The following is a 112800-nucleotide window of genomic DNA, read 5'->3' as shown; positions in this document are numbered from 1 at the left end:
GTGTCTTTTTCGCGCGACAGGCGGCGCAGAACTGCGTTGACCATGGAGGCGAAACGGCGATTGCGTGGATCATTATTGGCGGCGGTCACAGCCAGATCGACGGCCGCACGGTCAGGCAGATCGAGATAGAGCATCTGGGCTGCGGCCACATGCAGCAGATGGCGCAGGGCAACGGCATTTTCCGGCAATGGACGGTCGATCAACTGGCCGATGATTGCTTCGATGGTGCCGCGATTGCGCAGGGCCCCACCAAGTATGGCGCGAACCAGCGAGCGGTCGCGGTCATCCAGCGCCATATATTGCGGATGGCCGTTGCTGTTGTCGGTCAGGCCATCCAGCGACGTCTGCTTTTCAATCACCGCACCGAGCAACCGGGTCGCACATTGGCGCGCGGCCAGCCCTGGACGGTCTTCAGCCTCATGGTAGTCCGACGCGTTGGCTTTCTTTCCGAATGGCCGTTTCCGCTCCTGTCCCACGCTCATGCCCATGGGCCTTTGCGCGAGGAACCATCACGGCCCCATGGGGAAGGCTCGTCGTTTTCGGGTTCTTCCTGTGCCGGAGCAGCGGGTGTTGCCGTTGATTGTTCTGGAGCTGGGCGCTGGCGAAACTCGTCAACCATGGCCTCCAAGGCTGCAATACGGTTTTCCGTGCTCGGATGGGTCGAAAACAAATTGTCAGCTCCTTGGCCGCTCAGGGGATTGATGATGAAAAGCGACGCGGAGGCCGGATTGCGCTCGGCTTCTTCATTGACGATCTGCTTTGCACCGCGCGCAATCTTGTTCAACGCCGATGCGAGCCACAGGGGGTTGCCGCAAATTTCCGCACCGCGCCGGTCAGCGGAATATTCGCGTGTCCGGCTGATGGCCATCTGTACGATCATGGCGGCAAAGGGCGCAACGATCATGGCAACGAGCGCGCCGATCATGCCAAGAGGATTATTGTTGCGATTGCCGCCAAAGAACATGGCAAAATTGCCAAGCATGGAGATCGCGCCAGCAAGTGTGGCGGTGACGGTCATCGTCAGCGTATCGCGGTGTTCGACGTGAGCAAGCTCATGCGCCATGACAGCCGCGACTTCGTTGGGCGAAAGGCGATGCAATAGGCCGGTTGATGCCGCAACAGCGGCGTTCTGCGGATTGCGCCCGGTGGCAAAAGCGTTCGGCTGATCATTTTCGATAAGATAGACGCGCGGCATGGGCAGGCCGGCGCGTGCAGCGAGATCACGAACGATGCCGTAATATTCAGGAGCGTTGTTCTGGTCCACTTCAACGGCATTGTACATCCGCAGGACCATCTTGTCGGAATTCCAATAGCTGAACAGATTCATGCCTGTTGCAACAACGAGGGCAATCATCATGCCCGCCGTACCGCCAATGAGAAAGCCAACGCCCATAAACAAGGCGGTCATGAAGGCGAGCAGCATTCCAGTGCGCATGACATTCATGGTTTCAATCTCCGCATTGTGAACATATCAGGTATCAAGATCATTCCTTTTGTTAGACATCTTCCGGTATATGATGGTGTTTCCTACAGCAAGCTTCAATGATGGACAGACCAGAATGACCAGTAATCAGACATCAGAGACGCCGCAGGCCGACAATACTGATCAAACGTCGCGCAAGCCTTTCGATCAACTGCCACCCGCTGCCCAGCGCGCATTGCTGGAAGCCGAGGCACGCCACAAGGCTGATCAGGAACAAGCCAGCCAGCCGCGGGAAATTGGCGGGCGCGGGGGCAAGGACCCAGCCCGTTTCGGCGATTGGGAAATCAAAGGACGGACCATCGATTTTTGATTTGATGGCACTTATTTGCCTAATGCCTGATAATCTCGATACCCAGTTTTTCCCGGCGCAGCCAGCGGCTCATCAGCAATAGAGCGGCGGCGGCCAGGCCGGAAAGCAGGCCGAGCCAGATCCCCGCACCTTCCATTTTCAGCCAGAAGCCGAAAGCGACCGACAGCGGCAGACCGATGCCCCAATAGGCAATCGCTGCATAGATCATCGGTATGGTTGTATCATGCAGGCCGCGCAACATGCCGCTGGCAACGGCCTGTGCTCCATCAAAAATCTGGAAAAGCGCGGCAAAGGCCAGAAAGGTCACGGCAAGCGAAACAACAGGCGCATTGGCCGGATCATTGATATCAATGAATGCACGGATCAGCTGCAATGGAACGATGAGCATGAGCAGTGCCGTGAGCACCATAAAGCCGGTACCTGCTGCAAATGCCACCCATCCCGCACGTTTGATGCCTTCCTTATCCTGTGCACCATAGGCGCGGCCGATGCGGACCGTTGCCGCCTGGCCGAATCCCAATGGCACCATGAAGGCTATCGAGGCGATCTGGATAGCGATGGCGTGGGCGGCCAGCGAATCCGGCCCAATAATACCCATCAGGAAGGCTGCGGCGTTGAAAATGGTCACTTCGAAACTTAGGATCGCGGCGATAGGCAAGCCGAGGCGCAGTAGTTCGCCATAGCGCGCCCAGTCTGCGCGCCAGAAGCGGCCGAACAGGTGGTACCGGCGAAATTGCCGATCCCGCAAAACGACAATGACCAGACCGATGAACATGAGGGCAGAGGAAAGCGTTGTGGCAATCCCCGAACCGACAATGCCGAGCTTCGGGAAACCGAGATTGCCAAAAATCAGGCACCAATTGGCAAAGGCGTTGAACAGAACGGCAAGAATGGCAATGACCAGCGCCCAGCCCGGACGTTGCAGAGCGGCGATAAATGAGCGAACCACGATATAGCAATAGAAGGGCAACGCCGCCCATTGCAGCGCCCGCACATAGGCACCCGCTTCGGCCGCAAGCGCCGGGTCCTGTCCCATGGCTGTCAGAATAGTCTGTGTGTTCCAGAGCATGAACCAGATGGGAATGGAGATCGTGACGGCAATCCAAAGACCCTGACGCACGGTTCGGCGGATTTCGCGAACGGTGTATTTATTGCGGCCAAGCTCGCGCGACATCATCGGAGATGTCGCGAGCATGAGACCCAGGCCGAAGATCATCGGGACATAATAAAGGTTGGTGCCAAGCGCTCCGGCAGCCAGCGTGTGCGGGCCCACCCAGCCCATCATCATGACATCAGTCGCCGTCATGGCCGTTTGGGCCAGATTGGTCAGAATCATCGGCCAGCCCAAGGCCAGCATCGCAATAATTTCTTCACGCCATGCACGCTTCGGTGCTGCGTTTGGGGTCGATAGGGCGGACATTATGAGTCTTTCCGAGGAAAATTGCCTTTGATAAAGGCAAAGTGCACCATTTTCAGGCAGAAATCTTGGTATCACCAATTTTGGAAAGAGAAAAGTATTCGCAGATACAATCTGTCGTTGGTTTCACTTCGATCTTCCGTTGACTACAATTATCGCATATTGACATTTCGTAATTTAAAAAATACAGTTTTAATGCGAATTAAGCAGACTGATACCTATCGGGTATGGGAACGAAAACTTAGGGACGATAGAGCGAAAGCAGCAATTGCTGCTCGCTTATTTCGCTTGGTCAATAGTTTGATTGGTGACGTTTCATCGGTGAGCGAGGGCGTCTACGAATTGCGAATTCACTACGGACCTGGTTATCGGGTTTATTTCAAGCAATGCAGCGCGGAGCTTGTGATTTTATTGTGCGGTGGAAATAAGCGTACGCAGCAGCGGGACATACGCAAAGCGAAACTACTGGCCGCTGAATGGAAAAGTGACAATGGCAACGAAGCTCTATGACTACGATCCGGCTGATGCTTTGAAATCGGATGACGCAGTAGAGGTGTTTCTGGCTGATGCGTTCGAAACGGGTGATGCCGGTTATATCGCCAAGGCTTTGGGTCTTGTAGCGCGCGCCAAAGGCATGACCAAAATTGCGCGGCAAACGGGTTTGGCGCGTGAGCAGCTCTATCGTTCATTAAGCGAAAACGGAAACCCGACGCTTGAAACAACAATAGCGGTTATGAAGGCAGTAGGCTTTCAGATCACGGGAAAACGCGCTGCATAAACGGAAAGGGCCACCCCGAAGGGTGGCCCCGTAATTCCGTCTGGCACAAAGCTGTCGTTTGGCCTTCTTACCCGGCGCTAGCCAGGGCGCTTATTCAACGGAGAGATGATCCCCGATGGAAAGCATCAGACGCCTTGTGGCAGGTTGCGAAATCACGAGACATCAGATCACCTCCTTTTCATTCGTTGAACACAAGTTGAGAATGGGGTGTGTTGCGGGAAGTTTCAAGAGAAAATTTTGATCGCCATTTTTTGCTGCCTGTGAAAGTGCGTTGCCAGCGTGGAGCGAAGCGCATAGTTTCGGCCAAATCTCCGACGTCGGTGTTTTCGGAGCATGATTATCTGGAGTTATTGAATGGCGGCACAAGAGAGCGCGGCGCGGATCATCCGCACAGTGATAAACATGATGGAGCCGCAATTTGCTGTCGAATTATGGAATGGCGAACGTATTGGTGAAACAGATGGTCCGGTGCTTGCCATCAATGATCCGATGGCAGTGCGCCGCTTGGCGCTGAAACCCAATATCGGGTCGATCGTTGAACTGTGGATCTCAGGCCAGATCGATGTGAAGAACGGCACGCTGTTCGATCTCGTCGAACGTGGTCCCAAAGGCAAATTCAAGCAAAAGCTGAAAACCCTGCCAAAATGGCAATTGCTGAAAGATGTCCCCGCATTGCTGCTGGGCGGTCGTGGGATGGATGCCTCGGGTCTCGATGGCAAGAACCCGTTTGTCAGTGGTTCGAACAAGGAAGCAATTACCCATCACTATGATGTGTCGAATGCTTTCTATCAGCTCTTCCTTGATGATCGGATGGTCTATACCTGCGCCTATTTCAAGGACTGGGCCAACAGCATCGATCAGGCTCAAGCTGATAAGCTGGATTTGATCTGTCGTAAGCTGCGGCTGCAGCCGGGAGATCGGCTTCTCGATATTGGATGTGGCTGGGGCGCGATGCTGATCTATGCTGCCAAGCATTACGGCGTAACCGGTACGGGTGTGTCATTGTCTGAGGCACAAACGGCACTGGCGCGTGAACGCATCAAGGCGGAAGGCCTTGAAGACAAGATCACCATCCACGTCAAATCCTACGAACATCTGGAAGGTCAATTCGACAAGATTTCGTCTATCGGCATGTTTGAAGCGGTGGGCATCGCCCATTACGACACGTATTTCTCCAGCGTGCACCGTCTGCTGCGACCGGGTGGGCTTTATCTGCATCACGCGATCACCCGCCGCATGAAGCGCAACAAGAAGACGTTCGGACGCAAGAGCGCCGAGCATCTTGCGCTGGTGAAGTATATTTTCCCGGGCGGTGAGCTTGATCATCTTGGCATGACCGTTGAAAACCTTGAGGGTTACGGTTTCGAAGTTCATGACGTGGAAAACCTGCGTGAGCACTATGGCAGGACCTGCCGTATCTGGGCGGATCGTCTGCATGCGCGGTTTGATGAAGCCATTGCCGAAGTCGGTGCGCCCAAGGCCCGGCTTTGGCTGCTTTACCTCACTGGCTGCGCGCTGGCCTTCGAGCGCGGAACCGTGCAGATCAACCAGACCCTTGCATCAAAGCGCAAGCGTGGAATTTCTGCGGTGCCACAGACAAGAGCCGATCTCTATCGCTAGAGATCGATTGCAATGGCGCTGTGTGGGGTTGGTGGGTCTATTTGGACCGCTGCAGGACCATTCCTGCGCCTTTCGACAGGCTCAGGATGAGGGAGAGAGGGGACTGCAGGGAGCCAAGGTCTGCAACATTTGTGATCTGCAATCTCTGCGATGAGCGTTGCATCACTCAACTCCCTCATGGTGAGCTTGTCGAACCACAAACCACGCACGCTATCTTTCAGCTTTAATCAGCCCTTTTTATTCTGGCGGTTGGCGATCAAATCATCGACGACAGCTGGATCAGCGAGCGTTGATGTATCGCCCAGTGAGCCAAAATCATCTTCGGCGATCTTGCGCAGGATGCGGCGCATGATCTTGCCGGAGCGCGTTTTCGGCAGACCGGGCGCGAACTGGATTTTGTCGGGCGAGGCGATGGGGCCGATTTCCTTGCGGACATGCGCCACAAGCTCCTTGCGCAATTCGTCCGTGCCCTCAAGGCCCGCCATCAGCGTGACATAGCAATAGATGCCCTGTCCCTTGAGATCATGTGGATAGCCGACAACAGCTGCTTCCGAAACCGTGTCATGCGAGACGAGGGCCGACTCCACCTCGGCGGTGCCCATGCGATGACCCGATACGTTGAGCACATCGTCAACGCGGCCGGTGATCCAGTAATAGCCATCCTTGTCACGGCGGCAGCCGTCACCGGTAAAATACTTGCCCTTATAGGTAGAGAAGTATGCTTCGATGAAGCGCTTGTGATCGCCATAGAGCGTGCGCATCTGGCCGGGCCAGGAATCGGTGATGCAGAGATTGCCGTCAGCAGCGCCTTCAAGCACATCGCCTTCATTGTCGACCAGCTGTGGCTGGACGCCAAAGAACGGCCGTGTGGCCGAACCGGGCTTGAGCGCAGTAGCGCCGGGCAACGGCGTGATAAGAATACCGCCGGTTTCCGTCTGCCACCAGGTATCGACGATGGGGGAACGTTTCTCACCGACCACCTGATAATACCACTCCCATGCTTCCGGATTGATCGGCTCGCCGACTGAACCCAGAACACGCAGGGATTTGCGCGAGGTTTTCTTGACCGGCTCATCACCAGCACCCATCAAGGCGCGAAGTGCGGTGGGAGCCGTGTAGAAGATATTGACCTTGTGCTTGTCGATGACTTCCCAGAATCGCGAATTGGTCGGATAGTTGGGAACACCTTCGAACATCAGCGTCGTGGCACCGTTGGCGAGCGGGCCATAGACAATGTAGGAGTGCCCCGTGACCCAGCCCACATCGGCCGTGCACCAGTAAATATCGCCGTCGTGATAATCGAAGACATATTGATGGGTCATCGAGGCATAGACGAGATAGCCGCCTGTTGTGTGCAGCACGCCCTTTGGCTTGCCCGTGGAACCGGAGGTGTAGAGGATGAACAGCGGGTCTTCCGCTTTCATCTTCTCCGGCTTGCAATCAGGCTTAACGCTGAGAATTTCCTCATGATACCAGAGGTCGCGGCCGGGCGCCCAGCTGGTCTTGCCGCCGGTGCGCCGGACGACCAGAACATTCTTCACCATCACATGGTGCTTGGCAGCGATATCGATGGCCTTGTCGGTATTGTCCTTCAGCGGGATCGGTTTGCCACCGCGCATGCCCTCATCGGCGGTGATGACAAAAGTGGATTCGCAATCGACGATGCGGCCTGCAAGAGCATCGGGCGAGAAGCCGCCGAAAACAACGGAATGAACAGCGCCGATACGCGCGCACGCCAACATCGCATAGGTCGCTTCGACAATCATCGGCATATAGATTGTAACGCGGTCGCCTTTCTTCACGCCATGCTTTTTCAGCACATTGGCGAGGCGGCAGACCTGCTCGTACAGCTCGTTATAGGTGACCTTCTTGTCGAGATAGGGATTGTCGCCTTCCCAGATGATGGCGACCTGATCGCCGCGCTTCTTCAAATGGCGGTCGATGCAGTTGTAGGAGACGTTGGTCTGTCCATCCTCGAACCACTTGATGGAAACCTTGCCGTCGAAGGAGGTATTCTTGACCTTGGTGTAAGGCTTGAACCAGTCGATGCGCTTGCCGTGCTTGCTCCAGAATTTTTCCGGGTCCTTGATGCTCTGCTTGTACCAGCTGAGATAAGTTTCATTGTCGATAAGCGCGTTCTTCTTCGCGCTGGGCAGCACGGGATAGACCTTCTCGGACATCAATTTCCTCCAAATCTGAGCTGACGGGCCTCCACCCGGATGCCTCCCGCAGAGAGAGGCGCATGGCGTTCATTATCACCATGCAAATCACTGCGTAAATACAGCAAATGACCTTGAGGGAATGGCGTTCCGTCGCACACAATAAATGGAGCGTTGTAATATTGCGTTACATTTTGTTATGCGGACTGGTCCATTTTGGACACATTTCGCCTTAGACCGTCACTGCCTTGACCCCGGGGAGGATAATTTCGGCGCGCCGAGTGGACGTGGAGCGTGCGCCTTATCAAGGACTGATGAATGACGATGTTACCCTTGCGCAGCGTTGTGTTCCGCGCAAAATCCGCCTTTCTGGCGGTCGCCCTTCTGGGGCTTGGTTCTACCATTCCCGCAACTGCCGGTACCCTGCCTGAACCAGCCAATCCATGGAAACGCCTTGGCGCGCATCTCTTTGACGAGGAGCATGCGCATCTGCTTGGCGATTCCCTGTTCGATAAGATCAACCCGCTGGTTCTCGCCGCCATGCCGCGTGGCAAAGCCTATATCCAATACAAGGCTCCTGCCAATTGTGTGCCGGAGCGTCTGAAGAATGTTCTGAACCGGGTTTCGGCGACCTATGGCCCGATCACGGTGAATTCGACGGTGCGGTCACGCAACGGAAACCGCAAAGCAGGCGGGCGCGACAAGTCCTATCATCTGAGCTGTCAGGCCGTTGATTTCCGTGTGCATGGTCATGCGTCCGGGCTGCTGCAACAGCTATCGGGCAACAAGGACGTCGGCGGCTTCAAGCGTTATCCCGCAGGCTATTACCACATTGATACTGGTCCGCGCCGCAGCTGGTAGTTTGCTCGCCTAGGTTCGGCTGCCAAAAATCGCCGAGCCGACGCGCACGGACGTTGCGCCGAAGGCGACGGCAATCTCGTAGTCGCCCGACATGCCCATGGAGAGTTTTTCGACGCCGGCCTCACGTGCGATCTTTTCCAGAAGGGCAAAGTGCGGGCCGGGGTTTTCATCGGCTGGGGGAATGCACATCAGGCCCGCGATGGTTAGATCGTGCACGTCGCGGCAGCGTTTGACAAAAGTAACGGCTTCCTTTGGCTCAATTCCGGCTTTCTGCGGCTCGGAACCGGTATTGACCTGCACATAGAGTTTGGGAAACCGGTTCTGCTTTTTCATTTCGCTGGCAAGCGCTGCGGCAATCTTTTCCCGATCGACCGTTTCGATGACATCAAACAGCGCAACCGCGTCTTCACTCTTGTTTGATTGCAGCGGCCCGATGAGGTGAAGCTCAATACCCTCATAGGCATCGCGCAAACCCGGCCATTTCGATTGTGCTTCCTGAACCCGGTTTTCGCCGAAAACCCGCTGTCCCGCATCCAGAACGGGGCGAATCTCGTCCGCGTCAAAGGTTTTAGATACGGCCACAAGCGTCACCGAGCCTTCCGGGCGATTGGCTTCCGCTTCGGCTTTCGCAATGACGTTGCGAACGGCAAGAAGGTGTTCAACGGCGGTCGACATGGTAAAGCGTGTCCTTTTTGATGCAGTTTCGGGCAAACCCTCATTGTCAATGGTTGACGCTCTGGTCAATCCATGGTGAAGGTCCGCGCATCACTATCCTTTGCAAGAGAATCCCGTTCATGGCAACCGAACGATATAATCCCCGCGTAGCCGAGAAGCATTGGCAAAAGGTCTGGGACGAAGCCAAGCTCTTCGAAACCAGCAATGACGATCCGCGCGACCCCTATTATGTGCTTGAGATGTTCCCTTATCCATCAGGGCGCATCCATATCGGGCATGTGCGCAACTATGCCATGGGCGATGTGGTTGCCCGCTACAAGCGCGCCAAGGGTTTTAATGTTCTCCATCCAATGGGATGGGATGCATTCGGTATGCCTGCGGAAAACGCAGCGATGCAGAACAAGGTTCATCCGAAGGAATGGACCTACCAAAACATTGCAACCATGCGCAGCCAGCTCAAATCCATGGGATTGTCGCTCGACTGGTCGCGTGAATTTGCCACCTGCGATGTGGAATATTATCACCGCCAGCAGATGCTGTTCCTCGACTTTGTCGAAAAGGGTCTGGTGACGCGCAAATCCTCCAAGGTCAATTGGGACCCAGAGGATATGACGGTGCTTGCCAATGAGCAGGTCATCGATGGTCGCGGCTGGCGGTCCGGTGCGCTGGTTGAACAGCGCGAGTTGATACAGTGGTTCTTCAAGATCACTGATTTCAATGAGGAATTGCTGGGCGCCTTGGACGGTCTTGATCAATGGCCTGATAAAGTGCGGCTCATGCAGCGCAACTGGATCGGCAAGTCCGAGGGCATGCTGATCCGCTGGGCGCTGGATGCCAAATCGCAAATTTCAGGTGAAACCGAGGTCGAAGTTTACACGACCCGTCCCGATACGATCTTTGGTGCATCGTTCCTGGCCATTTCTGCCGATCATCCGCTCGCCAAAAAAGCAGCTGAAAACAATGCCGACCTCGCTGAGTTCAACGAGGAATGCCGCCGTGCGGGAACGTCATTGGCCGCATTGGAAACCGCTGAGAAGCGGGGCTTTGATACGGGCCTGCGCGTTAAGCATCCGTTCGATGACAGCTGGACATTGCCTGTCTATGTCGCGAACTTCGTTTTGATGGATTATGGAACGGGTGCGATTTTCGGCTGCCCGTCCGGCGATCAGCGCGATCTGGATTTTGCCAATAAATATGGTCTGCCCGTTGTGGCTGTGGTTATGCCCGAGGGCGATGACGCGGCCACGTTCCAGATCACCGAAACTGCTTATGTTGATGATGGCGTGATGATCAATTCACGCTTCCTCGATGGGCTGTCCCCCGCAGCAGCTTTTGACGAAGTGGCCAAACTGCTGGAGAAGCAGACCGTCGGCGGCCGTCCGCAGGGCGAGCGCAAGGTGAATTTCCGATTGCGTGACTGGGGTATTTCCCGTCAGCGTTATTGGGGTTGCCCGATCCCGATGATCCACTGCGATGATTGCGGTGTTGTTCCGGTTCCCAAAGCCGATCTGCCGGTCAAGCTGCCTGATGATGTGGAGTTTGACCGTCCGGGCAATCCGCTTGACCGTCATCCGACATGGCGGCACGTCAATTGCCCGCAATGCGGCAAGGCTGCACGCCGTGAGACCGATACGATGGATACGTTCGTCGATTCGTCCTGGTATTTTGCCCGGTTCACTGCACCGTGGGAAAATGAGCCCACTGATCCGAAGGCGGCCAATCGCTGGCTGCCCGTTGATCAGTATATTGGCGGCATCGAGCACGCGATCCTGCATCTGCTCTATTCGCGCTTCTTTACGCGGGCGATGAAAGTTGCAGGACATCTCGATATCAGCGAGCCGTTCAAGGGTCTGTTCACGCAAGGCATGGTTGTCCACGAAACCTACCGGCTGGGTACAGGTGCCAATGGAAGCTGGGTTACACCAGCGGAAGTGCGGCTTGACGAAAGCGGCGGCAAGCGCCGGGCATTTCTGATTGCCACGGGCGAAGAAATCGAAATCGGCTCGATCGAAAAGATGTCGAAGTCGAAGAAGAACGTCGTCGATCCTGACGATATCATCGCATCCTACGGTGCCGATACCGCCCGCTGGTTCATGTTGTCGGATTCTCCGCCCGAACGCGACGTCATCTGGACGGAAGCAGGCGCCGAAGGGGCACACCGCTTTGTTCAGCGTGTCTGGCGGTTGATTTCCGAAGCGGCTCCGGCGTTGCAGTCGGTGACTGGCGCTCCGGCGCTCGAAGGTGATGCGGCCACGATTTCCAAGACCGCCCACAGGACTGTCAAAGCCGTTGGCGAAGACATCGAAAAGCTGGCCTTCAACAAGGCTATTGCCCGTCTCTATGAACTGGTCAATGTTCTGGCCGTTCCATTGCAGAAAATTGCGGCTGGCGAAGCTGATGCGGCAACAATATCTGCCTGCCGCGAGGCGACAGATATGCTGATTGCCATGATCGCACCGATGATGCCGCATCTGGCTGAAGAGTGCTGGAAAGCGCTGAAAGGTGCTGATCTCGTCGCCGATCGCGCCTGGCCGCATTACAATGACGCGTTGATTGTCGAGAACACTGTAACAATGCCTGTGCAGATTAACGGCAAGAAGCGTGGTGATTTGACAATTGCCCGCGATGCGGATCAATTGACGGTCGAAAAGGCCGCTCTCGAACTTGATTTTGTCAAAGTGGCGTTGAACGGTAATCCACCGAAGAAAGTCATTGTCGTACCGCAGAGGATCATCAATGTTGTTGCCTGATCGTTTCCAGCCGATTTCCGGCTCCAAGCGTTTGCTGTCCGCGTGCGTTCTCGGTATGGCTCTGATCGCTGGCGGTTGCCAGGTTCGACCGCTTTATTCCAATGCAGGTCCAACAGCTGGCGCAAGTGTTGGCGTGAGTGGAAGTGTGCAGTCAAAGCTGGCCACGATCAGTATTCCTGAAGTGGGTACGCGCGAAGCACAGCAGGTGCGCAACAATCTGATCTTCATGTTTAACCATGGAGCAGGACAACCTGCGAGTGCGGCCTATACGTTGCAACTCAGTGTCGGTTATCAGGATTTGTCGCTTGCTCTTATCCAGAACGCAACGAACGACAAATCCGGCCAGCCAACAGCCGGTTCGATGCGCATGACAGGCAGCTATGTCCTGACACGTATTTCTGACGGTAAGGTCGTGGGCAAGGGAACGCGCCTCATCACGGCTGACTATGATGCTCCCAGACAGCGCTATGCTGTCCTTCGCGCCCAGCGTGATGCGATCAATCGGGCGGCGCGCGAAGTTGCCGAAGCTCTGAATCTCAGCGTCGCGCAGGACGTGTCCAAGCTATAAATCCATGGCGGGTGGTATTCCATGCGTCTGACCTCCCTATCAGCGACCGGTTACCGGTCGCTGCAGGCGATCCGGCTGGATATTCGCCAGCTTGCGCTTTTCATTGGCGAGAACGGTGTCGGTAAATCCAATCTTTACCGTGCCATGCAGATGATAAAGGCGGCGGCTGAAGGCACGCTTTCCTATGAGATAGCCCGCGAAGGCGGCATGCAATCGGCGCTGTGGACTGGCAAACGCAAGCCGGGACCTGTGCGCATGATTTTTAGCGCTTCGTTTGACGACGATGAGGAAGCGATCCGGACCGGCCATGCGGTGCGAACGGGTTTTGCCCCGAGTTACAGCATTGAAATCGGTTTGCGGCCTCCGGTGGCTGCAGGCTTTGCCTTTGAGCCGCAGATCAAGGAAGAGACCCTTACTATTGATTCCGGTCGCCGTCCCGTGGAGATGATGGGCCGCAAAGGGCCCGCTGTGTTTGCGCGTGACGATAGTGGGCGGAGAATCGAACATCCGGTACGGCTGCTTGACTCCGAGACGGCATTTTCGACGCTCGGCAATGCGGGGCGATATCCCGAGATTGGCGATTTGCGCGCAACCATTCTCGGATGGCGGTTCTATCATGGTTTTCGCACGGATCGCGATTCGCCAATCCGCCAGCCTGCATTGGCGATTACAGCGCCCATGCTTGATGAAGACGGCAAGAACCTTGCCGCTGTTTTCGCAACATTGGTTCACATCCGTGAAGATACTGCTGATCTCGACCATTGTATTGCGTCAGCCCTTGGCGGTGCCGTGCTGGATGTACCGGTTCCGGGTGAAACCGCGACATTTGGCTTGCAACTGCCGGAATTCCCGCAACGAATTTTCCGGCCGGAAGAATTATCTGATGGCCAAATACGGTTTCTCGCACTGGCGGGGGCGCTACTTTCCTATCGCTTGCCGGGCCTCATTGCGCTGAACGAACCAGAAACCAGCCTGCACCCTTCCATGCTTCCCGCCTTGGCAGAGATGATCACGCGAGCGGCGGAACGGACACAGGTCTGGATCGTCACCCATTCGCGCATTCTTGCCGACGAGATCGAGACCAGAACCGGCGCGCGGGCTCTGACTGTTGTGCGCGAAAACGGTGCGACAACCATCAAAGGAATGCGGGTGTCTGGCAATTATGGGGATGAGGACGAGTAGGAGCCATTGCCCCTCTGTTTCCCTGCAAAAGCACTATCGGAAGAAATAATTTTCTCCTTGCGATGCAAACTTGGCAGATCGTAACTCTACAATCCGGGCAGAGATGACCAAAGTTGGAACGAAATGTTTCAACAGGTCAGGATCACCCATGTTCACCCGCCGTCATTTCCTTGCTGCAACGACTATTCTTGTCAGTCTCGGAACTTTCGCTTCCGCACAGGCGGAAGATCTTAAAATCACCATTGGATATCAGACAGTGGTCGAGCCTTCAAAAGTACCGCAGGCGGACGGTGTTTATGAAAAGACCGCCTCTGCGAAAATCGACTGGCGGAAATTCGATTCCGGTGCGGATGTTATCGCTGCTGTTGCCTCCGGCTCTGTCGATATTGGTTATGTCGGATCAAGCCCGCTGGCCGCAGCCGCAAGCCGCGAGCTTTCCATCCAAACCATTCTCGTTGTCGGGCTTATCGGCGAATCGGAAGCGCTGGTTGCCCGTAATGGTTCCAATGTCAGCAAGATCGCCGATCTCAGTGGAAAGAAAGTGGCTGTGCCCTTTGTTTCAACCACCCATTATAGCCTGCTTGCCGCGTTGAAGCATGAGAGTGTAGACGCAAAATCAGTCAATATTCTCAATCTGCGTCCACCAGAAATTGCCGCCGCTTGGGAGCGCGGTGATATCGATGCGGCCTATGTGTGGGACCCGGCGCTTGGCCAGATCAGAACCACAGGGAAAATCATTGTCGATTCGTCTAAAGTTGCCGAATGGGGTGCGCCAACATTTGATGCGTGGATCGTTCGCACGGAGTTTGCGGAAGCACATCCGGATGCCGTGCGGGATTTCGTCAAAGTAACCGGCGCTGCCTATGCCGACTATCTGGCCAAGCCAGATGCGTGGTCGGCAACGTCAGCGCAAGCCGAAAAGATCAGCCGCCTGACCGGTGCCAAGGTCGATGAAATACCATTGCTGTTGAAAGGGTATGTCTTCCCGCCATTGGCGGAACAGGCTTCCGCGAAGTTCCTCGGTGGCGACACGGTGAAAGCCATCGCAGCCACTTCGCAGTTTCTGAAAGAGCAGGGAAAGATCGATGCGGTTCTTCCTGATTATTCGAAATATGCAACGGTTAAGTTCGTGGAGGCGGCGCTCGCATCGAACTGAGTTCAACACTTTATAGCGCGGGGGCGTTCGTGCGTCCTTTCCGGTTTTCGCGGAGCCCTCTCTCCCGGAAACCGGAAAGGCCACGAGCGCCGCCGTTCAACCGGTAGTAATTATGGCACATCTCGTTCTTGATCATGTTTCGGTCCATTATGATGGTCAGGCCCAACCTGCCGTTACGCAGGCAGGCATTTCCGTCAAATCAGGTGATTTCGTTGTGCTTGTTGGCCGCTCCGGTTGTGGCAAGACCACGCTGCTCAACACGGCTGCCGGGTTGATTTCGCCAACCGGCGGTACGGTGACGGTAGATGGGAAAAAAGTAACCGCGCCCGGTGCTGATCGGGCTGTGGTGTTTCAGAACGATGCCCTGTTTCCCTGGTTGAGCGTCAGAGACAATGTCAGTTTTGCTCTCAAGCTGCGTGGCATACCCAGACAAGAACGAGAGGCTGTTGCCGCGCGTCTGCTTGAACTGGTCAAGCTTGACGGCATCGGCGGAAAGGCAATTTGGGAATTGTCCGGCGGTATGCGCCAGAGGGTGGGCTTGGCGCGGGCACTGGCGGCGGAACCGGATTTTCTGCTGATGGATGAGCCGCTGGGCGCGCTCGATGCTTTGACGCGCGAACGGATGCAGACATTGCTTCTCGATATATGGACGGCCAACAATATCGGTGTTCTGATGGTCACGCATGGCATTGACGAGGCGTTGTTGCTGGCAACGCGCATCGTGGTTCTGGCGCCGGGGCCGGGCCGGGTTGTCAGGCAGATTGATGCCGGTTTCGGCCGTCGCTATGTCAGCGGTGAATCCGTCCGGTCGATCAAGGCTGATCCCGCGTTCAATCGGGCGCGAGCCGAACTTGAAGACTCAATCTTCGAAGGAGAGGCGGCATGACGCTCTCCGCAGAATCGAGCCGGGATATAGGCGATGTCGCCATTGTGAGTACAGCGAAACAACCCGAAGTGAAGACCGTAAAGTCTGCGCCGGCAAGGACAGCCCGCATTGCAAGCGCAATGACCGTTCTCGGCCTGTTGCTCATCTGGATCGTCTCTGCGCATTTCAAACTGGTTTCGCCGGTTTTTCTACCATCACCATCCGCAGTTTTGTGGAAGTTCTACAGCGTTTCAATAAACGGTTTTGTGGATGCCACGCTCTGGCAGCATTTGCTCGCAAGCCTGCTGCGGGTGTTTGCGGCACTGTTGCTTGCGCTTGTTGTGGCCGTTCCGGCGGGTATTGCGATTGGTGTCAGCGCTATCGGGCGCGGCATTTTTGATCCGATCATTGAATTCATCAGGCCCATCCCGCCGCTCGCTTATCTGCCACTTGTGATTATCTGGTTTGGTATCGGTGAACCGTCCAAGATTCTTGTGATTGCAATTGCCATGCTGGCGCCCATCGCGATTTCGACTGCGGCTGGTGTCAAAGGTGCTTCACTCGACCGGATCAATGCGGCCCGTGCGCTTGGTGCCACGCGAGCACAGGTTGTCCGCCATGTGATCTTGCCTAGCGCGCTGCCTTCCATTCTGACGGGGTTGCGTATCGCACTTGGCGCCGGATGGTCGACATTGGTTGCGGCCGAACTGGTGGCCGCCACGCGTGGTCTTGGTTTCATGATCCAGTCAGCAGCGCAGTTTCTGGTAACGGACGTCGTCATCATGGGAATCTTTGTTATCGCGATTGTCGCGTTCATTCTGGAAATCGGTATCAGACGGTTGGAACGTTTACTGGTGCCTTGGGCAGGGCGGGAATAGATAACTCCCGTCGATGGGAAGGTTTGTGTGAAACCGCCCGGCCTTTGCTTTGGCTTGCACGCCTGCAAGAAAACCAATCCGCATAGCCGTGATTATACGAAATAATATTTCTCTATAGAAATAGTCGAGTTTAATAGCATTGAGCCATTCCTGATTACGGGAAGGGCCGGTTGCTTCCATCAGCCAAGGTTCTCCCAAACCAAAGAATTGCGAGAACCCATGCTCAATCTGACGCGCAGACTATTCGGTGCCCTTATGCTTGCGGCGACAGCCATGGCGGCAACGGCTTCCTATGCCGCTGAACCGCTGCAGGAATATAAAATCGGTTTCCAGAAAACGAGCCTGCCCGTTATCGCCCAGCAGCAGAAAGTCGTCGAAAAGGCTCTGGAGCCCAAGGGCATCAAGGTCAAATGGGTTGAGTTCTCTGCCGGTCCGCCACTGGTTGAAGCACTGAATGTCGGCAGTATCAATGTAGGATGGGTTGGCGATGCGCCGCCGATCTTCGGACAATCGGCAGGTTCGGCGATTGTCTATGTCGCGGCGCTGCCATCCAACGGTAAAGGCGAGGCGATCTTCGTCAAACCCAATTCTTCCATCCAGTCGCTCGCTGATCTGAAAGGCAAAAAGATTGGCGTCGGCAAAGGAACCAGTGCGCACAATCTGCTCGTCGCAGCGCTGGAGAAGGCCAATATCGGTTACGATGAAATCACTCCAGTTTACCTAAGCCCCGCCGATGCCGCTGCTGCTTTTGCCAGTGACAAGATCGATGCATGGGCTGTGTGGGACCCGTTCTTTGCCATTGCCGAGACGCGCTATCAGCCGCGCATTCTGGCGCGGTCCAGCGATGTGCTCAACGTCAACACCTACTTTCTGGCCAATCGCGATTTTGCAGCGGCACATCCTGATGTCGTAACGACAACCATCGGCGCGTTGAAGGAAGCGGCAAGTTGGGCTGAAGGCAACAAGGACAAGGTGGCGGCAGCGCTTCACGCCGTCACGGGCGTTCCGCTTGATGCGCAGACGATTGCCGCGAACCGTACCGTGTTCGGCATATTCCCGATCACTCCAGAGATCGTCGCGCATCAACAGGAAACAGCAGACCGGTTCTTCAAGCTGAAGCTGATCCCCAACGCCATCAAGATTTCAGATGCCGTTTGGACGGCACCCGGTAACTGAACGGAATAATTGGAAACACGTCATGACGCAGCCAGCAAACACCTCGCAAGCCCCGCTCGATTTCTTCTGGTTTATTCCCACCCATGGGGATGGAACCTATCTTGGTTCGGAGACCCAGCAGCGCCCGCCGGAGTTCGCGTATTTCAAAGAAATTGCGCAGGCCGTGGATCGGCTGGGCTTTCCCGGCGTGCTGCTACCGACCGGCCAGAGTTGCGAAGATTCGTGGATCACCGCGACGGGCCTTGCCGCCCATACGGAGCGACTGAAATTTTTAGTGGCATTGCGTCCGGGCATCGTCTCGCCGGTGTTTGCTGCCCGTCAGACTGCGGCGCTCGACCGGCTCAGCAATGGCCGTCTGCTGCTCAATGTGGTCGTTGGTGGCAACCCGACGGAACTGGCTGGTGACGGCGTTTTCCTGCCGCATGACCAGCGGTATGAACAGGCTGCCGAGTTCCTGAAAATCTGGCAGGGGCTGGTCACTGGCGAGACTGTCAATTTCGAAGGCAAACACTACCGGGTTCAGGGTGGGCGGCTGGACCTGTTGCCGGTGCAGACCCCGCCGCCGCTCTACTTTGGTGGTTCGTCCGATGCCGGTCAGGATTTGGCGGCTGAACAGGTGGATATGTATTTGACCTGGGGCGAGCCTGTCGCTCAGGTCGCCGAGAAGATCGGGCGAGCCCGCAAGAAGGCGGCGCTGAAAGGTCGCAAGCTGCGGTTCGGTATCCGGCTGCATTTCATCGTTCGCGAGACCGAAGACGAGGCATGGGCTGCGGCAGACAGGCTGATCAGCCGTGTGACCGATTCCCAGATCGAGATTGCACAGCAACGTTTTCTAAAAGAGATGGATTCCGTTGGCCAGCGCCGCATGGCGGAACTGCACGGCGGCCGCCGTGACAAGCTGCTTGTCGGGCCTAACCTGTGGGCCGGTGTCGGGTTGGTGCGCGGCGGCGCTGGTACGGCTTTGGTCGGGAGCCCGGAAAGCATTGCTGCGCGTATCCGCGAATATCAGGATGTGGGTATCGATACGATCATCGGTTCCGGTTATCCGCATCTGGAAGAGGCTTACCGCGTGGCAGAGCTGCTATTCCCGAAGCTGGGATTGGGTGGCCGGAAAAGCACACTGCATCAAAACATCGCCAATGAATTTGCCGTTGGTTTCCACGGGGAAAAACGATTGCAGGCCTCCTCATGAGCAGGGCGCTGCAATCCATCGGCCGCAGCGCTATAGGCTGGCTTTTGCCAGCCCTGTTGCTGGTTGGTTGGGAAATCGCATCCCGCGCCGGTCTTATCTCGGCCAATGTCCTGCCTGCGCCCTCAGCGGTTGGCAGTGCATTCTGGAAGCTGCTTCTCTCTGGCGAACTCCTTGAGAATATCCGCATATCGACCCTGCGTGCCCTTAGCGGCTTTGTTGTTGGCGGCGCTATCGGCTTTGGCCTCGGTCTTGCCAATGGTCTTTCGGCGCTCAGCCGGGGGCTGACCGATACCACCATCCAGATGATCCGCAATATTCCGCATCTTGCGCTCATTCCACTGGTCATTTTGTGGTTTGGTATTGATGAGGAAGCAAAGCTGTTTCTGGTCGCGCTTGGTGTGTTCTTTCCGATCTATATCAACACGCTGCTCGGCATTCAGGGTGTTGATCCGCAACTGGTCGAAATGGGTCGCATATACGGCATGTCGCGCTCGCAACTGTTTGTGCGGGTTATTCTTCCGGGCGCCTTGCCCTCCATCTTTGTCGGACTGCGCTATGCGCTCGGGATCATGTGGCTGACACTGATCGTTGCGGAAACCATCTCGGCATCGTCAGGCCTTGGCTATATGGCGATGCAGGCACGGGAATTCCTGCTCATCGATGTGGTTGTCCTGTCGATCCTGATCTACGCGCTTCTCGGGAAACTCGCCGATGCATTGGCACGTTATCTTGAGCGGCTTTCCCTGCAATGGCATCCCGCCTTTCAAAACGCGTGAGGAATGACGATGACCGCAGCCACCATTACTGCCCTCCGATCTTTTGCCGATACCACGGCGCGCGTGACCGTGCCGTCACGGGAGCGCAAGCTCGCCTTTTCGTTCCGTAACGTTACCAAACAGTTCGGCGATAAGACTGTACTGCAGGGTATTGATCTCGATGTTCATGACGGTCAGTTCGTTGCCATTATCGGCAAGAGCGGTTGCGGCAAGAGCACCTTGCTGCGGCTTCTGGCAGGTCTTGATAAGCCGACATCGGGCGAACTTGTGCATGGCGCCGAAACGAAGGACCAGAAGCGCACCCGCATCATGTTTCAGGAGCCAAGGCTGCTGCCATGGGCGCGGGTCGGTGCCAATGTGGATGTCGGGCTGACCGGTATTGCCAAAGGAAGAGAGGTTCGTCAGAAGAGCCTCGATATTCTTGCAGAGGTAGGATTGGCTGATCGCAGTGAGGAATGGCCTTCTGTGCTATCAGGTGGTCAGCGTCAGCGCGTGGCGCTTGCCCGTGCTCTGGTGGGGCATCCCAGCATTCTCGCGCTGGATGAACCGCTCGGCGCGCTTGATGCGCTAACGCGGATCGAGATGCAGCAATTGCTCGAACGTATCTGGCTGAGCAAGAAGTTTACGGCAGTTCTGGTCACGCATGATGTGGCGGAAGCGGTTTCTTTGGCAGATCGTGTTGTTGTGATTGACAGTGGCCGCATTGCGCTTGATCTGGCGATCCCGGTAGAACGACCGCGCCGCCATGCATCGCCGGAACTTGCATTCTTTGAACGACAGATTTTGGATCAGCTTTACAAGCAAAAAGCGCCTTGAAGTCGAGCGGTTTGCGATAGACAATTCAGCCGCATGCGGAGACCCTGATCATGAGCGCCCTGCCCAAAACCGATAGCCTGCCTACACTTGATTTCCGCCGTTATCGCGATTCTGAGCAACGGGAAGATTTCTTTGAGGATTTGCGGCATGCCGCACGAACCTACGGCTTCTTTTATCTGAGCGGTCACGGCGTTTCCGAGCAGTTGCAACGGGACATCGTTGCTATTTCCAAGCGATTCTTTGCCTTGCCCGAGGCGGATAAGATTGCGGTTGAAATGGTCAATTCCCCGCATTTTCGCGGCTATACCCGTGCAGGTTGGGAGCGGACCAAGGGGCAAGCCGACTGGCGCGAACAGTTTGACGTGGGTGCGGAGCGCGTAATCGTCAAACAGGACGCAACAACGCCTCCATGGTCACGGTTGCAGGGTCCCAATCAATGGACTGATGCACTGCCTGATCTGAAATCCATTGTGCTGGAATGGCAGAGCGAGTTGACGCGCGTCGCCATCGAACTGCTACAGGCATTTGCCACGGCGCTAGGTCAGGATCAGGATGTGTTCAAACCCATCTATGAAAAAGCGCCGAACCAGCACCTGAAAATCATCCGTTATCCCGGTCGCGATGCCACAGGCAGCGATCAGGGCGTCGGGGCGCATAAGGATAGTGGTTTTCTAACGTTGCTCCTGCAGGATGTGCAGGGTGGTTTGCAGGTGGAGAAGGATGGCGGCTGGATTGATGCGACGCCGGTTCCCGGCACGTTCGTTATCAATATTGGTGAAATTCTTGAGCTTGCCTCAAATGGTTATCTGAAGGCGACCGTGCACCGGGTTGTCACGCCGCCATCCGGTAAGGATAGGTTGTCAGTGGCGTTCTTCTTTGGCGCGGATCTCAATGCGAATGTGCCGCTTTTGAAGCTGCCTGATGATCTTGCGCAGGAAGCGGGTGGGGCCGATGCGGACCCTGATAATCCTCTGTTCCGGGAAGTCGGGCGCAACTATCTCAAGGGGCGTCTGCGTTCGCATCCTGATGTGGCAGAGCGCCACCATTCTGATCTGTTGTAAGAGCTAATCCTCTCGCAGAAACAAAAAACCCGCCGGTTTTGAACCGACGGGCGATTTTCTAACGAAATTTCGTCGAATCAGGCGATCTTCTGACCGGTCTTCGCCCAATCGGCGAGGAAGGTTTCAAGACCCTTGTCTGTCAGCGGATGCTTGACGAGCGACTTGAGCGTTGCCGGTGGGATTGTGGCAACGTCAGCGCCGATCAGAGCAGCTTCCTTGACGTGGTTGACCGTGCGGATCGAAGCGGCAAGGATTTCGGTCTTGTAATCGTAATTGTCATAGATCGTGCGGATTTCTGCGATCAGGTCCATGCCGTTGATGCCCATGTCATCGATACGGCCAATGAATGGCGAGATGAATGTCGCGCCAGCCTTGGCAGCAAGCAGCGCCTGTGTCGCAGAGAAGCAGAGCGTCACGTTGACCATGTGGCCATCTGACGTGAGTGCCTTACAAGCCTTCAAACCGTCGAGGGTCAGGGGAACCTTGATGCAGATGTTCTTGGCGATCTTCGAAAGAACTGCTGCTTCTTTCATCATCTGTTCGTATTCGGTCGCGGCAACTTCAGCCGAAACGGGGCCATCAACAATGCTGCAAATCTCTTTGGTGACTTCCAGGATACTGCGGCCGGATTTCAGGATCAGCGACGGGTTGGTGGTTACGCCGTCAAGCAGCCCAAGATCGTTCAGTTCACGGATATCTTTCACATCGGCAGTATCAACGAAAAATTTCATTGGAGCAGTCCTCCTTAAATGGGGCTAAAGGGATGGTGTCCCGGAAAAGTGGCTTTTCTTTAACTGAAAGCCGCGCCAAGGTCACGAGGTTATGACGCAAGATTCGCCTTCCGTGCAAAAAATAGTTCCAGTGCTCGTGCCCATGCCGGCAGCGAAGCCCTATAGCTATGCCGTGCCTGATGGAATGGAAGTCCAAGCGGGCTCAATTGTTCGTGTTCCTTTGGGTCCGCGCGAGGTTGCGGGCATTGTGACCGAAGGCTCGACCGATTCGATTGATGCGAAAAAGCTCAGGCCAATTTCCGAGCTTTTCGATTGCCCGCCCGTTGATAATGACATGATGCGCTTCATGCGCTGGGCTGCCGATTATACGATTTCGCCGCCAGGTATGGTGGCGCGGATGGTTCTGCGGGTTCCCGCTGCCTTTGATCCGGAGCCACCGGTGCCGGGCTTGCGTTTTTCTGGCCAGCAGCCTGAACGGATGACCGGTGCGCGCTTACGCGTGCTTGAGTTGGCGGGTGACGGCCTTGCGTGGACACGCACTGGCCTTGCCCATGCGGCGGGGGTTTCGGCAACGGTAATTGACGGGCTTTCAGCACAGGGCGTGTTTGAAGAAGTCATGATTCCGGCGCGTCCCGTCGTTGCGCCGCCTGATCCTGATTATGCGCCCGCCGAACTCTCTAGCGATCAGTTCGATGCGGCAAAGCAATTGGTGGATGCGGTTTCGACGGGTGGTTTCTCCGTTTCCCTGCTGGATGGGGTAACGGGTTCGGGCAAGACGGAAGTCTATTTTGAAGCGGTGGCCAAGGCGATCGAGCAGGGCAAGCAGGTGCTCATCCTTCTTCCCGAAATCGCGCTGACGCAGCAGTTTCTGGAGCGCTTTCATGACCGGTTCGGTTCGAAACCGGCGGAATGGCATTCCGACCTTGCCCCAAAAACGCGTGAGCGCGTCTGGCGGCAGGTGATGGAAGGTCAGGTGCGCGTTGTTGCAGGTGCCCGCTCGGCGCTTTTCCTGCCATTTCAGGATATTGGTCTTATCGTTGTCGATGAAGAGCACGATCCCGCCTACAAGCAGGAAGACCGTGTTTTCTATAATGCGCGTGATATGGCGGTGGTTCGCGGGCATATTGGCAGTTTTCCGGTTATTCTGGCCTCGGCAACGCCGTCCGTTGAAAGCCAGGTCAATGCATTGCAAGGCCGCTACACCCGCATTCGCCTGACCGGACGTTATGCGGAAGCGGCGATGCCGGACCTCAAGGCTATCGATATGCGCCGGTCGCCGCCGCGTCCGGGCGGGTTCCTGTCTCCTGCACTTGTTGAGGCAATGAACCAGACGCTGCAACGCAAGGAACAGTCGCTGCTGTTTCTCAACCGCCGGGGTTATGCTCCGTTGACGCTATGCCGGGTATGCGGGCATCGTTTTCAATGTCCATGCTGTTCAAGCTGGCTGGTCGAGCACCGGTTTCGCGGTCAACTCGTCTGTCATCAATGCGGCCATCACGAGCCTCGGCCGGAGGCTTGCCCGTCCTGCGGAACGTTGGATCATCTGGTTGCCTGCGGACCGGGTGTCGAACGCATAGCCGAGGAGGCTGAAAAGACCTTTCCCGATGCGCGGATTATCGTCCTGTCTTCGGATTTGATGGGGGTAAAACGTCTGCGGCTGGAACTTGATGCGATTGCACGCGGCGAGGCGGATATTGTCATTGGCACGCAGCTTGTCGCCAAGGGGCACAATTTCCCCAATATGACACTGGTTGGCGTTGTCGATGCGGATCTGGGTCTCGCCAATGGTGACCCCCGCGCTGCGGAGCGCACGTTCCAGTTGCTGAGCCAAGTGACAGGCCGCGCCGGTCGTACGGGCAAAAAGAGCCTTGGGCTGTTGCAGACCTATCAGCCCGACCATCCGGTCATGCGGGCGATCATTTCCGGTGATGCGGAAGCGTTCTATACGCGGGAAATAGAAGAGCGTGAAAGATCGGGCCTGCCACCCTATGGGAGATTGGGCGCGCTTATCATTTCGGCAGGGACACGGGCAGAAGCGGAAAACCACGCGCGGGCATTGCGCCGCGCCGCGCCGCACTCACCTGAAATCAACGTGCTTGGTCCAGCCGAGGCGCCGCTGGCTCTCATCCGCGGGCGGCATCGCTTTCGGCTTTTGATTCACGGAACCCGCAAGGCCGATATCCAGAACTTCATTCGCGCGATATTGAGCGCCGGACCAAAAGAGCGTGGATCAGTGCGCGTGCAGATTGATATCGACCCGCAAAGCTTTCTATAAGCAAACAGCGGAAATGGTTAACGCGATGAGGACGGAAGAATGATGGAATTGTATTGGCCAGCCAGTCAAGGCGAGTGGATCGCCTGGAGTTCTGCCGCAGTCACCGTTGTCTTTGGTCTGATCATGTTTTTTGCGCCGCGCATCGCTTTCAGGATTTTGCGCCTGCAAACCGTGCCTGCCCATCCTGAAGCCTTGTCCGAAGCGCGCGCCACCATGGCGGGTTTCTATCTGGGGCTGGGAATTTGCGCACTTATCTTTGCACAGCCCTTCCTGTGGATCGCGCTTGGCACGTCCTGGGGCTTCACTGTTTTTGGCCGCCTGATCTCGATGATGTCCGATCGCGGCAATACGCTTTACAACTGGATTTCCGTCCTGATTGAACTGGCACTGGCGGCAGGCCCATTGGCATTCGCCTTCGGCTTTATCGCCTAGTTCTTGCTGCTAATAGTTGAGTGGCAAATTCATAAAACCACTGCTGCGGCAATTCTGACGCCAGTTTTCGCGGATTCGCGTGTTGCGACTCCTGCTTCTCTATGCTAGACGGCATTCAAATCTCGTCGGGGGACAGTTTCAAGGTTGTTTCCGCGGCGATAAAAAATCAATAATGCCAAAGATTTGACCGAAAATTCCTTTTGGTTTCCCGATTTTTGGCTTCAACGCAGAGAGCTTGTCGTTCGTGGCAGAAACTTCGTCGCTCATATCCGGTGTTGCCCAGCGTTATGCGGGCTCGCTGTTCGACCTCGCGCTGGAAGCAAAATCAGTCGCTGAAGTAGAAAAGAATCTGGGTCAATTCGAGGCGCTCGTCAATGGCAGCGCTGACCTGAAGCGCCTGATCGAGAGCCCGGTTTTTTCGGCGGAAGATCAGGAAAAGGCGATTTCAGCCGTCCTGGCCAAAGCCAAGATCGGTGGCCTCGTTGCCAATTTCCTGCGTATCGTGGCCCAGAACCGCCGTCTGTTCGCGGTGCCTTCCATGATCCAGGCCTTCCGCAATATCGCTGCGGAAAATCGCGGCGAGGTTTCGGCAGATGTTACTTCTGCGCACGCTTTGACTGCCGCGCAGCAAACAGAATTGAAGGCCACGCTGAAAAGCGTCGCCGGCAAGGACGTGACAATCAATGTCACCGTTGATCCGTCGATCCTTGGAGGTCTCATCGTCAAGTTGGGGTCCCGCCAGATCGACACTTCACTTCGCACAAAACTTTCTTCGCTTAAGCTTGTACTGAAAGAGGTCGGCTGATGGACATCCGCGCCGCGGAAATTTCCGCAATCCTGAAAGAGCAAATCAAGAATTTCGGCAAGGAGGCAGAAGTCTCCGAAGTCGGTCAGGTTCTATCCGTCGGTGACGGTATTGCTCGTGTATATGGTCTGGACAATGTTCAGGCTGGTGAAATGGTCGAGTTCCCGGACGGTACCCGTGGCATGGCCCTGAACCTTGAAAGCGACAACGTTGGTGTTGTTATTTTCGGTTCGGACCGTGACATCAAGGAAGGTGACATCGTCAAGCGCACAGGCGCTATCGTTGACGTTCCGGTCGGCAAGGAATTGCTCGGCCGCGTTGTTGACGCGCTCGGCAATCCAATCGACGGCAAGGGTCCGATCAAGGCAAAGCAGCGCTCGCGCGTTGACGTCAAGGCGCCCGGCATCATCCCCCGCAAGTCGGTGCATGAGCCAATGTCGACAGGCCTCAAGGCTATCGATGCGCTGATCCCGGTTGGTCGTGGCCAGCGCGAGCTTGTCATCGGTGACCGTCAGACCGGTAAGACCGCGATCATTCTCGACACGTTCCTCAATCAGAAGCCGGCTCACGATGCTGGCAATGAGAGCGAGCGTCTTTACTGCGTTTACGTTGCTATCGGCCAGAAGCGTTCGACAGTTGCGCAGTTCGTCAAGATCCTCGAAGAGCGCGGTGCGCTTGAATATTCCATCGTTGTTGCTGCGACGGCTTCCGATCCTGCGCCTATGCAGTATCTGGCTCCTTTCGCCGGTTGCGCCATGGGCGAATATTTCCGCGACAACGGCATGCATGCGCTGATCGGTTATGACGATCTGTCCAAGCAGGCTGTTGCTTACCGTCAGATGTCGCTGCTGCTGCGTCGTCCTCCGGGCCGTGAAGCTTATCCCGGCGACGTTTTCTATCTGCATTCCCGTCTGCTTGAGCGCTCTGCCAAGCTCAATGATGAGAATGGTGCTGGTTCCCTGACCGCTCTGCCGGTTATCGAAACCCAGGCGAACGACGTTTCGGCTTACATCCCGACCAATGTGATTTCGATCACTGACGGTCAGATCTTCCTTGAAACCAACCTGTTCTATCAGGGTATCCGTCCGGCTGTTAACGTCGGTCTGTCGGTTTCCCGCGTTGGTTCTGCCGCGCAGATCAAGGCGATGAAGCAGGTTGCCGGTTCGATCAAGGGTGAGCTGTCGCAGTACCGCGAAATGGCAGCCTTTGCGCAGTTCGGTTCCGATCTCGATGCCTCCACCCAGCGCCTGCTTAACCGCGGTGCACGCCTCACTGAACTTCTGAAGCAGCCGCAGTTCTCGCCGCTGAAAACCGAAGAACAGGTTGCGGTCATTTTCGCTGGTGTGAACGGTTATCTCGACAAGCTGGCTGTCAATCAGGTCAGCAAGTTTGAGCAGGGCCTACTCACATGGCTGCGTACCGAGAGCAAGGATGTTCTGGATGCGATTGCCAAAGAAAAGCAGCTGAGCGACGATATCAAGGGCAAGCTTAAAGCTGCCGTTGATGCCTTTGCCAAGTCTTTCGCTTAAACCACTGACGGGATGAACGGATGCCTTCGTTAAAGGATCTGAGAAACCGGATCGCCTCGGTAAAGGCGACGCAGAAAATCACCAAGGCGATGCAAATGGTCGCCGCGGCGAAGCTGCGTCGTGCGCAGGAAGCTGCGGAAGCCGCGCGTCCCTATTCACAGCGCATGGCCGCAGTTCTGGCCAACATCGCCGCCAATGTCGATGGTGACGATGCGCCTATTCTGATGAGCGGAACCGGTAAGGACGACGTGCATTTGCTCGTCGTCTGCACGTCGGAGCGTGGTCTTTGCGGCGGTTTCAACTCGCAGATCGTTCGTCTGGCACGTGAACATGCGCGCCGCCTTCTTGCCGATGGCAAGACGATCAAGATCATCACTGTTGGCAAGAAGGGCGCGGACATTCTGCGCCGCGATCTTAGCAAGCAGATAATTGAGCATGTTGATCTGCGCGAAGTAAAGCAGGTTGGTTTTGTTAACGCCGATCAGATCGGCCACAAGATCATCGCCCTTTACAATGAAGGTGCATTCGACGTCGCCACTTTGTTCTATTCAGAATTCAAGTCGGTGATTTCGCAGATTCCAACTGCACAGCAGCTGATCCCGGCCAGCGCCATTGGCGATGCTGAACCGGAAACAGCAGGCGATGCGGTTTATGAATATGAGCCAGATCCGGCCGCCATTCTCGGCGATCTGATCCCGCGCAATATTTCCGTCCAGGTTTTCCGCGCTCTCCTTGAAAACGCGGCATCGGAACAGGGTGCGCGCATGTCCGCCATGGACAACGCAACCCGCAATGCCGGTGACATGATCAACAAGTTGACAATGTCGTACAACCGTCAGCGTCAGGCTCAGATCACCAAAGAACTGATTGAAATCATTTCGGGCGCGGAAGCGCTCTAATCGCGAAGGTAAGGATCGATGGCAAAAGCAGCGACCCCGAAAACACCCGCAGCCGCCAAGGCAGCTGCACCCAAGGTAGCGGCTGCAAAAGCAGTTGCACCTAAGGCAGCGGCCGCAAAAGCTGCTGCTCCGAAGGCTGAAGCAAAGGTTGCCGCTCCCGCAGCAGCAACGACCGCCAAGGCATCGGCAACACCAAAGACTGCAGTGAAGACGACTGGTGTCGCCGGGCATATCAGCCAGGTCATCGGCGCCGTTGTCGACGTGCACTTTGAAGGCGGCAATCTGCCTAAAATTCTGAACGCGCTCGAAACCGATAACCTCGGCAATCGTCTGGTTCTCGAAGTTGCGCAGCACCTGGGTGAAAACACTGTTCGCACCATCGCCATGGACTCGACCGAAGGTCTGGTTCGCGGCGCGGCTGTCTACGACACTGGTTCGGCGATCATGGTTCCGGTTGGTCCGGAAACACTCGGCCGTATCATGAACGTCATCGGCGAGCCGGTTGACGAAGCTGGTCCGATCAATGCGAAGCTGACCCGCGCTATCCACCAGCCAGCCCCTGAATATGTCGAGCAGTCGACAGAAGCCCAGATCCTGGTAACAGGCATCAAGGTTATCGATCTGCTCGCGCCTTATGCTCGCGGTGGTAAGATCGGCCTCTTCGGCGGTGCCGGCGTTGGCAAGACAGTTCTGATCATGGAATTGATCAACAACGTTGCCAAGGCGCATGGTGGTTACTCGGTATTTGCCGGTGTGGGCGAACGTACCCGTGAAGGCAACGATCTTTACCACGAAATGATCGAGTCTGGCGTGAACAAGGCTGGCGGCGGCGAAGGCTCCAAGGCGGCACTGGTTTACGGCCAGATGAACGAGCCACCAGGGGCGCGTGCCCGTGTTGCTCTGTCAGGTCTGACAGTTGCGGAGCATTTCCGTGATGAAGGTCAGGACGTTCTGTTCTTCGTGGACAATATTTTCCGCTTCACGCAGGCAGGCTCCGAATTGTCCGCTCTGCTTGGACGTATTCCGTCCGCTGTGGGTTATCAGCCAACGCTGGCAACCGACATGGGCCAGATGCAGGAACGCATCACCACGACGCATAAGGGTTCGATCACATCCGTGCAGGCCATTTACGTGCCTGCTGACGATTTGACCGATCCGGCGCCTGCAACATCCTTCGCGCATCTTGATGCGACGACGAACCTCAACCGTGCGATCTCTGAAAAGGGTATTTATCCGGCTGTGGACCCGCTCGATTCGACATCGCGCATGCTCGATCCGCTGATCGTTGGCGAAGAACATTACGGGATTGCCCGTCAGGTGCAGTCGATCCTGCAGCGCTACAAGTCCCTGCAGGACATCATTGCCATTCTCGGCATGGACGAACTGTCGGAAGAAGACAAGATCACGGTCGCTCGCGCCCGTAAGATCGAACGCTTCCTGTCGCAGCCGTTCTTCGTTGCTGAAATCTTCACCGGTTCGCCGGGCAAGCTGGTTGATCTGGCTGACACCATCAAGGGCTTCAAGGGCCTTTGCAACGGTGACTATGATCACCTGCCGGAAGCAGCATTCTACATGGTCGGCTCTATTGATGAGGCGATCGAAAAGGCACAGCGTCTGGCAGCGGAAGCTGCCTGATCTGAAACATAATGGCGGGCTTCGGCCCGCCCTTTCTTGTCAAGGCCATCCCTTCTATCAGGTCAATGACCGCAGGAATTGAGTGAATATCATGGCAGAAGCCTTCCATTTTGAACTTGTGTCACCCGAACGTCTGCTCCTCTCGGAACAAGTCACCGAAGTTGTGGTTCCGGGTACGGAAGGCTATATGACAGTGATGGCGCATCATGCGCCGCTGATGGCGACAGTGAAGCCGGGCGTTGTTACGGTGAAACTGGCTGACGGCAAGCCCGACAGCTATGTCGTGTTCGGTGGTTTTGTTGATGTGACGCCCGATGGCTGCACGCTTCTCGCTGAGTCGGCGGTACACGTCACTGATATAAAGGCTGATGAGCTTCAGAACCGTATCAAAGACGCCCGCGAAGACTTCGAAGATGCGACCACACGCGAACAGCGCGCCAAGGCAGAAGACCTTCTCGGTCAACTGACGACACTGCAGGAAGCCATCAAGGCTGCTTGATTGATCGTAGGCAATCGTCAATGATTGAAAGCGGGCCTTTGGTCCGCTTTTTGTTGTGAGGGTCCTCTATGTCGTTGTTGAAGCCACGCGGTCCAGTTTCTACTTTCCTCATATCAATCTTGGGTGATCCGGTCGCTGGTTTGTTGTGGATCGGTCGAGGCCGGTTGGCTGTCCTCGCCGCGATCATACTATATGGCGCTGTAATTGCTGTTTGCTATGTGGGTATCCCGCCGTTTTCTCTCAAAGGACTGCCTAGTCCGATTTTCCTGAATATTATAGTGAAAGCGGCGCTCGCAGTCGGCGTTTGTATTCTTGCAACCAAGTCCATCCCAAAATGGTATTCAAGAGGCTACAGCCTGACACCGGTGTATATTGCTTGTTCCTTGATTTTGGCGCTTGTGGTTCGCAGTTTCATTTTGCAGCCGTTCAGTATGCCGAGCAGCAGCATGGCGCCTGCATTGGTTGTCGGCGATCATTTCTTTGCGTCAAAATCAGCGTATGGGTACAGCCGATACAGCGCTCCGTTGGAATTATTACCGATAGAGAGAAGCGCTCTCTCAAAAACTCCAGAGCGTGGTGATATCGTAGTATTCCGCATGGACGGGGTTGATTATGTTAAGCGTGTTATCGGTTTACCGGGCGAAACGGTTCAGATGATTGACGGTGTTCTCAACATCAATGCAAAGTCGGTTAAACTCGAGAAAATTGGTACCTATCCTTACGGCGAAGGCGGAGCTAAGCGGCCGGTTCCTCTGGAGCGGGAGACCTTGCCGAATGGGATATCCTACACGATCCTGAACATGATGGATGGAAGTGTAGGGGACAATACAAAGGTCTATGATGTTCCTGCAGGACATTACTTCGTGATGGGTGACAACAGGGACAATTCAGCCGACAGTCGTTTTGGACTTGGACCGGTTCCACTTGAGAATATCTTCGCTAAAGCGATGCGGATTTTCTGGAATTCGGAAGGGATTAGTTATTCGGAACGGCAGTCACTCGTTCCAGTGAAAGAATAAGTAATTTCGAGCGACGAAAAATCTGGCTTTCACGCCAAATGCTGGAAAGCAGCCACCACCTGCTCGTAAACCCGGCGCTTGAACGGCACGATGAGATCAGGCAATTGTGCCATTGGCTTCCATGCCCATTCATCAAATTCAGCTGTGTGGCCGCCGGGCGGGGGATTGATCGCGATCTCGCTTTCATCGCCGGTAAATGCGTAGGCGAACCATTTCTGTGTCTGGCCGCGATATTTGCCTTTCAGCGCGATTCCAACAAGTTCTGGCGGCAGATCATAATTGATCCAGTCTGGTGCTTCAGCGAGCAGGGAAACGGTTTTCATGCCGGTTTCCTCGTAGAGTTCGCGGCGCGCAGCAATCTGGGCATCCTCGCCCTTGTCGATGCCGCCCTGTGGCATCTGCCAAAGCTGGGTTGCACCTTCCATCTCGTCATTGGGTATAACAATGCGATGTCCCGCCCAGACGAGCCTGTCTGCATTAAGGACCATAATGCCAACGCAAGGTCGGTAGGGGAGCGTCTCGGGGTCGACAGGCCCATGTTTCTTGCTCATGAGATTACTCCACTGCGCGTGAGATGGTGATGATGGTGCCTAGCCCTTTTCAGGGTCCCGGACAAGGGCGGAAACCGGCACAATCTCGATCCCTCGGGTTTTGGCTTCATTGGCCCAGGCGGCAACAGCGTCTACCGTAACGTCAAAGGCTGAGCCTGTCCCGATGGCTGTACCTTTGGCGCGGGCTATGCGCTCCAGCTCGTCCAGTTTCTTGAGAATATTGCCCCGATCCTGCGAACCGTCGATCAGCACGTCGGCTGCCGCAAAAGGTGTTCCCTGCTGTGATGCTATTGTATCGGCTTGACTGCGGGCTGAACTGCCGTCATCCAGATAAAGCAGACCGCGCTTCGCCACGTCCTGCATGACGGAGGTCATCGCCTTGGTGTCGGCGGTAAAGCGGGCGCCCATATAGTTCACAATGCCGGTATAATTGGTAATACGGCCCATGGTCTTGTGCAAATTATCCAGCGTCTTGGCCGCAGGCGCATCGACTGTCAATGTGTTGCGACCGGGATTGACGCGCGGATAGTCAAATGGCTCCAGCGGAACCTGCATCAGCAGTTCGTGGCCATTCTGGCGTGCCGTTTGCATCCAGCGGGTGAGGCTGTTGCCTTCGGGGGCAAAGGCCAGCGTCACTTCTGCGGGCAGCACGCCGATAGCGCGCTGTGTGCCTGTTTGAGACATGCCAAGCCCGCCTATGACAATGGCCACGCGTGCACCGCGCGCGCCAGACCAGGACCGGGCATAGATATCAAGCGGCCTTCGACCATCGGGCGCGGTAATCGGCAAAAGGCCTTGGGCTGTTTCCTCAAGCAGATCGCGATCAGGAATATGCGCGGTCAATGGATTCTGCGATTGTCTCGCCGGATCGCCAACTACAATTATTTTCGGGCCGCCGGGACTTGTTGGCACATTTTCCGATCGTGTGCTTGCTGCCGGTGGCTTGGTCGCTGCGGATGCGATCTTCGGTTGTGGCGGCGTTGCCTCAACGATCTCAGGCTTTTTCGGCTCCGGGGGTGGATTGCGAAAACCATGATTGCTTGTCAGTGAAATCAGCAATGCAACCGCACCTATGCCCAGCACGGCAGCCGAAGGCATCAGCCAGCGAGTGCCAGCCTTGCGATCAGATTTCTCTTTAGGCCGTTTGCTGTTTTGTCCCAGCGGCCTGTTGATGTCGGAATTCACGCGCTTTGGCCGATGACGGAGGGAGAAGGAGGGGAAATATCACTGTTTAAAAAATGGGGACCAGACAAAGTGCCCGGTCCCCGTTCTCATATTAGTTTGGCACACCCTTTGTCGGGTCTGCCGGGAATGCTGCGTTGGCCTGTTCACCGCGCAGAAGCTTCAGGGCTTCAATCAACTGCAGATCATCCTTTGGATCCGGCGGAACATAGGCAATGGAGCCCGAACCTTCAGCGTCTTCCTGAACGCCTTTGATGTGGCCTTTCAGGCTGGATTCGCTCATCGTCTCGGCACGGCCCTTGAGCTCATCGGGCAATGGCTGATCGACAGCGATATCCGGGACAATACCCTTGCCCTGAATAGACTTGCCGGCAGGCGTATAATAAAGCGCTGTCGTCAGGCGCAGTGCGCCATTCTCACCCAGCGGGATAATCGTCTGCACGGAACCCTTGCCGAAGGAACGTGTACCAAGCACCGTTGCACGGCGATGGTCCTGCAGCGCACCGGCAACAATTTCAGACGCGCTGGCTGAACCGCCATTGATCATAACGATCAGCGGCTTGCCATTGGTCAAATCGCCGGGGCGGGCGTCAAAACGGGTGATGTCCTGCGGATCGCGGCCACGGGTCGATACAACTTCACCCTTGTCCAGGAAGGCGTCGGATACGGCGACCGCCTGATCCAGAAGGCCGCCCGGATTGAGGCGCAGGTCGAGTACAAAGCCCTTGAGCTTGTCCTCTGGCACCTTGCTCTGAATATCCTTGATTGCCTTCTGCAGGTCTTCAAAGGTCTGTTCGGTGAAGGAGATGACGCGGACATAACCAACATCGTTCTCGACGCGATATTTGACGGCCTTTACCTTCACGACGTCCCGAACGATCGTCAGTTTGATCGGCTTGTCTGCGCCCTGACGGATAAGTGTCAGTTCAATAGGCGTGTTGACCTCGCCGCGCATCTTGTCGACGGCATCGGTCAGGTTCAGTCCACGAACATCGGTACCATCAATCTGGGAAATATAATCGCCAGCCAGAACACCTGCCTTGGATGCGGGTGTGTCTTCGATGGGGGAAATGACTTTCACAAGTTCATTTTCCATCGTGACTTCAATACCAAGACCGCCAAATTCGCCCTTGGTCTGAACGCGCATGTCCTGCGCCTGTTCAGCGTTCATGTAGGATGAATGGGGGTCGAGCGACGTCAGCATGCCATTGATGGCGCTTTCAATCAGCTTCTTGTCATCCGGCGGGGTGACGTACTGATTGCGTACGCGCTCAAAGATGTCACCGAAGATCGACAGTTGCTTGTATGTGTCGTTGCCCGCAGCTTCTGCAGCGGTTGTGGGCAGCGAACCCTGCACAACGACCATTGCCGTGGCACCCAACAGGGCTCCGGCCATGAGAAGCGTTAACCTACGTATCATTTGTGGTCCTTCCAGCGAGCCTATCCGCCCACCAGGGAGCGGGATTAACAGGTTTTGTATCTTTTCGGAACTCAATGTAAAGCATTGGCGCTCCATTTCCCATCTGAACGGTGCCGGTACTGGCGACAAGTTGCTCGTTCATCACACCAACAGGCTCTCCCGCCAAAACGAATTGATTCTGCGAGACATTGATTCTCTTCATACCCGCCAACACGACATGATAGCCATTGCCGGCATCAAGGATCAAGAGTTGACCATAGGAGCGGAATGCGCCGGCATAAAGGACGACGGCATCCGTAGGCGCCGTAATGGTTGCTCCGGCGGATGTTTCCAGCGTGTCGCCCTGCAAAATTCCGCCCAAGCCGTCATCATCGCCAAAATGCCTGATAAGCTTGCCTGCGCCCGGCATGGAAAGATGGCCCTTGAGTGAAGCAAAATTCACCTTGGCGGAAAGGCGCTCCTGATTGGAAGCAAAATTATCGGCACGCTCCTTGCTCGCAGCAAGTTTCTGCTCTTCCTTCTGGTTGGCGGCACTCGCAGCTTTGCGCGCCTCTTCCATGTCCTGTTCCATTGAGGCGATGAGATCGCGCAGCGACGTCGCCTTCCTTGCCAATTCTTCCGCCCGTTGTTGTTCCGCCTTACGGGTCTCTTCGGAGGTTGTCTGCAGCTTCTGCTTTTCGGCAAGCAGTAAATCCAGCCGTTTCTTTTCTTCGGCCTGTCCTGACATGGCGGCGGTCAACCGGGTCTGTTCATCTGAAATCGATGTCTTGATCCGGGTCAATTCCTTAAGGTCTGCAATCAGCACTTCGGTCTGTTCGCGCATTTCAGGAACGACAGCGCCAAGCAGGACAGCACTTCTGACGGAAGCAAGTGCATCATCAGGGCGCACGAGAATAGCCGGCGGGGGATTGAGGCCCATGCGCTGCAGGGCGGCAAGCACTTCGGCGAGGGCACCACGGCGCTCTCTCAAGGACAATTTTATACCGTCTTCCTGCTCCCGCAGATCGGTCAGCTTGTCGCCAATTCCGGCAATATCTTCCGTGAGTTTCTTTTCGGTCTTGGCCGACTGGATGAGCGCGGCCGTTATGGTTGTTTGATCTTTTTTCAGATCAGCTATTTCCTTATCGAGCGAGGCGACACGTTCGGAAGACAGACTGATCTGCCCGGTGACTTCATCCAATTGCTTGACGGTTTCGGCACGTTTTGGATCGACTTGTTCCTGAGCCCTTGCAGGGAAAACGCAGGCAAACATCAAAAGAAGGAGACCGGCACACGCGCCCATAGTCTTCCCTGAACCGATTGTTGCTTTTGAAACCAGAAAACGCATATGCGGACCGAAATGAATTATGATTAGAGCCCGACAATAGGAAGACTTCGATTAATGAACTATTAACCATAAACCATCCACGCCGGATATTAGCGTGATGCTATCACTTTAGCATCGAATGGGATGGCGGAATTGCGGCGTGAACTTCACTCTTGCGTGAAACTCAGCCAGTTTAGCCGACATCGATGCATTGGCTTCCTCCATCCTGTGAACATTTGTTTTGCTTTCTCATTTTGAATGCTATGGGAACGGTTACAAAAGATATTTAATCTCCTGACGCATTGCGGTGATGCAATGATTTTCATACCGGACCGGGCATAACCCGAATCTGATCGAAATGCGGCAGGCTCATCATGGCTTCTGGATTTTTGAAATGACCGACCTGACAGTCGTAATCCCTGTCTACAATGAATCGGGAAACATCGGTGCACTTGTCACTGAAATCAATCAGGCCCTTTCAGGTGTCGCAGCCTATGAAATACTGATCGTTGACGATGGGTCCACCGATGGCTCAGCCGAGGAAGCTTTGAATGCCGGTCATCACGTCAGGGTTTTGCGGCATACGAAGCGGACGGGTAAATCCAGAGCGCTGGTGAGCGGATTTCAGGCAGCAAAAGGAAAATGGGTTGCCACGCTCGATGGCGATGGACAGAACAATCCGTCGGACCTTGCGCAACTTTGGTCACGCATTGAAAAATCCCAACCCGTGCTTTTTGCCGGTGTCAGGAAGCGGCGCAATGATGGCGTGGTGAAATTGCTGACATCGAAATCTGCAAATTTCATACGCAAGCGCCTGCTCCGGGATAATTGCCGGGATGCGGGGTGTGGTTTCAAGGTTTTGCCAGCACATATTGCGAAGGGATTGCCCTACTTCGACAATATGCATCGCTTCCTCCCGGCACTCTCGATTCGGGCGGGATTGCCTGTGATTGAGGTCGACGTGGAAGATCGCCCGCGTCTGGCCGGAGTGTCGAAATATGGCTTCTTCGATCGCGCTGCCGTTGCTTTTCTCGATACGGTCGGTGTCTTCTGGCTTATCCGTCGCTATTCTGATCCGGGAGTGGTGAATGAGATGAATAGCGCTGAAAGCTGAAGGTTCTCGTTCGACCGCTGAAGTTCTTCAACGGGCCGATAACCCTTGTGATCGGGCCAACCGCAACAGCATCTACCGGTAATCGCTCAAGCGTATCCTTGTTTGGTGCATCGCCGCCGCGCCAGATGAGAACGATATCGTCCGCACTGCCCTTCGCTGGCGGCCAGTTTAACTGGACTGCTACATTGGCGGCGTCATCCTGTCTGTCGCCCGCAATGCGTGCAGGGGCCGAATTTTGCGCGCGAATAGCCCCTGCAACGGCATCAAACGGTGTGGACAGGCGTTCGGCACCAAACAGCATGACAATGGCAAAGGCTATTGGTGCAAGAATGTAAAATCCTGCAGATATGACCAGCAGATTTCGCGCGCCGTATTTTTGCGGGAAATAAAGTGCCAGCAGGATAGCAGTTGGTGCCAGAATGGGTGCCATGTAGCGCTCTGCCACCGAATGATAATCGGCGAAAAGGACAATCAGACCAAAAGCCGTCAAACCGATGACAACAGTGCGGAAGAGCACTTTTCTCATATCGGCATCCCCGTCGGGCGCGGGCTTTGGATCGTCCTTGCGTCGGCCAATCAAAAAGATCAGGAGAGCCGGGCCAGACCAGAGAAATGCCGAAATAACAAGGCTGAGAACACCGTCTATCCCAAACCATGGGAGATCGAATGGCTGTAGCATCGGGATCGGATGGTTGAGTTTGACCATACGTCCAGCTGTTGCAGCCAATGGAGCGTTAACGGATGCAATGACGATGGGACTCAAAGCGGCCACAAAAATGGCGAGGGAAATCCATGCTGGTTTGCGAAAGATTTGACGGCGAATGGTGGGGTTTAGCGCACAGGCGATCAAAAAACTGAACAGGAATATGAAGAAGTTATATTTTGCTAGCCCGCCCACCGCAGCCCAAACGCCAAGCCAGATATAAGCGGTGTAACCTCGTCCCGAGCGGATCAACGTCAGGGCATGAATGATGCCGATGGACGCGACAATTACCAAAAGTGTGTGTGCCGTTGTCTGGATCGACATCCACACGATTTGAGGCAGCAAAGCCGAGGCTGCCAGGGCCAATACTCCTGCGCGATCCCCACCCAGACGGCGTGCCGTGTCGAATGAAAGCCAGTGGTAAAGACCAAGCAGGCAAAGCCGAACAGTGACGGTTGCGACGACCCAGTTCCAGCCGGTCAGGTCGAGCGCCAGCCGGACAAGCCAGTTGTAAAGCGGTGGGTGTGAGTTGCCGTAGATCCAGGAAAAATCAACTGAGCCTACAAATTGCGCTTCATCAATATCGAGAAACGGCGATAGTGCCAGCCTCAACGCGATGACACCTACCGTGTAGCACAGTATGGCAATGGGTATTCGCCGGGCGAAATATGTCCAGTTGATCATTGGGCCGTCCAGTTTCAACGCTGCACTTAAAGAGATGCAACCTGACCGTTATTGTCATTTTATRACTCCCCACTACAACCAAGTGGGGCGACCCGCAATGCTACAAACGTCAGACTAAATTGATACCTGCCGGAAATGCAAAAACCGCCGGTTGTAACCGGCGGTTTTAAGGAAGTTCCCGTTTTGACTAGGCTTTGCGAAGGAGCCCCGCAACCAGCGAAATCACCAGCAGCGCCAAGAATACAAAGAAGATAATCTTTGCAATACCGACAGAAGCGCCAGCAATTCCGCCAAAGCCCAATACACCTGCCACAAGGGCAATAATCAGAAAAACCACTGCATAATAAAGCATTTTTATCTCCCTATCTTGTTGCTTTCAGAACGCTTCCAAAGAGACTTTGTTCCGATGCGGATAGTTTGATGGAATGCTTTGAGCAGTCTTATGCCTTTGCCTTGCTGCTTTCCTTGAAGAACAATGCCTGTGTAATCAGTGCCTTGACCATGTCAGGATTAAAAGGCTTGGTGACAAGGAAGGTTGGCTCCGGCCGTTCGCCAGTCAGCAGACGTTCCGGAAAAGCGGTGATGAAGATGACAGGAACAGCATCCTGGCTAAGGATATTGTTCACTGCATCGATACCCGAACTACCGTCAGCCAACTGGATGTCTGCAAGGATCATGCTGGGGTGGGTCTGGGCATATAGCTTGATCGCCTCATCCCGGGTACGGGCAATCCCGACGACCCTGTGGCCCAGGCTTTCAACCATGTGTTCGATATCCATGGCGATTAACGGCTCATCCTCAATGATCATGATGTCGGTGGCAATCTGCTTGGAGATGCCGACGGAGGCTTCATCGAGCAGGCCATAGAGTTCCCGCTCATCAATATCGAGGATATCTAGTGTTTCGGCCTGACTGAATCCTTCAAGGCTGATGAGAAGGAAAGCCTGTCGCGCCCGTGGTGCAATGGCCGTCAGATTCGCTGCGGCATGCTTTTCCCAGCCGAATTCCGATTGCAATTCGAGAGGCCGCACATTGACGGAGTTGAAATGCTTGATCAGCAGCTTGTAGAGACTGACGCGATCAGATGACGTTTCAGGGAAAAGGGAGACATCGCTGATGAGAATTTCAAGTGTGGCCGCCACATAGGCATCACCGGAGGACTGCGAACCGGTAATGGCACGAGCGAAACGACGAAGGTAGGGCAGATGAGGAGCGATCCGAGTGGACAATGACATTATGATGATTTCCCTGTTCCCCTTGGGGATATTGAAGAAGAATACGAACCAAAACACATTCGCGAAAAAAAAGTTCCCCGGTGACGGAACTTTTCCTCATCTAAGGTATTATCGACATTAATGTGCCTGCCAAAAGCTTTTGCGACGAACGACCAGCAAAGATAGTAGAATGAACGCAAACAAAAGTCTCTCCGACGGCCCTGACAAGGGACGCGTCCGCCGCCGCGACGTCAGAAACGCGGAATCAGAAATCGGTTTAAAGCTTCGTGCACTTTATGCCTCTGTTCAGGAGGAGGAAATCCCTGTGCGATTTCTGGACCTTTTGGAAAAGCTCGACGAAGCTGAACGCAACCATGCTCAGTCGTCAAAATAGTAGGCGGTCGAATGGTACATGAGTCTCCTGATTTCAAGAGAAATCTGATTGCGTCGCTGCCAAAGCTGCGTGCTTTCGCCGTATCGCTGATCGGCAACCCTGATCGCGCCGATGATCTTGTCCAGGACACGATCATGAAGGCGTGGGCCAAACAGGATTCTTTCGAGGCTGGCACGAACATCAAGGCTTGGTTATTCACAATCCTGCGCAATGAATTTTATAGCCAGATGCGCAAACGCGGGCGTGAAGTTCAGGATTCCGACGGTATTTTCACAGAGCAGCTTTCAGTGCATCCGGCGCAATATGGATCACTCGATTTGCAGGATTTTCGCAAGGCTTTGGAAAAACTACCCGATGATCAGCGTGAGGCAATTATCCTTGTCGGTGCATCAGGTTTTTCCTACGAGGAAGCGGCCGATATTTGCGAATGCGCTGTCGGAACAATCAAGAGCCGGGTGAGCCGTGCGAGAACGCGATTGCAAGAGCTTCTTGATGTGCAGGGCGAGGTGGATTACGGGCCCGATTCTATCTCTACCCAGGTTACCTCAAACAAATTTGCCTGAAATATCATCCTCATTTGTCCCTTGAGGCATTGGCGATGGCTTGGAAAATGCGGCTGCTACTGCCTGCAGGATCTGGGTCTTGCCATAGGGTTTCAGGACGACAGGCACATTGGCAAAGCCTGTAATGCCACTCCTTTGCTGGTCATAGGCGGTGACGAAGACAATAGGGGTACCCTGTCGTTGCAAAAGCATTGCTGCTTCGAACGATGAAGCGCCTCGAGCCTGAACTTCAAGAATGGCGATGTCGCATGGCTGCCCGCTCTGGACCCAGAAAAGCAGTTCTGCAACGGTTGAAACCACTTGAACAGATTTGGCACCGCACTCTTCGGCGATGCGTTCCAGCTCCAGTCCTATCAGAAATTCATCGTCCAGAACGAGAAGTCGCTTGCCGGTTAGTTCCATATTCACTGCTCCTAAAAACAGTGCCTATGCGCCCAATCGCTGATGTCTGTCATTTAACTATGACATGTCAAATGCGAAGAATTATCGGGCATTTGAGCGCCATCGTGCTAGCTTGCCGAGCAACTCTCAATTGAGAAAAACATGAAAACAAGCTCAGCTTCAACGGTGCGGCAATTCCCTTGCGAAAAGTGTCCCTTACAGGATTTTCCGCATTTTCAGCCGCATGACAAGGAAGAGGTAACGTTTCTATCTGGCTTCAAGTCAGGTGAACTTGTTGCTGACACCGGTACAACGTTTCTGGTTGAGGGCGCCAACAGTGCGCATCTGTTCACGGTTCTGTCGGGGTGGGCGTTTCGCTATAAAACCCTTGAAGATGGCCGCAGGCAGATACTCAACTATGTACTGCCCGGTGACCTTATCGGATTGCAAGGGTCCCTGATGAAGGAGATGCAGCACTCTATCGAGGCGATGTCGCCAGTCATTCTGTGCATGTTCCAACGCGATAAGTTACCTAATCTTTTTCGCAATTTCCCCAGTCTTGCCTATGACATTACATGGCTGGCATCACGCGAAGAGCAGATGCTGGATGAAATTCTGCTGAGTGTCGGCAGGCGCTCTGCGTTAGAGCGTGCGGCATATCTGTTTGCGTTTATTTTCCAGCGTGCCAAATCAGTGGGCATGGTGAAGGACAACAAACTTTTCGCTCCGCTCAGGCAACAGCATGTCGCCGACACGCTTGGCCTGTCTATTGTGCATACCAATAAGACACTCAAGAAACTCGCCGCTCGCGGTGCATTACGCTGGGTTGATCGCGGGTGTGAAGTTCTTGATGAAGCAATGCTTCTGGATATATCGGGGTGGCAGGGTTTGCCGAAGGTTCAGAGACCCTTTATCTAGTCATTCATGGAATGCAGGTCGTTGTGAACGACCCGGTTGGAGCAATGCATGTGATGCAATGGCGCAGATTATTGACGGGTTTTTCCGAGAGACCGGGGCGCGGGCTGGCAATCCTGATCTCGCTTGTCCTGATTGTCACGGCGGCTGCATCAACCGTTATTTTGACCCGCGGTTTCAATAACCAGATGGATGACGTCATCGCCACGTACCGGGTACGCGAGCAGGCAGACCGTACGCTGGCGCTTCTGAATGCGGCCCATAGCAACCAGCGTGGTTTTCTTCTGACCCAGAACCCGGCCTTTCTCGATTTATATCGCACTTCATCAACGCATCTGGATGAATCGCTCAACACGTTAAACGAGATGACAAGGGGCAATTCGCGCCAGCAGGTCATCGTTAGCCAAATTCAGGGGCTGGCGAAACAGAAACAGCAAAAAGTTGATTCAGCTATTGCGCTGTCGCTTGCCGGAAACAACAGCGATGCGCTTGCTTCGCTCGGACCGGATTTCGGTATCGGGCAAATGGATGAAATCAAGAAAACCATCGACGGTTTTCTGGCTGAAGAGGACCGGCGGCTGATCGCGCGCAATATTGCCATGGATGACCTGCGATTCTGGCTTACGATCGCGTCAATTGCGTCTCTCGGAGGTGCGCTTATTCTGGCCTATATCCTCGCCAGCCGTACCAAGCGCTATGTCCGCAAGCTTACCGAGGGCCAATCAACGCTCCTTTCTGAAAAATCACAGCTGGAAGAAATGGTGCAACTGCGTACCGCCGAGCTGGAAAAAGCCATGCTGGTGGCCACGCGCGAGAGGGCGCGTGTCGAAACGCTTCTTCAGGATTCCGATCATCGCATCGGTAATTCATTGGCCACAGTTTCATCGCTTCTCGGTATCCAGATGCGTGATGTGTCGTCGGAGGAAATCCGAGCAGCTCTTGGTGCTGCGCGTGATCGTATCCAGACGATTTCTTCGGCGCATCGTCGCCTCCGGCTGGGCAAAGATCACGAAACTGTTCGAGCCGATGAGTATCTGCCGGAGATCATTGCTGATCTGAAAGAATCCCATATTCATGACCGGGATATCCGGATCAGCTCCCATATTGAACCCATTGACCTGAGTTCGCGCGACGCCACAACACTGGGTATCATCATTGGCGAGTTGACCATGAACGCAATCAAACACGCCTTCCCGCATAACCGCGCCGGATCGATTGCAATCAGTCTGGCGCATGATGTGAACGGTGTTGTTGTGCTTGATATTGCGGATGACGGCGTTGGTATCCAGAAGAAGCTCCAAAAACGTGCATCCGGTATTGGATCGGTGATTGTTGCGCAGCTGTGTCAACAGTTTGGAGGTGAAGTGAACTACGCTGCAAACCCAAGCGGCGGCACATTGGTGACGGTTACATTTCCTTCGCTCCAGAGCGGCGGGACTCCAGAAAAAAAGAAGGCAGAAAACGAATGAAGGCGCGTCAGAGCGTTGCCGCGCCGGTCTCCGGCAAGTCTGCTTTTAGCTTTTCAAGAGCAAGCTCGATATCGCGCAGGTTGCGGGTGGAACCATCGTCAGTGTCCATTCCGCCTTCGGTTGCCGCGCGTTGCAATCCTCTTGCTTCACTTAAAAGTTCCTGCAGTTTTTCAATTTTTGCGGGTCTGGTCAGACTATTGTCGGATAGAATGTCTTTCACTTCGAGCATAAATTTCTCCCTTGCAGTGTTGATCAGAAAGAAACGGCGCTGGCGAATAAATGTTCCGATTGGGGAACAAAGGGTAATTCGTCGCGTTGATATCCGAAGCTGTTTTAATGTTGAAAGTAAGGGCGGCTCGACAAGGGGCGTCATGTGAATATGAAGTCAGGCCATATTTCCGAAAACATGTCAGAATCTCTGTCAGCCCCAGCTCGGTTGGATGTGCTTTCGGCTGTAAGTCAGTTGGAATTTCAGCCGGATGAACTTTACGATCTTGTGTCTCTGGCGTTGTCATTGTCGGGCAGTGACGTGGCTCAAATTGTGCTGGTTGGAGAGAACCAAAACCAGATACTGACGCAAGCAGGAACAATTTCCGACCGATCGCCTGACCTGTGGGTTTTCGGTGCTGGCGCGCTGGCTTTCTCCGGGGATGATTGTCTGGTCATTCCCGATGCGCGCGTAGACAAGCGCTTTTCCGATAACCACGCCGTGTCCGCGGCCCAGGGAGTGCGGTTTGTCGCAGCTGTTCCTGTGCGCGTTGAAGAAGAGCCTGTTGGCGCATTGATTATCGCATCCGTTGAACCCGTTCATGCCATCGCGCCGCAGCTTCAATCCCAGCTCAACCGGGTGGCTCGGCTTGCAGGCTCGTTTCTTGGCCTGAAGCGTGATGCGCAAAGCCGCACCAATTCCATTGCAACATTGCACAGAGACGAGTTGCGCAATGATATGGCGCTGGAGGTCGGCAATGTTGGCAGTTGGGTGTGGGACCTGAAAACAGGGAAATTTACAGGCAACAAGATGGCCTATTCCATGCTTGGACTCAACGATGACAAGCCGATCAATGGGGAGGATGTGTTTCGTGCGATGCATCCGGATGATTTTCCGCTGATGAAATCCGCATTCACACGGGCGCTCGCCCATAATCAGGATTACGTCGGTGAGTTTCGCGCCGCATCGTCAGGTCAATGGCTATTGGGTCGAGGTCGTATTTTCGAGCGTGATGCGGCGGGCAAGCCGCTGGTTGCTGTTGGTGTGAATATCGATATCACCAGCACCCGCAATGCTGCGGAGAAAACGCGGCTGTTGCTGCGCGAATTGAATCACCGGGTCAAAAACACGCTGGCTATGCTGCAGTCTCTGGCACGGCAGACGCTCAACCGGACCTCCGATCCGGCAGAATTCATGGAAGCATTTTCTGGCCGCCTGAGAGCGATTTCCGAGGCGCATACGCTTTTGTCGGATCGGGAATGGAGCGGCATCAGTCTCATTGATCTCATTACAAAACAGGTCGAGCCCTATGCGATCTATGACCCCTCACAGGTCATTCTTGAGGGCGAGGATATGGTTCTGCCGCCGGATCATGCGCTGGGTCTTGGCATTGCGTTGCATGAACTGGCTACCAATGCAGCCAAACATGGTGCGCTGTCGTCAGCACATGGCCGGGTGCGTGTTTCGTGGCAGACGGAACCCGGTCTCGATGAATCGCGTGTCGTTATCCATTGGGTGGAAACAGACGGTCCGCGCGTCACGCCTCCGGCAGCCCGCGGTCTGGGCGAGCGATTGATTGAGCGCAGTCTGGATAAGGTTTTGTCGAGCAGTGTCCGGTTGAGTTATCCCGAAACCGGCATGGAAGTTCTGATTTCCATGCCGATAAAGGAAAGCTCAAACATCGTCGTTGGTTGAGGGCTTTTTCTTCGTAAGGAGAGAGAGGCCGGCAAAAGCAATGACGGGAACAGCGAGCATCAGCAGTCCGCGCGATTTCAATACGGTAGGCGCGGCTGCCAGTGCAGCGATAGTCAGAAGGGTTGATTTATCAACCTTTGACCGCTCGCGTTGGCGCTTGCGGGCAATTATTTCGGAAATTTTCATGACGATATAGGCCAGCAGCGCGAGAACGAACGCGCCTCCGGCCAGAATCAGGGCTGCATGCAGTTCGCCGAAACGTTCTGCTAGCGCGATGTAGCCTGCCACCAGCAGGAAGACCGCGCCAACTACCGATAGAATGCCAATCAGCGCCAGGAAAATAGCACGCCGTTTCGCCCTGTTCACCGCAGAACCGAGCTCTCCAGAAACAGCACTGGATAGAAGTGGGGCCAGCAATTTCAGCATGTCAGCGACGGGCTATCAGAGCCAGAAGAAATCCGACACCCGCAGCGACAGCAACTGTTGTCAAAGGATTTTCCCGCACAGTCTCCGTCAGCTGATCTTCGATTGCCTTTGCCTGCGAGCGGATTTCGTCCAAAGCGTCTTCACCGCGTGCACGGGCGTTTTCAAAGCTTGAGGAGGCATTGCTTGTCGCCTCTCTCGCTGAATTCTTGCCGATTTTGGCGAGTGTCGCAGCAATGCTCGCAATATCCTCTTTCAATGCGGCCACCTGTGCCTGAAGATCAGGATTGGTTTCGGTTGCATCATCCACGACTTTGCGAACTTTTGAAGATACTGACGCCATTAAAGGAACTCCTTGAGAAATATAGGTTTCATGGGTGGAAACGCCCCGCACAGATATTGGTTCCAAAGCGGAGCAAAGACCATCGCCGACGCAACTGCCCACTTTTGTTATGGTATACAGGTGCTATTCGGCGCTGCCGCGCAGCAGAATTTTCTCGCTATCCGCTTTGTAAGCCTCCTCGGTATAGGCTGGATGCGCTTCAAGCTGCTGCTTGGTGAACGGCGTATAGACAGCGATCTTGCCGTCCTTGCCAGCGAGCAGGTCAAGATTCTCAATTGAAATAGCGATTGGTTTCTTTCCCAAACCGAGAAAGCCACCGACATCCACGACAAATGCTTCCACCTGACCATCAGGCGTCATCAGGGCATCTCCCACTGTGCCCAATGTCTCTTCGTCAGACCCGTAGACCGTTGTGCCAATCAACTTTTCGGCGCTGACAGCAGTTGCCGGTACCGCTTTCAAACCATCGCGCACGCTTGTTGTTGCTTCCGGCACAGGCTTTGCGGGCTGAAGTGCGGGTTTTGCAAATTCTGCAGAAACGCCTTCGCCAGCCAATGCAGCCTTGTCAAAGGCGGGTGCTTTTTCGAGCTCCTCCTTGCTGGTGGTGATAACGAGCCAACGGCTACCATCCGCGCGGTCTGCCCAGTTCAGGTCATTCAATACAACAGCCACATCTTTCTCGCCGATACCGAGGAAACCACCCACACCGACGATTGCAGCCTGCGCCATACCATTGGCATCGAGCACCACATCTTTTACTCCGCCGATGGAGACAGCATCATCCTGAGGGCCGGTATAGACTTTCTGCCCGATTAATCCTGATGTCAGAATTTGTCCTCGCTCGGCTTTCAGATAGCGTCCGGCGCTTGGCACGGGCTTGGCCGCTTCGTTAAAAATTCCGCGCATTTCCGTCGGGTTGGAACCCTGGCTCTGAGCGAAGCCGGAGGTGGTCAGAACTGTCATCAAAGCGGTGGTGATCAAGAGGCGTTTCATCATGGGAATATGGTTCCTGTGTAATGTAATGATGAGAAAGAAACGCCGGCCCAGTGGCCGGCGCAAAGGACATGGGTTGAAGTGCTCCTATGAAAGGTAGCCAAGGAACCAGAGAATGAGAATGATCGGTAATGGCAAGCCGATGAGCCAAAGCAAAACTCCACGCAGCATATTCAGTAACTCCTGATTGTGATGTCTGATCTGTGGGTCAGGTCAGAATTCAAGCATTTCAATTAGATGCGGCCCAAAAGAAGCAGGATAAGCAGGATAACCAGCACAATACCAAACAGGCCGGACGGGCCGTAACCCCATGCCCGCGAGTAGGGCCAGCTGGGAAATACGCCGATGAGGACCAGTATCAGAATGATAATCAGAATGGTGGTCACTGGCATGTCTGCCTCTCTCCTTTTGAGCGGTCCGTTATTCTGAAAACTTCCGATATCGGTTTTTGTTCCGGGGCATTGCAGCCTCTATTTCGGACCGTCTGATCGCAAGACGATGATTTTGTCCGCTTTGCAGCGATGTCAGCATGGCTGATGCAACCAAATTCAGCCGGCTTCGTTTCAGTGGCGTGTTTCAAATGGAGAGGGATTGTATGATTTCGGGGGAGTGGGGCGATTATGCCGTCTGAAACTACGCGGAAGACTTCGCCTCGTGCGGTAGAGCGCGTCACGCAAAAATCAGTTTATGCGCCAACTCAGGCGGAGATTGACGGGCGAATGCAATTTCCGCCCGTTATTGTTGCCATTGCCGTGATTGGTGCGCTCTATTTTGCCCGGGATATTTTGGTTCCGCTTGCGTTGGCGCTGCTTTTGACCTTCGCCCTGTCGCCTTTGGTCACTTATCTCCATCGCTTCGGAATTCCAAAAGTTCTGTCGGTTATCAGCGTTGTGCTGACCGCCTTTATTGCAATATTCCTGTTTGCCACAATTGTGGTTGGTCAGTTGACAGTGCTGGCGCAGAATTTGCCAAGTTATCAGTATAATATCGAGGCGAAGATCCGGACCATCAAAGATGCTCAGTCGGGCAACGGTGTTTTTGATCGCGGCGTGCGTATGTTCAAACGCCTTGGCGAGGAAATTGGCCGGTCCGATGAAGTGGAGCGGTTTGCTGCCAATAATAATGACGATCAAAAGGCCCAGCCGCCGCAAAATGTGGCACCGGCGGACCAGCAAAACCGGCCGGCTCTGCGCAAGGACGATCCCGACAAGCCCGTTCCGGTGGAAATTCGCTATCCTGCGCCTGATCCCCTGCAATTGCTGCAAACCGTTGCCGGACCCTTGATCCAGCCATTGGCGACGGTTGGTATTGTCATTGTGTTTGTCATCTTCATGTTGCTGCGACGCGAGGATTTGCGTGATCGCTTTATAAAACTCGTGGGGGCCAGCGATATTCATCGCACGACGACAGCCTTGCATGATGCGGGCAAGCGTGTCGGCCAATATCTCCTGATGCAGTTGGTCATCAATATCTGCTTTGGTGTTCCGATCGGGATTGGTCTTTGGCTTATCGGTATTCCCAATCCCATGCTTTGGGGTCTTCTGGCGATTGCGCTGCGCTTTGTGCCCTATATCGGCCCATTCATCGCCGCGTCTTTCCCGCTTATTCTTGCACTGGCGGTCGACCCCGGCTGGATGCTTTTATTGTGGACCGCTGCCCTGTTCATCGTTCTGGAACTCATCAGCAACAACATTATGGAGCCTGTGCTTTACGGTTCAAGGACCGGGCTCTCGCCGGTTGCCATTCTGCTCGCGGCCATTGTCTGGACCTGGATATGGGGTCCTATCGGGCTTCTTCTTTCCACCCCACTGACGGTCTGCCTCGTCGTGCTTGGTCGCCATGTGCCGCGCTTCGAGTTTCTCGATGTGCTGCTCGGCAACGAGCCTGTGCTGCTGCCGCCACAACAGCTTTATCAGCGGTTATTGTCAGGCGATCCTGATGAAGCCACAGAGAAGGCAGAGGACTATCTCCAGTCGTCAACAATCAGCGATTATTATGTATCGGTTGCTGTGCCCGCACTGTTTCTGGCCGAACACGACCGGGGGCGGGGTGTGCTGGATGCGTCCCGTCGCGGCAGGGTTGTACAGAGCATGATACGCCTCGTTGAAAACCTGTCCGATCATGAGGATATGGAAGAGGAAGCGGATGAGGATGCAACAAGTGCCGAACCTGCAAAAGCAAAGAACGATACAACCAAAAAACCGAAGACGATCATCTCGGCGGGCGGGCGTGGCAATCTTGACGATGCAGCGGCAGTCATTGTCGGCGACATTCTGGAGCGGCAAGATTTCGATGTTCGTGATATTACCCATGATGAACTTGAGACCGTCAATATCGATAAACTTGATCTTACGGATGCGAGCGCTGTTTATGTCAGCTATCTCAACACGTCTTCCATAGCGCATGCCCGCTATCTCGTTCGCCGTATCCGGCGGCGCAACGCGCGCATTAAAATCATCATTGGTTTCTGGGCGGAAGATTCTGGGAATGTCGAGGGTGAAAAGATCGTTGGGTCGACCAAAAATTGCTATTTTTCCTCGTCCATCAAAGAAGCTGTGGCTTTGATCGCCTGATGATCCGGGCATTTGCAGAAAGCAATGACTTGATGGGAACCAAGACAATTCTGTGACGTTTCAAATTAGCTGATCACATGGTGGTCGGTACGTTCAGAACCCGGTGCCTGTTCCCCCGTGGGCGCCGGGTTTTCTCGCATAAAAAATTCATATTTCACTTTATTTTCAATATCTTGAATATTTCTTTGGTCGTTGGAACCTGATGCCATTTGGGCCGTTTAGAGTGCGTGAACAAACACGCAAGGAGTTCCCCGATGGGTAGCACAAGTGACAAGATTTCCGGACTTGCAAACAAGGCAGCCGGTAACATCAAACAGGCAGCCGGCAAGGCGACAGGTTCCACGAAGCTGCAAGCCGAAGGCAAGGCTCAGGAACTGAAGGGCGATGCCCAGCAGGTGAAGGGCAAGGCCAAGGATGCCGTCAAGAAGGTCGTTGACCGGGCGTGATCGCCGATATGATTTAACGTTCTAACCGGCTCGTCATCGAGCCGGTTGCTTTTTGTCTGATAGTCTGTCGTCTTGAACATCATTCCAAAAATAATAATCCAATATCTTGAGGGGCCTGCTGATGAGACTGAGTGTCGGGTGTGAGTTGAGTTTCGATTTCGCGCAGGAAACGCCCCTGATTGCCATTTTGAATGTGCATCATTCGCGGGTGGATGACATTGAAGGCATTGAGACATTTGAGGCGACACTGGGCTCCAGCGTTGATGGTTATCACGACCAGTTCGGCAATTGGTGCAATCGTATCCTTGCCGCGCCGGGTCCATTCACCTGCTCGACCAATGCGGTGGTTCATGACAGCGGTATGCCTGATCCGGTTGTTCTGGATTCCGTCCAGCACCGGGTGCAGGACTTGCCCGCTGAAACTTTGGTCTATCTTCTGGGCAGCCGCTATTGTGAGACGGATGTATTGAGTGAGGACGCATGGCGGCTTTTCGGCTACACGCAGGAAGGCTGGCCGCGGGTTCAGGCGGTTTGTGATTATGTCCATAATCACATTACATTCGGCTACGAGTTTTCCAATCCGACACGTACAGCTGCATCGGGCTATTGGGAAGGCCGTGGCGTTTGCCGGGATTTTACCCATTTGGCGGTGGCATTTTGCCGGTGCCTCAATATTCCGACCCGCTATTGCACTGGCTACATCACCGATATTGGCGTCCCTCTGCCGCACTCCACTATGGATTTCTGTGCCTGGATGGAAGTTTATCTGGGTGGACAGTGGCATGCATTCGATCCGCGCAACAACAAGCCGCGCATAGGGCGCGTTAAAGTAGCACATGGACGGGATGCAGCGGATGTTCCGCTGACCAATGTTTTTGGCCCCAATGTGCTAACCAAGTTTACGGTTTGGGCAAAAGAGGCAGTGTGATATTCTGCTTTTTTCGCAACCTTCTCCGCCGCCGGCAGTTTTGACTGGAGGTATATAGGAGGACAGCATGAGCCAACGTGCGATTGATTTCGTCAATAATTGGATTGAAGCTAATGTCCATGCAACGCGTCCGGCGGATATGGCGCATCATGATCCAAGGCCAAAACAGCTTGTAGCCAAATGCACCGCCGATGCGGAGGCAGCTGGTATTTCGAGTGAAGAAATACTTGATGGTATTGGTGATCTGGAAATTTGCATGATCACCGCCATTGATCGGACCGCCTTGGTCAAAAGCCGTAAACAGGCCTAATGAAAATCCCGGGATTTGGGTAGGATGCGCACATTGCGTGGATGGCGAGCTCTCGATTGATCGGGAACCGGATGCACCACTTCGTCGCCGCGAGATACGGGCAAAGACGGCAATTGCTCGGAAAGACGGTAAAGGTCAGCCGTGCGATCAATCAGCTTGCCAGCAACGATATGCGTGACGTTATCGCTGCTTTGCACGACACCCTCAATGAGGATGAGACGGGAACTCATGACTTCCTTGCGATAGATGCGCATTATCTTTGACCAGACGATGATATTGGCAATGCCGGTTTCATCCTCGATCGTCATAAACACGACGCCCTTGGCGCTACCCGGTCTTTGCCGAACAGTCACGACGCCTGCCAGTTTGACGCGCTTTTTACTGGTCATGGACGTCGCCTGTTTGCAGGTCACCACGCCTTCAGCTGTAAGAGATTGACGCAGAAACTGGATGGGGTGACCTTTGAGTGAGAGCCGGATGGATTCATAATCGGCAATGACATGCTCGGCCATTTGCATTTGCGGCAATAGCGTCGCGGGTTCCTGTGCCAGTTCGTTGGTTTCAGCAATTTGAAATAGGGGTAGAGTTGTGTTGTCTGGAAATCTGCGAACAGCCCAGAGTGCTTCGCGCCGGTCGATACGAAGCGAGCGAAAACAGTCTGCATCGGCAAGCAGGACAAAGGCGCGGCGTTCCAGCCGTGTCATGCGGCGCACTTCTTCGATATCCACATAAGGCCGCATCCGCATTTTGCAAATCTCCTCCGCCCAAGCCTTAGAGAAGCCGTCGACCTGTCGAAAGCCCATGCGCATCGCGAGTTGGTTATTGGTGTCTTTTTCCAGCGTATTGTCCCACTCACTAAAATTGACATCGACCGGAAGCACTTTTACCCCGTGTTCTCTTGCATCGCGGATAATCTGAGCCGGGGCGTAGAAACCCATGGGCTGGGAGTTCAGCAGCGCGACAGCGAAAACTTCCGGGTGATGACATTTGATCCACGAGGAAATGTAGACAAGAATGGCGAAACTCGCCGCGTGGCTTTCCGGAAAACCATATTCGCCAAAGCCTTTGATCTGGTTGAAACAGTTCTGCGCAAAGGTGCGTTCATATCCCCGACGCACCATGCCTTCGACCATCTGTTCCTGCATTTTATGAATGGTGCCGCGATTACGGAATGTTGCCATGGCGCTGCGCAATTTATTGGCTTCATCAGGGGTGAAGCCTGCCGCTTCAATGGCAATGCGCATGGCCTGTTCCTGAAACAGTGGAACGCCAAGGGTTTTTGCCAGAACATTTTTCAGTTCGTCCTTGTCACCATGCTCAGGAGACGGAGAGGGATAATCAACTTTTTCAATCTCATTTCGACGGCGCAGATAGGGATGAACCATATCGCCCTGAATGGGGCCAGGACGCACAATAGCCACCTCGATGACCAGATCATAAAATTTCCTCGGGCGCAGCCGTGGCAACATGTTCATCTGGGCACGGCTTTCCACCTGAAACACTCCAAGGGAATCGGCTTTGCAGAGCATGTCGTAAACCCGAGAATCCTCTTGCGGGACAGTCGCAAGTTCGTAGCGTTCGCCGCCTTTATGCAGATGAATGAGATCAAAAGCCTTGCGGATGCAGGTCAGCATGCCGAGTGATAGCACATCGACTTTCATAATCCTGAGTGTGTCGATGTCATCCTTGTCCCACTCGATAAAAGAGCGATCTTTTTTGGCTGCCGGACCAATGGGAACAGTTTCATCCAGCCGTTGCTGTGTCAGAACAAAACCGCCCACATGCTGCGAGAGATGGCGGGGGAAACCCATAAGCTCCGTCGCCAGTTTGACGGCGCGGCGGATCATGATGTTTTCAGGATCGAGTCCCGCCTGACGCACCTCATGCTGCTCCACGGTTGTACCCCAACTGCCCCACACCGTATTGGCAAGGGCAGCGGTTACATCTTCCGTCAATCCCAGCGCCTTGCCGACATCACGGATGGCGCTGCGCGGGCGATAGCTGATGACAGTCGCGACAATGGCGGCGCGATGTCGACCATAGCGCTCGTAAACCCATTGCATGATTTCTTCGCGCCGCTCGTGTTCGAAATCGACATCGATATCGGGTGGTTCCTTACGCTCTACTGAAAGAAAGCGTTCGAAAAGCGCATTGCCGTTGGTGGGATCGACAGCGGTGATATGCAGACAATAGCAAACGGCTGAATTGGCGGATGAACCGCGTCCCTGACACAGGATGTTCAATGACCGCGCATGGGTGACGATATCATGAACTGTCAGGAAATAGGGTGCATATCCAAGCGTTCCGATCAGCGTCAGCTCCTTGTTCAGGAGGTCGCGGACCATATCAGGAATGCCTTCAGGATAACGTTTTGCAGCTCCTTTCCACGTTTCGTCGACCAGATGCTGCTGTGGCGTTTTACCCGGTGGCACCGGTTCATCCGGATAGAGATATTGCAACTCACCCATGGAGAAGGTGATCGGTTTGACGAAGCGCGGGACTTCCTCAAGGGCAGAGCGGAAATGCCGGAAAAGATGCTGCATCTCCTCCTGTGATTTCAGATGTCTTTCCGCATTCTGTTCCAGTCTTCGTCCCGCCGTATAAATGGTCACATGCTCGCGAATGCAGGTCAGCACATCCTGCAAGGGACGACGGGAAGGTGTGTGATAGAGCACATTGTTGACCGCCAGCAGAGGAACGCCAGCAGCGAGGCCTGTTCGCTCCAGCCGCTCACCATAACGCCGGTCTGCTCCCTTATAGGACATGGCGAGCCCAAGCCAGACGCAGCCCGGAGCAACCACGGCGAGTTTTTTCAGCAAAGGTCCGAGGCTTTTGTCGGGGTGTGCCGGAGGCATAACTGCCGTCTGGAAATCCTTAGCGCGGAAAAGGAAGTCCTCAAGCACAAGATGGCACAGGCCTTTGATTTTTGCCCGCTCTTTACCCTCGCTCAAAAGGCGGCAAAGCTGACCATAGGCTGCGCGGTCGCGCGGGTAGACAATCATATCTGGCGTTCCATCAATGAACATCAGCCGGCAGCCGATATAGAGATTGAGCTTTACCCCTTCTTCCTCCGTCAATTCCTTATGGGTCTTATAGGCGCGTACAACCCCGGCAAGCGTATTGCGATCTGCAATGCCAATGCCTTCAAGGCCCAGCAATGCCGCCGCCTGTACCAGTTCTTCCGGCTGTGATGCGCCTTCGAGAAAAGAGAAATTGCTGGTGACGGCAAGCTCCGTATAGCTCGCCATCACGCAAAGAGTCCGTGCAGATACCAGCGCGGTGTGGTCTGCCCGCGCTCATAGAGACCTTCGCGGAACACCCAGAAGCGATGCCCCTGATTGTCCTCAAGCCGATAATAATCCCGTGTCAGAGCGCCCGCATGTTCACGCCACCATTCCGGCGCGATGCGCTCCGGCCCCTCAGCCAGAACAATATTGTGCCTGATTTTTCGCCAGACGAATTGAGCCGGTGCACCATCGGGAACGCCTGCCATGGTTTCGATTCGCTCCGGCGGCTGAAATAGCCGGATGGGGCGTTCGGGTGGTTCACCCGGATGATGATCCGGTGTCCATTCAACGGGCGGGGTTGTCGTCGTCTGCGATGCAGGTTCCAGCGAAACGGCACGTTCAGGAATGTGCGTATCGACGGCATGCGGGCGCAAGACCCTGTTCGTGCCGAGACGAATGGAGAGCCGGTCGATCAGGCTACCGATTTCCTCGGTTTCCTGAATATTATTGTCGAGACTTTTCTGCAGGGCCTGCGTTCGCTCGACCCGTACGGCAGCGAGGCGGATAATATCAAAACCGTAACCGGCATCGAGTGGCTCGGAAAGCGTCGATAACCGTTCCTTCAACAGTCTGAACAGGGTTTTTGTATCAACAAGCGGCTGTCCTGCCTGAATGCTGATACGCCTGACATTTCCGTCGACGCGGAAAAAGGAAGCCTCGATTTCCCGCGCGCCCTCGACGCGCTGCTGCAATTGCCTGAAGAGTTCGTCGCCCAGCCCGTGAAGTACAAGCTCAACGGATTCCATGACAATCAGCGGTTCGGCCATTCGCCGTTCGACCATGCAGACCGGCACAATGCGCCGGGGGGAGATTGGTTGGTTCGCGTAGCCGAAAAGCGCATCCAGACGGTCAATAAGTTCTGAGCCGAAACGGGCGGCAAGGGCTGCCCGGGGAAGCACCTCAATATCCCCAACACTACGCAGGCCCGCCCGTTTCAATCCGGCCAGATGCACGTCTTCAATGTCGAGACTGACGAGCCGCAAACGGCGCAATTTCTCGTTGAGTGAGGTATCGTCAATAACCCCTCCCGGCGAATGACGGGCAAAGGCATGGGCAGCCGGGACATTGCCTGCAATGGCAGAGCGGACAATCATGCCATGCTGGTTCAGGCGTTGGTGGATGTCTTTCCGCATCGTCTCTTCGTCACCGAAAAGATGCACACAGCCTGTGATGTCGAGCATGAGCCCATCGGAGCCATCAAGCGCCACCAGCGGCGTATAGCGGTCGCACCAGTCGGCCAGTTTTTCCAAAAGGACTGCATCCTTGCGCGGTGAAGCAAAGGCAATGTCCAACTGTTCAAATTGCGCGCGGGCGTCGGTCAAAGCCATGGTCTTATATAATCCTGCCTTGGTGGCTCTCTCATCGAGTGCAGTCAGGCGCAGGGCATTGGCCACCTTGTCGACCACGATCAGAAACTGATCGGATTTAGCCCGTTGCGGATTTTCGCGTTTGAGGCGGTCGGTGGGCAGGTGTGGAAACCACAGCGCCAGAAACCGGTTCGATCTGTCGGAAAACATGATCATCACTCTCCCATTGCAGGATCCAATGGCCTGTCATGCCCTGCCTGTTGCGGATAAGGGTTGCGTCAAAGACCGGCTGACCGGGTGCATTGGCGCCGCTGGACTGCGAAGGCGCAGAGCGGATTATCCAGCGGGTCACGGCGGAATTGTCGATAGGAACGGCGCCCAGCCGGAGAAGCAAGGCGGGCACATCCGTCTGCTGGGCAGTAAGCAGCAATTTTCGGGTGGCAGTGAGGTCAAGGCACTTCGGATTGCTCCACGGTGCAATGATGACAGCGCCAGTTCCCCTGATGCCAAGACTGTCCGATGCGGCTTTCAGAACATCCTGTGGTGACGAGCAGCGCACGATCACAAGACGTTCCGGGTCCAGTCCGAGATTTTTTAGCCCCGGCGCATAGGGAAAGCCATGTTCCTGAGCTGCAAAATCTTCTTCGAGCCAGATAACAGGGCTTTGACCAGAGGAAGAGCGCAAGGCAAGGGCGATGACAAATCCGGTTGCTGCTCCTGCATCATTCATTTCAGCTGAAAAGACCTCGTGCAGGGCTCCCCGTTGCAGGCCTTTGCCAAGCACTTTGTCGATGCTTCTGTCGCCAAAACCAAAGGCGCTGCGCTGCGCATGCGCTTCCAGCGCATCTCGCTCGCTTAAAGACGCAATGTCGCGCCGCAACGCCGTAAGGTCGACGGTTGTCACCACGGTTTCCCCTGAATGTTCATGATATGTTCTATTATGGAATCCATTGAGGCAAAGAGTCAAGCGGACTCTGAGGCAGCGGGAATTCTGTTTTTTAGCGGTCGATGCGTGTGGACAGGATAATGGAAGAAATGGTGCGTTCCACGCCTTCCAGCGCGCCGATCTGGTCCAGCAGGGTGTCAAGTTCACTGATTGATGGAGCCTCAAGAATGACGATCATATCATACTGCCCGCTGACCGAATGCAGGGTGCGCACCCAGGCAATCTCGCGCAAGGCTATTTCAACCCGCTTGGCAAACTTTGGCAAGGCCGTGACCAGCACGTGAGCCTTGACCAGATCGCGCTCATATTCGGGCGAAAGCAGCACGCTGTAGCCGCGAATCATGCCGCGTTTTTCCAGCCGGTCTATCCGGCTTTGCACGGTGGTGCGCGAAACGCCCAGCCTGCGGGCAAGGTCGGCAGTGGAGGCGCGGGCATTCTCGCGTAGCAGGGAAAGCAGGGCGTGATCGGCATCTGTCAGCATAATGTCATACCCATACGGCATATTGACCAAAAATAGGGTGGCATATCGTCAGTTTACACGCTTCATTTCGCCGAACAAGAGTGGAATAATAGTGAAAGTTCTGAAATCCTGAGGGGAATCACATGAAAGAGATCGTCATTGTCGGTGCAGGCAAAATCGGCGGAACAATCGCCAACCTGCTCGCAAACACCGGAGATTACCGCGTAACCGTCGTCGACCGGGCGCAGGCACAACTTGATGCTCTCGAAGTTTCCCCGCTCGTTATTACCCGTTGCATTGAAATCGGCGAAGAGGGTGCACTTGAAAAGGTTCTTGCCGGCAAGTTTGCTGTGCTGAGCGCTGCTCCTTTCCACCTGACCACACGCATTGCCCAGGCTGCTGCTTCATCGGATGTGCATTATCTCGATCTGACCGAGGACGTTGCCAGCACCCGCATCGTCAAGCAGCTTGCCGCAACGGCAAAGACCGCTTTCATTCCCCAGTGCGGCCTGGCTCCGGGCTTCATCTCGATAGTTGCCAATGATCTGGCCAAGCGCTTTGATACGCTGGAAAGCGTGCGTATGCGCGTCGGCGCTCTGCCGCAGTATCCGTCCAATGCACTCAACTACAACCTTACCTGGAGCACGGACGGCGTCATCAACGAATATTGCGAGCCATGCGAAGCCATTGTCGATGGTGAGCTGACCGAAGTACCGCCGCTGGAAGAGCGCGAGGAATTCTCGCTCGATGGCGTAACCTATGAAGCCTTCAATACCTCAGGTGGTCTTGGCACTTTGTGCGAAACGCTCCTCGGCAAGGTTCGCACCCTGAACTACCGCACGATCCGCTATCCCGGCCATGCGGCCATCATGAAGGCTCTGCTCAACGATCTTGGTCTGCGTGACCGCCGTGATGTGTTCAAAGATATCCTTGAGAATGCACTGCCTTCGACCATGCAGGACGTTGTGGTGATTTTCGTAACAGTCAGTGGCCGCAAGAAGGGCCGTCTGTTGCAGGAAACCTATGCCAACAAGGTTTATAGCGGTCACATTGGCGAGATGCTCTATAGCGGCATCCAGATCACCACGGCTTCGGCCATCTGCGCAGTTCTCGACATGCTGGCCAATGGCGATCTGCCGCAGCAGGGCTTCCTCAAGCAGGAAGACATTGCGCTTGATGCCTTCCTCGCCAATCGTTTCGGCAAGGCCTATGCGCAGGCTGACACAGCAGGCCGCCTCGTCGCCTGATCGTTTCATCTGACCGCACAGAATGAAATCACGCGCTGGACCCTGTGTCCGGCGCGTTTTTTGTTGCGGTATTTCGTCCATTTCCTTGCCTTGCGCTTCTGGAATCCGGGTGGTAGCGTTTTGAAAACATGTGAAAACAGGTGGACATCACGCGGATCGTCAAGGCGTTTCGATCGTCTTGTGAGCTGGAAAGTGATGCCGGGAGGAAGACAATGGAACGGCGTGAATTTCTTGTGGGCGCAACAGCACTGTCGATGCTGGCTGCGTCAAACACCAAGCTTATGGCACAAACAGCCGGGGCACTGGAAAAGACCAGTCTGACGCTGGGTGTTGGCGGAAAGCCACTTCTTTATTATCTGCCGCTGACCATTGCCGAGCGCCGCGGTTTCTTTAAGGACGCTGGTCTTGACGTTACAATCAATGATTTTGGTGGTGGCGCCAAATCCTTGCAGGCGCTGGTTGGCGGTTCTGTCGATGTGGTGACGGGTGCCTATGAGCACACGATCCGCATGCAGGCCAAGGGGCAGGATGTTCGTGCCCTGTGCGAGCTTGGCCGTTTTCCAGCCATTGTCATCGCCGTGCGCAAGGAACTGGCTGACAAAGTTAAGTCTCCGGCGGATTTTGCCGGTTTGAAGCTTGGTGTGACAGCGCCGGGGTCATCCACCGCACTCACCATCCAGTATGCAATGGTCAAGGCTGGTCTAAAAGCCAGCGATGCACCGTTGATCGGTATTGGTGGTGGTGCCAGTGCCGTTGCTGCAATCAAGCAGGGTCAGGTGGATGTGATCTCGCATCTCGATCCTGTCATTGCCAAGCTTGAAGCCGATGGTGATATCAAGATTCTTATCGATACACGGACCGAGGAAGGCACGCGTGCCCTGTTTGGCGGCTCCAATCCAGCGGCTGTTCTTTACGTGAAAAAGGATTTTGCGGACGCCAATCCCCACACCTCGAAAGCGTTGGTGGGTGCCTTTGTCAAATCTCTGAAGTGGTTGCAAACAGCCTCGCCGGAAGACATTGCCGACAGCGTTCCCGTTGAGTATCAGCTTGGCGACAAGCCGCTTTATCTCAAGGCGATTGCCAATTCGCTGCCCACCTATTCGCTGGATGGGGTTCTTCCCATGGAAGGCATGCAGTCCGTTCTCAATACGCTGAAAATCCTCGATCCTGAATTTGCCAATGCAACCATCGACCTTGCCGCGACCTATGATGACCGTTTCATCAAGGGATAGGGCATAAGGAGCGATGACCATTGCACAAAAGACTCAGGCAGAGCTGAACGAGACGCAAGACGCCAACGCCGTCGAACTCAATGGCGTCCATATCGCGTTCAGCCTGCCAGATGGCGGCATCTATGAGGCCGTTGGTGAAACGAATCTCGTGGTCAGCGACCGGGAGTTCGTGGCGATTGTCGGCCCGACGGGTTGTGGAAAATCGACATTGCTCAACGCAACGGCAGGTCTTCTTAAACCCGCGCAGGGACAGGTGAGGACATTCGCCAAGCCTTTGTCGGGCCTGAACAAACATGCGGGCTATCTCTTCCAACAGGATTCGCTGATGCCGTGGAAGACAGCCATCGATAATGTATCTATCGGGCTTGAGGTATCAGGTACATCGCGGCGCGAGGCACTGGAACAGGCACGTATCTGGCTTGGCAAGGTTGGGCTATCCGCCTTTGCTGATCGCTATCCGCACATGCTGTCGGGCGGGCAGCGCAAGCGCGTCGGGCTGGCGCAGGTGCTGATCCGTCATCCGAAGATATTGTTGATGGATGAGCCATTCGGGCCGCTGGATGCGCAGACGCGGTTAATCATGGGCGATCTCCTGCTCAGCCTTTGGTCGGCGGATCGTAAGGCGGTGATGTTCGTTACCCATGATCTTGATGAAGCCATTGGCCTTGCCGACCGGGTGATTATCATGTCGGCTGGGCCTTCCTCCCGCATTATCGGCAATTATACGATCCCGCTGAAACGGCCGCGCAATATGGCTGATATCAAATCAGAGCCGCAATTCCATGAAGTGCATCGCGAGATTTGGAATGCGCTGAAGGAGGAAGTTCTTAAAGGCTACCGCCAGAGCGAAGAGGTGCAGCCATGAACAGGCTAACGCTCATCAGCCTTCAGGTTCTTGTCGCCGTTGTCGTTCTGGTCTTCTGGCACATTGCCTCAACAACAACCCTGATCGGCAACCCGAAAACCATCAGTTTCTTCTTCGCAGAACCTCTCGCTGTGGGTAAGCGCATGGTCCAATGGTTCAGGGAAGGGTCGATCTGGTATCATCTTGGCATTACACTGACTGAAGCGGCACTGGCCTTTATCATCGGCTCGCTGGGCGGCGTAATCATCGGATTCTGGTTTGCCCGCAAGCCTTTGCTGGCAGCGGTGTTTGATCCCTATGTCAAGGCTGCCAATGCCTTGCCGCGTGTTGTGCTTGCGCCGATCTTTGCGTTGTGGCTGGGTCTCGGCATCTGGTCCAAGGTGGCGCTCGGCGTGACACTGGTGTTCTTCATTGTCTTCTTCAATGTCTATCAGGGCGTCAAGGAAGTCAGCCCAGCCGTTCTTTCCAACGCCCGCATGCTCGGCATGAATGAGCGGCAGTTGCTGCGCCACGTCTATATGCCCTCAGCCCTGTCGTGGATGTTTTCATCGCTGCACACATCGGTTGGCTTTGCCGTGGTTGGTGCGGTTGTGGGCGAATATCTCGGATCGGCGGCGGGTCTGGGTTATCTTATCCACGAGGCCGAAAGCGTGTTTGATGTTACCGGCGTTTTTGCCGGGATGTTTGTGCTGATGGGGTTTGTCATTCTGGTGGACTGGCTGGTGACGCTGGTCGAAAACAGACTGCTTGTCTGGCGACCCAAAACCTCGGTTATTTCCAACCGGTGAGATGACCGCCACCGCATCGCGGTGACGGTCTTATATATTCAAATGATGGCCGTAAGATCTGTCCCACGCGTTTCCTTCGACAAAAGCACGCAGATAATGCCGGGAATGACCATAACCGCCGCATAGATAATCACTGCATGGGGCGAGCCTGTTGCGCCAAGCAGCAGCGTTGCGATAAGCGGCGCGACCGAGCCGCCAACCACCGAGGCCACCTGATAGCTGATGGACATGGCCGAATAACGCACATGGGTCGGAAAGAGTTCGGTGAAGAACGGCGCCATGCTACCAACGATAATGCCATGAAAGGTCAGGGTGAGCAGTGTCGCCTGCAGGACCAGTTGCGGATCGGCGCCATGCGGCAGACTGAACAGATAGGCACCTGCAGCCAGACCACCAACAAGCCCCAGCAACATCAGTGGTTTGCGGCCAAAACGATCCGAAGCATAGGCGGCTGCCATGATCACGACCACTTCAAGGATCGATCCCCAGAAGAGTGCCCCTACACCCACGGACCGGGCGAGCCCAAGGAACTGGACGGTGAGAACGAGAAAGAACGTTGTAAACAGATAGAACAGCGTGTTCTCGGCAGTCTTGACCAGAAACACCTGACCCATGGGCTTGCTGAAATGTTTGAAGGCTTCCGACAGTGGTGCGGCCGGTACGGATTTGCGCTTTTCAACAAGCTCAATGAAGGCGGGCGATTCTTCCACCTTGCGGCGCATCCAGAAGCCGAGGACAACCAGAACTATCGAGAACAGGAATGGCAGGCGCCAAGCCCAGTCGATAAAGGCCTGTTCGCCAAGGCGCAGGGTAAGAAAACTGATGGTGGCTGCTGCCAGCACGTTTGCAGCAGGTCCGCCAACCATCGGAAAGCTGGTCCAGAAGCCACGCTGTTTGCCTGGCATGGATTCGGCGACAATCAGCAGCGCTCCAGTGGCCTCGCCGCCAACGGCAATGCCCTGAAAAATCCGCAGCAACACTAGCAGAACCGGTGCGAGAACGCCAACGGACGCGTAGGTTGGCAATAGGCCCATGGCAAAGGTCGAACCGCCCATCATGGCAAGGCTGACCACCAGCGCATTCTTGCGGCCGATGCGATCACCAAGCACACCGAAAATGATGCCGCCGAGCGGGCGGGCGATGAACCCGATGGCAAAAGTGCTTAGTCCCAGCAGAATGCCGATTGCCGGATCGGCAGTCGGAAAGAACGCCTTGTCAAAAACCAGCACCGCGCATGTGGCGAAAATAAAGAAATCATACCATTCGATGATGGTCCCAACAGCGCTGGCAAAGAGCAGCCGTGCGCGTTTTCCGAATCCGTCCTGAGCCATGAATTTTCCTCCCAAGGTATTATTATCCCCGGGAGGTTCTATCGGCTCATTTTGTAACCATCAACGCATGCGGTTAGGGCTTCTTAGGCCCATTCGCCCTTGCGCATGACGGGCACGGCGCTGCCGTCCTTATTGATGCCGTCAACGTCAACTTCGCCAGAGCCGATCATCCAGTCGATATGAATGAGGCTCTTATTGCCGCCACGCGCTGCGACTTCTTCGGGCGAAAGCTTGTCGCCATTGACGAAGCATTTGGAATAGCACTGGCCAAGCGCAATGTGGCTTGCTGCGTTCTCGTCAAACAGGGTGTTGAAGAACAGAAGTCCCGATGCGGAGATCGGCGAGGAATGCGGCACCAGCGCCACTTCGCCCAGACGGCGGGCACCTTCATCAGTGTTCAGCACCTTGTTGAACACTTCCTCACCGCGCGAAGCCTTGGCTTCGATGATTTTGCCGCCTTCAAAGCGAACCGAAATGTTCTCAATCAGCGTGCCCTGATGCGACAGCGGTTTGGTACTGGAAACATGGCCATCAACGCGCAGGGCGTGCGGTGTTGTAAAGACCTCTTCGGTGGGAATGTTTGGATTGCAGGTGATGCCGTTCTTGGCGGTGGAAGCGCCGCCCTGCCATTGATGTTCATCGGCAAGACCAACAATAAGATCGGTACCCGGTCCCTTGAAATGCAGGGAAGCAAAATTAAGGCCGTTCAGCCATTCCCGCCGTTTGGCCAGCACCGCATTGTGCTCCCGCCATGCACTGACCGGATCATCAATATCAACACGCGAAGCGGCAAAGATGGCATCGGCTAGCTTAGCAATGGCTGTGTTCTCGTCAAGATCCGGGAAAACCTGCTTCGCCCAGGATGGATTCGGATACGAAACAATGTTCCAGTTGACGTCAAAACCGGCAATTTTCTCCAATGCTGGCTGATAAGCCTTCGAGGTCGCCCTGTTGGCACGGGCAACCTTTTCAGGGTCTTCCTGTGAGAGCAGCATTGGATTGTCACCGGCAATGGCAAGGCGTGCGGTGTTCGATGAAAAGGCCTTGGCCATTCCCTCATAGAGCCATGTGGCGGCATGGTCGAAGCTCTCCGCCTGCGCATGACGATAGCGCATCAGCGCCGCTTCTTCGTCCGCATAAAACGGCGTTACCAGACCGGCGCCCGCCTTGTAGGCATGCTCGGTAATGCGGCGTACCAGGGGCAAGGCAGCCAGCGGTGCTGTGATCAAAAGATCTTGCCCCGCCTGCAGCTGCAGACCGATCTTGACGGCGACTTCTGCCAGACGGTCGAGCTTGACGGGATCAACGGGATTTATTTTCGCGGATAAGGTCATGACGGTTCCAGAATGTCAGATGAGGGATAAGAAAACGGGGAAGTCGGATCACTTCCCCGTATGTTTGTTTGATCAATCCTCGTGGATGAGGCTGTGATCGCGGCTATCGCGCATCTTGATGTAGACGATCAGGGACAAGCCGATCATGATGGTCACATACCAGAAGAACCATGTCTCATGGCCCATTTCCTTGAACTTTAGTGCCACCCATTCGGCGGTGCCGCCAAAGATCGTATTGGCTAAAGCATAGGGCAATGCGACGCCGAGCGCCCGGATATGGGCCGGGAAAAGCTCAGCCTTTACCACCGCGTTGATGGAAGTATAGCCGGTGACAATCAGCAGACCTGCCAGTGAAAGGGCAAAGGCAGTATAGGGGTTGGTTGTGACTGCCAAAGTCGAAAAGATCAGATAGGTGAAAAGAACACCGAGAATACCGAAGCCGACCATCAGCGGCTTGCGGCCGATCTTGTCCGACAGAGCACCGGCGATTGGCTGGCACAGCATGAAAATCAAAAGTGCCAGTGCGGTGATTTCAGTGGAGGATTCTTTGCTGAAACCCGAGGTGTTGACGAGGAATTTCTGCAAATAGGTGGTGTAGGCGTAGAAGGCGAGCGTTCCGCCCGATGTCAGCGCCAGAACAGTAAAGGCTTCTCTCGGATAATGCCGGAACAGGGCAAAGCCGCTGGATTTCGGCCCGGTGTCGTTCTTGGCGTTATGAAAGGACTGGGTTTCGGCAAGACCACGGCGGATATAGAAAACCGCAATTGCCAGAAAGCCGCCAATGGCGAAAGGAATGCGCCAACCCCAGGCACCAAGCTGTTCTGGTGTGAGAATGCGTTGCAGGATGAGCAGAACGACGAGGGCAACCAGCTGTCCGGAAATCAGCGTTACATACTGGAAGCTTGAATAGAAGCCGCGGCGATTTTTGCCGGCCATCTCGCTGAGATAGGTAGCGCTGGCGCCATATTCACCGCCGACGCTGAGGCCCTGCAACAGGCGCGCCAGAACCAGAAGGGTTGGTGCGAACAGACCGATCGACGCATAACCCGGCGTGATAGCGATCAGAAGCGAGCCAAGGCACATCAACGTCACCGATAGTGTCAGACCGGCTTTACGGCCCTTGCGGTCGGCGTAGATGCCCATGACCCAGGCACCGATGGGCCGCATCAGGAAGCCAACGGCAAAGACAGCAGCGGCGCTCAAAAGCTCTGCGGTCTGGTTGCCTGAGGGGAAGAACACCGGCGCAAAGTAGAGGGTGAACGCGGCATAGACATACCAGTCGTACCATTCGACGAGATTACCTGCCGATCCACCGATGATGGATTTCAGTCGGGTTTTGACATCGGGGGCGACGGCGAGTGGCGCGGTTTCAGCAATATCGGTCATGAAATTCCTACCTTTGACTATGACTGACCGTCTGTGCCGGTGAGATTTTCAGCACGACGTTTATCGGGTTTGGAACGGGGACTCCCTGATTTCAAGTCTTAAGGTAGCGACAGGCAGAATTCAAACGCTTATCCGACCCAATGGATTCGAAGCGACGCAACTGCACCAAAGCGTGATAGGAAGGAGCAGAAAATTGCCACGATCCGGGAACTCCTTCTGAATTGTACCGTTCTTCCAGATCGAGAAAGGCACGGTCCAAGACAAATTTCGCTCATCTTGCCCTTAACAATCATCAGGAGAAGAAGATGGATCTCAACAGACGCGATATGCTGGTGCTCTCGGGCGCGGCGGCGGCAACAACGCTCTTTGCTCCAACCATTCAGGCGCATGCGGCGGTTCCTTTCAAACAACCGGAATTGCCCTATGCGGAAGATGGTCTGGCGCCTGTGATATCCGCGCGCACTGTCGGCCTGCATTACGGCAAGCACCATGCGGGCTATTTCAAGAAGCTCAACACGCTGGTGGAAAAGACGCCCTATGCCGATCTTTCATTGGAAGAGGTGGTCATACGGGCGAAGAAGGAAGGCAATGCGCCTATTTTCAACAATGCGGCCCAGGCCTGGAACCACAATCTCTACTGGCAACAGTTCAAGGGCGGACCTACCGCTGCGAAAGGCGCTTTTGCTACGGCGGCGGAAAGCAGCTTTGGCGGAATTGATGGTTTGAAGAAGAAGATTGTTGCCGAGTCGGACAATGTATTTGGAACCGGCTGGGTCTGGCTGGTCAAAGACGGTGACAAGCTTGCTGTGGTGGGCATGAAGGATGCTGGTGATCCTCTTGCAGAAGGCAAGAAAGCTGTGCTTGGCATCGATGTCTGGGAACACGCTTATTATCTTGATTATGAAAACCGCCGCGCCGACCATGTTGCAGCGGTTCTCGATAAGCTTGTTAACTGGCAGTTCGTTTCCGAACAGTTTGACGCCTGATCAGCTATTTCTCGCGTTTGAGGAAATCGGCAAATTCGTCCTGATAGTCCAGATGCCAACGCGATAAAGGCGGGCGATTTTCTATTATATCGCCCGCTGCCCAGAGGATGCGCCGCTCGTCGGTACGACGAACCACATCATTATCAGGGCACAATATATAGAAATCTCCCGCCGTTACGCTCTCAAGCAGGAAGTCGACTGTTTGCTCGGATGTCCATGCACCCGCGGGCTTTTCCGTCCTGCCGCTTGATGTAAGTGCAGTAAAGACAAAACCCGGAATGAACAGATGCGCGGTCACCTGACAGCCTTCGGTATTGCGCAGCTCATGTTGCAGGGCTTCGGTAAAAGTTTTCACGCCTGATTTGGAGACATTATAGGCAGGATCGCCGGGTGGGGTGGTTATACCTTGTTTTGAGCCTGTGTTGATGATGAGACCGGGTTTGCCCCGGGCAATCATATCAGGTCCGAATACCTGTGTTCCCCGCACAATGCCGAACAGATTGACCTCGATGATCCTGTCCCATCCGCCGGGTTCAAAGACACTGCTGCCGGGCTGGATGCCGGCATTGTTCATAAGAAGGCTGACTGGACCGAGTTCCGTCTCGACTTGCTGTTGCAGCCCCTGCAAGTCTTCAACCTTGGTTACATCCGTGCCAACGGCAATGGTATCATCCGGATTGCCGTGTTCGCGAACCTTTGCCAATGCTGTATCCAGTTTCTCGCCCGGCAAATCAGCAATACAGACCTTAAGACCCATCGTGGCAAAGCGGATCGCTGCAGCAAGGCCTATGCCCGACGCGCCGCCAGTAATCACGGCAACGTTGGACGGCATAAGGACCGGATGTGTCATGGCAATTCTCCTGCTTGGATTCAATTCGGCTTTGCGATGGAGCAGAGCTTAGCCGAAATTCGGCACACGAATATAATGTTCCAGCGGACTGATATGTTCATGCGATTCGCCATCCCGATCATCGTCTTGTGAATCCTGCGCAAGCGCGGCATCTTTCTGCCTGCGCGCCTCAAGGATTTCATTGTCGGAACTTTCGCCCATGCACAGCGCACCAAGCAGGATCATGCGTGCTTTGTCGGCGAGCCCCGAATGGTTTTCATCGAGGGCAATATCCAGAATAACCCGGCTGAAATCGGTCGGTTCCAGCATTTTTTCCACGCTGTATCCGGCCTTTTCGCGGCGCGTATTCTCGGTATCGATCAGGGTATAGAGCTTTTCACGCAGATCAGCGCCGACATTCTCATACTGGATTGCCAGACTTGGTGCGGCCGTGGCGAGCTTCTGCTTTTGCCGCTCCCGGTGCCGCTTTTGTCTCTCTGCGTTGGATAATGCCATGGGTATGTCTGTGCCGTAACGAACGCGAATCACTTACATTAACTTGATAAGGGTGCGTTCCCTACCGGGCAACATTATGGTCACGTAACACACAGACTGTTGATAACAGCCGTTACGATTACGTGAGTTACGTAACGGGAACGTTATGAGATTTGGCTCTTGCCGTAACGTCAGGGGGCAATCGTAACGTTGGTCGCAGCCTCCCGATGTTAGCAAATAAGACAGTTCTTCTATCGGAACCATCAAGAAGATAGTGGCGTTTGGTGACATGCAAGGCTAGGGATATCGCACGATATGGTTGTGAGCATGTCGGTCTGGATGAATGGAATCGTGAATGGAAACCAAGGCCAATTATCTTGTGGTCAGTATTTTCACCGTGCTGGTGAGTGTGCTGGCCCTTGGTTTTGTCTACTGGATCGAGCGTTTGGGCGACACCCGCCCGACATCAATGCTTGAAATCCGCATTCCCGGTTCCGTAACGGGGCTGGTCGTCAAGAGCCAGGTTTTGTTCAATGGCTTGAAGGTCGGCGAAGTCACGCGACTTTTCATTGATGCAAGCAATCCTGATGTGGTTATCGCCCAGACTGAGATCGATTCAACCACGCCGATCACGCGGTCGACTCAGGCGGAACTGGCCTTTGTCATGCTGACCGGACAGGCTTATATCGAGTTGAAGGGCGGCAAGAGCTATGAGCCCAAGCTGCTTGAAGAAGCGGAAAAGGAAGATACGGTCGCGCGTATCGATATTGATCCCTCGTCCCTGAAAACATTGGTGCAAACGGTGCAGGATGTTCTTCAGAAGGTGGATCGCGCGATGGATGCCACCGAAAGCTATCTGGACGAAATGAAAGGGCCAGCTCTCGACAGAGCGCATGAGGCAAAGGATTTTACCCAGCAGCTTGCGGATAGCACTGAGATGATCAACCGTTACGGACAGCGGGCGCAGGATGTACAGGCGGTTATCAAGGATGCGCGCGAAACCATGTCGCGGATCAATGAGGCCTCGGTAAAAGTCGATGATGCCCTGACCAGGCTGGACAAGGAACTTTCCGAGGACAAAGGCGGTACGGTTGCCAATATCCGCGAACAGCTGCAATCCTATCGCGACACGGCTGATGGCCTGCAGGCGCGCCTTGCCCCGATCATGAAAACACTGGGAACCTATACGGGCGAAAAGCTGCGCAACGCGCAGAAGTTTATTTCCGATAGCCGCCGTTCGGTGGAGAGTATCGAACGCGCTATTTCGAATTTCGACAGCAATCCACAGGAACTGCTGTTTGGCGGAGAAAACAAAGTACCCGAGTATAATGGGCGGCGCTAACCAACCAAGGTTGCGCTCGACACGTCTCTTTTCGACAGGTAGCGTTGCAGCACATGATGGGGGATGCGATGCGGTTTGCGGTGATCGGAACGGGACTTGTGATTGCCTTGTTGGCGGGTTGTACGACACCATCCGGTGGCAGGAGTAGTGATGCCAGTCTGATCGCCGATGTCAAACAGCTGGTGACAATCTCCTATCAATGTCAGAACGCACTTGGCCGCGAGCCGCATTATTCCGCCATTGAAAGCAGCGAAACCATTCTCAAGGCGCTGGGTCGCTCGCCCGAAGAGGCCGACAAGACAGTCCGGGGCTGGCTGAAAGGGTTGATCGCTTCATCGAAACAGCCAACGGATATGGACCGCAAGGCGTGTAAAGACACATTGCTGAAGCAGGCGGAAAAAGTGCGAATCGAATTTGAGGCGCGAAAAGCCGGGGAATGATGCATGGATGAGCCGCAGCCACCGCGTTCAGGGCTCCTGTCGCCAGTGCAATTCGTGCTGGTGCTTGTGTTTGCGGCTGGTGTGAGCTCAATCCTGTTTTATCCGGCGATGTCTTTGCTGGGGCGGATTGTCGGTCTGTTCCGGGCAACAGGGTAACGGATGGCAAAAACGCTTGGGACGGAACAGCACAAGGCATTAATCGCCATGCTGATTGCCAAGCGTGAAGCCGCTGGCTTTACGCAAGCTGAACTTGCCAACGCATTAGACGAATACCAGTCCTTCGTTGCCAGGTTGGAAAGCGGTCAACGCCGTGTGGATGTGGTCGAGCTGATCTGGCTTGCACGGGTTCTCGGCTTCGATGCGGCGCAGCTGGTAAAGGCGATTGAAGCTGTCAGGTGAAATATGCTTCACTGTGGAACGGAGCTACGATGGCCCAACCGCATCATGTCAATGATCCGAATATCCGGTTTCTGCGACCAGAAAAAACAATAAGACCGGCGCAGATGCTTTCGTTGGCGTGATCACGGGTGTTAACCGTGCTGCCGCACACTCAAGCCACCGTCGATAGTCAGGCATGTGGCATTCATGAAGGGGCACTCGTCAGAGATCATAAACACGGCGGCGAGTGCTATTTCTTCGGGGGATGCGATACGCCCGCCCGGATGCAGGGCCATTGTTTCCGCTTTGGCAGCATCAGGATCGGGAAACGAATTCCAGTAATCTATGACCTTCTGTGTCGAGACATAACCGGGTGCCAGTGCGTTCACCCGGATGCCTCTGGCGGCATATTCCAGCCCCAACGACTTCGTCATGCCGAGCAATGCATGTTTGGCAAGAGGATAGGGGAAGGTATGGGGAATGATGGTGAAGGCATGGGTGGAGGCAATATTCAAAATGGCGCCACCGCCGTTCGCGATCATATCAGGCAGAACCGCCTTGCAGCAATTCCATGCGCCCTTCAGATTGACATCGAAACAGCGTTGCCATTCTTCATCTGTCGTCAAAAGCGGCTCATTGAAGACGTTGATACCTGCATTGTTAATCAAGGCATTCAACGGACCGATGACAGATTTCGCCCGGACCACCGCTGCCATAATAGCGGGCTCATCGGTGATACTCACCGCACTCGACTCTACCGTCGCACCGATGGTTTGAAGGTCGGCTGCAACCTGCTGCAAGAGCAATTGGTCCGTGTCAATGAGATATAGGCTCGCCCCTTCTCTGGCGGATGCCTGAGCGATGGCAAGCCCTATCCCTTGAGCGGCGCCGGTGATCATGATCCGTTTGTCCGAAAGACGTCTCGCCATCTGTATCAGTCCCTCATTTCGTCGATGCGCAGTGTAATGCCGCCGCTTAATTTATCACCAGGCTCCAGAGTGGTGAGATTGCCCAGTTCGGGCAAGTTATGCCCATTCGGCAGATGGCTCATCGGCTCGAAACAAAAGAAATCTTTTCGATCTTCAGGAGCATAAATCATGTAATGAGAAAACAAGGGATCTCCTGATATTGCCGCAGTCATGCGCGCTTCCGGCCAGGCGATTTGTGCTGTTCCGTTCCAGCCCGCAAAAGCATTGTTGACCCACCGGTCCGGCAGGTGATTGAAGGCTGCAAAATTCAAATCATCAGGGACCGGTCCTGCCGTATCGGGTAGATGTCCTGTCTTTTCACTCCAGAATAGTGTTGCTGGCGCTCGCAGCCGCGTTTGCTGCGTTCTTGGAAAAAAGGGATGGAATCCCAGTCCGAAAGGCAGTGCAATTTCTCCCCGGTTTTCCACACTCAGGCCAAGATTAAGTGTGTTCCCGTTGATCGAAACTATCTGAACTGCGCGATACGAATAGGGTGATTGGTGCGACGCTTGGTGCTCATAAGCCAAACGAACATGTGTTTGGCTTTCCTCCACCACCAGCCAAGGTGCCAGCCAGCCATCACCATGCAGATAAAGCGGATCGTCTTTCGTATTGGGCTTGAGCACATGTGTTTGGTTGCGAAAGCGAAATTGGTTCCCCGCAACGCGATTGCCAAAGGGAACCAGTGGAAAGCACCCAACAGGTGCTGGTTTCAGGAAGGGTTTTCCGCAAAAAGTGGCTGCCATCAGGCAGCCGCCTTGAGGGTTGATTTGAACGTTCAGCTCGCTGTTGCCAAGGCGGACCATCAGCCTCTGCGGCCCACCGCACCAGATCTCAGATTGTCGAGCAGCACCGCCAGAAGCAAAATCAAACCGCGCACAACATATTGATAAAAAGCCTGAATGTTCAAAAGGTTCATGACATTCTCGGCTATGCCCATAATCAGAACGCCTACAATGACACCCGCCATGGCTGCCCGGCCTCCGGCCAGCGACACACCGCCAAGCACGCAGGCCGAAATTACCGACAGCTCAAGGCCTGTCGCCGCATTTGGCTGTCCAGACGTAATGCGTGAGGCAAGGAGAATACCCGCAATGGCGCAGACAAAGCCCTGCAGCGCAAATATCCAGACGCGCATGGAAACGACATTGACGCCGGCCAGTCTGGAGGCCTCGGGATTGCCACCGATGGCAAGTGTATTTTTGCCAAAGACCGTTCGGTTGAGGATAAAGCCAAAAGCAATGAAAAGTACGAGCATGACCCAGATGGGCGCCGGAATCCCAAGGAATTTCGACAGGGCAAGCTGGTAGAAATTGGGATCGTTGATACCGACAGCTCTGCCATCGGACGAAATGAGCGCGAGGCCGCGAACGATCTGCATGGTCGCAAGGGTCGTGATCAAGGCATTGATGCGAAAGCGCGCGATGACCACACCATTGACCAATCCGACGAGCGCGCCACAGAGAAGCGCTGCGATCAGGCCGAGCAATATGGAACCGGTGGCGTTTGAAGCCATGACAGCGATCATCCCGCAGAAGGCAACTGTTGACCCGACAGAAAGATCGAAATCCCGCGAGGCAAGGCAAAACATCATTGTGCAGGCGACAATGCCGATTGTCACAACCGACTGCAGCAAGCCGAGCATGTTGCGTTCCGTGAGAAAGTTGGGAACGAACACCGCAACGACGATAAAGGCCAAAGCAAAGATGACAACGAGACCTTGTTCGCCAAGGAGAAGCTTTTTGAGAGACACGCTCATTTCAAACCTTTTTCAAATCAGTTTAGGCCACGGCTGCGGCAGATCTGTCGGGAAGGGCAGCTGCAAGGATTTTTCTCTCGTCGAAAGCGTCGCGATCATATACGGCAGCGATACGCCCCTGACACATCACCGCAATTCGATCCGAGATACCCATGACTTCCGGCAGCTCGCTCGAAATAACGATGATAGCCATGCCATTTTCGGCCAGTTCGTAAAGAATGTTGTAAATTTCCGCTTTTGCACCGACGTCTATTCCGCGTGTGGGCTCATCAATGACAAGCACCTTGACGCCCTGCTCGGAAAGCCAGCGGCCAAGAATGACTTTCTGCTGATTGCCGCCGGAGAGATTGACGATGTCCTGCTTGCGTGAAGGCGTCCGTATTCGCAATTTCTCGATGAAGCGATCCGCGAGCCTTGCCTCTTTACCCGGCTGCAATATGCCCAACGGTGAAAAATGACGGCGTGATGAAACCGCAATATTCTCCTCGATGGAACGGCCCTGAATAATGCCATCGAATTTGCGGTCTTCCGGGCACAAGACCATACCGGCTTCAATGGAATGCCGGGGATTATTACCGCCAACAGCCACGCCGTCGATCGTGACGGTGCCGGTATGGCGATGGTCAGCGCCATAGAGCAACCGTGCCATTTCTGACCGCCCGGCACCGATCAGGCCGAAGAAACCGAAAATCTCGCCCGAGCGAACGTCAAAGGAAACAGGGTTGGGCAGAAGCCTGCCACCGAGCTTTTCAACCTTCAGGCGCTCGGTTCCTATTTTGCGGGCGCGCCACCCCCAAATATTGCTGATCTCGCGCCCGACCATCTCCGTAATCACCTGATCGCGCGTCACCTCCGCGAGACTGGCATGATGGGCGGCAAGCTTGCCGTCCCGCAAAACAGTCAGGCTATCACAAAGACGAAACACCTCGTCGAGCCTATGGGAGATGTAGAGGATGATCTTGCCTTGGGCTTTCAGTTTGCCAATCAGTGCAAACAGAATTTCGCTTTCACGGGACGACAGGGAAGAGGTTGGCTCATCCAGAGCAATCACGCGTGCATCAAGCATGACCGCCTTGGCAATCTCGACCATCTGGCGCTGGCCGATCGAAAGGTTTGCAACCTTGATTCTGGGATCGACATCAATGCCGATTGCTTCAAGCTTCTGCGACACATCCGAGACAAGCTTCTTGAAATCGATCATGCCTGCCTTGGCAGGGAACCGTCCGAGCCAGAGGTTTTCGGCAACCGTCAGTTCGGCGACAAGCTGCAGTTCCTGATGAATGACGATGACGCCAGCGTCAAACGCATCGCGCGTTGATGAATAGTGTTGAACTGAACCATCAAGAGAGATTTCGCCAGTGTCAGCGGACTGATCTCCGGAGAGAATGCGGATCAGCGTGGATTTCCCCGCACCATTCTCGCCCATGAGGCCGTGCACAGCGCCCTTTTCCACTGCGAAGGAAATATCGGACAGCGCCTGTACGCCCGGATACCCCTTACTGATGTTTTTGAATTCAAGGAAAGATGCCATGGTCGGCCAAGCCCTCAAGGATTGTACTGCCCGGCAAAATTGCCGGGCGTTTATTGCCTGTTCCGAGGATTATTCGATGCCGAGTTCCTTGCGCACTTCGGCATAATTATCGCGCAATGCCAGCTGCCCGGCTGTCAGGGTCAGCTTTGCCGGCTGTTTGCCGTTGGCGATCCAGTCGTACATGTTGAGGGCAGTTTCGTAGCCGTGACGCTTTGGCGAAATGATCACCGTGCCGAAGAAACCGGTTGGTGTTGGCTTCTTGAACTCGTTGATCGCCGATTCCGCACCACCGATTCCGATGCCGATTACACCGTCAGCAGGAATGCCGACGCTTTCGGTAGCACGGACGGCACCAAGCACGGATTCATCGTTCAATCCCACTGCAACCCAATGTTTGATGCCAGCGTTTTTGTTGAGAACAACCGTTGCCGCGTTGAGTGCAGCTTCCGTGTCAGTCTTGGCCTGCGGGGCGTCAAAAATATTGGCCTGCGGGAAGCCAGCTGCTTTCAGCGCCGATAAGGCGCCTTCAACGCGATCGACGGCAGTCGGTAACTGGTCATAGGAAACCCGGATTGCACCGACGGTCTTCATATCCCAGCCGCGCTTTTTGATTTCGTCGACCATTGCCTGGCCTACAGCTTCACCAATCTTGCTGGCGGAAATTCCCATATGCGGAACATCCTCCAATGGTTTGCCGTCCGCGCCGACGAGGCGGTCATCGACCGTCATCATCTTGAGTTCATTGGCTGTCGCCTTGGCGACGATGCCAGGTCCGAGCTTCACGTCGGGCGTGCAGATGATGAAACCCTGTGCACCCTGTGCACCGAGATTATCAATTGCAGACTGGACTTTTTCACCGTCTTCCGCGCCGATCTTCACCAGCGTGAAGCCTTTTTCCTTGGCAGCGACGTCAGCAAACTTCCATTCATCCTGAAACCACGGTTCTTCGGGTTGTTTGACGATGAAGCCTATTTTGACGTCTGCAGCAAAAGCACTACCAGCTGCAATTATGGCGACTGTGCCAGCCAATATGGCTGCTTTTATAAAGCGCATATCTCTCTCCCAAAAATTTTGGCTGCTCCCAGCAGCACCCTAGGAATAAGTTAAATCATCATACCAGTCAATTGCCAATGTATGATGATTGAGATAGTAGAGAGAAGTGTTGTAGAGTGATAGGACGAGGAGCCCATCAACGGTGATGGGTGTGGATTATAGCGCCGACTTATATGCGGGATGTCGCGTCGGGGTTTGGAGGGCAGGGTGGAGACAGTAATCTTGGGGCAAGCGGAGCAGACCGCTGATGGAGTGCTTCGGCGCCCGCGTGTCCAAAAGAATGTCACAGCGGCCATCGCCATGGAGATTTGTGCTGACCGTTATCCGTCCGGTACACTCCTTCCGCGTGAAAATGACCTTTGCGCACAGTATAACGTCAGCCGCACGGTCATTCGCGAATCATTGAAAACACTTGAATCAAAGGGCCTCGTGCGTGGCAAACCACGGGTTGGCACGACGGTCTGTGACAAGGACGACTGGAATATTCTTGACCAGCAGGTGCTGGAGTGGATGGGCCCGAACATAGCCAATTTCGATCTGCTTGGTTGTATTCTTGAAGCACGCCGCACAGTTGAACCTATGGCTGCGGAATTAGCTGCCGATAGGGCGACGGCACAGGAGATCGCTGATCTTGAAAAGGCTTGGCAAGACATGCGCGACAGTGAAGGCGATATTGGCCGGTTCACCGAAGCCGATGTGAATTTTCACGCAACCCTGCTCAAGGCCAGCCACAATCAGGTTTTCCGGCAATTGTCGGGAATTATCCATGCGGGCCTCAAATACTCGCTGCAGGCCTCCAACGAGGCGGTGGAAACGCGGGACGAAGCGATAGCCGCCCATGGAGAGCTTGTTGAGGCGTTGCGTATGCGCGACAGAGCCGCTGCCCGCAGATGTTCCGGACATCTGCTCGATCTTGCCGCCAGAGATCTGGCGTCAGCGCTCAACGACAGCAAAACGCGATAGATTATCCGAATACTGAAAGTGCAGACACCATGAAGATCACCAAGCTCACCACTTACATTGTCCCGCCCCGTTGGCTGTTTCTCAAAATCGAAACTGACGAAGGTGTTTCCGGATGGGGCGAACCGGTTGTTGAGGGGAGGGCTCTGACGACGGAAGCCGCGGTCCATGAACTCGCGGATTACCTGATCGGCAAAAATCCATTTCTGATTGAGGATCACTGGAACGTTCTCTATCGCGGTGGTTTCTATCGCGGTGGCGCTATTCACATGAGCGCTCTGGCGGGCATCGATCAAGCTTTATGGGATATCAAGGGCAAGGCACTTGGCCAGCCAGTACACGCTCTGCTTGGCGGTCAATGCCGTGATAAGATCAAGGTTTATTCCTGGGTTGGTGGTGATCGCCCTTCCGATGTGGCCCGCAACGCAACGGAAATGGTTGCGCAGGGTTTCAAGGCCATCAAGCTCAATGGATGCGAGGAAATGCAGATCGTCGACAGCTGGGAGAAAGTCGACAAGGCAGTTGCAACAATTGCGACGATCCGGGAGGCGATAGGTCCGCATATCGGTATCGGTGTCGACTTCCACGGGCGGGTTCACAAACCAATGGCAAAGGTGCTTGCCAAGGAACTCGACCAGTTCAAACTGATGTTCATCGAAGAGCCTGTCCTGTCCGAGAATTATGAGGCGTTGAAGGAGATTGCGAACCATTGTTCGACGCCAATTGCGCTTGGAGAACGCCTTTACTCACGCTGGGATTTCAAACGAATCCTTGCGGAAGGTTATGTTGACATTATCCAGCCTGATCTTTCGCATGCAGGGGGCATCACGGAATGCCGCAAGATCGCAGCAATGGCTGAGGCCTACGATGTCGCTCTTGCGCCCCATTGTCCGCTCGGGCCTATTGCTTTGGCCGCATGCCTGCAGATCGATGCAGTCAGTTACAACGCATTCATTCAGGAACAAAGCCTCGGCATTCATTACAACAAGTCCAATGACATTCTTGATTACATTCGCAACAAGGATGTTTTTCACTATGAAGACGGCTTTGTCAGCATTCCTCAAGGGCCGGGATTGGGCATTGACGTTGATGAGGCCTATGTTGCGGAACGTGCCAAAGAGGGGCACCGTTGGCGCAACCCGATCTGGCGTCACGCAGATGGCAGCTTCGCCGAATGGTAAATGGGTGATGCTGCAATGCCCGTTGTCTCCAACGTCTGCTTGCATTTCCTGATCAAATAAAAGCCCTTCAGGTATCCAATACCACTGGGGCTTTTGGGGGCGCTTTTGGCCGTACCGAATTTTCGCCGGGCATTCGTTCAGTGACGGGGATTTGTCTCGTAGACCAAGACAATAATCACTGCCAAAGCCAGAAGAAAAGTAAAATCACGCATTTGTTAATCCTCGCATCAATCACCGATGCGCCGCTTCAACCAGAAAGCCTCAACGCTATCGATGAGGCGGCTATTTACCGCTATAAAGGACAACGCATGGCCAAGCTGCTATCCGCATGTTCACGTTCTTGATTGCGCTCAATTCGCGATGTCCTTTGTGCCTGTAAGCAGGAACCTCGCTACTCGATAAGTCAAATAAATATTCTCCTATAGTTGTTCCAATATAAAATTCGGCATTTTGTTTATAAGATTTTTATTTCTTTCCGACGCCGTCGCAATCGAAAAAATATCCGATCGTAGTTAGTGTCCAGACGCCGTTGTTACTCTGTGGTTATAAACTTTTTCTGAAGAGCGAAACCACATTTACTCGCGACAGCTGGCGTACTTAACAAAAGGACAGAATGCGATGTTTACGCGCTCCAGAATATATTATTTCGCGCATAACAGACAGAATGAACAACCCGTAAGGTTGCCTCCGTCCAGTGCAAATCAGAATGATGTTCACGCCGCACCCGGTCATGAGGAGTTGGGTGTGTTTCTGCGGCTGTGGGGCGTCATTCTCACCGGTGTTGCCGTCATTCTATGCGGCAGCTGGTTGCTCAGATAATGGGCCGCCGGCTCGACGCAATCCGTAGCGACCGTAACGGCCAAGGGAAGCCCACATCCTTGTGGTGGTGAAAACGTGTTTGTTGCGCAATCGGAGACAATCATGTCGGAGCAGCAAATGGATAAGCGGCGCTTCAAGACGCCAACGAATGACGTCAAGGCCGATGCCGCGCGGATCAAATCATTGATACCGATTGCGCTCGGTATCCTTGTGTTGATGGCCGCAATTGACGGTCTTGTCAGGTTTTTCGCCAGGTAGCTGCTGCGCAAATCCTTATAGGAATTTTATATCTTTCCTACGTGTGACGTCTCGAACCTTTATGGCGTTCGGAGTCATAATCCCCACGGTTCGCATCTTATGTACCGCACAAGTAAGCGCAGCATTTATTGAGGCTTAGCTAAGTCTTCAATGAAGTTCTGTCTTGCAGTGATACGATCAATAAAAAGGAGTTCTGTTCGATGGACTTTATTGTTCTCGGAATAGGCGTTTTGTTCTTGGCTCTATCGCTGGCTTATACAAAAGCCTGCGATATCCTTTGACCGGAAAGACTGCCAAATGATTATCGATTACATCCTCAGCGGTGCTGTCACCTTGTTCCTTCTCGCCTATCTCACCTACGCCCTTGTTCGCCCAGAGCGGTTTTGATCGCATCTGGCGCCCGGCTCGGAAAGCTTCACCATGACTCTCAACGGTTGGTTACAGATCCTCGTTTATTGCGGGATCATCATTCTGCTCGTGAAGCCGCTCGGCGGCTACATGACGCGCGTTTTCAATGGCGACCGCACGTTTCTTTCGCCACTTCTCGTTCCTGTTGAACGGGGACTTTATAAAATAGCTGGAACGAATGAGCGCGACGAACAGCATTGGACCACCTACACGGTGGCTTTGCTGCTTTTCAGCCTGGCCGGGTTCCTTGTGCTTTATTTCCTGCAGCGGTTCCAGGGTGCTCTCCCCTTTAATCCTGCGGGGATGACAGCAACAGAGCCAACCCTCGCATTCAACACAGCCATCAGCTTCGTAACAAATACCAACTGGCAGAATTATGGCGGCGAAAGCACGATGTCCTATCTCGTGCAGATGGCTGGCTTCACCGTACAGAACTTTGTCTCCGCAGCGACAGGCATAGCCATTGCTGTTGCGTTGATCCGCGGCTTCGCCAGAGCATCCGGTAATTCCATTGGTAATTTCTGGGTCGATCTGACGAGAGCGACACTCTACATTCTATTGCCCATTTGCATCGTCCTGACACTTGTTTACGTCTATCTCGGCGTTCCACAGACCCTTGGGACCTATGTCGAGGCAACCACGCTGGAAGGCGCCAAGCAGACGATCGCGGTTGGCCCGGTTGCTTCGCAGCTTGCTATCAAAATGCTCGGCACCAATGGCGGCGGCTTCTTCAATGTCAATTCCGCTCATCCATTCGAAAATCCCGATGCAATCTCCAACTTCCTCCAGATGGCTTCAATCTTTGTGATTGGTGCAGCATTGACCAACGTGTTCGGCCGTATGGTCGGCAATCAGCGTCAGGGCTGGGCGATCTTCGCTGCCATGGGCATATTGTTCCTGGCTGGTGTGATCGTTTGCTATTGGGGTGAAGCCGCTGGTAACCCGCTGGTCCATGCACTCGGTATTGATGGTGGCAACATGGAAGGCAAAGAGGCGCGTTTCGGCATCGCCCTATCCGCTCTCTTCGCTGTGATTACCACGGCAGCCTCATGTGGCGCAGTCAATGCCATGCATGACAGCTTCATGGCAATCAGCGGTATGATACCGCTTATCAATATGATGCTGGGCGAAGTGGTTATYGGCGGCGTCGGTGCTGGTCTTTACGGTATCCTGCTTTATGTCGTCATCGCAGTCTTCGTGGCTGGCCTGATGGTTGGCCGTACACCTGAGTATCTTGGCAAGAAGATCGAAGCGAAGGAAGTCAAGATGGCCATGCTGGCTGTCCTGTGTCTGCCTTTGGCAATGTTGGGCTTTACAGCCATTGCCAGTGTACTGCCATCAGCAGTTGCGTCTGTTGGCAATGCTGGCCCGCATGGTTTTTCCGAGATTCTTTATGCCTACACATCCGCCGCCGCCAATAACGGTTCGGCCTTTGGCGGGCTCTCGGGTAACACGCCTTGGTACAACATCACCCTTGGCATCGGCATGTGGATGGGCCGCTTCTTTGTCATCATCCCAGCTCTGGCAATCGCTGGCTCGCTGGTAACGAAGAAGACTGTCCCAGAATCCGCGGGCACTTTCCCGACCCACGGCGGACTGTTCGTTGGCCTGCTGGTTGGTGTGATCCTGATTGTTGGCGGCCTCACATTCTTCCCGGCGCTCGCTGTCGGACCGATTGTCGAGCATCTCGCCATCGGTCTTGGCCAGACATTCTGATGGAGCGTCCAATGCGTCATGGTTACCTGCAGTTCAACGCTCATTCCCGCGCCCGAAAGCTGGCGCGGGGGGCAGCCAAACGTGTGCGGGCTTCCGATATCGTCCTCGGCATGATGCTGGTGACGCTTGTTGTCTGGCTCATCGCATACGCATTCATTCACATGGTTACGTCGGTCTGATCGGCCGCTGTTCAGTCACAACTGGAGTCTCAAATGAGCCAGTCCAAATCCGCGAGCCTAATGGACGCTCGCATATTGTTACCAGCCGTCGGAGGCGCTTTCAAAAAGCTTGATCCGCGCACTCTTGCCAGAAATCCGGTGATGTTCGTCGTCGCTGTGGTTTCGGCGCTGACCACGATTTTGTTCATAAAGGACATCATTGTTGGCGGTCATGACCTCAGTTTTTCGTTTCAGATCATAGTGTGGTTATGGTTCACGGTGCTTTTTGCTAATTTTGCGGAAGCGGTCGCGGAAGGGCGGGGTAAGGCACAGGCCGATTCACTGCGCAAGGCCCGTACCGAAACCCAGGCAAAGCTCTTGTCGGGTGAAGACCGCACCAATTTCAAACTGGTTCCGGGCACGAGCCTGAAGGTCGGAGATATCGTTCTGGTTGACGCTGGCGACATCATCCCGTCAGACGGCGAAGTTGTCGAAGGTATCGCGTCGGTCAATGAATCAGCAATAACAGGCGAATCTGCACCTGTCATCCGGGAATCCGGTGGTGATCGATCAGCGGTAACGGGTGGCACGCAGGTGCTGTCCGATTGGCTCCGTGTCCGCATCACGGCAGCAGCCGGTTCAACATTCATCGACCGAATGATCGCGCTCGTTGAAGGTGCAGAACGTCAAAAGACACCCAATGAGATTGCACTCAACATCCTTCTTGCAGGCATGACGCTCATCTTCGTTCTTGCCACGGCGACTATCCCAAGCTTTGCATCCTATGCGGGCGGCGCCATTCCTGTTGTGGTGCTCGTCGCTTTGTTCGTGACGCTCATCCCGACCACGATCGGTGCATTGCTCTCAGCCATCGGTATTGCCGGTATGGACAGGCTCATCCAGTTCAATGTGCTTGCGATGTCCGGTCGTGCGGTTGAGGCGGCGGGTGATGTGGATACATTGCTGCTTGATAAGACCGGCACCATTACTTTCGGTAATCGTCAAGCCACTGAGTTCAGCCCGGTGAAGGGTGTGAGTGAACAGGAACTTGCCGATGCAGCACAACTTGCATCGCTCGCGGACGAAACTCCTGAGGGCCGTTCCATCGTGGTTCTGGCCAAGGAAAAGTACGGAATCCGCGCCCGCGATATGGCGACCTTACACGCCACGTTTGTGCCATTCACAGCGCAGAGCCGCATGAGCGGCGTGGATATTGATGGTTCTTCAATCAGAAAAGGCGCGGTTGAGGCTGTCCTTTCATATGTCGACCTCTCGACTGTCGCGACAGGTGCAACACGCGCCAGCAGCGAAACCGTTCGCGAATTGCAGGCGATTGCCGATCAGATTGCCAAAGCAGGTGGAACGCCGCTTGCAGTTGTCAGGGACGGGAAGCTTCTGGGTGTTATTCATCTCAAGGACATCGTGAAGGGTGGCATCCGGGAACGTTTCGCTGAACTGCGGCGCATGGGTATTCGCACCGTCATGATCACCGGTGACAATCCTTTGACAGCAGCGGCAATTGCTGCGGAAGCTGGCGTTGACGATTTTCTTGCTCAGGCAACACCTGAAAACAAGCTTTCGCTCATCCGCGATGAACAGTCCAAGGGCAAACTCGTTGCCATGTGCGGTGATGGTACAAATGATGCTCCAGCGCTGGCGCAGGCGGACGTCGGCGTTGCCATGAACACTGGTACAGTTGCTGCTCGTGAAGCCGGAAACATGGTCGATCTTGATAGTGATCCGACGAAGTTGATCGAAATCGTTGGCATCGGCAAGCAGCTGCTCATGACGCGTGGTGCCTTGACGACATTTTCCATCGCCAATGATATCGCCAAATACTTTGCGATCATCCCAGCAATGTTTCTGGCATTTTACCCGCAACTGGCCGCGCTCAATATTATGGGTCTGCAGACACCTCAGAGCGCCATCCTATCGGCCATCATCTTCAATGCGCTTATCATCGTTGCCCTTATCCCCCTGTCACTGAAAGGTGTAAAATACCGCGCAGTGGGTGCCGGGGCGCTTCTAAGCCGCAATCTGCTCATCTACGGCCTTGGCGGCGTTATTGTTCCGTTCGTCGGAATTAAAGCCATCGACGTGGTCATAACAAGCCTTGGGCTTGTGTAAAGGATATCCCGATGCTCAAACAACTTAAGCCCGCGATTGTCATGATAATCGCACTCACAATTATCACAGGCCTGCTCTACCCCTTGGGGATGACCGGATTATCGCAGCTCCTTTTCGCACGTCAGGCAAATGGCAGTCTTGTCGAAAAGGACGGCAAGGTAATCGGGTCTGAATTGATCGGTCAGGCGTTCACAAGTGACCAGTATTTTCATGGGCGGCCATCGGCTGCCGGTGACGGCTACAATGCTGCAGCCTCCAGCGGCTCCAATCTCGGACCTACCAACCCGAAATTGATTGATCGCATCAAAACCGATGCCGCATCCTTGAAGGAAAGTAACCCCGGCGCACCGGTCCCGATCGATCTCGTGACAACCTCAGGGAGTGGACTTGATCCGGACATTTCTCCTGAAGCAGCATATTTTCAGGTTGGACGAGTGGCCAAGGCTCGTGGTGCAGATGAACAGGCCATTCGCAAACTGGTTGACCAAAATGTCGAAGGCCGTGAACTCGGCTTTATGGGTGAACCGGTTGTGAATGTTCTGAAATTGAATCAGGCGCTTGATAGCCTGGGCAAATAACTTTTGAATATGGAGGCCGGAGATTTGCGTCAGCACAGCTCCGGCCTTTCTTCATTGGGAGAGGCTTTGTAAATGCCTGACGACAACCGCGACTTGGATCGAAGACCGTCTCCGGATGCACTTCTCGAAAATGCCGATCGTGAACGTCGCGGCCGACTGAAGATTTTTCTCGGCGCTGCTCCGGGGGTAGGAAAGACCTACGAAATGTTGATGTCGGGCCGGGCGGCAATTGCCGACGGATCAGATGTTGTGATTGGTGTTGTCGAAACCCATGGTCGTAAAGAGACGCAGGCTCTTGTCGAAGGTTTTGAAGTCATGCCGCGCAGAAGCGTGGATTATAAAAATCATCAACTTGAAGAGATGGATATTGATGCCATCCTCGCGCGTCGGCCGGCCCTCGTACTGGTTGACGAACTCGCGCATACCAACGCGCCGGGCAGCCGCCATCCCAAACGGTATATGGATGTCGAGGAAATCCTGTCTCAGGACATTGATGTCTATTCGACCCTGAACATCCAACATGTCGAGAGCCTGAATGATATCGTTGCCCAGATCACCCGGGTCCGTGTGCACGAAACTGTGCCGGATTCGGTCATTGATCAGGCAGATGAAGTTGAAATTATCGATCTCACCCCAGCCGATCTCATCAAGAGATTGCAGGAAGGCAAGGTGTACCTGCCTGCTACGGCCAAACGAGCGACAGAGAACTATTTTTCTCCGGGCAATCTGACCGCACTGCGTGAACTTGCCTTGCGCCGGACTGCCCAGCGCGTTGACGATCAATTGCTTACGCATATGCAGGCCAATGCAATATCGGGACCTTGGGCTGCCGGTGATCGTGTTTTGGTATGTGTTGACGAGCAGCCGCGCGGTGCCTCGCTTGTGCGTTATGCGCGGCGACTGGCAGACAGGCTCCGTGCTCCATGGGCCGCAGTTCATGTTGAAACGCAGCGGTTTGCTTACCTCTCGGAGGCAGACAGGGACAGACTGGCGTCAACCCTGCGTTTGGCCGACCAGTTAGGCGGTGACACGATCACACTTCCCGGCCGGAATGCCGCGGAGGAAATCGCCCGGCATGCACGGGAGAACAATGTCACTCATATCGTAACGGGCAAGCCGAATAAGCCACGGTGGCGCGAACTGTTTGAGGGATCCGTATCCCACGACCTGATACGGCATGCCGGAAACATCAGCGTCCACGTTATTTCAGGCAATGATCAGGAGGTGGTCTCCTCGCAACGGCGTTCAGCGGGTACACCAAGACCAAGTTTCCAGATCAAACCGTATCTCTTGAGCACCGGGTATGTTGTAGCAGCGCTCGGATTTGGTCTTCTGCTGTCGCGCTTTCTCGATGTGCGCAACATCGCGCTCGTATTTCTCATGGCGGTGCTGGCATCGGCCGTAACGTTGGGATTATGGCCAGCCTTGTTTGCCTCTGTCGTCAGCGCAGCGGTGCTTAATTTCTTCTTCCTTGATCCGCTTTATACTCTGGTAATCAGTGATCCGGAGAGCGTTATTGCCCTCGGATTTTTCTTTGTCGTCGCGGTGATCGCCAGCAATCTGACGGCTCGGGTCCAGCGGCAAGCCTCGTCGGCACGCCAGCGTGTTCGGACCACGGAAGACCTTTACTCCTTCAGCAAAAAATTGGCGGGAACCGGCACCCTTGATGACGTCCTTTGGGCAACAGCATTCCAGATTGCGTCGATGCTTAAAGTACGGGTGGTGCTTCTCCTGCCTGATCATGGTTCCATTCAGGTCAAGGCGGGATATCCGCCGGATGATACGCTGGATGAGGCTGATATCGCCGCCGCGCGGTGGGCTTGGGAAAACAACCGCGCTGCGGGCCGGGGAGCCGATACGCTTCCGGGGGCAAAACGGCTCTATTTGCCCTTGCGAACGGGCCGTATGGCGGTTGGTGTCATTGGTCTCGACAATGATAAGCAAGGCCCGCTTCTGTCACCGGAGCAGCAACGGCTGCTGGACGCACTGGCGGATCAGGCGGCGGTTGCTATTGAACGAACACAGCTTGCAGTTGATGTTGACCGCGCAAAGCTGGCGGCCGAAGCAGATCGCCTGCGCTCGGCACTGCTGACGTCAATTTCACACGATCTCAAAACGCCGCTTGCGGCGATTATGGGCGCGGCTGGAACGTTGAAGGAATTTGCGCCCGCGCTTGCTGAAGACGCCAAGATTGACCTGTTGTCGACCGTGCTTGATGAGTCCGAAAGGCTCAATCGCTTTATTTCCAATTTGCTCGATATGACGAAGCTGGAATCCGGGGCAATGGAACCGAATTACGCGTTCCAGTATGTCGGCGATATCGTTGGGACTGCGCTTGATAGGGCTAGGAAAATTATCGGTCAACATAAGACGGAAATTGATATTCCAGCCGACTTGCCTGTGCTGAGGCTGGATGCGGTTCTGTTCGAACAGGTTCTGTTCAACCTGCTCGATAATGCCTCAAAATATGCACCCGAAGGATCAAGTTTGCGCATACAGGCGTGGAGCGACGATGGCTGGGTGATACTACAGGTTATGGACGAGGGGCCGGGTATCCCCCAGGAAGACCTGGAGCGCGTATTCGATACGTTTTATCGCGTCAGGAAAGGCGATCGGGTAACAGCCGGTACCGGGCTCGGACTTTCGATATCGAGAGGCTTCATCGAAGCCATGGGGGGCACGATCACAGCCGAGCGCAGAACAGACCGCTCCGGCGCGATCTTTACGATCAGGATGCCTATCCCAAAAGACACTCCAGCAATAGAAGAGCTGATATGACCAACTCAAATGTCAAAATATTGGTTGTCGATGATGAATCGCCGATCCGTAAGTTGCTTCGGGTAGGCCTGATGACGCAAGGATATACCGTTCTTGAAGCAGGAAACGCATGGTCGGCGATTGAGCAGGAGCGCCTCACGCATCCCGACCTCATTATTCTTGATCTGGGCCTGCCCGATTTGTCTGGTCATGAATTGCTGCGCAGGTGGCGTGATGAAGGGCTGGAACTTCCAGTCGTTATTCTATCAAGCCGAACCGATGAGAAGGGAATTGTGGAAGCGCTTGAGCTTGGCGCTGACGATTACGTCACAAAACCATTTGGAATGAATGAAATTGTGGCCCGTATCCGTGTCGCTCTGCGCCATAGACTTCAGCAACAGGGCGAAAGACCAGTCTTTGAAACGGGGAGTCTGTCCGTCGACATCGTCAAACGCATAGTCAAAGTGGATGGTAAGGAGATCAGGCTTTCCCCGAAGGAATACGACATTTTGCGTATTCTTGTTCAGTACGCCGGGAAGGTTCTGACACACCAGTTCCTGCTTGATCAGGTGTGGGGAGGGTCCACGGATGTGCAATATCTTCGCGTATATGTCCGGCAGCTACGCCAGAAAATTGAACAGACACCTGATCAACCAAAATACATCACGACAGAAACTGGCGTTGGCTACCGTCTCAGGGAGGTGGATTGAGCATCACTTGCTTGATCACCAAACTGCGCATCATAAATTGAATGAGTATTGCAATGAAGCTTGCCGACTATATCGCTCTTGAGAGCATTGTTCCTGATCTTGACGTCTCGTCCAAGAGTCAGGCTCTGCAGGCGATTTCAACCAATATATCGCCGATGATTGGCGTATCGGCGGATGTGATCGTTCATTCGCTGCAAAAACGGGAAGAACTTGGTTCCACGGGTGTCGGTGGAGGTATCGCAATTCCGCACGCCCGCATTCTTGGGATATCAAAGCCGATCGCGGCCTTTGCAAAATTAAAAAAACCTATTGATTTTGAGGCGATAGACGATTTGCCCGTCGATATTATTCTTGCACTGCTGACACCGGATCAGGCACCGGCTGAACATCTGAATGTCCTTGCATGCTTTTCCAGAAAGCTTAGGTCGCCGGATGTGCTTAAGAGGATGAGGGCGACCAGAAATGCACAAACATTATTGGATTGTCTGGTGATGGACACATAGAGCAGGCCCTAAAACAGGCGGCAGCCCCCGTTCACTGAGAAACTGCCACTGTTGATTTGTTCTGCCTCGCTTGAAGCATGAATGCGTTCTTCTGATATCAAGCGCGTTTCCGCTGGCCGCGGTTCGCATCATTTCGATTGCGACTGGCGGTCTTTTGCTTGGACGCTTGTGCCAGATCACTCCAGGCATCGGCGAGTATAAATTCGTTGTCATCTGCACAGCAGACGGCTCCCGGTACATGATCGCTTTCAGTAGTAGCAAAATGAACCGCGGCTTCCTTGTCAGCGAACAGGCCGCCGACCAGGTGTTTGCGGTCGCATACCATCCAGCATCCGTCCGGATTCTTTCCGACAAGAAAACGGCTGCTCAAGTTTGAATTGGCGTGATTCTGATAAGCATAGGCCATGATTGGTCACTTTCCGCTGAGAGGGGACTCGAAGCGTTTCTGTTTTGATGATGTTATGAGGGTTGCGGAATTCGCCGTTCCACTCACAGCCGCCAGGCAAGAGGCGCTGAGAGCATTTTGGACAGGCCCTCGACCGCGTTTGTTTTCACGTTGTCCTGAGGAATTTGCCCGCCAGCTGCGGGACCGCCGAGTTCGTCCAGAGCCAATCGGATGTGGTGGGCCGTTTCCTCTGATACGGGAACGAGAGGCAGGCGGAGTTCGTCATTCATGCCGCGCCGATGCTTGAGTGCAGACTTGATGGAGCACGGATTCGCATCGAGATCGAGTGCGCTCAGAACTGGCAGCAATCTCTGCTGGATATATCTGGCAGTAGGCCAATCATTTTTTCTGCAGGCATTGTGCATGGCAACGCAGACATGCGGTAGAACATTGGCAATGACCGAAATGCTGCCGTCGCCACCTGTCAGATTGAAGGCATGCGCGGTCGCGTCATGTCCTGACAGCAGAATGAAACGGTCCTGGAATGTGTGCCGAACTTCGTCGACGCGTCTGATGTCGCCGGTCGCGTCCTTGATGCCGATAATCGAGGGTATCTGTGCAAGCCGGTCAAGGGTCTGTAGCGACAGGTCGACACCGGTTCTTGACGGTACATTGTAGATGAAGATGGGCAGTTTCACCCGCTGCGCAATCGTTTCGAAGTGATGCGCGATGCCGTTTTGGCTTGGCTTGTTGTAGTAGGGGGTGACCACAAGGGCTGCATCGGCGCCGCATGATTCCGCAGCCGATGTGTAGGCCACCGTAAGCTCGGTGCTGTTCGTACCTGTGCCAGCAATGACAGGAACCCGTCCCTTGGATACTCTGACGGTGGTGCGGATGATCTTTAAACGTTCGTCCCAGGAAAGGGTTGGGGCTTCACCTGTGGTTCCGCAGGGCACAAGGCCCTCTATGCCTGACAATATCTGCCATTGGATATGTTCAGCGAGGGTGTCGTGGTCGACGGCTCCATTTTTGAACGGCGTGACGAGGGCGGTCATTATGCCCGATAATCGTGGGGGAATAGGATTGGTCATGGATTTCCTCTTTTGGACGATCTGGTGGGATCAGTGCAAATCCTGCAATTCAGATGAAGTTGTTGATGGCCGCATATATTCTCAAGGCGGCAGCGCCTGATAAAAGAGAAGCAAGCACCAGCAATGCGATCAGTGTTGAGCCGAGCTTCGATATGTGGCGGGTTTCAATGGTCTGATTGTTGACTGGCAACAAACGGTTCGACGTCATCGTCATTTCCTTGCACTCCAATTCTTTGGGTACAGGAAAGAAATACCATGGTGTCGGATAGGAATTCCATTCCGCACCAAGCGCAAAGATATCAAGAAGTTATAAAGGTGGAGCCCATGTGCATGGTCGTCGGTATGCGGTGTGATATTATCGAGCCCAACAGGTGGTACCCCGTGACCAATGCGTCTGGTGCATAGGTGGAATGAGGGATTGTGGCTGTTTTAAATCGATTGAAAGCCTTATGTTTCAATCATCGAAACGACGCCGGGACCAAGCAAGGTTGCTGACGTCAGACAGCCCTCAGAAAGGGGATTATCATGAACGTTGCACGCTCTTTCAACAACTGGCTCAAGTTCCGTCAGACCGTTACTGAACTTGGCCGCATGTCCAGTCGCGAACTCCAGGATTTGGGCATCGACCGCGCCGATATCCGTAGTGTTGCCCGCGCATCGGTCGCTCGCTGATAGCGGTAGACCAACCAGCCAACAGCCGCTCGACGCCCGCTTCTAACGCGGGCGTTTTTGCGTTGATCGCTGCGGTGAATGCCCTTGTGGGTTATGGGCAATCTGGCCAGTCCCATTTTGATCAATGAATATCTTAATTTGATTCACGAGCAGATTTCGCGTGGATTCATCGTGACCAGATGATGGAGGCACGCAAAGACGCTGGAACAGCGCGTCATTGGTGGGTCTTTGTGCAGTTCTAAGGCTACGCCGTATGTAGCGATATGAAAAATACCGGAAATTAAGCGTATATGGCGGAGAGGGAGGGATTTGAACCCCCGATGGAGTTGCCCCCATGCCGCATTTCGAGTGCGGTGCTTTCAACCACTCAGCCACCTCTCCGCGTATAAGTGCCTGCCTTAGACAGACCCTCGATGTGGCCGGGACGATAATCCCAGCCGATGCCGCGATGTCCGTTGGTTTGATCCGTAAGACTTGGCTTGAGCGTGCGACGCGCTAGATAGCGGGCAAAGCGCAAGGATACAAGAGCAATTTTGCGTTAAATTTCTTGACTCTCTTATAATCCTCCCCTTATAAGCGCCCAACGACTGGCGTGGGGGATTCTCCGCGCCGTTTGTTTTTGAGTCCGGATGCCCAAATTCGCAAGGATAGAAAGCATCTTTCGATTAATATGTCACGACTGACAAAAAGACGGTTATTGCCTTTAAACCGGCAAAAAACCGAACCGAACGCCGAAAGGGCATAAAATGTTCGCAGTCATCAAAACTGGTGGTAAGCAGTATCGCGTTGCCGCCAATGACCTTCTGAAGGTCGAGAAAGTTGCCGGCAATGCCGGTGATATCGTTCAATTTGCCGAAGTTCTGATGGTTGGTGTCGGTGCAGACGCTACGATCGGTGCTCCGACCGTTGGCGGCGCGCTGGTAACAGCTGAAGTCGTCGAGCAGGACCGGGCACGCAAGGTTATCGCTTTCAAGAAGCGTCGCCGCCAGAACTCCAAGCGTACACGCGGTCATCGTCAGGAATTGACGACGATCCGGATCGCAGAGATCCTGACGGATGGTGCCAAGCCTACGAAGACTGCTGCTGAAAAGCCGGTCAATAAGAAGCCTGCTCCGAAGGCGGAAGCTGCCGCTGTAGAAGCAACCGAGACCAAAGCCGCCCCGAAAGCCAAAGCTGCGCCAAAGAAGGCTGCTGCCAAGGCTGAGAAGCCCGCTTCGGGCGAATAAGAACAGGTTTAAAGGAGAAATCCCATGGCACACAAAAAAGCTGGTGGTTCGTCGCGCAACGGTCGTGATTCCGAATCAAAGCGCCTTGGCGTAAAGAAGTTTGGCGGCGAGCGCGTGCTTGCTGGCAACATCCTCGTTCGTCAACGCGGCACCAAATGGCATCCCGGCGTCAATGTTGGCCTCGGCAAGGATCACACACTCTTCGCACTTGAAGCCGGTGTTGTATCTTTCCGTACCAAAGCCAACGGCCGTAGTTTCGTGTCGATCGTGAACCCGATCGCCGAAGCAGCAGAATAGCTGGTCCTGCTTAAAGCACCGGCGTCCCCATCGGACCCGGTGACTGGCAACCAAGCCAAAAGATCAAAGGGAGATGGGGTTACCACCCATCTCCCTTTTCGCATCTGGAGGATAGCAAAATGGTTGCCGAATTACTGGAAGACGATGAAGACAGACTGGACCTGATAGACTGTCCGGTCTTAGTGACCGAACGCCTGGTCCTGCGCGCGCCGCACACCGAGGACGTTGACGCAATTGCCCGTCTCGCCGACAATCTTCGTGTGGCGGAAATGCTTTCCCGCATGCCCCACCCTTACACACAAGATCATGCGGTGGACTTCGTGCGCCGCGCCAATGCGGGCGAGATCGGCAAATGCGTTTACGCGATTACCTTGGCACAGTCCGGTACATTCATTGGCTGCTGCGGTATCAATTACCGCCGCAGCAGGGACCAGCGGATAAATGAGCCACGCAAGGACGAGCTTGAGATCGGCTACTGGCTGGGCGAGCCCCATTGGGGCAAGGGCTATGCTACGGAAACGGCGCATGCACTGGTTGATCTCGTGTTCCGTGCCACGCAGGTTGAAAAGCTGCATGCATCCTGCCGGGTCTCGAACATGGGTTCGCGGCGGGTGCTCTATAAGAGTGGATTCCAATATGCCAACACAGGCATGATGGATTCGCTTGCGGCCGGAAACGTGCCTGTCGAACGTTATATGCTGGATCGGCGGACGTGGATCGGGCTTCGTAGCTGGAATGCGTAATTATGACTGGCCGCCTCAATCTCATGAGACGGCCAGTTTTCTTCTCGTGCATTTTCCTGTAATGCCTCGGGACATCAAAAAGGACTGAACTTCCATGAAATTTCTCGATCAGGCGAAAGTCTATATCCGCTCCGGCGACGGTGGTGCCGGCTCGGTATCGTTCCGTCGTGAAAAATTTCTGGAATTTGGCGGTCCCGATGGCGGTGACGGCGGACGCGGCGGCGATGTCTGGGCCGAGGCTGTAAATGGTCTCAACACGCTGATCGACTATCGTTACCAGCAGCATTTCAAAGCCAAAACAGGCATGCACGGCATGGGCCGCAACATGACCGGCGGCAAGGGCTCTGATGTTGTGCTCAAAGTTCCGATTGGAACGCAGATCTTCGAAGACGACAATGAAACGCTGATTTATGACTTTACCACTGTTGGTCAGCGCTATCGTTTGGCCAAGGGTGGCAATGGCGGTTTTGGCAATCTGCACTTCAAGACATCGACCAATCAGGCGCCGCGCCGCGCCAATCCCGGACTTGAGGGCGAAGAGCGCAATTTGTGGCTGCGGCTGAAGTTGATCGCCGATGCCGGTCTTCTGGGCAAGCCCAATGCTGGCAAGTCGACTTTTCTTGCCAGTGTGACGGCGGCTAAACCGAAAATCGCTGACTATCCGTTCACGACGTTGCATCCAAACCTTGGTGTTGCCCGCATCGATGCGCGCGAATTTGTCATTGCCGATATTCCAGGACTTATCGAAGGCGCGCATGAGGGCGTGGGCATTGGCGACCGATTCCTTGGCCATGTGGAGCGTACGCGGGTCCTCCTGCATCTTGTTTCGGCACAGGAAGAGAATGTTGCGCAAGCCTATAAAACGGTGCGCACTGAGCTTGAGGCCTATGGTCACGGACTGGCTGACAAGCTTGAGATCGTGGCACTGAGCCAGATCGATACGCTGGATGCCGCTGCGCGCAAGAAGAAGATTGCAGCGCTGAAAAAGGCAGCCGGGCGTGAGCCGATGCTGTTGTCTGCGGTCAGTCGCGAGGGTGTTGAGCAGGTCTTGCGGGCACTGTCAGCGATCATTCTGGAATCGCGTCAGTCAGAGGCCCCGGTAGAGGTCGATACCCGCTTCAAATATTGAGTAGCATGATGTTTGCGGAAGAAATCGTCTTGTGGCTTACCCCTCTCTGTCCTGTCGGACATCTCCCCCACAAGGGGGGAGATCACATTGGCATAAACGCCTTTGCACAACCGGAAACGTTTCAAATTGTGCAAAGGCAGTACAGACAGCTGATCTCCCCCCTTGTGGGGGAGATGCCCGACAGGGCAGAGGGGGGTGAATGACCACCAATATCCCTCTCAAACTCTCAGGCTACCGGCGGATCGTGGTCAAGATCGGCTCGGCCTTGCTGGTGGACCGCTCCAAGGGATTGAAGCGCGATTGGCTGGAAAGCCTTGGGAGCGATGTGGCGCGGCTGGTGCAGGCGGGTGTCGAGGTGATGATCGTCTCCTCCGGGGCCATTGCGCTGGGACGAACTGTGCTTGGATTGCCAAAGGGCGCCTTGCGGCTGGAGGAAAGCCAAGCTGCTGCCGCGGCAGGTCAGATCGAGCTTGCCAAGGCCTATGCCGAGGTGCTGGGCCATCATCAATTGCGGGCGGGGCAAATCCTTTTGACGCTGTCCGACACGGAAGAGCGCCGCCGCTATCTCAATGCCCGTGCCACGGTTGGCACATTGCTGCGGCTCAAGGCCGTGCCAGTCATCAATGAAAATGACACGGTGGCGACGACTGAAATCCGCTATGGCGACAATGATCGTCTTGCTGCCCGCGTTGCGACGATGATGGGCGCTGATCTTCTGATCCTTTTGTCTGACATTGATGGACTTTACACTGCTCCACCACATCAGAACCCCGATGCGCAGTTTCTGCCGGTGGTCGATGCGATTACGCCTGATATTGAAGCTATGGCAGGCGCTGCCGCTTCGGAATATTCGCGCGGCGGCATGAAAACCAAGCTCGACGCGGGTAAGATTGCCAATGCGGCGGGGACGGCGATGATCATTGCCTCGGGTACGCGTATGCATCCCTTGGGCGCTATCGATGCGGGCGAGCGGTCGACACTGTTCAAGCCAAGCTCAAATCCTGTCAATGCGTGGAAGACCTGGATATCAGGCAATCTTGAACCGGCGGGCCGGCTGGTGATCGATGAGGGTGCGCTCGTAGCACTTAAATCGGGCAAATCACTTCTGGCGGCGGGTGTACGCGAGGTGGCCGGACAGTTCACGCGCGGCGATACGGTTGCCGTGGTGGGGCCTGACGGACGCGAAGCAGCGCGCGGCCTTATTGCTTATGATGCCGGGGATGCCGTAAAGATTGCGGGGCGGAAAACCAATGAGATTGCCACGATCCTTGGTTATGATGCCCGTTCCGCGATGATCCACCGGGATGATCTGGTTATGCGCGCAGCAAAACGTGCTGCGAAGGAGTGAAAGATGCTGGGACGAGTCGAGTCGATTGACGACGTTGCTGAACTGATGGCCGGAATTGGCCGCAGAGCCCGTGCCGCTGCCCAGCCCCTGTCGATCGCATCGCCGGAACAGAAAATGACAGCGTTGATCGCCATGGCTGACGCCGTGGATCGCCATGCCGCAGAGATTTTGCAAGCCAACAGCCGGGATATGGCCAATGGCGAAAAAGCTGGGATGGCTGTTTCGCTGCTCGATCGGCTGAAACTCGATGCTGGCCGTGTTGCCTCGATTTCGGAAAGCATCCGAACGATTGCCGCGCTCAAAGACCCGGTTGGCGATATCATTGCCGAATGGGATCGGCCCAATGGCCTGCATATTGAGCGCGTGCGCACGCCGCTTGGCGTTATTGGTGTGATTTATGAAAGCCGCCCGAATGTGACCGCCGATGCGGGCGCGCTTTGCCTGAAATCCGGCAATGCCGTCATTCTGCGTGGCGGGTCCGATTCTGCCCACTCATCGCGTGCGATCCATACGGCATTGATCGAAGGTCTTGAGGCGGCGGGCCTGCCTAAAGATGCCATTCAGCTTGTTCCGGTGACAGACCGCGCTGCGGTTGGTGAAATGCTCAAAGGACTGGACGGAAATCTTGATGTGATTATTCCGCGTGGTGGCCGGAGCCTTGTCGCCCGTGTGCAAGCGGAAGCGCGGGTTCCGGTCTTTGCGCATCTGGAAGGGCTCTGCCACGTCTATGTCGACGCCTCTGCCGATCTTGAAATGGCGCGTCGGATTATCGTCAATGCCAAGATGCGCCGGACCGGCGTGTGCGGTTCGGCAGAGACCCTGCTTCTGGACCGGCTGATTGCGCCGGTGCGTCTTTTGCCATTGCTGGAGGATTTGCATCAGGCGGGCTGCGAGATCCGTGGGGATGAAGGCGTCGTCGCACTTTTTGCCGAAGCGAAACCTGCGAGCGAAGAAGACTGGTCGACAGAATATCTCGATGCCATTATCTCGGTGAAACTGGTTGATGGGATCGGTGATGCTATCGAGCATATCAACCGCTACTCATCGCACCACACGGAGGCTGTCATTGCCGAGGATGTGCATGTGGTCGAGCAATTCTTCAACGAAATCGACTCGGCGATCCTGTTACATAACGCTTCGACGCAATTTGCCGATGGCGGCGAATTTGGCATGGGTGCAGAAATCGGTATTGCTACCGGCAAGATGCATGCGCGTGGTCCGGTGGGGGTTGAGCAATTGACCTCGTTCAAATACCGCGTTCGCGGTAACGGCCAGATCCGCCCGTGACATCCATTGAGGCGTTACGTCACGATTTTCCGGGGGTGAGCGCTGCGCAATTGCGCATGCCCTTCGTTGAAAAGGGGATGACCGTCGGGTTATTTGGCGGGTCATTCAATCCACCCCATGCGGGCCATGCGCTGGTGGCGGAAATTTCATTGCGCCGGCTGCAGCTTGATCAGCTCTGGTGGATTGTTACGCCGGGTAATCCGCTGAAGGACCAACGCCATCTGGCACCACTGGCCGAACGGCTTAAACTGTGCGAACGTCAGGTGCATGATCCGCGCATCAAGGTGACTGCGTTCGAGGCTGCTTATAATGTTCGCTATACGGCCGATACGCTGGCCTTGATCAAGGCACGCAATCCGGGTGTCAATTTTGTCTGGATCATGGGCGCCGACAATCTTGCGGATTTTCACCGCTGGCAGCGCTGGCAGAAGATCGCCATGACATTCCCTATTGCCGTGATTGACCGTCCGGGTTCGACTTTGGCGTTCCTGTCATCGCGGATGGCCAAGACTTTCGACTATGCCCGTTTCGATGAGGAAGACGCACCGCTGCTGGCGCGGGCACCTGCACCAGCATGGACTTTCATCCATGGACCACGGTCTTCGCTGTCATCGACGGCGATACGTAACGGGGCGGCAAAACAGCAGGAATGAAATCGTGAACAAAGGTTCGGTCGTCACGTCTTGAAAGTGTCATGCGACTCTGCCTATCTTAACAACGTGCAGCACGATTAAAGGCTGCGGCGCGTTGTTCTTATTGGAAAGGAAATACACTGAGAACAGCAATTCAGAAGAAGGATGCCTTGGCACCTTCAACGGCGGAGATGAACGGTGAAACTTCCGTTTCTCTTGCCCTCCAGACAGTCCTTGCCAGTCTCGATGACTCCAAGGCTGAAAAAATTGTCCCCATCGATCTTCGTGGAAAATCTGTCATCGGCGACCATATGGTCATCGCATCAGGTCGTTCACACCGTCACGTAACGGCGGTGGCTGATCAGCTCCTGCGTGCCCTGAAGGAAAGCGGTCACAGCAATAATGCGAAGGTTGAGGGTCTTGCCAGCGGTGATTGGGTGCTGATCGACACGGGCGATATCATCATTCATATTTTCCGTCCTGAGGTGCGTGAGTTCTACAATCTTGAAAAGATGTGGCTTGCTCCCGAACTCGACGGGGAAACCGTACACTAGAACCGCGTGTGCCGTAACGGCACACGAAACCGCTCTGGTGTGAGAAAGTTCTGACGGATTGAAGCGTCCGGGCATCAAGCCATTTGTGGACGCTTTAAACGGCTTACTGGATCTGGACCGGTCATTGACCGGGGCGTTATAGTTTGCGCAGAGTGACGTAAGACTGGAGTGTGCCATGCGTATCACCGTTTTTGCCGTGGGCCGGATGAAATCTGGCCCCGAACGGGAACTGGCAGACCGCTATTTCGACCGGTTGAAAAAGACCGGTTCTCCACTCGGTCTTGAATTCAATACAGTTACGGAAATCACTGAAAGCCGCGCCCAGCAGCCGGAGCTGCGCAAGCAGGAAGAATCGGCGAAAGTGCTTGAAGCGCTTGATCAGGGCGGGGTTCTTGTCCTTCTCGACGAGCGTGGCAAAACCATGCCGTCAGAAGACTTCGCCAATGCCATAGCCCGTTTTCGCGATGATGGTAAACGGCAACTGCTTCTGGCGATTGGGGGGCCCGATGGTCATGATGCCTCGCTGCGGGCTCGTGCCGATCTTGTTTTGGCACTCGGTGCCATGACGTGGCCGCATCAGATCGTCCGTATTCTCGTGGCGGAGCAGCTGTACCGGGCGACGACTATTCTTTCAGGCCACCCTTATCACAGGGTCTAATGGAGTTTCGCCACCTCCATAGGAGATGGCGAAAACAAGATTGGTGATTTCGATCAATAATCGTCAGGCTGGTAATAACGATCATCGCCATAGTTGCGACGATCATCGCGGCGCGGATAGCGATCATCCCGCCGAGGACGATCATCCTGGTCACGCCAGCGCGGACGTCCGCCACTATCGGCAAAAACAGCACCGCAACCCTTGTCTACCCAAATCCTGCCGCGGCTAAAGCCCCAGCTCTGACCGGGAATGCAAGGCGAACCGGAAAGCTGCCTGATAATACGCGGCCGGCGCATATCAGCATCGCATTCATTGTAGCGGAACTTGCGTGATTCGCACCTTACGGCGCGTTCCTGTGCCTGGGCTTCAGGCACCGTTACGAACTGCATACCCCCCAGGGTAACAGCCAAAGCTAGTAAATATCGGTACATTTTCCCTCTCCGATATGATGACAACACATGTCGAACCTACATGTGTTCAAGGCGCAATTGTGGAGTTTGTTCCACGCCGGTCAATCACATTTCTACCGTTGCTTGTTATGCTTTGTCAGGTGAAGCGTCCAGTCTCACTGTTCACCAGATCGGAAATGAAGCTGGAGACGGCTGTGATGCGCCGGAGTGTGCGCACAGATTCATGATAGGCGAGCCAATAGGAGCGGTGAATGGTGCGTTCCGGCAGCACCGGCACAAGATCGGAATATTCCCGGGCAATGAATGTATGCAGGATACCGATCCCGGCACCCGCTTTAACAGCCTCGACCTGACCGATGGCGCTGGAAATTTCAAATGCGGGACGCCAGTCGCGGGTGATTTCCGGCGCATAATTAAGCGAGGGGCTGATGACGAGATCATCGACGTAACCAACCAATCGATGCTTTGCGAGATCTTCTATGTTTTGCGGTGCTGGGTGTTCTGCGAGATATGAACGGCTGGCATAAAGACAGAGTGTATAATCGACGAGCTTTTTCGCCACGAGACGACCCTGATCCGGCCGGTCAACGGTTATGGCAATATCCGCCTCGCGCCGCGACAATGAGAAAGAGCGGGGGACGGGAACGAGCTGGATTTTCAGGTCGGGATAGCGGGCAGTCAGGGTGGCGAGGCGCGGCGCAAGAAACGATACGCCGAAGCCATCAGGTGCTCCGATACGCACCGACCCTGAAATTGACACATCCGCATCGCCCAAGGAGGAGCGGATCGCCAGCATTTCGGCTTCCATACGCTCCGCAGACAGAAGAAATTCCTCTCCCGCATGGGTCAATTCGCAGCCATTGGTACGGCGGGTCAGAAGCTTGGTGTTTATGTCATTCTCAAGCGCGGTCAGGCGGCGTGCGACTGTCGCATGATTGACGCCAAGTCGCTTGGCTGCTCCCAGTATTTGCCCCGAGCGCGCCACACTCAGAAAAACCCGTACATCGTCCCAGTTCATGAATGAGCCTCCTCATGCAGTGGTACTTCAATTTTTGCACAACGGATACGCTTTTGCTCGGCTTGCAATAAAAATTTTGAAGCGCGATGATAGGGTAACGAAATTCAATCAATCATAGGGAGGTTGCTCGCAATGCGTGAAGTTGGACATTTTATCGGTGGCAAGCATGTTGCCGGAACAAGCGGTCGCACGACCGAGATTTTCCAGCCAATGGACGGCACCGTGCAGGGCCGTGTCGCATTGGCAACACCTGGTGAAGTGCGCGCCGCCATTGCCAATGCCAAGGCAGCGCAGCCTGCATGGGCTGCCACCAATCCGCAGCGCCGCGCGCGCGTTTTGCGCAAGTTCCTTGATCTCGTGGAAGCTGAATATGATTCCCTTGCAGAACTTCTGGCGCGCGAGCATGGCAAGACCATTCCTGATGCCAAGGGCGATATTCAGCGCGGTCTGGAAGTGGTCGAGGTTTGCCTGGGTTCAGCCCATATGCTCAAGGGTGAATTCACCGACAATGCGGGCACAGGCATCGATGTTTACTCCATGCGCCAGCCACTTGGCGTTGTCGCCGGTATCACGCCGTTCAACTTCCCAGCGATGATTCCGCTGTGGAAGGCCGGTCCAGCGATTGCTTCGGGCAACGCCTTCATCCTGAAGCCTTCCGAACGCGATCCGGGCGTGCCGATGCGTCTGGCCGAACTCTTCATTGAGGCCGGTTTGCCAGCAGGTATCTTCAATGTCATCAATGGCGACAAGGAAGCCGTCGACACCATTCTTGATGATCCTGATATCAAGGCTGTTGGCTTTGTTGGTTCAACGCCGATTGCCCAATACATTTATTCGCGTGCGACGGCCAACGGCAAGCGCGCCCAGTGTTTCGGCGGTGCCAAGAACCACATGATCATCATGCCTGATGCGGATATGGACCAGACGGTCGACGCACTCATCGGTGCCGGTTACGGTTCGGCTGGCGAACGCTGCATGGCGATTTCCGTTGCCGTCCCTGTTGGCAAAGATACGGCAGATCGTCTCGTTGAGCGTCTTATTCCGCGCGTCGAAAGCCTGAAGGTTGGTCCATCGACCGATATGACCGCGGATTACGGTCCTGTTGTCACGCAGCAGGCACTTGATCGCATCAAGGGCTATGTGGATCTCGGTATCAAGGAAGGCGCCAAGCTTGTTGTTGATGGTCGTGGCTTCAAGATGCAGGGCTATGAAAACGGCTACTATATGGGTGGCTGCCTGTTCGACCACGTTACGCCCGATATGCGCATCTACAAGGAAGAAATCTTTGGACCGGTTCTCGGCATTGTCCGCGCCGATACCTATGAAGATGCGATCCGCCTGCCGAACGAACACGAATATGGCAATGGCGTTGCGATCTTTACCCGTGACGGCGACGCCGCCCGTGACTTCGCCTCGCGTGTACAGGTCGGCATGGTCGGCATCAATGTGCCAATCCCGGTTCCGATTGCTTACTACACATTTGGCGGTTGGAAGGGTTCCGGCTTTGGTGATCTGAACCAACACGGTCCCGATGCTTTCCGCTTCTACACCAAGACCAAGACTGTCACCTCGCGTTGGCCGTCAGGCGTCAAGGATGGTGCTGAGTTCGTTATTCCGACGATGAAATAAGTCACTTTGTGACTTGATCAAATCACCGCCCGGTTCATAACCGGGCGGTTTTTGTTTGACCCTGACTTATGGAGCCAATGTCCTGAGATAACCAATCAAGCGGCTTGCCTCATCGGCAGCCTTATCCGGTTCGCGGGTGATGATTGCGTGGATGAGAGCCGTGTGCGCGCCTGCCGATTGCTCCAGACTTCCGGGTCGCTGCAGGCGGAACCAGAAGCGGCGGCTATGGGTTTGCAGCGGGGAGGCGAGGCGGGCGGCGTAAGGATTTTCCGCAGCCTGTCCCAATACCGTATCGAAAATCTTGTCGGCGTTGAGAAAGCCAATCACATCATTACCGCTTCGAGCAGCCGTCATCGCATCGGCCGCCGCCTTAAGCCGCTCGTAATGCAGGGCTGCGCCATAGAGCGCGGCACCCCGTGCAAGAACCCGCTCCACACCCTCGCGGACATCGAGAACCTTGGCGAAATCCTGCGGATTAAGCGCTGAAATGGCGATACCCGAGCGCGGGCGAATTTCCATCAGGCCTTCCCAAGCCAGTTTCTGCACGGCCTCGCGCACGGGCGTGCGGCCCATATTGGTCATATCCGTCAGGGTTCGTTCATTGACGATCGCTCCCGGCTCCAGCTTCAACGTCACGATCATCTCCTCAATCTGGCGATAGGCCAGATCGGCAAGACTCTCTCCTGTTTGGGCAATGGAGTGGGCGGTGGTTTGATCCATCAGACAAACTTTCTATTCAAGGCAATTGACAGCCACACGCTCTACAGATATATTTCTGATATATCAAGAAGGAGAAGAGACATGTGGTCAGGCGTTTTCCCTGCTGTTACAACCAAATTCACAGATGATGATAAACTCGATCACAAGGAAATGGAACGTTGCTTCTCTCTCCTGATGGATGCGGGTTGCGATGGCCTGATCGTTGCAGGCTCGCTGGGCGAAGGCCCGATGCTGAGCCATGACGAAAAGCTTGAAGTGCTGAAGACCGCGCAAAACGTCGCCAAGGGCAAGCCCGTTCTTCTGACCATCAATGAAGCTGCGACACGCGATGGCGCTGCGCTGGCCAAGCGGGCCGCCAAGGCCGGTGCCGATGGGCTGATGCTGGTTCCAAGCCCGATTTATCATACCGATCCGGAAGAAACCGTCACGACCCTCAAGGCTGTTGCAGCCGCCGGTGATCTGCCTGTGATGATCTATTCCAACCGCATTGCTTACCGCGTCGACATCACCAGCGAAATTCTGGCCGAGCTTGCATCGGACAAGCATTTCGTGGCGATCAAGGAATCATCGGACGATGTGCGCCGCACGAGCGATATCATCAACACATTCGGTACGCGTTTTGATCTCTTTACCGGCGTTGACAATCTTGCTTTCGAAGCGCTGACAACCGGTGCCATCGGCTGGGTTGCCGGGCTCGTTACCGCATTTCCAAAGGAAACGGTTGCGATCTATAAGCTCATTGGTGCAGGCCGCTATGCGGAAGCGCTTGAGATTTATCGCTGGTTCCGCCCCTTGCTCGACCTTGATGTCTCCACCTATCTTGTGCAGAACATCAAATTGGCGGAAGTCCATGAAATTGGAACCAATGATCGTGTGCGCCTGCCGCGCCAGCCACTGCGCGGTGAACGCCGGGCGGCTGTCGACAAGATCGTCAAGGATGCGATCGCATCACGGCCAAAACTGCCTGTTCTCTGAGATCAGGCAATGAGCGCCCGCTGGGACAAGCAGGATATTGTCATTATCGGTGCCGGCATTGTCGGCATCGCTATCGCGGCTTTTCTTGGTGAAGCCGGACGCAAGGTTCTGGTGATTGACCGACAGGGCATTTGCGAAGGTACAAGCTCCGGCAATGCCGGGGCGCTTGCCTTCTCCGACATTCTGCCTATGGCCTCGAAAGGGGTCATGGGCAAGGTTCCGGGCTGGTTGATGGACCCGCTCGGGCCTTTCACCATCCGGCCTTCCTATTTGCCGAAGCTGGCGCCGTGGCTCTACCGGTTCTGGCGCGCCAGCCGTCCCGATGTATTGGAGCGAACAACCATAGCTCAGGGCGCAATGATGCGTCTTGCCGAACCTGAGATGCTTGGGTTGATGCAGCGTGCCGGTATACGGCATATGGTACGCGAAGACGGTTCGCTTGAACTCTACGAGAGCGAGCACGAACTTAATCTGTCATTGCCCGGCTGGGCTGCGCGCGACAAAGCTGGAATAGCGTTCGAACATCTGCGTGGCGAGGCATTGGCTGAATCCCAGCCGGGCCTGTCGCCACGCTTTGTTGCGGGAACCTTCGTTCCCGGATGGAAAACAGTCAGTGATCCCCAGCATGTTGGCAAAGGCCTGTGGGCCTATGCGGAAAAACTTGGCGCGCGGTTCGAACGCGCCGATGTCGTTTCAGTTGCAGCTGATAATGCTGGCGGGACAGTCAAGCTTGCAGATGGGCGGATCATCGAAGCGGACAAGCTTATTATTGCTGCGGGTGCCTGGTCGCACCGCTTGGCAAGGCATCTGGGCGATTATATCCCGCTTGATACGGAGCGTGGCTACAACACGACCCTGCCAACGGGTGCGATAGACGTCAAATGCCAGTTGATTTTTTCCGGCCATGGCTTTGTTGTGACGCCGCTCGAAACCGGTGTGCGCGTTGGCGGTGCGGTGGAATTGGGCGGACTGGACCTGCCACCCAACTACAAGCGCTCGGAAGTCATGTTGCAAAAAGCCAAAACCTTCTTGCCCGATCTTGATATCTCTGGCGGTCGCCAGTGGATGGGATATCGTCCGTCCATGCCCGATTCCCTGCCGGTGATTGGCTACGCAAAACGAAGCAAGAATATTCTCTATGCCTTTGGTCACGGTCATCTGGGATTGACCCAGTCCGCTGCCACGGGCCGCCTCATTTGTGATCTGGTCGAGGGCCGCACACCCGCTATCCCGATCGATCCGTTTTACCCGCAACGCTTTTAGGACTTCGAGAATATCATGGCGCGTCATTCTTTCTTTTGTGTCGATGGTCACACCTGCGGCAACCCGGTCCGCCTCGTGGCGGGTGGAGGGCCAAACCTGACCGGTTCAAACATGATGGAAAAGCGCGCGCATTTCCTGCGTGAATTCGACTGGATTCGCACGGGTCTGATGTTTGAGCCGCGCGGACATGACATGATGTCCGGCTCAATCCTTTATCCGCCAACCCGCGATGATTGCGACGTGGCGGTGCTGTTCATCGAAACATCGGGCTGTCTGCCCATGTGCGGGCATGGCACCATCGGTACCGTGACGATGGCCATCGAACACGGGTTGATCACGCCGAAAACGCCGGGCATGCTGCGGCTTGATACACCTGCCGGTCTGGTGGTCGCCGAATACACGCAGGAAGGCGAATATGTCACCGGCGTGCGCATCACCAATGTTCCGGCCTTTCTATATGCAGAAGGCCTCGAAGTTGAATGCCCTGATCTTGGAACGCTGCATGTGGACGTTGCCTATGGCGGCAACTTCTATGCGATTGTCGATCCGCAGAAAAACTTCCGCGATATGGCGGATTATCGCGCGCTTGATCTCATTGGCTGGAGCCCAGTCCTGCGCGAGCGGTTGAACGAACGCTATTCGTTCCAGCATCCGGAAAAACCAGATATCAACAAGCTCAGTCACATTTTGTGGACCGGTGCGCCGACCAAGCCGGAAGCGCATGCGCGCAATGCGGTATTCTACGGCGACAAGGCGATTGACCGTTCACCCTGCGGAACCGGCACATCAGCCCGTATGGCGCAACTGGCGGCAAAAGGAAAATTGAAGCCCGGTGATGACTTCGTGCACGAATCAATCATCGGATCTCTGTTCCACGGCCGCGTCGAGGCGGCGACAAATGTGGGCGAACGGCAGGCAATCATACCGTCGGTTGCGGGCTGGGCACGGATGACCGGTTACAACACGATCTTCATTGATGATCGCGATCCCTTCGCTCACGGATTTGTGGTCAAGTGAGGTTGGCCAGACCCATCAGGACAATAAGGCGGGGATAGGTAATTCCGTTAAATATGAGGCATCTGCCATAAGTTTCGTCAATGATCGATGAAAATTTGGTGAAAAATTTCGCACAGAGTGTGCCAGCAAATGTGAAGCCGCTGTTTGCAGTAAAAAAGCTGTTGCTTTCTTTAACGCAGACGTTACGTGTAAAGAAGTTGGGGTAAATGGGAACCGGATAAAAAAACCGGATAAGAAACTTCCCAATGAAAATGAGGGGTATCGTTGCGATGGAGTACTTCATCCAGCAAGCGATCAACGGTCTGACACTAGGTTCAATCTACGGCCTAATCGCAATCGGCTACACGATGGTCTACGGGATCATCGGCATGATCAACTTCGCCCATGGCGATGTTTTCATGCTTGGCGCGTTTATGGCGATGATCGTTTTTCTTGCTTTAACCACTTTTATTGGCGGTGTGCCTGTTGTGCTTGCACTGCTCCTGATGATGCTTGTCGCCATGCTGCTGACAGGGCTTTGGAGCTGGACAATCGAACGTCTGGCATACCGGCCATTGCGCGGCTCGTTCCGCCTCGCGCCGTTGATCACGGCGATCGGCATGTCGATTGCCCTGTCAAATTTCGTGCAGGTCACACAGGGTCCGCGCAACAAGCCGATTCCTCCGCTCGTTAATGGCGGCATTACCATCTACGGAACAGGCATCACCATCGCCTACAAGCAGATGGTCATCGTCGTGGTAACCGCAATCCTGCTTGCCGCATTCTGGTATCTCGTCAACCGCACCACGCTTGGCCGTGCACAGCGTTCCTGTGAGCAGGACCGCAAGATGGCAGCGCTGCTCGGCATCGATGTGGACAAGACGATCTCCATGACCTTCGTCATGGGCGCCATGCTCGCAGCTGTCGCTGGAACGCTCTACCTCATGTTCTACGGCGTTATCTCCTTCACCGATGGTTTTACACCCGGCGTCAAGGCGTTTACGGCTGCGGTGCTCGGCGGTATCGGCTCATTGCCCGGCGCTGTCGTGGGTGGATTGCTGATCGGATTGATCGAGGCGCTGTGGTCCGCTTATTTCTCCATTGATTACAAGGACGTGGCTGCTTTCTCCATCCTTGCAATCGTCCTGATCTTCCTGCCCTCCGGCATTCTTGGTCGGCCCGAAGTCGAAAAGGTTTAAGCTTATGGCTGATATCCAAGCTTCAGGACAGGATTCCGTCTACCTCAAGGCCACCAAAGAGGCGGTTTTCGCCGGGTTGATCGCCTTCGGTCTGTTCTTCCTCGTTGTCGGTTTCCGCACCGACCAGAACATCAACAATGAGCTTGTCCTTGTTCAGCGCTGGGGCCTGCTGGCGATCTTCGTAGCCGTGGCTGCGATTGGCCGCTTTATTTTCGCAGCTTTCATCACGCCCTCACGGGAACGGGCAAAGCTGGCGAAATCAAAAGTGTCTGCCGCTGCCAAAGCTGACCGTCGCTCGCTCAAGGCAACGGTCTCACGCTTTGGCTTGGCTTTGCTGTTCATCTATCCGTTTCTGGTGATCCTTATCCTCGCGTTGATCAATTTTGCAGCGACGGGACAATGGGCGTTCCAGAGTGGTGTGCAGGGCTCGCTAAAATATGTCGATAATTTCGGCATCCAGATTCTGATCTATGTGATGTTGGCGTGGGGTCTCAATATCGTTGTGGGCCTCGCCGGTCTGCTCGATCTTGGTTATGTCGCCTTCTATGCCGTGGGTGCCTATTCCTACGCTTTGCTCTCCACGCATTTCGGCCTTTCTTTCTGGCTGCTATTGCCAATGGCCGGTATTTTTGCCGCCATGTGGGGTATTGTTCTTGGCTTCCCCGTGCTGCGGCTACGCGGCGACTATCTGGCCATCGTCACGTTGGCTTTCGGTGAAATCATCCGGCTGGTGCTGATCAACTGGACCGTGGTGACCAAGGGCACATTCGGTGTATCCGGCATTGCCAAGGCCACGCTGTTTGGTATTCCTTTCACAACTGGACCCACCGGTTTTGCCGCGACCTTCGGGCTGCCGAACTCCGGCGTCTACTACAAAATCTTCCTCTATTACCTCATCCTGTTCCTTGCGCTGCTGACAGCCTGGGTAACGATCCGTCTGCGCCGTATGCCGATCGGCCGTGCTTGGGAAGCCTTGCGTGAAGACGAAATTGCCTGCCGTTCGCTCGGCATCAATACGACAACGACGAAGCTCACGGCTTTTGCCACGGGTGCAATGTTCGGTGGTTTTGCCGGATCGTTCTTCGCTGCCCGTCAGGGCTTCGTCAGCCCCGAATCCTTCGTGTTCCTTGAATCGGCAATCATTCTTGCCATCGTGGTGCTTGGCGGTATGGGCTCGCTCATCGGTATTGCCATCGCTGCGGCTGTGATGATCGGCGGCACAGAGCTGTTGCGCGAACTGGAATTCCTCAAGCTGATCTTTGGCAATGACTTTACGCCGGAGCTCTATCGTATGCTGTTGTTCGGTCTCGCCATGATTGTGGTCATGGTGTGGAAGCCACGCGGGTTTGTCGGCAATCGAGAACCGAGCGCCTTTCTGCATGAACGTAAGATGATCTCCAGCGAGTTTACGAAAGAAGGGCACGGCTGATGGTTTCGGAAGTGCGTAACAATCCCAATGCCGTGCTGCGCGTTGAGCATCTCTCGATGAAGTTTGGTGGCCTCGTTGCCATCAATGATTTGAACTTTGAAGCCAAACGCGGGGACATTACTGCCCTGATCGGCCCGAACGGTGCGGGGAAGACCACGGTCTTCAATTGCATCACCGGTTTCTACAAGCCGACTGAGGGCATGTTGACCATGACCCGCGACAATGGCGAAACATATCTTCTGGAGCGCATGAGCGATTTCGTCATCACCAAGAAGGCGAAGGTGGCGCGTACGTTCCAGAATATCCGGTTGTTCTCGGGTTTGACGGTTCTGGAAAATCTTCTGGTTGCCCAGCACAATCCGCTGATGTTGTCATCGGGCTATACGATCCTCGGTCTTCTCGGCTTTCCGACCTATAAGAAGGCCGCTGCGGATGCGATCGAAAAGGCTCGCTTCTGGCTGGAAAAGATCAATCTGGTTGACCGCGCCGATGATCCTGCGGGCGATCTGCCCTATGGTGCGCAGCGGCGTCTCGAGATTGCCCGTGCCATGTGTACCGATCCCGAGCTTCTCTGCCTGGATGAACCTGCAGCGGGCCTCAATGCGCGTGAATCGGCGGAGCTTAATCAGCTCCTGCTGAATATCCGCAAAGAGACCGGAACATCCATCATCCTGATCGAGCACGACATGTCGGTGGTGATGGAAATCTCCGATCATGTCATCGTTCTGGAGTATGGCACCAAGATTTCCGACGGTACGCCTGAAACGGTAAAGAACGATCCGAAGGTTATTGCGGCTTATCTCGGTGTCGAGGACGAAGAGGTCGTCGAACTGATTGAGCACGCCGCGGCAACCGGCAGTGATGACATCACGGCAGCGGTTGATCTGTTGTCGACCGAAGCCATCCACGAAATCGAAGTGACCCATGCGGAACCATCCGCTGCGCCGCTCATATCCACGCCTGCAACGAAAGCGGCAAAGGCAGCGCCAGCCAAACCGGCCACTGCCAAAGCACCTGCGAAAGCAAAGACGGTTGCGAAGCCTGTTGATCCAGCCATCAAGGCGGGAGCAACATCCAATGCACTCACCGCGCCGCGCGGTGGCAAGCCGGACAGTCTGATTGTGATCAAAGGGATTGGTCCGGTTAACGAGCGTAAGCTCAACGAACATGGTATTTTCCACTTCGACCAGATTGCCGCGTGGAAGAAAGCCGATGTGATCGCGGCCGAAGCCTATCTTGCCTTTGACGGGCGTATCGCACGCGAAGACTGGATCGGCCAGGCCAAGAAGCTTGCTAAAGAAAGCCAGATTAAACCGGCTGCGAAAAAGACCGGAGGGGCTAAGTAATGTCGCAAACACAACCTCTTCCGAAGAGCGGAGCCCTTCTCAGTATCGAGAATGTTGAAACTTATTACGGCAATATCCGTGCGCTCAGCGGTGTCAGCGTCCATGCGGATGCGGGAGAAATCGTCACGCTGATCGGCGCCAATGGTGCCGGCAAGTCGACGCTGATGATGACCATTTTCGGCATGCCGCGTGCCCGCACCGGCCGTGTGATGTTCGACGGCAGGGATATTACGCAAATGCCGACGCATGAGATCGCGCGCTTGCGTATTGCCCAGTCGCCGGAAGGCCGCCGTATTTTCCCGCGCATGACCGTGCAGGAAAACCTGCAGATGGGTGCCAGCCTCGATAATCTGGAATTTTATGACGAGGACGTGCGCAAGGTCTTTGAGCTGTTTCCGCGATTGAAGGAGCGTATCAATCAGCGTGGCGGCACCTTGTCGGGCGGTGAGCAGCAGATGCTGGCCATTGGCCGGGCATTGATGGCGCGCCCGCGTTTGCTCCTGCTGGACGAACCATCGCTTGGCCTTGCGCCTTTGATCATCAAGCATATTTTCGAGGCGATCAAGGAATTGAACAGGTCGACGGGTCTCACCGTGTTTCTGGTTGAGCAGAACGCCTTCGGCGCGTTGAAGCTGGCGGACCGCGGCTATGTGATGGTCAATGGCATCGTGACGATGAGTGGATCGAGCAAAGACCTTCTCGCCAATCCGGAAGTGCGCGCAGCCTATCTTGAAGGCGGACGTCACTAACAAGAATAGGACCGGCTTTCCAGCGGGTCTGGGAAGTCCGGTGCTGCAAGGGGAACATTGCCATGCAAGGCATTCTGTACGAAGAATCCTCACTCTGGCTGTTTGTGCTGGTGACCTGCCTCATGGGGGGCTGGGCCGCATGGATGGCGGGACGGGCGTGCGCCAAGACGTGGCGCTCCTACACGATACTGATTTTCTACATGCTGCTTCTGGGCGTTGCCGTACGCTTCATCCATTTTGCCCTGTTTGAGGGCACAATGGTGACACTGCACTATTACGTCATCGATACCATCGTGCTGATTATCATCGGCACATTGGGCTATCGCTACACCCGTACAAACCAGATGGTTCAGCAATATCATTGGCTCTATGAAAAAGTTTCTCCCTTCTCATTCAAGGACAGAACAGGGGTCTAATCAATCTCGCTGACGCGAAATGAATCAGCGTGACAACCGCCGGAAAATCGGCAAATGTGGTCTTCAAGCGATGGGAAAATCCTATCGTTAGGGGTTTCGTAAGTACCTAGAAAATGGGAGTTTTCAAATGAAGAAGTCACTGTTCTCGAGTGTTGCCGTTGCAGCAATGCTCGCTTTGGGCGGTCATGCCTATGCTGATCTTCTGGTCGGTATCGGCGCTCCGTTGACCGGCCCGAACGCCGCTTATGGCGCGCAGATTCAGAAGGGTGCAGAAGCAGCTGCAGAAGTCGTAAACGCTGCTGGTGGCGTTAATGGCGAAAAGATCAAATTCGTTCTCGGCGACGACGTTTCCGATGCCAAGCAGGGTGTTTCCGTTGCCAACAAGTTCGCAGCCGACGGCGTCAAGTTCGTTATTGGTCACTTCAACTCCGGTGTTTCCATTCCTGCATCAGAAGTCTATGCGGAAAACGGCATCGTTGAAGTAACCCCTGCTGCAACCAATCCTGTTTTCACCGAACGCGGCCTGTGGAACACATTCCGCACATGCGGTCGTGACGATCAGCAGGGTGCCATTGCCGGTGCCTATATTGCCGAGCATTTCAAAGACGCGAAGATCGCCGTTATTCACGACAAGACGCCTTATGGTCAGGGTCTTGCCGATGAAACCAAGAAGGCGATTGAAGCAAAGGGCCTGAAGCCAGTCCTTTATGAAGGCGTCAATGTTGGCGACAAGGATTTCTCGGCACTCATCGCCAAGGCGAAACAGGCCGGTGTTACCGTTCTTTATTGGGGTGGCCTGCACACCGAAGCTGGTCTGATTATCCGCCAGCTGGCTGATCAGGGTCTCAAGGTCAAGTTCATCTCGGGCGATGGCATTGTAACCAACGAGCTTGCCGCGATTGCCGGTGACGCCGTTGTCGGTACACTGAATACGTTCGGTCCCGATCCACGCACCAACCCAGCCAATAAGGAACTGGTTGATAAGTTCCGTAAGGCCGGTTTCGAGCCTGAAGCCTACACGCTTTATTCCTATGCGGCCCTGCAGTCTATCGTTGGAGCGGCAACCGCTGCAAAGTCGAATGATCCTCAGGCCGTTGCCAAGGCTCTGAAGGAAAAAGGCCCGTTCAAGTCGGTTCTGGGCGATATTTCCTTCGACGAGAAGGGCGATCCAAAGCTTCCAGGCTACGTTATGTATGAATGGAAGAAGGACAAGGACGGCAAGTACACTTACGTTCAGCAGTAAGCCTTTCCGATCTCTAGATAGATGCGAAATGCCCGGCCCTTGTGCCGGGCATTTTGTTTTGGACATTTGAGTTCGCTGTGCGCACTATGTGTCGTGTGCAACGCAATAAATGTTGCGCATTGAAGATTTTGCCTTCTCTTTTGATGTTATTTTCAGGCGCAGGGGGAGCCGTTGCATGAAATCATTGTCACTACAGGGCGTTGCGGTCGCTATTACGCTTATGCTGGCCAGTCAGGCGCATGCGGACATTCTGGTCGGCATTGGTGCGCCACTGACCGGTCCTAATGCGGCTTTTGGCGCACAGATGCGCAAGGGTGCCGAGATGGCATTCGAGGAGATCAATGCTGCTGGAGGCATTAATGGTGAAAAGGTCACTCTAACCTTTGGCGATGACGCATCCGATCCGAAGCAGGGCGTTTCCATTGCCAATAAATTTGCGGCGGATGGCGTCAAATTTGTCATTGGGCATTACAATTCCGGCGTATCCATTCCCGCTTCGGATGTTTATGCCGAGAACGGCATTCTTCAGGTAACGCCCGCTTCGACCAATCCCAACTTCACCGAGCGCGGACTGTGGAATGCTTTCCGCATCTGTGGGCGCGACGATCAACAGGGTGTGGTGGCTGGTGCCTATATTGCCGAGCATTTCAAGGATGCCAAAGTCGCCATTGTTCACGACAAGACACCCTATGGCGAAGGACTTGCCAATGAAACGAAGAAGGCCCTCAACGCCCATGGCATGACGGAGGTCCTGTTCGAGGGCGTGCATGCGGGCGACAAGGACTATTCGGCTCTTGTTTCCAAGGCGAAGGAAAATGGTGTTACCTTGCTCTATTGGGGCGGTCTGCATACGGAGGCCGGACTGATTATCCGGCAACTCGCCGATCAGGGCCTGAAAGTGCAGTTCATGTCGGGTGCCGCCATCGTCTCCAATGAATTGGCAGCAATTGCCGGTGATGCCATTGCAGGCACACTGAATACCTTCGGCCCTGATCCGCGCAACAATCCTGCCAATGATGAACTGGTCAAGAAATTCCGTGCGACAGGCTTCGAACCTGAGGCCTTTACGCTCTACACCTATGGTGCGGCGCAGGCGATTGCCGCAGCCGCTACGGCAGTCAAATCAAACGATCCGGAAGCAGTCGCCAAGGCGCTGAAAGCCAATGGTCCCTTCAAGACCGTTCTGGGTGATCTCGCCTTTGACGAGAAGGGGGACCCGAAGTTTCCCGGCTATGTAATGTATGAATGGAAAAAGGGGCCGGATGGCAAGTACACTTACTTCCAGCAATGAGTTTTCGCCTCGACACAATCAGTGAAATAGCTGTCCAAATGTGGGGCATTTTGCCGTTGGACATTTCACTATCTTGTGATCAATATGCATTGTTTGCAGTGCAGCAATCACCCCGCCCAGCATGGGTTTCATCGCTCATATTGCGTCTATAAGATTTCGGAGTTTTCGCTTTGCCTATCAAGAAAATCCTCGTCGCCAATCGATCAGAAATTGCCATCCGTGTTTTCCGTGCCGCCAACGAGCTTGGCATGAAAACCGTGGCGATATGGGCAGAGGAAGACAAGCTGGCGCTGCACCGCTTTAAGGCGGATGAATCCTATCAGGTTGGGCGTGGACCGCATCTTGCCAAGGATATGGGGCCGATTGAAAGCTACCTGTCGATTGAGGAAATCATCCGCGTGGCAAAGCTATCAGGCGCGGATGCAATCCATCCGGGCTATGGGTTGCTTTCCGAAAGTCCGGAGTTTGCCGAGGCGTGCGGCGAAGCCGGGATCATATTCATTGGGCCGAAGCCCGAAACCATGCGCCGCCTAGGCAACAAGGTTGCGGCGCGTAATCTGGCTATCGAGATCGGCGTTCCGGTTGTCCCGGCA

General features: G+C 54.8%; 115 protein-coding genes and 1 tRNA gene (2 of these 116 only partly in view). 76 read left to right on the top strand and 40 right to left on the bottom strand.

The features are described 5' to 3' along the window. Together AB4Y96_RS02910 and htpX are read right to left on the bottom strand one after the other, a co-directional pair. Window positions 1-482, bottom strand: partial view of an RsmB/NOP family class I SAM-dependent RNA methyltransferase gene (locus tag AB4Y96_RS02910; RefSeq protein WP_441915536.1) — the beginning only. 898 nt of this gene lie to the left of the window's left edge; 482 of the gene's 1380 nt are visible here — the first part of the coding sequence; it begins with the start codon at window positions 480-482; the stop codon falls past the left edge of the window. Further along, window positions 479-1444, bottom strand: a complete 966-nt coding sequence (htpX, locus tag AB4Y96_RS02905) for a zinc metalloprotease HtpX (protein ID WP_441915534.1) — start codon at window positions 1442-1444, stop codon at window positions 479-481. The genes AB4Y96_RS02910 and htpX overlap by 4 nt, the downstream gene beginning before the upstream one ends. Window positions 1445-1559: 115 nt before the next feature. Between htpX and AB4Y96_RS02900 the strand changes: the two genes are divergently transcribed. Next, window positions 1560-1793, top strand: a complete 234-nt coding sequence (locus AB4Y96_RS02900; RefSeq protein WP_441915533.1) for a DUF1674 domain-containing protein — start codon at window positions 1560-1562, stop codon at window positions 1791-1793. A 19-nt stretch (window positions 1794-1812) separates the two neighbouring features. Here AB4Y96_RS02900 and AB4Y96_RS02895 read toward each other — a convergent pair whose 3' ends face one another. Then, window positions 1813-3213, bottom strand: a complete 1401-nt coding sequence (locus AB4Y96_RS02895; protein WP_091879579.1) for an MATE family efflux transporter — start codon at window positions 3211-3213, stop codon at window positions 1813-1815. A 27-nt stretch (window positions 3214-3240) separates the two neighbouring features. Here AB4Y96_RS02895 and AB4Y96_RS02890 point away from each other — a divergent pair, with 27 nt between their 5' ends. The 3 genes from AB4Y96_RS02890 to AB4Y96_RS02880 all read left to right on the top strand — a co-directional run bounded on the left by AB4Y96_RS02890 (window position 3241) and on the right by AB4Y96_RS02880 (window position 5608). Continuing rightward, window positions 3241-3720, top strand: coding sequence for a type II toxin-antitoxin system RelE/ParE family toxin (locus AB4Y96_RS02890; protein WP_348271758.1), 480 nt, complete (start codon window positions 3241-3243; stop codon window positions 3718-3720). Further along, window positions 3701-3988: an addiction module antidote protein gene (locus AB4Y96_RS02885; RefSeq protein WP_091879580.1), complete on the top strand. Its 288-nt coding sequence runs from the start codon at window positions 3701-3703 to the stop codon at window positions 3986-3988. Before AB4Y96_RS02890 ends, AB4Y96_RS02885 begins: the two co-directional genes overlap by 20 nt. Window positions 3989-4342: 354 nt before the next feature. Then, complete coding sequence (locus tag AB4Y96_RS02880; RefSeq protein ID WP_091879583.1) at window positions 4343-5608, top strand: SAM-dependent methyltransferase; 1266 nt, start codon at window positions 4343-4345, stop codon at window positions 5606-5608. A 227-nt stretch (window positions 5609-5835) separates the two neighbouring features. Here the strand turns inward: AB4Y96_RS02880 and acs are convergent, their stop codons facing one another. Next, entirely contained in the window at window positions 5836-7788 is a 1953-nt protein-coding gene (gene acs / locus AB4Y96_RS02875; RefSeq protein WP_441915530.1) for an acetate--CoA ligase, read from the bottom strand. A gap of 297 nt (window positions 7789-8085) precedes the next feature. On the opposite strand from acs, the gene AB4Y96_RS02870 reads away from it, so the two are divergent. Beyond that, window positions 8086-8628, top strand: coding sequence for a YcbK family protein (locus tag AB4Y96_RS02870; protein WP_091879586.1), 543 nt, complete (start codon window positions 8086-8088; stop codon window positions 8626-8628). 9 nt (window positions 8629-8637) lie between these two features. Here AB4Y96_RS02870 and AB4Y96_RS02865 read toward each other — a convergent pair whose 3' ends face one another. Continuing rightward, window positions 8638-9303, bottom strand: coding sequence for a YggS family pyridoxal phosphate-dependent enzyme (locus tag AB4Y96_RS02865; protein WP_441915528.1), 666 nt, complete (start codon window positions 9301-9303; stop codon window positions 8638-8640). Window positions 9304-9422: 119 nt separating this feature from the next. Here AB4Y96_RS02865 and leuS point away from each other — a divergent pair, with 119 nt between their 5' ends. From leuS to AB4Y96_RS02810, 11 genes are all read left to right on the top strand, one after another. Next, window positions 9423-12053, top strand: a complete 2631-nt coding sequence (leuS, locus tag AB4Y96_RS02860) for a leucine--tRNA ligase (RefSeq protein WP_091879589.1) — start codon at window positions 9423-9425, stop codon at window positions 12051-12053. Next, entirely contained in the window at window positions 12040-12621 is a 582-nt protein-coding gene (locus tag AB4Y96_RS02855; RefSeq protein WP_441915526.1) for an LPS assembly lipoprotein LptE, read from the top strand. The genes leuS and AB4Y96_RS02855 overlap by 14 nt, the downstream gene beginning before the upstream one ends. Window positions 12622-12642: 21 nt before the next feature. Further along, window positions 12643-13803, top strand: a complete 1161-nt coding sequence (locus tag AB4Y96_RS02850; protein WP_441915525.1) for an AAA family ATPase — start codon at window positions 12643-12645, stop codon at window positions 13801-13803. A 148-nt stretch (window positions 13804-13951) separates the two neighbouring features. Further along, window positions 13952-14959 (top strand): taurine ABC transporter substrate-binding protein, encoded by a 1008-nt coding sequence (gene tauA / locus AB4Y96_RS02845; RefSeq protein WP_441915523.1) that lies wholly within the window; start codon window positions 13952-13954, stop codon window positions 14957-14959. 112 nt (window positions 14960-15071) lie between these two features. After that, window positions 15072-15845 carry a taurine ABC transporter ATP-binding protein gene (locus AB4Y96_RS02840; protein WP_441915521.1) on the top strand — a complete coding sequence of 258 codons (774 nt, stop codon included), beginning with the start codon at window positions 15072-15074 and terminating at the stop codon, window positions 15843-15845. Continuing rightward, window positions 15842-16702, top strand: a complete 861-nt coding sequence (locus AB4Y96_RS02835; protein ID WP_441915519.1) for an ABC transporter permease subunit — start codon at window positions 15842-15844, stop codon at window positions 16700-16702. Before AB4Y96_RS02840 ends, AB4Y96_RS02835 begins: the two co-directional genes overlap by 4 nt. Window positions 16703-16957: 255 nt before the next feature. Beyond that, window positions 16958-17878: an aliphatic sulfonate ABC transporter substrate-binding protein gene (locus AB4Y96_RS02830; RefSeq protein ID WP_441915677.1), complete on the top strand. Its 921-nt coding sequence runs from the start codon at window positions 16958-16960 to the stop codon at window positions 17876-17878. 22 nt (window positions 17879-17900) lie between these two features. Beyond that, window positions 17901-19070, top strand: coding sequence for an FMNH2-dependent alkanesulfonate monooxygenase (ssuD, locus tag AB4Y96_RS02825; protein WP_441915517.1), 1170 nt, complete (start codon window positions 17901-17903; stop codon window positions 19068-19070). Further along, window positions 19067-19846, top strand: coding sequence for an ABC transporter permease subunit (locus AB4Y96_RS02820; RefSeq protein WP_091879601.1), 780 nt, complete (start codon window positions 19067-19069; stop codon window positions 19844-19846). Before ssuD ends, AB4Y96_RS02820 begins: the two co-directional genes overlap by 4 nt. Window positions 19847-19855: 9 nt before the next feature. After that, complete coding sequence (locus AB4Y96_RS02815; protein ID WP_441915515.1) at window positions 19856-20662, top strand: ATP-binding cassette domain-containing protein; 807 nt, start codon at window positions 19856-19858, stop codon at window positions 20660-20662. A gap of 50 nt (window positions 20663-20712) precedes the next feature. After that, window positions 20713-21723 carry an isopenicillin N synthase family dioxygenase gene (locus AB4Y96_RS02810; RefSeq protein ID WP_091879605.1) on the top strand — a complete coding sequence of 337 codons (1011 nt, stop codon included), beginning with the start codon at window positions 20713-20715 and terminating at the stop codon, window positions 21721-21723. Window positions 21724-21800: 77 nt separating this feature from the next. Here the strand turns inward: AB4Y96_RS02810 and fsa are convergent, their stop codons facing one another. Beyond that, window positions 21801-22454, bottom strand: coding sequence for a fructose-6-phosphate aldolase (gene fsa / locus AB4Y96_RS02805; protein WP_091879606.1), 654 nt, complete (start codon window positions 22452-22454; stop codon window positions 21801-21803). Between the two features lie 91 nt (window positions 22455-22545). On the opposite strand from fsa, the gene AB4Y96_RS02800 reads away from it, so the two are divergent. From AB4Y96_RS02800 to lepB, 8 genes are all read left to right on the top strand, one after another. Continuing rightward, window positions 22546-24729: a primosomal protein N' gene (locus tag AB4Y96_RS02800; protein ID WP_441915513.1), complete on the top strand. Its 2184-nt coding sequence runs from the start codon at window positions 22546-22548 to the stop codon at window positions 24727-24729. 42 nt (window positions 24730-24771) lie between these two features. After that, on the top strand, window positions 24772-25161 hold the full coding sequence (locus tag AB4Y96_RS02795; RefSeq protein ID WP_441915675.1) for an AGROH133_08824 family phage infection protein: 390 nt from the start codon (window positions 24772-24774) through the stop codon (window positions 25159-25161). Window positions 25162-25405: 244 nt separating this feature from the next. Further along, window positions 25406-25966: a F0F1 ATP synthase subunit delta gene (locus AB4Y96_RS02790; protein ID WP_441915512.1), complete on the top strand. Its 561-nt coding sequence runs from the start codon at window positions 25406-25408 to the stop codon at window positions 25964-25966. Beyond that, complete coding sequence (gene atpA / locus AB4Y96_RS02785) at window positions 25966-27495, top strand: F0F1 ATP synthase subunit alpha (RefSeq protein WP_091879611.1); 1530 nt, start codon at window positions 25966-25968, stop codon at window positions 27493-27495. Before AB4Y96_RS02790 ends, atpA begins: the two co-directional genes overlap by 1 nt. A gap of 20 nt (window positions 27496-27515) precedes the next feature. Further along, window positions 27516-28394, top strand: coding sequence for a F0F1 ATP synthase subunit gamma (locus tag AB4Y96_RS02780; protein ID WP_091879612.1), 879 nt, complete (start codon window positions 27516-27518; stop codon window positions 28392-28394). Between the two features lie 18 nt (window positions 28395-28412). Then, entirely contained in the window at window positions 28413-30029 is a 1617-nt protein-coding gene (gene atpD, locus AB4Y96_RS02775; RefSeq protein WP_441915509.1) for a F0F1 ATP synthase subunit beta, read from the top strand. Window positions 30030-30120: 91 nt separating this feature from the next. Next, on the top strand, window positions 30121-30528 hold the full coding sequence (locus tag AB4Y96_RS02770) for a F0F1 ATP synthase subunit epsilon (protein WP_441915508.1): 408 nt from the start codon (window positions 30121-30123) through the stop codon (window positions 30526-30528). Between the two features lie 68 nt (window positions 30529-30596). Further along, window positions 30597-31547, top strand: a complete 951-nt coding sequence (lepB, locus tag AB4Y96_RS02765) for a signal peptidase I (RefSeq protein ID WP_441915506.1) — start codon at window positions 30597-30599, stop codon at window positions 31545-31547. Between the two features lie 29 nt (window positions 31548-31576). On the opposite strand, the gene AB4Y96_RS02760 is transcribed toward lepB, so the two are convergent. The 4 genes from AB4Y96_RS02760 to AB4Y96_RS02745 form a co-directional block, all read right to left on the bottom strand. After that, a complete protein-coding gene (locus tag AB4Y96_RS02760; protein ID WP_441915505.1) occupies window positions 31577-32098 on the bottom strand; it encodes an RNA pyrophosphohydrolase in 522 nt (173 codons plus the stop codon). Between the two features lie 39 nt (window positions 32099-32137). After that, entirely contained in the window at window positions 32138-33283 is a 1146-nt protein-coding gene (locus AB4Y96_RS02755; RefSeq protein WP_441915504.1) for a divergent polysaccharide deacetylase family protein, read from the bottom strand. A 91-nt stretch (window positions 33284-33374) separates the two neighbouring features. After that, window positions 33375-34700, bottom strand: a complete 1326-nt coding sequence (locus AB4Y96_RS02750; RefSeq protein ID WP_091879618.1) for a S41 family peptidase — start codon at window positions 34698-34700, stop codon at window positions 33375-33377. After that, entirely contained in the window at window positions 34690-35982 is a 1293-nt protein-coding gene (locus tag AB4Y96_RS02745) for a murein hydrolase activator EnvC family protein (RefSeq protein WP_244518249.1), read from the bottom strand. The genes AB4Y96_RS02750 and AB4Y96_RS02745 overlap by 11 nt, the downstream gene beginning before the upstream one ends. A gap of 418 nt (window positions 35983-36400) precedes the next feature. Here AB4Y96_RS02745 and AB4Y96_RS02740 point away from each other — a divergent pair, with 418 nt between their 5' ends. After that, on the top strand, window positions 36401-37120 hold the full coding sequence (locus AB4Y96_RS02740; RefSeq protein WP_091880229.1) for a glycosyltransferase family 2 protein: 720 nt from the start codon (window positions 36401-36403) through the stop codon (window positions 37118-37120). On the opposite strand, the gene AB4Y96_RS02735 is transcribed toward AB4Y96_RS02740, so the two are convergent. The 3 genes from AB4Y96_RS02735 to AB4Y96_RS02725 all read right to left on the bottom strand — a co-directional run bounded on the left by AB4Y96_RS02735 (window position 37062) and on the right by AB4Y96_RS02725 (window position 39742). After that, window positions 37062-38507, bottom strand: a complete 1446-nt coding sequence (locus AB4Y96_RS02735; RefSeq protein WP_441915503.1) for an ArnT family glycosyltransferase — start codon at window positions 38505-38507, stop codon at window positions 37062-37064. The genes AB4Y96_RS02740 and AB4Y96_RS02735 overlap by 59 nt on opposite strands. Before the next feature lie 187 nt (window positions 38508-38694). Beyond that, window positions 38695-38859 (bottom strand): DUF1328 domain-containing protein, encoded by a 165-nt coding sequence (locus AB4Y96_RS02730; protein ID WP_441915502.1) that lies wholly within the window; start codon window positions 38857-38859, stop codon window positions 38695-38697. An 88-nt stretch (window positions 38860-38947) separates the two neighbouring features. Then, complete coding sequence (locus AB4Y96_RS02725; RefSeq protein ID WP_091879624.1) at window positions 38948-39742, bottom strand: response regulator; 795 nt, start codon at window positions 39740-39742, stop codon at window positions 38948-38950. A gap of 169 nt (window positions 39743-39911) precedes the next feature. Here AB4Y96_RS02725 and AB4Y96_RS02720 point away from each other — a divergent pair, with 169 nt between their 5' ends. Both AB4Y96_RS02720 and AB4Y96_RS02715 read left to right on the top strand, forming a co-directional pair. Then, window positions 39912-40115, top strand: a complete 204-nt coding sequence (locus tag AB4Y96_RS02720; RefSeq protein ID WP_112522931.1) for a NepR family anti-sigma factor — start codon at window positions 39912-39914, stop codon at window positions 40113-40115. An 11-nt stretch (window positions 40116-40126) separates the two neighbouring features. Next, window positions 40127-40678, top strand: a complete 552-nt coding sequence (locus AB4Y96_RS02715) for an RNA polymerase sigma factor (RefSeq protein ID WP_091879627.1) — start codon at window positions 40127-40129, stop codon at window positions 40676-40678. Here the strand turns inward: AB4Y96_RS02715 and AB4Y96_RS02710 are convergent. Further along, window positions 40661-41080: a response regulator gene (locus AB4Y96_RS02710; RefSeq protein ID WP_091879629.1), complete on the bottom strand. Its 420-nt coding sequence runs from the start codon at window positions 41078-41080 to the stop codon at window positions 40661-40663. The genes AB4Y96_RS02715 and AB4Y96_RS02710 overlap by 18 nt on opposite strands. 141 nt (window positions 41081-41221) lie before the next feature. Here AB4Y96_RS02710 and AB4Y96_RS02705 point away from each other — a divergent pair, with 141 nt between their 5' ends. After that, entirely contained in the window at window positions 41222-41977 is a 756-nt protein-coding gene (locus AB4Y96_RS02705) for a Crp/Fnr family transcriptional regulator (protein WP_091879630.1), read from the top strand. Window positions 41978-42000: 23 nt separating this feature from the next. Continuing rightward, the gene (locus AB4Y96_RS02700; RefSeq protein ID WP_441915500.1) at window positions 42001-43443 is read left to right on the top strand and encodes a sensor histidine kinase; all 1443 of its coding nucleotides are present in this window, start codon (window positions 42001-42003) and stop codon (window positions 43441-43443) included. Between the two features lie 7 nt (window positions 43444-43450). Here the strand turns inward: AB4Y96_RS02700 and AB4Y96_RS02695 are convergent, their stop codons facing one another. Beyond that, window positions 43451-43816: a hypothetical protein gene (locus AB4Y96_RS02695; RefSeq protein WP_244518251.1), complete on the bottom strand. Its 366-nt coding sequence runs from the start codon at window positions 43814-43816 to the stop codon at window positions 43451-43453. Between the two features lie 6 nt (window positions 43817-43822). Here AB4Y96_RS02695 and AB4Y96_RS02690 point away from each other — a divergent pair, with 6 nt between their 5' ends. Next, window positions 43823-45346 (top strand): sensor histidine kinase, encoded by a 1524-nt coding sequence (locus AB4Y96_RS02690; RefSeq protein ID WP_441915673.1) that lies wholly within the window; start codon window positions 43823-43825, stop codon window positions 45344-45346. Here AB4Y96_RS02690 and AB4Y96_RS02685 read toward each other — a convergent pair. The 4 genes from AB4Y96_RS02685 to AB4Y96_RS02670 all read right to left on the bottom strand — a co-directional run bounded on the left by AB4Y96_RS02685 (window position 45326) and on the right by AB4Y96_RS02670 (window position 47497). After that, complete coding sequence (locus AB4Y96_RS02685) at window positions 45326-45772, bottom strand: hypothetical protein (RefSeq protein ID WP_441915498.1); 447 nt, start codon at window positions 45770-45772, stop codon at window positions 45326-45328. The genes AB4Y96_RS02690 and AB4Y96_RS02685 overlap by 21 nt on opposite strands. 1 nt (window position 45773) lies before the next feature. Further along, window positions 45774-46112 (bottom strand): DUF883 family protein, encoded by a 339-nt coding sequence (locus tag AB4Y96_RS02680; RefSeq protein WP_441915497.1) that lies wholly within the window; start codon window positions 46110-46112, stop codon window positions 45774-45776. A 123-nt stretch (window positions 46113-46235) separates the two neighbouring features. Next, complete coding sequence (locus AB4Y96_RS02675; RefSeq protein ID WP_091880230.1) at window positions 46236-47105, bottom strand: PRC-barrel domain-containing protein; 870 nt, start codon at window positions 47103-47105, stop codon at window positions 46236-46238. A gap of 233 nt (window positions 47106-47338) precedes the next feature. After that, window positions 47339-47497 carry a DUF3309 family protein gene (locus tag AB4Y96_RS02670; RefSeq protein ID WP_091879639.1) on the bottom strand — a complete coding sequence of 53 codons (159 nt, stop codon included), beginning with the start codon at window positions 47495-47497 and terminating at the stop codon, window positions 47339-47341. A 327-nt stretch (window positions 47498-47824) separates the two neighbouring features. On the opposite strand from AB4Y96_RS02670, the gene AB4Y96_RS02665 reads away from it, so the two are divergent. The 4 genes from AB4Y96_RS02665 (at window position 47825) to AB4Y96_RS02650 (ending at window position 51362) form a co-directional block, all read left to right on the top strand. After that, window positions 47825-49678, top strand: coding sequence for an AI-2E family transporter (locus AB4Y96_RS02665; protein ID WP_441915494.1), 1854 nt, complete (start codon window positions 47825-47827; stop codon window positions 49676-49678). A 254-nt stretch (window positions 49679-49932) separates the two neighbouring features. Then, entirely contained in the window at window positions 49933-50124 is a 192-nt protein-coding gene (locus AB4Y96_RS02660) for a CsbD family protein (protein ID WP_091879642.1), read from the top strand. Window positions 50125-50245: 121 nt separating this feature from the next. Continuing rightward, window positions 50246-51052, top strand: a complete 807-nt coding sequence (locus AB4Y96_RS02655; RefSeq protein WP_441915492.1) for a transglutaminase-like domain-containing protein — start codon at window positions 50246-50248, stop codon at window positions 51050-51052. A gap of 67 nt (window positions 51053-51119) precedes the next feature. Further along, window positions 51120-51362: a DUF768 domain-containing protein gene (locus tag AB4Y96_RS02650; protein ID WP_441915490.1), complete on the top strand. Its 243-nt coding sequence runs from the start codon at window positions 51120-51122 to the stop codon at window positions 51360-51362. On the opposite strand, the gene AB4Y96_RS02645 is transcribed toward AB4Y96_RS02650, so the two are convergent. From AB4Y96_RS02645 to AB4Y96_RS02630, 4 genes are all read right to left on the bottom strand, one after another. After that, window positions 51359-54610, bottom strand: a complete 3252-nt coding sequence (locus AB4Y96_RS02645) for an error-prone DNA polymerase (protein WP_441915488.1) — start codon at window positions 54608-54610, stop codon at window positions 51359-51361. The genes AB4Y96_RS02650 and AB4Y96_RS02645 overlap by 4 nt on opposite strands. Beyond that, entirely contained in the window at window positions 54610-56166 is a 1557-nt protein-coding gene (locus AB4Y96_RS02640) for a Y-family DNA polymerase (protein ID WP_441915486.1), read from the bottom strand. The genes AB4Y96_RS02645 and AB4Y96_RS02640 overlap by 1 nt, the downstream gene beginning before the upstream one ends. Beyond that, the gene (locus tag AB4Y96_RS02635; protein ID WP_441915485.1) at window positions 56075-56860 is read right to left on the bottom strand and encodes an ImuA family protein; all 786 of its coding nucleotides are present in this window, start codon (window positions 56858-56860) and stop codon (window positions 56075-56077) included. The genes AB4Y96_RS02640 and AB4Y96_RS02635 overlap by 92 nt, the downstream gene beginning before the upstream one ends. Before the next feature lie 94 nt (window positions 56861-56954). Next, on the bottom strand, window positions 56955-57383 hold the full coding sequence (locus AB4Y96_RS02630; RefSeq protein ID WP_441915483.1) for an Lrp/AsnC family transcriptional regulator: 429 nt from the start codon (window positions 57381-57383) through the stop codon (window positions 56955-56957). 122 nt (window positions 57384-57505) lie between these two features. On the opposite strand from AB4Y96_RS02630, the gene AB4Y96_RS02625 reads away from it, so the two are divergent. From AB4Y96_RS02625 to AB4Y96_RS02610, 4 genes are all read left to right on the top strand, one after another. Continuing rightward, complete coding sequence (locus AB4Y96_RS02625) at window positions 57506-58609, top strand: saccharopine dehydrogenase C-terminal domain-containing protein (RefSeq protein WP_441915482.1); 1104 nt, start codon at window positions 57506-57508, stop codon at window positions 58607-58609. Between the two features lie 212 nt (window positions 58610-58821). Further along, window positions 58822-59841 carry an ABC transporter substrate-binding protein gene (locus tag AB4Y96_RS02620; RefSeq protein ID WP_441915481.1) on the top strand — a complete coding sequence of 340 codons (1020 nt, stop codon included), beginning with the start codon at window positions 58822-58824 and terminating at the stop codon, window positions 59839-59841. A 13-nt stretch (window positions 59842-59854) separates the two neighbouring features. Beyond that, complete coding sequence (locus tag AB4Y96_RS02615) at window positions 59855-60706, top strand: ABC transporter ATP-binding protein (protein WP_441915479.1); 852 nt, start codon at window positions 59855-59857, stop codon at window positions 60704-60706. Beyond that, a complete protein-coding gene (locus tag AB4Y96_RS02610; protein WP_441915477.1) occupies window positions 60703-61494 on the top strand; it encodes an ABC transporter permease in 792 nt (263 codons plus the stop codon). Before AB4Y96_RS02615 ends, AB4Y96_RS02610 begins: the two co-directional genes overlap by 4 nt. Window positions 61495-61532: 38 nt before the next feature. On the opposite strand, the gene AB4Y96_RS02605 is transcribed toward AB4Y96_RS02610, so the two are convergent. From AB4Y96_RS02605 to AB4Y96_RS02595, 3 genes are all read right to left on the bottom strand, one after another. After that, window positions 61533-62825: an MFS transporter gene (locus AB4Y96_RS02605; protein WP_441915476.1), complete on the bottom strand. Its 1293-nt coding sequence runs from the start codon at window positions 62823-62825 to the stop codon at window positions 61533-61535. 83 nt (window positions 62826-62908) lie between these two features. Beyond that, window positions 62909-64159 carry an aminopeptidase gene (locus AB4Y96_RS02600; protein ID WP_441915474.1) on the bottom strand — a complete coding sequence of 417 codons (1251 nt, stop codon included), beginning with the start codon at window positions 64157-64159 and terminating at the stop codon, window positions 62909-62911. A gap of 72 nt (window positions 64160-64231) precedes the next feature. After that, window positions 64232-65545 (bottom strand): MFS transporter, encoded by a 1314-nt coding sequence (locus AB4Y96_RS02595; protein ID WP_441915473.1) that lies wholly within the window; start codon window positions 65543-65545, stop codon window positions 64232-64234. 305 nt (window positions 65546-65850) lie between these two features. Here AB4Y96_RS02595 and AB4Y96_RS02590 point away from each other — a divergent pair, with 305 nt between their 5' ends. Further along, window positions 65851-66531: a superoxide dismutase gene (locus AB4Y96_RS02590; protein ID WP_091879662.1), complete on the top strand. Its 681-nt coding sequence runs from the start codon at window positions 65851-65853 to the stop codon at window positions 66529-66531. A gap of 4 nt (window positions 66532-66535) precedes the next feature. Here AB4Y96_RS02590 and AB4Y96_RS02585 read toward each other — a convergent pair whose 3' ends face one another. Beyond that, window positions 66536-67381: an SDR family NAD(P)-dependent oxidoreductase gene (locus AB4Y96_RS02585; protein WP_441915470.1), complete on the bottom strand. Its 846-nt coding sequence runs from the start codon at window positions 67379-67381 to the stop codon at window positions 66536-66538. 48 nt (window positions 67382-67429) lie between these two features. Continuing rightward, a complete protein-coding gene (locus AB4Y96_RS02580) occupies window positions 67430-67876 on the bottom strand; it encodes a hypothetical protein (protein WP_441915468.1) in 447 nt (148 codons plus the stop codon). A gap of 334 nt (window positions 67877-68210) precedes the next feature. On the opposite strand from AB4Y96_RS02580, the gene AB4Y96_RS02575 reads away from it, so the two are divergent. The 4 genes from AB4Y96_RS02575 to AB4Y96_RS02560 all read left to right on the top strand — a co-directional run bounded on the left by AB4Y96_RS02575 (window position 68211) and on the right by AB4Y96_RS02560 (window position 70036). After that, the gene (locus tag AB4Y96_RS02575) at window positions 68211-69197 is read left to right on the top strand and encodes an MlaD family protein (RefSeq protein ID WP_091879666.1); all 987 of its coding nucleotides are present in this window, start codon (window positions 68211-68213) and stop codon (window positions 69195-69197) included. A 68-nt stretch (window positions 69198-69265) separates the two neighbouring features. Beyond that, window positions 69266-69637 carry a hypothetical protein gene (locus AB4Y96_RS02570; RefSeq protein WP_441915466.1) on the top strand — a complete coding sequence of 124 codons (372 nt, stop codon included), beginning with the start codon at window positions 69266-69268 and terminating at the stop codon, window positions 69635-69637. Between the two features lie 3 nt (window positions 69638-69640). Then, on the top strand, window positions 69641-69793 hold the full coding sequence (locus tag AB4Y96_RS02565; RefSeq protein ID WP_162700285.1) for a hypothetical protein: 153 nt from the start codon (window positions 69641-69643) through the stop codon (window positions 69791-69793). Window positions 69794-69796: 3 nt separating this feature from the next. Beyond that, window positions 69797-70036, top strand: a complete 240-nt coding sequence (locus AB4Y96_RS02560) for a helix-turn-helix domain-containing protein (protein WP_441915464.1) — start codon at window positions 69797-69799, stop codon at window positions 70034-70036. Window positions 70037-70167: 131 nt separating this feature from the next. Here AB4Y96_RS02560 and AB4Y96_RS02555 read toward each other — a convergent pair whose 3' ends face one another. The 5 genes from AB4Y96_RS02555 to AB4Y96_RS02535 all read right to left on the bottom strand — a co-directional run bounded on the left by AB4Y96_RS02555 (window position 70168) and on the right by AB4Y96_RS02535 (window position 75326). Further along, on the bottom strand, window positions 70168-70944 hold the full coding sequence (locus AB4Y96_RS02555; RefSeq protein WP_441915462.1) for an SDR family oxidoreductase: 777 nt from the start codon (window positions 70942-70944) through the stop codon (window positions 70168-70170). 5 nt (window positions 70945-70949) lie between these two features. After that, complete coding sequence (locus tag AB4Y96_RS02550) at window positions 70950-71789, bottom strand: aldose 1-epimerase (protein ID WP_441915460.1); 840 nt, start codon at window positions 71787-71789, stop codon at window positions 70950-70952. Then, a complete protein-coding gene (gene araH, locus AB4Y96_RS02545) occupies window positions 71789-72742 on the bottom strand; it encodes an L-arabinose ABC transporter permease AraH (RefSeq protein WP_091879674.1) in 954 nt (317 codons plus the stop codon). The genes AB4Y96_RS02550 and araH overlap by 1 nt, the downstream gene beginning before the upstream one ends. Before the next feature lie 22 nt (window positions 72743-72764). After that, on the bottom strand, window positions 72765-74273 hold the full coding sequence (gene araG / locus AB4Y96_RS02540) for an L-arabinose ABC transporter ATP-binding protein AraG (protein WP_441915458.1): 1509 nt from the start codon (window positions 74271-74273) through the stop codon (window positions 72765-72767). Between the two features lie 69 nt (window positions 74274-74342). Then, window positions 74343-75326 (bottom strand): arabinose ABC transporter substrate-binding protein, encoded by a 984-nt coding sequence (locus AB4Y96_RS02535; protein WP_091879677.1) that lies wholly within the window; start codon window positions 75324-75326, stop codon window positions 74343-74345. Between the two features lie 207 nt (window positions 75327-75533). On the opposite strand from AB4Y96_RS02535, the gene AB4Y96_RS02530 reads away from it, so the two are divergent. The 11 genes from AB4Y96_RS02530 to AB4Y96_RS02480 all read left to right on the top strand — a co-directional run bounded on the left by AB4Y96_RS02530 (window position 75534) and on the right by AB4Y96_RS02480 (window position 87501). Continuing rightward, window positions 75534-76289 (top strand): FadR/GntR family transcriptional regulator, encoded by a 756-nt coding sequence (locus tag AB4Y96_RS02530; RefSeq protein ID WP_441915456.1) that lies wholly within the window; start codon window positions 75534-75536, stop codon window positions 76287-76289. Between the two features lie 29 nt (window positions 76290-76318). Then, window positions 76319-77467: a galactonate dehydratase gene (gene dgoD / locus AB4Y96_RS02525; RefSeq protein ID WP_441915454.1), complete on the top strand. Its 1149-nt coding sequence runs from the start codon at window positions 76319-76321 to the stop codon at window positions 77465-77467. Window positions 77468-78388: 921 nt separating this feature from the next. Beyond that, complete coding sequence (locus AB4Y96_RS02520; protein WP_175540557.1) at window positions 78389-78544, top strand: hypothetical protein; 156 nt, start codon at window positions 78389-78391, stop codon at window positions 78542-78544. A gap of 297 nt (window positions 78545-78841) precedes the next feature. After that, window positions 78842-78931: a K(+)-transporting ATPase subunit F gene (locus tag AB4Y96_RS02515; RefSeq protein WP_091879681.1), complete on the top strand. Its 90-nt coding sequence runs from the start codon at window positions 78842-78844 to the stop codon at window positions 78929-78931. 33 nt (window positions 78932-78964) lie between these two features. Continuing rightward, a complete protein-coding gene (gene kdpA, locus AB4Y96_RS02510) occupies window positions 78965-80668 on the top strand; it encodes a potassium-transporting ATPase subunit KdpA (RefSeq protein ID WP_441915452.1) in 1704 nt (567 codons plus the stop codon). 11 nt (window positions 80669-80679) lie between these two features. Beyond that, on the top strand, window positions 80680-80847 hold the full coding sequence (locus AB4Y96_RS02505; RefSeq protein ID WP_175540558.1) for a hypothetical protein: 168 nt from the start codon (window positions 80680-80682) through the stop codon (window positions 80845-80847). Between the two features lie 33 nt (window positions 80848-80880). Then, complete coding sequence (kdpB, locus tag AB4Y96_RS02500; protein ID WP_091879684.1) at window positions 80881-82953, top strand: potassium-transporting ATPase subunit KdpB; 2073 nt, start codon at window positions 80881-80883, stop codon at window positions 82951-82953. A gap of 11 nt (window positions 82954-82964) precedes the next feature. Next, on the top strand, window positions 82965-83531 hold the full coding sequence (kdpC, locus tag AB4Y96_RS02495) for a potassium-transporting ATPase subunit KdpC (protein WP_441915449.1): 567 nt from the start codon (window positions 82965-82967) through the stop codon (window positions 83529-83531). A gap of 72 nt (window positions 83532-83603) precedes the next feature. After that, window positions 83604-86309 carry a DUF4118 domain-containing protein gene (locus AB4Y96_RS02490; protein ID WP_441915447.1) on the top strand — a complete coding sequence of 902 codons (2706 nt, stop codon included), beginning with the start codon at window positions 83604-83606 and terminating at the stop codon, window positions 86307-86309. Then, window positions 86306-86998, top strand: coding sequence for a response regulator transcription factor (locus AB4Y96_RS02485; RefSeq protein ID WP_441915445.1), 693 nt, complete (start codon window positions 86306-86308; stop codon window positions 86996-86998). The genes AB4Y96_RS02490 and AB4Y96_RS02485 overlap by 4 nt, the downstream gene beginning before the upstream one ends. A 41-nt stretch (window positions 86999-87039) precedes the next feature. After that, window positions 87040-87501, top strand: a complete 462-nt coding sequence (locus AB4Y96_RS02480) for a PTS sugar transporter subunit IIA (RefSeq protein ID WP_441915443.1) — start codon at window positions 87040-87042, stop codon at window positions 87499-87501. Between the two features lie 97 nt (window positions 87502-87598). Here AB4Y96_RS02480 and AB4Y96_RS02475 read toward each other — a convergent pair whose 3' ends face one another. From AB4Y96_RS02475 to AB4Y96_RS02465, 3 genes are all read right to left on the bottom strand, one after another. Further along, on the bottom strand, window positions 87599-87907 hold the full coding sequence (locus tag AB4Y96_RS02475) for a hypothetical protein (protein WP_441915441.1): 309 nt from the start codon (window positions 87905-87907) through the stop codon (window positions 87599-87601). A gap of 83 nt (window positions 87908-87990) precedes the next feature. Then, window positions 87991-88977, bottom strand: coding sequence for a 4-hydroxy-tetrahydrodipicolinate synthase (dapA, locus tag AB4Y96_RS02470; RefSeq protein ID WP_441915439.1), 987 nt, complete (start codon window positions 88975-88977; stop codon window positions 87991-87993). A 49-nt stretch (window positions 88978-89026) separates the two neighbouring features. Next, entirely contained in the window at window positions 89027-89185 is a 159-nt protein-coding gene (locus tag AB4Y96_RS02465) for a hypothetical protein (RefSeq protein ID WP_441915437.1), read from the bottom strand. A gap of 317 nt (window positions 89186-89502) precedes the next feature. Between AB4Y96_RS02465 and AB4Y96_RS02460 the strand changes: the two genes are divergently transcribed. Next, the gene (locus AB4Y96_RS02460; RefSeq protein WP_091879693.1) at window positions 89503-89649 is read left to right on the top strand and encodes a DUF1127 domain-containing protein; all 147 of its coding nucleotides are present in this window, start codon (window positions 89503-89505) and stop codon (window positions 89647-89649) included. 291 nt (window positions 89650-89940) lie between these two features. Here AB4Y96_RS02460 and AB4Y96_RS02455 read toward each other — a convergent pair. Beyond that, window positions 89941-90030, bottom strand: a tRNA-Ser gene (locus AB4Y96_RS02455). Between the two features lie 365 nt (window positions 90031-90395). On the opposite strand from AB4Y96_RS02455, the gene rplU reads away from it, so the two are divergent. From rplU to rlmH, 9 genes are all read left to right on the top strand, one after another. After that, a complete protein-coding gene (gene rplU / locus AB4Y96_RS02450; protein WP_441915435.1) occupies window positions 90396-90875 on the top strand; it encodes a 50S ribosomal protein L21 in 480 nt (159 codons plus the stop codon). 24 nt (window positions 90876-90899) lie between these two features. Beyond that, complete coding sequence (rpmA, locus tag AB4Y96_RS02445; RefSeq protein WP_091879696.1) at window positions 90900-91172, top strand: 50S ribosomal protein L27; 273 nt, start codon at window positions 90900-90902, stop codon at window positions 91170-91172. Between the two features lie 119 nt (window positions 91173-91291). Further along, window positions 91292-91915, top strand: coding sequence for a GNAT family N-acetyltransferase (locus tag AB4Y96_RS02440; protein ID WP_441915433.1), 624 nt, complete (start codon window positions 91292-91294; stop codon window positions 91913-91915). A gap of 94 nt (window positions 91916-92009) precedes the next feature. Beyond that, window positions 92010-93044, top strand: a complete 1035-nt coding sequence (obgE, locus tag AB4Y96_RS02435; RefSeq protein WP_091879699.1) for a GTPase ObgE — start codon at window positions 92010-92012, stop codon at window positions 93042-93044. A 199-nt stretch (window positions 93045-93243) separates the two neighbouring features. Beyond that, on the top strand, window positions 93244-94392 hold the full coding sequence (proB, locus tag AB4Y96_RS02430) for a glutamate 5-kinase (RefSeq protein WP_441915430.1): 1149 nt from the start codon (window positions 93244-93246) through the stop codon (window positions 94390-94392). Between the two features lie 3 nt (window positions 94393-94395). Further along, the gene (locus AB4Y96_RS02425) at window positions 94396-95679 is read left to right on the top strand and encodes a glutamate-5-semialdehyde dehydrogenase (protein WP_441915428.1); all 1284 of its coding nucleotides are present in this window, start codon (window positions 94396-94398) and stop codon (window positions 95677-95679) included. A 56-nt stretch (window positions 95680-95735) separates the two neighbouring features. After that, window positions 95736-96332, top strand: a complete 597-nt coding sequence (locus AB4Y96_RS02420; RefSeq protein WP_441915671.1) for a nicotinate-nucleotide adenylyltransferase — start codon at window positions 95736-95738, stop codon at window positions 96330-96332. 149 nt (window positions 96333-96481) lie between these two features. Beyond that, window positions 96482-96865: a ribosome silencing factor gene (rsfS, locus tag AB4Y96_RS02415; protein ID WP_244518256.1), complete on the top strand. Its 384-nt coding sequence runs from the start codon at window positions 96482-96484 to the stop codon at window positions 96863-96865. Between the two features lie 175 nt (window positions 96866-97040). Further along, window positions 97041-97523, top strand: coding sequence for a 23S rRNA (pseudouridine(1915)-N(3))-methyltransferase RlmH (gene rlmH, locus AB4Y96_RS02410; RefSeq protein WP_091879708.1), 483 nt, complete (start codon window positions 97041-97043; stop codon window positions 97521-97523). Window positions 97524-97576: 53 nt separating this feature from the next. Here the strand turns inward: rlmH and AB4Y96_RS02405 are convergent, their stop codons facing one another. Together AB4Y96_RS02405 and AB4Y96_RS02400 are read right to left on the bottom strand one after the other, a co-directional pair. Further along, window positions 97577-97954, bottom strand: coding sequence for a DUF3011 domain-containing protein (locus AB4Y96_RS02405; protein ID WP_091879709.1), 378 nt, complete (start codon window positions 97952-97954; stop codon window positions 97577-97579). 115 nt (window positions 97955-98069) lie between these two features. Then, window positions 98070-98951 (bottom strand): LysR family transcriptional regulator, encoded by an 882-nt coding sequence (locus AB4Y96_RS02400; RefSeq protein ID WP_441915426.1) that lies wholly within the window; start codon window positions 98949-98951, stop codon window positions 98070-98072. Window positions 98952-99083: 132 nt separating this feature from the next. Here AB4Y96_RS02400 and AB4Y96_RS02395 point away from each other — a divergent pair, with 132 nt between their 5' ends. Further along, complete coding sequence (locus tag AB4Y96_RS02395) at window positions 99084-100580, top strand: CoA-acylating methylmalonate-semialdehyde dehydrogenase (RefSeq protein WP_441915424.1); 1497 nt, start codon at window positions 99084-99086, stop codon at window positions 100578-100580. 66 nt (window positions 100581-100646) lie between these two features. Here AB4Y96_RS02395 and AB4Y96_RS02390 read toward each other — a convergent pair whose 3' ends face one another. Next, window positions 100647-101300 (bottom strand): GntR family transcriptional regulator, encoded by a 654-nt coding sequence (locus AB4Y96_RS02390; RefSeq protein ID WP_091879714.1) that lies wholly within the window; start codon window positions 101298-101300, stop codon window positions 100647-100649. 81 nt (window positions 101301-101381) lie between these two features. Here AB4Y96_RS02390 and AB4Y96_RS02385 point away from each other — a divergent pair, with 81 nt between their 5' ends. From AB4Y96_RS02385 to pyc, 11 genes are all read left to right on the top strand, one after another. Next, window positions 101382-102275, top strand: coding sequence for a dihydrodipicolinate synthase family protein (locus AB4Y96_RS02385; protein ID WP_182509288.1), 894 nt, complete (start codon window positions 101382-101384; stop codon window positions 102273-102275). Between the two features lie 9 nt (window positions 102276-102284). Beyond that, entirely contained in the window at window positions 102285-103538 is a 1254-nt protein-coding gene (locus AB4Y96_RS02380) for an NAD(P)/FAD-dependent oxidoreductase (RefSeq protein ID WP_441915422.1), read from the top strand. Between the two features lie 15 nt (window positions 103539-103553). Then, on the top strand, window positions 103554-104555 hold the full coding sequence (locus AB4Y96_RS02375; RefSeq protein WP_441915420.1) for a 4-hydroxyproline epimerase: 1002 nt from the start codon (window positions 103554-103556) through the stop codon (window positions 104553-104555). Window positions 104556-104824: 269 nt separating this feature from the next. Next, complete coding sequence (locus tag AB4Y96_RS02370; protein ID WP_091879721.1) at window positions 104825-105733, top strand: branched-chain amino acid ABC transporter permease; 909 nt, start codon at window positions 104825-104827, stop codon at window positions 105731-105733. Window positions 105734-105737: 4 nt separating this feature from the next. After that, window positions 105738-107162, top strand: a complete 1425-nt coding sequence (gene livM / locus AB4Y96_RS02365; RefSeq protein ID WP_441915418.1) for a high-affinity branched-chain amino acid ABC transporter permease LivM — start codon at window positions 105738-105740, stop codon at window positions 107160-107162. Further along, on the top strand, window positions 107162-108508 hold the full coding sequence (locus AB4Y96_RS02360; protein ID WP_441915416.1) for an ATP-binding cassette domain-containing protein: 1347 nt from the start codon (window positions 107162-107164) through the stop codon (window positions 108506-108508). The genes livM and AB4Y96_RS02360 overlap by 1 nt, the downstream gene beginning before the upstream one ends. Continuing rightward, window positions 108508-109257 (top strand): ABC transporter ATP-binding protein, encoded by a 750-nt coding sequence (locus AB4Y96_RS02355; protein WP_091879726.1) that lies wholly within the window; start codon window positions 108508-108510, stop codon window positions 109255-109257. The genes AB4Y96_RS02360 and AB4Y96_RS02355 overlap by 1 nt, the downstream gene beginning before the upstream one ends. A 62-nt stretch (window positions 109258-109319) precedes the next feature. Then, entirely contained in the window at window positions 109320-109673 is a 354-nt protein-coding gene (locus tag AB4Y96_RS02350; RefSeq protein WP_091879727.1) for a DUF6867 family protein, read from the top strand. 127 nt (window positions 109674-109800) lie between these two features. Further along, a complete protein-coding gene (locus AB4Y96_RS02345) occupies window positions 109801-110916 on the top strand; it encodes a branched-chain amino acid ABC transporter substrate-binding protein (protein WP_091879729.1) in 1116 nt (371 codons plus the stop codon). 175 nt (window positions 110917-111091) lie between these two features. After that, window positions 111092-112207 carry a branched-chain amino acid ABC transporter substrate-binding protein gene (locus tag AB4Y96_RS02340; RefSeq protein WP_091880235.1) on the top strand — a complete coding sequence of 372 codons (1116 nt, stop codon included), beginning with the start codon at window positions 111092-111094 and terminating at the stop codon, window positions 112205-112207. Between the two features lie 170 nt (window positions 112208-112377). Further along, window positions 112378-112800: the start of a pyruvate carboxylase gene (pyc, locus tag AB4Y96_RS02335; RefSeq protein WP_441915413.1), read on the top strand. Its footprint extends 3033 nt past the window's final position; the window shows 423 of its 3456 coding nt (coding positions 1-423); the start codon lies at window positions 112378-112380; its stop codon lies off the right edge, out of view.

Source organism: Phyllobacterium sp. TAF24, from assembly GCF_052113785.1.
Classification (GTDB): Bacteria; Pseudomonadota; Alphaproteobacteria; order Rhizobiales; family Rhizobiaceae; genus Phyllobacterium.
This window is presented reverse-complemented; position numbering and strand designations above follow the sequence as displayed.

Excerpts from the sequence above, each read along its gene's own strand:
- htpX (WP_441915534.1), bottom strand. The coding sequence starts at position 1,444 with ATGAATGTCATGCGCACTGGAATGCTGCTCGCCTTCATGACCGCCTTG.
- AB4Y96_RS02900 (WP_441915533.1), top strand. The coding sequence starts at position 1,560 with ATGACCAGTAATCAGACATCAGAGACGCCGCAGGCCGACAATACTGAT.
- AB4Y96_RS02895 (WP_091879579.1), bottom strand. The coding sequence starts at position 3,213 with ATGTCCGCCCTATCGACCCCAAACGCAGCACCGAAGCGTGCATGGCGT.
- AB4Y96_RS02885 (WP_091879580.1), top strand. The coding sequence starts at position 3,701 with ATGGCAACGAAGCTCTATGACTACGATCCGGCTGATGCTTTGAAATCG.
- AB4Y96_RS02880 (WP_091879583.1), top strand. The coding sequence starts at position 4,343 with ATGGCGGCACAAGAGAGCGCGGCGCGGATCATCCGCACAGTGATAAAC.
- acs (WP_441915530.1), bottom strand. The coding sequence starts at position 7,788 with ATGTCCGAGAAGGTCTATCCCGTGCTGCCCAGCGCGAAGAAGAACGCG.
- AB4Y96_RS02870 (WP_091879586.1), top strand. The coding sequence starts at position 8,086 with ATGACGATGTTACCCTTGCGCAGCGTTGTGTTCCGCGCAAAATCCGCC.
- AB4Y96_RS02865 (WP_441915528.1), bottom strand. The coding sequence starts at position 9,303 with ATGTCGACCGCCGTTGAACACCTTCTTGCCGTTCGCAACGTCATTGCG.
- leuS (WP_091879589.1), top strand. The coding sequence starts at position 9,423 with ATGGCAACCGAACGATATAATCCCCGCGTAGCCGAGAAGCATTGGCAA.
- AB4Y96_RS02855 (WP_441915526.1), top strand. The coding sequence starts at position 12,040 with ATGTTGTTGCCTGATCGTTTCCAGCCGATTTCCGGCTCCAAGCGTTTG.
- AB4Y96_RS02850 (WP_441915525.1), top strand. The coding sequence starts at position 12,643 with ATGCGTCTGACCTCCCTATCAGCGACCGGTTACCGGTCGCTGCAGGCG.
- tauA (WP_441915523.1), top strand. The coding sequence starts at position 13,952 with ATGTTCACCCGCCGTCATTTCCTTGCTGCAACGACTATTCTTGTCAGT.
- AB4Y96_RS02840 (WP_441915521.1), top strand. The coding sequence starts at position 15,072 with ATGGCACATCTCGTTCTTGATCATGTTTCGGTCCATTATGATGGTCAG.
- AB4Y96_RS02835 (WP_441915519.1), top strand. The coding sequence starts at position 15,842 with ATGACGCTCTCCGCAGAATCGAGCCGGGATATAGGCGATGTCGCCATT.
- AB4Y96_RS02830 (WP_441915677.1), top strand. The coding sequence starts at position 16,958 with ATGCTTGCGGCGACAGCCATGGCGGCAACGGCTTCCTATGCCGCTGAA.
- ssuD (WP_441915517.1), top strand. The coding sequence starts at position 17,901 with ATGACGCAGCCAGCAAACACCTCGCAAGCCCCGCTCGATTTCTTCTGG.
- AB4Y96_RS02820 (WP_091879601.1), top strand. The coding sequence starts at position 19,067 with ATGAGCAGGGCGCTGCAATCCATCGGCCGCAGCGCTATAGGCTGGCTT.
- AB4Y96_RS02815 (WP_441915515.1), top strand. The coding sequence starts at position 19,856 with ATGACCGCAGCCACCATTACTGCCCTCCGATCTTTTGCCGATACCACG.
- AB4Y96_RS02810 (WP_091879605.1), top strand. The coding sequence starts at position 20,713 with ATGAGCGCCCTGCCCAAAACCGATAGCCTGCCTACACTTGATTTCCGC.
- fsa (WP_091879606.1), bottom strand. The coding sequence starts at position 22,454 with ATGAAATTTTTCGTTGATACTGCCGATGTGAAAGATATCCGTGAACTG.
- AB4Y96_RS02800 (WP_441915513.1), top strand. The coding sequence starts at position 22,546 with ATGACGCAAGATTCGCCTTCCGTGCAAAAAATAGTTCCAGTGCTCGTG.
- AB4Y96_RS02795 (WP_441915675.1), top strand. The coding sequence starts at position 24,772 with ATGGAATTGTATTGGCCAGCCAGTCAAGGCGAGTGGATCGCCTGGAGT.
- atpA (WP_091879611.1), top strand. The coding sequence starts at position 25,966 with ATGGACATCCGCGCCGCGGAAATTTCCGCAATCCTGAAAGAGCAAATC.
- AB4Y96_RS02780 (WP_091879612.1), top strand. The coding sequence starts at position 27,516 with ATGCCTTCGTTAAAGGATCTGAGAAACCGGATCGCCTCGGTAAAGGCG.
- atpD (WP_441915509.1), top strand. The coding sequence starts at position 28,413 with ATGGCAAAAGCAGCGACCCCGAAAACACCCGCAGCCGCCAAGGCAGCT.
- AB4Y96_RS02770 (WP_441915508.1), top strand. The coding sequence starts at position 30,121 with ATGGCAGAAGCCTTCCATTTTGAACTTGTGTCACCCGAACGTCTGCTC.
- lepB (WP_441915506.1), top strand. The coding sequence starts at position 30,597 with ATGTCGTTGTTGAAGCCACGCGGTCCAGTTTCTACTTTCCTCATATCA.
- AB4Y96_RS02760 (WP_441915505.1), bottom strand. The coding sequence starts at position 32,098 with ATGAGCAAGAAACATGGGCCTGTCGACCCCGAGACGCTCCCCTACCGA.
- AB4Y96_RS02750 (WP_091879618.1), bottom strand. The coding sequence starts at position 34,700 with ATGATACGTAGGTTAACGCTTCTCATGGCCGGAGCCCTGTTGGGTGCC.
- AB4Y96_RS02745 (WP_244518249.1), bottom strand. The coding sequence starts at position 35,982 with ATGGGCGCGTGTGCCGGTCTCCTTCTTTTGATGTTTGCCTGCGTTTTC.
- AB4Y96_RS02740 (WP_091880229.1), top strand. The coding sequence starts at position 36,401 with ATGACCGACCTGACAGTCGTAATCCCTGTCTACAATGAATCGGGAAAC.
- AB4Y96_RS02735 (WP_441915503.1), bottom strand. The coding sequence starts at position 38,507 with ATGATCAACTGGACATATTTCGCCCGGCGAATACCCATTGCCATACTG.
- AB4Y96_RS02730 (WP_441915502.1), bottom strand. The coding sequence starts at position 38,859 with ATGCTTTATTATGCAGTGGTTTTTCTGATTATTGCCCTTGTGGCAGGT.
- AB4Y96_RS02725 (WP_091879624.1), bottom strand. The coding sequence starts at position 39,742 with ATGTCATTGTCCACTCGGATCGCTCCTCATCTGCCCTACCTTCGTCGT.
- AB4Y96_RS02720 (WP_112522931.1), top strand. The coding sequence starts at position 39,912 with ATGAACGCAAACAAAAGTCTCTCCGACGGCCCTGACAAGGGACGCGTC.
- AB4Y96_RS02715 (WP_091879627.1), top strand. The coding sequence starts at position 40,127 with ATGGTACATGAGTCTCCTGATTTCAAGAGAAATCTGATTGCGTCGCTG.
- AB4Y96_RS02710 (WP_091879629.1), bottom strand. The coding sequence starts at position 41,080 with ATGGAACTAACCGGCAAGCGACTTCTCGTTCTGGACGATGAATTTCTG.
- AB4Y96_RS02705 (WP_091879630.1), top strand. The coding sequence starts at position 41,222 with ATGAAAACAAGCTCAGCTTCAACGGTGCGGCAATTCCCTTGCGAAAAG.
- AB4Y96_RS02695 (WP_244518251.1), bottom strand. The coding sequence starts at position 43,816 with ATGACGCCCCTTGTCGAGCCGCCCTTACTTTCAACATTAAAACAGCTT.
- AB4Y96_RS02690 (WP_441915673.1), top strand. The coding sequence starts at position 43,823 with ATGAAGTCAGGCCATATTTCCGAAAACATGTCAGAATCTCTGTCAGCC.
- AB4Y96_RS02685 (WP_441915498.1), bottom strand. The coding sequence starts at position 45,772 with ATGCTGAAATTGCTGGCCCCACTTCTATCCAGTGCTGTTTCTGGAGAG.
- AB4Y96_RS02680 (WP_441915497.1), bottom strand. The coding sequence starts at position 46,112 with ATGGCGTCAGTATCTTCAAAAGTTCGCAAAGTCGTGGATGATGCAACC.
- AB4Y96_RS02675 (WP_091880230.1), bottom strand. The coding sequence starts at position 47,105 with ATGAAACGCCTCTTGATCACCACCGCTTTGATGACAGTTCTGACCACC.
- AB4Y96_RS02670 (WP_091879639.1), bottom strand. The coding sequence starts at position 47,497 with ATGCCAGTGACCACCATTCTGATTATCATTCTGATACTGGTCCTCATC.
- AB4Y96_RS02665 (WP_441915494.1), top strand. The coding sequence starts at position 47,825 with ATGCAATTTCCGCCCGTTATTGTTGCCATTGCCGTGATTGGTGCGCTC.
- AB4Y96_RS02660 (WP_091879642.1), top strand. The coding sequence starts at position 49,933 with ATGGGTAGCACAAGTGACAAGATTTCCGGACTTGCAAACAAGGCAGCC.
- AB4Y96_RS02655 (WP_441915492.1), top strand. The coding sequence starts at position 50,246 with ATGAGACTGAGTGTCGGGTGTGAGTTGAGTTTCGATTTCGCGCAGGAA.
- AB4Y96_RS02650 (WP_441915490.1), top strand. The coding sequence starts at position 51,120 with ATGAGCCAACGTGCGATTGATTTCGTCAATAATTGGATTGAAGCTAAT.
- AB4Y96_RS02645 (WP_441915488.1), bottom strand. The coding sequence starts at position 54,610 with ATGGCGAGCTATACGGAGCTTGCCGTCACCAGCAATTTCTCTTTTCTC.
- AB4Y96_RS02640 (WP_441915486.1), bottom strand. The coding sequence starts at position 56,166 with ATGTTTTCCGACAGATCGAACCGGTTTCTGGCGCTGTGGTTTCCACAC.
- AB4Y96_RS02630 (WP_441915483.1), bottom strand. The coding sequence starts at position 57,383 with ATGCTGACAGATGCCGATCACGCCCTGCTTTCCCTGCTACGCGAGAAT.
- AB4Y96_RS02625 (WP_441915482.1), top strand. The coding sequence starts at position 57,506 with ATGAAAGAGATCGTCATTGTCGGTGCAGGCAAAATCGGCGGAACAATC.
- AB4Y96_RS02620 (WP_441915481.1), top strand. The coding sequence starts at position 58,822 with ATGGAACGGCGTGAATTTCTTGTGGGCGCAACAGCACTGTCGATGCTG.
- AB4Y96_RS02615 (WP_441915479.1), top strand. The coding sequence starts at position 59,855 with ATGACCATTGCACAAAAGACTCAGGCAGAGCTGAACGAGACGCAAGAC.
- AB4Y96_RS02610 (WP_441915477.1), top strand. The coding sequence starts at position 60,703 with ATGAACAGGCTAACGCTCATCAGCCTTCAGGTTCTTGTCGCCGTTGTC.
- AB4Y96_RS02605 (WP_441915476.1), bottom strand. The coding sequence starts at position 62,825 with ATGGCTCAGGACGGATTCGGAAAACGCGCACGGCTGCTCTTTGCCAGC.
- AB4Y96_RS02600 (WP_441915474.1), bottom strand. The coding sequence starts at position 64,159 with ATGACCTTATCCGCGAAAATAAATCCCGTTGATCCCGTCAAGCTCGAC.
- AB4Y96_RS02595 (WP_441915473.1), bottom strand. The coding sequence starts at position 65,545 with ATGACCGATATTGCTGAAACCGCGCCACTCGCCGTCGCCCCCGATGTC.
- AB4Y96_RS02590 (WP_091879662.1), top strand. The coding sequence starts at position 65,851 with ATGGATCTCAACAGACGCGATATGCTGGTGCTCTCGGGCGCGGCGGCG.
- AB4Y96_RS02585 (WP_441915470.1), bottom strand. The coding sequence starts at position 67,381 with ATGACACATCCGGTCCTTATGCCGTCCAACGTTGCCGTGATTACTGGC.
- AB4Y96_RS02580 (WP_441915468.1), bottom strand. The coding sequence starts at position 67,876 with ATGGCATTATCCAACGCAGAGAGACAAAAGCGGCACCGGGAGCGGCAA.
- AB4Y96_RS02575 (WP_091879666.1), top strand. The coding sequence starts at position 68,211 with ATGGAAACCAAGGCCAATTATCTTGTGGTCAGTATTTTCACCGTGCTG.
- AB4Y96_RS02570 (WP_441915466.1), top strand. The coding sequence starts at position 69,266 with ATGCGGTTTGCGGTGATCGGAACGGGACTTGTGATTGCCTTGTTGGCG.
- AB4Y96_RS02565 (WP_162700285.1), top strand. The coding sequence starts at position 69,641 with ATGGATGAGCCGCAGCCACCGCGTTCAGGGCTCCTGTCGCCAGTGCAA.
- AB4Y96_RS02560 (WP_441915464.1), top strand. The coding sequence starts at position 69,797 with ATGGCAAAAACGCTTGGGACGGAACAGCACAAGGCATTAATCGCCATG.
- AB4Y96_RS02555 (WP_441915462.1), bottom strand. The coding sequence starts at position 70,944 with ATGGCGAGACGTCTTTCGGACAAACGGATCATGATCACCGGCGCCGCT.
- AB4Y96_RS02550 (WP_441915460.1), bottom strand. The coding sequence starts at position 71,789 with ATGGTCCGCCTTGGCAACAGCGAGCTGAACGTTCAAATCAACCCTCAA.
- araH (WP_091879674.1), bottom strand. The coding sequence starts at position 72,742 with ATGAGCGTGTCTCTCAAAAAGCTTCTCCTTGGCGAACAAGGTCTCGTT.
- araG (WP_441915458.1), bottom strand. The coding sequence starts at position 74,273 with ATGGCATCTTTCCTTGAATTCAAAAACATCAGTAAGGGGTATCCGGGC.
- AB4Y96_RS02535 (WP_091879677.1), bottom strand. The coding sequence starts at position 75,326 with ATGCGCTTTATAAAAGCAGCCATATTGGCTGGCACAGTCGCCATAATT.
- dgoD (WP_441915454.1), top strand. The coding sequence starts at position 76,319 with ATGAAGATCACCAAGCTCACCACTTACATTGTCCCGCCCCGTTGGCTG.
- AB4Y96_RS02520 (WP_175540557.1), top strand. The coding sequence starts at position 78,389 with ATGTCGGAGCAGCAAATGGATAAGCGGCGCTTCAAGACGCCAACGAAT.
- AB4Y96_RS02515 (WP_091879681.1), top strand. The coding sequence starts at position 78,842 with ATGATTATCGATTACATCCTCAGCGGTGCTGTCACCTTGTTCCTTCTC.
- AB4Y96_RS02505 (WP_175540558.1), top strand. The coding sequence starts at position 80,680 with ATGCGTCATGGTTACCTGCAGTTCAACGCTCATTCCCGCGCCCGAAAG.
- kdpB (WP_091879684.1), top strand. The coding sequence starts at position 80,881 with ATGAGCCAGTCCAAATCCGCGAGCCTAATGGACGCTCGCATATTGTTA.
- kdpC (WP_441915449.1), top strand. The coding sequence starts at position 82,965 with ATGCTCAAACAACTTAAGCCCGCGATTGTCATGATAATCGCACTCACA.
- AB4Y96_RS02490 (WP_441915447.1), top strand. The coding sequence starts at position 83,604 with ATGCCTGACGACAACCGCGACTTGGATCGAAGACCGTCTCCGGATGCA.
- AB4Y96_RS02485 (WP_441915445.1), top strand. The coding sequence starts at position 86,306 with ATGACCAACTCAAATGTCAAAATATTGGTTGTCGATGATGAATCGCCG.
- AB4Y96_RS02480 (WP_441915443.1), top strand. The coding sequence starts at position 87,040 with ATGAGTATTGCAATGAAGCTTGCCGACTATATCGCTCTTGAGAGCATT.
- AB4Y96_RS02475 (WP_441915441.1), bottom strand. The coding sequence starts at position 87,907 with ATGGCCTATGCTTATCAGAATCACGCCAATTCAAACTTGAGCAGCCGT.
- dapA (WP_441915439.1), bottom strand. The coding sequence starts at position 88,977 with ATGACCAATCCTATTCCCCCACGATTATCGGGCATAATGACCGCCCTC.
- AB4Y96_RS02465 (WP_441915437.1), bottom strand. The coding sequence starts at position 89,185 with ATGACGTCGAACCGTTTGTTGCCAGTCAACAATCAGACCATTGAAACC.
- AB4Y96_RS02460 (WP_091879693.1), top strand. The coding sequence starts at position 89,503 with ATGAACGTTGCACGCTCTTTCAACAACTGGCTCAAGTTCCGTCAGACC.
- rplU (WP_441915435.1), top strand. The coding sequence starts at position 90,396 with ATGTTCGCAGTCATCAAAACTGGTGGTAAGCAGTATCGCGTTGCCGCC.
- rpmA (WP_091879696.1), top strand. The coding sequence starts at position 90,900 with ATGGCACACAAAAAAGCTGGTGGTTCGTCGCGCAACGGTCGTGATTCC.
- AB4Y96_RS02440 (WP_441915433.1), top strand. The coding sequence starts at position 91,292 with ATGGTTGCCGAATTACTGGAAGACGATGAAGACAGACTGGACCTGATA.
- obgE (WP_091879699.1), top strand. The coding sequence starts at position 92,010 with ATGAAATTTCTCGATCAGGCGAAAGTCTATATCCGCTCCGGCGACGGT.
- proB (WP_441915430.1), top strand. The coding sequence starts at position 93,244 with ATGACCACCAATATCCCTCTCAAACTCTCAGGCTACCGGCGGATCGTG.
- AB4Y96_RS02425 (WP_441915428.1), top strand. The coding sequence starts at position 94,396 with ATGCTGGGACGAGTCGAGTCGATTGACGACGTTGCTGAACTGATGGCC.
- AB4Y96_RS02420 (WP_441915671.1), top strand. The coding sequence starts at position 95,736 with ATGCCCTTCGTTGAAAAGGGGATGACCGTCGGGTTATTTGGCGGGTCA.
- rlmH (WP_091879708.1), top strand. The coding sequence starts at position 97,041 with ATGCGTATCACCGTTTTTGCCGTGGGCCGGATGAAATCTGGCCCCGAA.
- AB4Y96_RS02405 (WP_091879709.1), bottom strand. The coding sequence starts at position 97,954 with ATGTACCGATATTTACTAGCTTTGGCTGTTACCCTGGGGGGTATGCAG.
- AB4Y96_RS02400 (WP_441915426.1), bottom strand. The coding sequence starts at position 98,951 with ATGAACTGGGACGATGTACGGGTTTTTCTGAGTGTGGCGCGCTCGGGG.
- AB4Y96_RS02395 (WP_441915424.1), top strand. The coding sequence starts at position 99,084 with ATGCGTGAAGTTGGACATTTTATCGGTGGCAAGCATGTTGCCGGAACA.
- AB4Y96_RS02390 (WP_091879714.1), bottom strand. The coding sequence starts at position 101,300 with ATGGATCAAACCACCGCCCACTCCATTGCCCAAACAGGAGAGAGTCTT.
- AB4Y96_RS02385 (WP_182509288.1), top strand. The coding sequence starts at position 101,382 with ATGTGGTCAGGCGTTTTCCCTGCTGTTACAACCAAATTCACAGATGAT.
- AB4Y96_RS02380 (WP_441915422.1), top strand. The coding sequence starts at position 102,285 with ATGAGCGCCCGCTGGGACAAGCAGGATATTGTCATTATCGGTGCCGGC.
- AB4Y96_RS02375 (WP_441915420.1), top strand. The coding sequence starts at position 103,554 with ATGGCGCGTCATTCTTTCTTTTGTGTCGATGGTCACACCTGCGGCAAC.
- AB4Y96_RS02370 (WP_091879721.1), top strand. The coding sequence starts at position 104,825 with ATGGAGTACTTCATCCAGCAAGCGATCAACGGTCTGACACTAGGTTCA.
- livM (WP_441915418.1), top strand. The coding sequence starts at position 105,738 with ATGGCTGATATCCAAGCTTCAGGACAGGATTCCGTCTACCTCAAGGCC.
- AB4Y96_RS02360 (WP_441915416.1), top strand. The coding sequence starts at position 107,162 with ATGGTTTCGGAAGTGCGTAACAATCCCAATGCCGTGCTGCGCGTTGAG.
- AB4Y96_RS02355 (WP_091879726.1), top strand. The coding sequence starts at position 108,508 with ATGTCGCAAACACAACCTCTTCCGAAGAGCGGAGCCCTTCTCAGTATC.
- AB4Y96_RS02350 (WP_091879727.1), top strand. The coding sequence starts at position 109,320 with ATGCAAGGCATTCTGTACGAAGAATCCTCACTCTGGCTGTTTGTGCTG.
- AB4Y96_RS02345 (WP_091879729.1), top strand. The coding sequence starts at position 109,801 with ATGAAGAAGTCACTGTTCTCGAGTGTTGCCGTTGCAGCAATGCTCGCT.
- AB4Y96_RS02340 (WP_091880235.1), top strand. The coding sequence starts at position 111,092 with ATGAAATCATTGTCACTACAGGGCGTTGCGGTCGCTATTACGCTTATG.